The organism is Streptomyces sp. NPDC087906 (assembly GCF_055584925.1).
Genome location: NZ_JBVJLC010000014.1, coordinates 1 through 114,879 on the forward strand (window position 1 = coordinate 1; position 114,879 = coordinate 114,879).

General features: G+C 70.2%; 96 protein-coding genes (1 of these 96 only partly in view). 42 read left to right on the forward strand and 54 right to left on the reverse strand.

All coding sequences use genetic code 11. The features are described 5' to 3' along the window. The first annotated feature begins 195 nt into the window (after positions 1-195). Genes ACZ63I_RS30365 through ACZ63I_RS30375 form a run of 3 tightly spaced genes read left to right on the forward strand, consistent with a single transcriptional unit; the run spans position 196 to position 4,124 of the window. Positions 196-2,172, forward strand: a complete 1,977-nt coding sequence (locus ACZ63I_RS30365) for a putative cobaltochelatase (protein WP_469342448.1) — start codon at positions 196-198, stop codon at positions 2,170-2,172. Then, entirely contained in the window at positions 2,173-2,772 is a 600-nt protein-coding gene (gene cobO, locus ACZ63I_RS30370) for a cob(I)yrinic acid a,c-diamide adenosyltransferase (protein WP_469342449.1), read from the forward strand. Next, positions 2,766-4,124, forward strand: coding sequence for a cobyrinate a,c-diamide synthase (locus tag ACZ63I_RS30375; protein WP_469342450.1), 1,359 nt, complete (start codon positions 2,766-2,768; stop codon positions 4,122-4,124). The genes cobO and ACZ63I_RS30375 overlap by 7 nt, the downstream gene beginning before the upstream one ends. A 5-nt stretch (positions 4,125-4,129) precedes the next feature. On the opposite strand, the gene ACZ63I_RS30380 is transcribed toward ACZ63I_RS30375, so the two are convergent. Further along, complete coding sequence (locus ACZ63I_RS30380; protein WP_469342451.1) at positions 4,130-4,885, reverse strand: ZIP family metal transporter; 756 nt, start codon at positions 4,883-4,885, stop codon at positions 4,130-4,132. 74 nt (positions 4,886-4,959) lie between these two features. On the opposite strand from ACZ63I_RS30380, the gene ACZ63I_RS30385 reads away from it, so the two are divergent. Next, positions 4,960-5,400 carry a cobalamin biosynthesis protein gene (locus tag ACZ63I_RS30385; protein ID WP_469342452.1) on the forward strand — a complete coding sequence of 147 codons (441 nt, stop codon included), beginning with the start codon at positions 4,960-4,962 and terminating at the stop codon, positions 5,398-5,400. A 185-nt stretch (positions 5,401-5,585) separates the two neighbouring features. Further along, positions 5,586-6,647: an Rv2231c family pyridoxal phosphate-dependent protein CobC gene (gene cobC / locus ACZ63I_RS30390; protein ID WP_469342453.1), complete on the forward strand. Its 1,062-nt coding sequence runs from the start codon at positions 5,586-5,588 to the stop codon at positions 6,645-6,647. A gap of 90 nt (positions 6,648-6,737) precedes the next feature. On the opposite strand, the gene ACZ63I_RS30395 is transcribed toward cobC, so the two are convergent. Continuing rightward, complete coding sequence (locus ACZ63I_RS30395; RefSeq protein ID WP_469342454.1) at positions 6,738-7,658, reverse strand: SCO1860 family LAETG-anchored protein; 921 nt, start codon at positions 7,656-7,658, stop codon at positions 6,738-6,740. Positions 7,659-7,877: 219 nt separating this feature from the next. Further along, on the reverse strand, positions 7,878-8,954 hold the full coding sequence (locus ACZ63I_RS30400) for an amidohydrolase family protein (protein WP_469342624.1): 1,077 nt from the start codon (positions 8,952-8,954) through the stop codon (positions 7,878-7,880). A 157-nt stretch (positions 8,955-9,111) separates the two neighbouring features. Between ACZ63I_RS30400 and ACZ63I_RS30405 the strand changes: the two genes are divergently transcribed. The 5 genes from ACZ63I_RS30405 to thpD all read left to right on the forward strand — a co-directional run bounded on the left by ACZ63I_RS30405 (position 9,112) and on the right by thpD (position 13,851). Then, positions 9,112-10,215 (forward strand): pyridoxal-phosphate-dependent aminotransferase family protein, encoded by a 1,104-nt coding sequence (locus ACZ63I_RS30405; protein WP_469342455.1) that lies wholly within the window; start codon positions 9,112-9,114, stop codon positions 10,213-10,215. Positions 10,216-10,547: 332 nt separating this feature from the next. After that, positions 10,548-11,087, forward strand: a complete 540-nt coding sequence (gene ectA, locus ACZ63I_RS30410) for a diaminobutyrate acetyltransferase (RefSeq protein ID WP_469342456.1) — start codon at positions 10,548-10,550, stop codon at positions 11,085-11,087. A 137-nt stretch (positions 11,088-11,224) separates the two neighbouring features. Next, positions 11,225-12,493 (forward strand): diaminobutyrate--2-oxoglutarate transaminase, encoded by a 1,269-nt coding sequence (ectB, locus tag ACZ63I_RS30415; protein WP_469342457.1) that lies wholly within the window; start codon positions 11,225-11,227, stop codon positions 12,491-12,493. Positions 12,494-12,551: 58 nt separating this feature from the next. Then, the gene (locus tag ACZ63I_RS30420; protein ID WP_041991010.1) at positions 12,552-12,950 is read left to right on the forward strand and encodes an ectoine synthase; all 399 of its coding nucleotides are present in this window, start codon (positions 12,552-12,554) and stop codon (positions 12,948-12,950) included. A gap of 4 nt (positions 12,951-12,954) precedes the next feature. Beyond that, on the forward strand, positions 12,955-13,851 hold the full coding sequence (gene thpD / locus ACZ63I_RS30425; RefSeq protein ID WP_469342459.1) for an ectoine hydroxylase: 897 nt from the start codon (positions 12,955-12,957) through the stop codon (positions 13,849-13,851). 125 nt (positions 13,852-13,976) lie between these two features. Here thpD and ACZ63I_RS30430 read toward each other — a convergent pair whose 3' ends face one another. Next, on the reverse strand, positions 13,977-15,041 hold the full coding sequence (locus ACZ63I_RS30430) for an alkene reductase (protein ID WP_469342461.1): 1,065 nt from the start codon (positions 15,039-15,041) through the stop codon (positions 13,977-13,979). 113 nt (positions 15,042-15,154) lie between these two features. Between ACZ63I_RS30430 and ACZ63I_RS30435 the strand changes: the two genes are divergently transcribed. Then, on the forward strand, positions 15,155-15,697 hold the full coding sequence (locus tag ACZ63I_RS30435; RefSeq protein ID WP_469342462.1) for a MarR family winged helix-turn-helix transcriptional regulator: 543 nt from the start codon (positions 15,155-15,157) through the stop codon (positions 15,695-15,697). Here ACZ63I_RS30435 and ACZ63I_RS30440 read toward each other — a convergent pair. Together ACZ63I_RS30440 and ACZ63I_RS30445 are read right to left on the reverse strand one after the other, a co-directional pair. Continuing rightward, positions 15,646-16,707, reverse strand: coding sequence for an aminotransferase class V-fold PLP-dependent enzyme (locus tag ACZ63I_RS30440; RefSeq protein WP_469342463.1), 1,062 nt, complete (start codon positions 16,705-16,707; stop codon positions 15,646-15,648). The two genes, ACZ63I_RS30435 and ACZ63I_RS30440, sit on opposite strands and share 52 nt — an antisense overlap. A 47-nt stretch (positions 16,708-16,754) precedes the next feature. Next, positions 16,755-17,399, reverse strand: a complete 645-nt coding sequence (locus ACZ63I_RS30445; RefSeq protein ID WP_469342464.1) for a DsbA family oxidoreductase — start codon at positions 17,397-17,399, stop codon at positions 16,755-16,757. A 243-nt stretch (positions 17,400-17,642) separates the two neighbouring features. Here ACZ63I_RS30445 and ACZ63I_RS30450 point away from each other — a divergent pair, with 243 nt between their 5' ends. From ACZ63I_RS30450 to ACZ63I_RS30465, 4 genes are all read left to right on the forward strand, one after another. Further along, on the forward strand, positions 17,643-17,909 hold the full coding sequence (locus tag ACZ63I_RS30450; RefSeq protein WP_469342465.1) for a hypothetical protein: 267 nt from the start codon (positions 17,643-17,645) through the stop codon (positions 17,907-17,909). Beyond that, positions 17,890-18,408, forward strand: a complete 519-nt coding sequence (locus ACZ63I_RS30455; RefSeq protein WP_469342467.1) for a DUF6879 family protein — start codon at positions 17,890-17,892, stop codon at positions 18,406-18,408. The genes ACZ63I_RS30450 and ACZ63I_RS30455 overlap by 20 nt, the downstream gene beginning before the upstream one ends. 12 nt (positions 18,409-18,420) lie before the next feature. Continuing rightward, positions 18,421-19,269, forward strand: coding sequence for a helix-turn-helix domain-containing protein (locus ACZ63I_RS30460; RefSeq protein WP_469342468.1), 849 nt, complete (start codon positions 18,421-18,423; stop codon positions 19,267-19,269). 301 nt (positions 19,270-19,570) lie between these two features. After that, the gene (locus ACZ63I_RS30465) at positions 19,571-20,746 is read left to right on the forward strand and encodes a methyltransferase domain-containing protein (protein WP_469342469.1); all 1,176 of its coding nucleotides are present in this window, start codon (positions 19,571-19,573) and stop codon (positions 20,744-20,746) included. 51 nt (positions 20,747-20,797) lie between these two features. Here the strand turns inward: ACZ63I_RS30465 and ACZ63I_RS30470 are convergent, their stop codons facing one another. After that, positions 20,798-22,330, reverse strand: a complete 1,533-nt coding sequence (locus ACZ63I_RS30470; protein ID WP_469342471.1) for an aldehyde dehydrogenase (NADP(+)) — start codon at positions 22,328-22,330, stop codon at positions 20,798-20,800. 156 nt (positions 22,331-22,486) lie between these two features. Between ACZ63I_RS30470 and ACZ63I_RS30475 the strand changes: the two genes are divergently transcribed. From ACZ63I_RS30475 to ACZ63I_RS30500, 6 genes are all read left to right on the forward strand, one after another. Continuing rightward, positions 22,487-23,257 carry an IclR family transcriptional regulator gene (locus tag ACZ63I_RS30475; protein WP_041990997.1) on the forward strand — a complete coding sequence of 257 codons (771 nt, stop codon included), beginning with the start codon at positions 22,487-22,489 and terminating at the stop codon, positions 23,255-23,257. Further along, positions 23,257-23,727 (forward strand): GNAT family N-acetyltransferase, encoded by a 471-nt coding sequence (locus tag ACZ63I_RS30480; RefSeq protein WP_469342472.1) that lies wholly within the window; start codon positions 23,257-23,259, stop codon positions 23,725-23,727. Before ACZ63I_RS30475 ends, ACZ63I_RS30480 begins: the two co-directional genes overlap by 1 nt. Before the next feature lie 255 nt (positions 23,728-23,982). Continuing rightward, positions 23,983-26,091, forward strand: coding sequence for a discoidin domain-containing protein (locus tag ACZ63I_RS30485; RefSeq protein WP_469342626.1), 2,109 nt, complete (start codon positions 23,983-23,985; stop codon positions 26,089-26,091). A gap of 149 nt (positions 26,092-26,240) precedes the next feature. Continuing rightward, entirely contained in the window at positions 26,241-29,474 is a 3,234-nt protein-coding gene (locus ACZ63I_RS30490) for a glycoside hydrolase family 3 C-terminal domain-containing protein (RefSeq protein ID WP_469342473.1), read from the forward strand. 11 nt (positions 29,475-29,485) lie between these two features. Continuing rightward, positions 29,486-31,057 carry a beta-1,3-glucanase family protein gene (locus tag ACZ63I_RS30495; protein ID WP_469342475.1) on the forward strand — a complete coding sequence of 524 codons (1,572 nt, stop codon included), beginning with the start codon at positions 29,486-29,488 and terminating at the stop codon, positions 31,055-31,057. 124 nt (positions 31,058-31,181) lie between these two features. Then, entirely contained in the window at positions 31,182-32,378 is a 1,197-nt protein-coding gene (locus ACZ63I_RS30500) for an MFS transporter (protein ID WP_469342476.1), read from the forward strand. Here the strand turns inward: ACZ63I_RS30500 and ACZ63I_RS30505 are convergent. Together ACZ63I_RS30505 and ACZ63I_RS30510 are read right to left on the reverse strand one after the other, a co-directional pair. Continuing rightward, positions 32,350-33,546 carry a hypothetical protein gene (locus ACZ63I_RS30505; protein ID WP_469342477.1) on the reverse strand — a complete coding sequence of 399 codons (1,197 nt, stop codon included), beginning with the start codon at positions 33,544-33,546 and terminating at the stop codon, positions 32,350-32,352. The two genes, ACZ63I_RS30500 and ACZ63I_RS30505, sit on opposite strands and share 29 nt — an antisense overlap. Beyond that, on the reverse strand, positions 33,543-34,511 hold the full coding sequence (locus ACZ63I_RS30510) for a 5-dehydro-4-deoxyglucarate dehydratase (RefSeq protein WP_469342478.1): 969 nt from the start codon (positions 34,509-34,511) through the stop codon (positions 33,543-33,545). Before ACZ63I_RS30510 ends, ACZ63I_RS30505 begins: the two co-directional genes overlap by 4 nt. 252 nt (positions 34,512-34,763) lie before the next feature. Here ACZ63I_RS30510 and ACZ63I_RS30515 point away from each other — a divergent pair, with 252 nt between their 5' ends. Continuing rightward, positions 34,764-35,573 carry an NAD-dependent epimerase/dehydratase family protein gene (locus ACZ63I_RS30515; protein ID WP_469342480.1) on the forward strand — a complete coding sequence of 270 codons (810 nt, stop codon included), beginning with the start codon at positions 34,764-34,766 and terminating at the stop codon, positions 35,571-35,573. A 64-nt stretch (positions 35,574-35,637) separates the two neighbouring features. Beyond that, entirely contained in the window at positions 35,638-36,867 is a 1,230-nt protein-coding gene (locus ACZ63I_RS30520) for a TerD family protein (protein WP_469342481.1), read from the forward strand. A gap of 90 nt (positions 36,868-36,957) precedes the next feature. On the opposite strand, the gene ACZ63I_RS30525 is transcribed toward ACZ63I_RS30520, so the two are convergent. Beyond that, positions 36,958-37,185, reverse strand: coding sequence for a hypothetical protein (locus tag ACZ63I_RS30525; protein ID WP_078863698.1), 228 nt, complete (start codon positions 37,183-37,185; stop codon positions 36,958-36,960). A gap of 161 nt (positions 37,186-37,346) precedes the next feature. On the opposite strand from ACZ63I_RS30525, the gene ACZ63I_RS30530 reads away from it, so the two are divergent. Then, on the forward strand, positions 37,347-38,117 hold the full coding sequence (locus ACZ63I_RS30530; RefSeq protein ID WP_469342483.1) for an SDR family NAD(P)-dependent oxidoreductase: 771 nt from the start codon (positions 37,347-37,349) through the stop codon (positions 38,115-38,117). A 1,061-nt stretch (positions 38,118-39,178) separates the two neighbouring features. On the opposite strand, the gene ACZ63I_RS30535 is transcribed toward ACZ63I_RS30530, so the two are convergent. Beyond that, positions 39,179-40,690, reverse strand: a complete 1,512-nt coding sequence (locus ACZ63I_RS30535) for a hypothetical protein (protein ID WP_469342484.1) — start codon at positions 40,688-40,690, stop codon at positions 39,179-39,181. Positions 40,691-40,894: 204 nt separating this feature from the next. Here ACZ63I_RS30535 and ACZ63I_RS30540 point away from each other — a divergent pair, with 204 nt between their 5' ends. Next, complete coding sequence (locus ACZ63I_RS30540) at positions 40,895-42,748, forward strand: endonuclease/exonuclease/phosphatase family protein (RefSeq protein ID WP_469342485.1); 1,854 nt, start codon at positions 40,895-40,897, stop codon at positions 42,746-42,748. Here the strand turns inward: ACZ63I_RS30540 and ACZ63I_RS30545 are convergent. Next, positions 42,684-43,274: an SMI1/KNR4 family protein gene (locus tag ACZ63I_RS30545; RefSeq protein ID WP_469342486.1), complete on the reverse strand. Its 591-nt coding sequence runs from the start codon at positions 43,272-43,274 to the stop codon at positions 42,684-42,686. The genes ACZ63I_RS30540 and ACZ63I_RS30545 overlap by 65 nt on opposite strands. A 231-nt stretch (positions 43,275-43,505) precedes the next feature. Here ACZ63I_RS30545 and dapA point away from each other — a divergent pair, with 231 nt between their 5' ends. Further along, positions 43,506-44,453 carry a 4-hydroxy-tetrahydrodipicolinate synthase gene (gene dapA, locus ACZ63I_RS30550; protein ID WP_469342487.1) on the forward strand — a complete coding sequence of 316 codons (948 nt, stop codon included), beginning with the start codon at positions 43,506-43,508 and terminating at the stop codon, positions 44,451-44,453. A 37-nt stretch (positions 44,454-44,490) separates the two neighbouring features. Here the strand turns inward: dapA and dapD are convergent, their stop codons facing one another. The 6 genes from dapD to ACZ63I_RS30580 all read right to left on the reverse strand — a co-directional run bounded on the left by dapD (position 44,491) and on the right by ACZ63I_RS30580 (position 48,300). Continuing rightward, positions 44,491-45,477 (reverse strand): 2,3,4,5-tetrahydropyridine-2,6-dicarboxylate N-succinyltransferase, encoded by a 987-nt coding sequence (dapD, locus tag ACZ63I_RS30555; RefSeq protein WP_328581612.1) that lies wholly within the window; start codon positions 45,475-45,477, stop codon positions 44,491-44,493. Positions 45,478-45,531: 54 nt separating this feature from the next. Further along, positions 45,532-46,500 (reverse strand): CU044_5270 family protein, encoded by a 969-nt coding sequence (locus tag ACZ63I_RS30560; RefSeq protein ID WP_469342488.1) that lies wholly within the window; start codon positions 46,498-46,500, stop codon positions 45,532-45,534. Beyond that, entirely contained in the window at positions 46,493-47,086 is a 594-nt protein-coding gene (locus ACZ63I_RS30565; protein WP_469342489.1) for an RNA polymerase sigma factor, read from the reverse strand. Before ACZ63I_RS30565 ends, ACZ63I_RS30560 begins: the two co-directional genes overlap by 8 nt. A gap of 94 nt (positions 47,087-47,180) precedes the next feature. Beyond that, positions 47,181-47,405 (reverse strand): hypothetical protein, encoded by a 225-nt coding sequence (locus ACZ63I_RS30570; RefSeq protein WP_469342628.1) that lies wholly within the window; start codon positions 47,403-47,405, stop codon positions 47,181-47,183. Positions 47,406-47,443: 38 nt separating this feature from the next. Then, on the reverse strand, positions 47,444-47,980 hold the full coding sequence (locus ACZ63I_RS30575; protein ID WP_469342490.1) for a TetR/AcrR family transcriptional regulator: 537 nt from the start codon (positions 47,978-47,980) through the stop codon (positions 47,444-47,446). After that, positions 47,977-48,300 carry a DMT family transporter gene (locus ACZ63I_RS30580; protein ID WP_469342491.1) on the reverse strand — a complete coding sequence of 108 codons (324 nt, stop codon included), beginning with the start codon at positions 48,298-48,300 and terminating at the stop codon, positions 47,977-47,979. The genes ACZ63I_RS30575 and ACZ63I_RS30580 overlap by 4 nt, the downstream gene beginning before the upstream one ends. 137 nt (positions 48,301-48,437) lie before the next feature. Here ACZ63I_RS30580 and ACZ63I_RS30585 point away from each other — a divergent pair, with 137 nt between their 5' ends. Next, positions 48,438-48,989, forward strand: coding sequence for a VOC family protein (locus tag ACZ63I_RS30585; RefSeq protein ID WP_469342493.1), 552 nt, complete (start codon positions 48,438-48,440; stop codon positions 48,987-48,989). A gap of 713 nt (positions 48,990-49,702) precedes the next feature. Here ACZ63I_RS30585 and ACZ63I_RS30590 read toward each other — a convergent pair. From ACZ63I_RS30590 to ACZ63I_RS30640, 11 genes are all read right to left on the reverse strand, one after another. Beyond that, the gene (locus tag ACZ63I_RS30590) at positions 49,703-50,080 is read right to left on the reverse strand and encodes a hypothetical protein (RefSeq protein WP_469342494.1); all 378 of its coding nucleotides are present in this window, start codon (positions 50,078-50,080) and stop codon (positions 49,703-49,705) included. 31 nt (positions 50,081-50,111) lie between these two features. After that, complete coding sequence (locus ACZ63I_RS30595) at positions 50,112-57,026, reverse strand: polymorphic toxin-type HINT domain-containing protein (RefSeq protein ID WP_469342495.1); 6,915 nt, start codon at positions 57,024-57,026, stop codon at positions 50,112-50,114. Between the two features lie 151 nt (positions 57,027-57,177). Beyond that, entirely contained in the window at positions 57,178-60,906 is a 3,729-nt protein-coding gene (locus ACZ63I_RS30600) for a laminin G domain-containing protein (protein WP_469342496.1), read from the reverse strand. 347 nt (positions 60,907-61,253) lie between these two features. Next, positions 61,254-61,592 (reverse strand): metal-sulfur cluster assembly factor, encoded by a 339-nt coding sequence (locus tag ACZ63I_RS30605; RefSeq protein WP_469342497.1) that lies wholly within the window; start codon positions 61,590-61,592, stop codon positions 61,254-61,256. Then, on the reverse strand, positions 61,589-62,053 hold the full coding sequence (gene sufU / locus ACZ63I_RS30610; RefSeq protein WP_469342499.1) for a Fe-S cluster assembly sulfur transfer protein SufU: 465 nt from the start codon (positions 62,051-62,053) through the stop codon (positions 61,589-61,591). Before sufU ends, ACZ63I_RS30605 begins: the two co-directional genes overlap by 4 nt. Positions 62,054-62,093: 40 nt before the next feature. Next, positions 62,094-63,368, reverse strand: a complete 1,275-nt coding sequence (locus tag ACZ63I_RS30615; RefSeq protein WP_469342500.1) for a cysteine desulfurase — start codon at positions 63,366-63,368, stop codon at positions 62,094-62,096. After that, the gene (gene sufC, locus ACZ63I_RS30620; protein ID WP_469342501.1) at positions 63,365-64,129 is read right to left on the reverse strand and encodes a Fe-S cluster assembly ATPase SufC; all 765 of its coding nucleotides are present in this window, start codon (positions 64,127-64,129) and stop codon (positions 63,365-63,367) included. Before sufC ends, ACZ63I_RS30615 begins: the two co-directional genes overlap by 4 nt. A 7-nt stretch (positions 64,130-64,136) precedes the next feature. Beyond that, a complete protein-coding gene (locus ACZ63I_RS30625) occupies positions 64,137-64,454 on the reverse strand; it encodes a bifunctional 3-phenylpropionate/cinnamic acid dioxygenase ferredoxin subunit (protein WP_469342502.1) in 318 nt (105 codons plus the stop codon). Continuing rightward, positions 64,454-65,635, reverse strand: a complete 1,182-nt coding sequence (sufD, locus tag ACZ63I_RS30630; protein ID WP_469342503.1) for a Fe-S cluster assembly protein SufD — start codon at positions 65,633-65,635, stop codon at positions 64,454-64,456. The genes ACZ63I_RS30625 and sufD overlap by 1 nt, the downstream gene beginning before the upstream one ends. A 107-nt stretch (positions 65,636-65,742) precedes the next feature. Continuing rightward, complete coding sequence (gene sufB, locus ACZ63I_RS30635) at positions 65,743-67,164, reverse strand: Fe-S cluster assembly protein SufB (RefSeq protein WP_469342504.1); 1,422 nt, start codon at positions 67,162-67,164, stop codon at positions 65,743-65,745. Then, complete coding sequence (locus tag ACZ63I_RS30640) at positions 67,161-67,904, reverse strand: helix-turn-helix transcriptional regulator (protein WP_469342505.1); 744 nt, start codon at positions 67,902-67,904, stop codon at positions 67,161-67,163. Before ACZ63I_RS30640 ends, sufB begins: the two co-directional genes overlap by 4 nt. A gap of 167 nt (positions 67,905-68,071) precedes the next feature. On the opposite strand from ACZ63I_RS30640, the gene ACZ63I_RS30645 reads away from it, so the two are divergent. The 3 genes from ACZ63I_RS30645 to ACZ63I_RS30655 all read left to right on the forward strand — a co-directional run bounded on the left by ACZ63I_RS30645 (position 68,072) and on the right by ACZ63I_RS30655 (position 70,911). Next, complete coding sequence (locus ACZ63I_RS30645) at positions 68,072-69,052, forward strand: ABC transporter ATP-binding protein (protein ID WP_469342506.1); 981 nt, start codon at positions 68,072-68,074, stop codon at positions 69,050-69,052. Next, positions 69,052-69,858 carry an ABC transporter permease gene (locus ACZ63I_RS30650; protein ID WP_469342507.1) on the forward strand — a complete coding sequence of 269 codons (807 nt, stop codon included), beginning with the start codon at positions 69,052-69,054 and terminating at the stop codon, positions 69,856-69,858. Before ACZ63I_RS30645 ends, ACZ63I_RS30650 begins: the two co-directional genes overlap by 1 nt. 81 nt (positions 69,859-69,939) lie before the next feature. Then, positions 69,940-70,911: a COX15/CtaA family protein gene (locus ACZ63I_RS30655; RefSeq protein ID WP_469342630.1), complete on the forward strand. Its 972-nt coding sequence runs from the start codon at positions 69,940-69,942 to the stop codon at positions 70,909-70,911. Here ACZ63I_RS30655 and ACZ63I_RS30660 read toward each other — a convergent pair. The 3 genes from ACZ63I_RS30660 to ACZ63I_RS30670 form a co-directional block, all read right to left on the reverse strand. Then, positions 70,897-72,066, reverse strand: coding sequence for an amidohydrolase family protein (locus ACZ63I_RS30660; RefSeq protein WP_469342508.1), 1,170 nt, complete (start codon positions 72,064-72,066; stop codon positions 70,897-70,899). The two genes, ACZ63I_RS30655 and ACZ63I_RS30660, sit on opposite strands and share 15 nt — an antisense overlap. Before the next feature lie 120 nt (positions 72,067-72,186). After that, positions 72,187-72,597: a hypothetical protein gene (locus ACZ63I_RS30665; RefSeq protein ID WP_469342509.1), complete on the reverse strand. Its 411-nt coding sequence runs from the start codon at positions 72,595-72,597 to the stop codon at positions 72,187-72,189. Positions 72,598-72,627: 30 nt separating this feature from the next. Continuing rightward, positions 72,628-73,578 (reverse strand): heme o synthase, encoded by a 951-nt coding sequence (locus tag ACZ63I_RS30670; protein ID WP_469342511.1) that lies wholly within the window; start codon positions 73,576-73,578, stop codon positions 72,628-72,630. 303 nt (positions 73,579-73,881) lie between these two features. Between ACZ63I_RS30670 and tkt the strand changes: the two genes are divergently transcribed. The 5 genes from tkt to pgl are packed head-to-tail and all read left to right on the forward strand — an operon-like array spanning position 73,882 to position 80,444. Further along, positions 73,882-75,972, forward strand: a complete 2,091-nt coding sequence (tkt, locus tag ACZ63I_RS30675; protein ID WP_469342512.1) for a transketolase — start codon at positions 73,882-73,884, stop codon at positions 75,970-75,972. Positions 75,973-76,005: 33 nt separating this feature from the next. Next, complete coding sequence (gene tal / locus ACZ63I_RS30680) at positions 76,006-77,124, forward strand: transaldolase (protein WP_469342513.1); 1,119 nt, start codon at positions 76,006-76,008, stop codon at positions 77,122-77,124. 4 nt (positions 77,125-77,128) lie between these two features. Further along, positions 77,129-78,661, forward strand: a complete 1,533-nt coding sequence (gene zwf, locus ACZ63I_RS30685) for a glucose-6-phosphate dehydrogenase (RefSeq protein WP_469342514.1) — start codon at positions 77,129-77,131, stop codon at positions 78,659-78,661. Then, the gene (gene opcA, locus ACZ63I_RS30690; protein WP_469342515.1) at positions 78,658-79,665 is read left to right on the forward strand and encodes a glucose-6-phosphate dehydrogenase assembly protein OpcA; all 1,008 of its coding nucleotides are present in this window, start codon (positions 78,658-78,660) and stop codon (positions 79,663-79,665) included. Before zwf ends, opcA begins: the two co-directional genes overlap by 4 nt. Next, entirely contained in the window at positions 79,662-80,444 is a 783-nt protein-coding gene (gene pgl / locus ACZ63I_RS30695; RefSeq protein WP_469342516.1) for a 6-phosphogluconolactonase, read from the forward strand. The genes opcA and pgl overlap by 4 nt, the downstream gene beginning before the upstream one ends. A gap of 66 nt (positions 80,445-80,510) precedes the next feature. Here the strand turns inward: pgl and ACZ63I_RS30700 are convergent, their stop codons facing one another. The 13 genes from ACZ63I_RS30700 to uvrC all read right to left on the reverse strand — a co-directional run bounded on the left by ACZ63I_RS30700 (position 80,511) and on the right by uvrC (position 96,777). Further along, positions 80,511-82,085, reverse strand: coding sequence for a PH domain-containing protein (locus ACZ63I_RS30700; protein WP_469342517.1), 1,575 nt, complete (start codon positions 82,083-82,085; stop codon positions 80,511-80,513). Further along, on the reverse strand, positions 82,082-82,591 hold the full coding sequence (locus tag ACZ63I_RS30705) for a PH domain-containing protein (RefSeq protein ID WP_469342519.1): 510 nt from the start codon (positions 82,589-82,591) through the stop codon (positions 82,082-82,084). The genes ACZ63I_RS30700 and ACZ63I_RS30705 overlap by 4 nt, the downstream gene beginning before the upstream one ends. Positions 82,592-82,595: 4 nt before the next feature. Beyond that, positions 82,596-84,248, reverse strand: a complete 1,653-nt coding sequence (gene pgi / locus ACZ63I_RS30710) for a glucose-6-phosphate isomerase (protein WP_469342632.1) — start codon at positions 84,246-84,248, stop codon at positions 82,596-82,598. 193 nt (positions 84,249-84,441) lie between these two features. Then, the gene (locus ACZ63I_RS30715; RefSeq protein ID WP_078615979.1) at positions 84,442-84,777 is read right to left on the reverse strand and encodes an RNA polymerase-binding protein RbpA; all 336 of its coding nucleotides are present in this window, start codon (positions 84,775-84,777) and stop codon (positions 84,442-84,444) included. Between the two features lie 171 nt (positions 84,778-84,948). Continuing rightward, positions 84,949-85,185 (reverse strand): preprotein translocase subunit SecG, encoded by a 237-nt coding sequence (gene secG / locus ACZ63I_RS30720; RefSeq protein WP_078863696.1) that lies wholly within the window; start codon positions 85,183-85,185, stop codon positions 84,949-84,951. Positions 85,186-85,293: 108 nt separating this feature from the next. Further along, the gene (tpiA, locus tag ACZ63I_RS30725) at positions 85,294-86,100 is read right to left on the reverse strand and encodes a triose-phosphate isomerase (protein WP_469342520.1); all 807 of its coding nucleotides are present in this window, start codon (positions 86,098-86,100) and stop codon (positions 85,294-85,296) included. A 7-nt stretch (positions 86,101-86,107) separates the two neighbouring features. Further along, on the reverse strand, positions 86,108-87,319 hold the full coding sequence (locus ACZ63I_RS30730; protein WP_469342521.1) for a phosphoglycerate kinase: 1,212 nt from the start codon (positions 87,317-87,319) through the stop codon (positions 86,108-86,110). A 139-nt stretch (positions 87,320-87,458) separates the two neighbouring features. Next, positions 87,459-88,463 (reverse strand): type I glyceraldehyde-3-phosphate dehydrogenase, encoded by a 1,005-nt coding sequence (gap, locus tag ACZ63I_RS30735; protein ID WP_469342522.1) that lies wholly within the window; start codon positions 88,461-88,463, stop codon positions 87,459-87,461. Positions 88,464-88,666: 203 nt separating this feature from the next. Continuing rightward, on the reverse strand, positions 88,667-91,654 hold the full coding sequence (locus ACZ63I_RS30740) for a M14 family metallopeptidase (protein WP_469342523.1): 2,988 nt from the start codon (positions 91,652-91,654) through the stop codon (positions 88,667-88,669). A 156-nt stretch (positions 91,655-91,810) separates the two neighbouring features. After that, positions 91,811-92,800: a DNA-binding protein WhiA gene (gene whiA, locus ACZ63I_RS30745; RefSeq protein WP_041990916.1), complete on the reverse strand. Its 990-nt coding sequence runs from the start codon at positions 92,798-92,800 to the stop codon at positions 91,811-91,813. Further along, positions 92,791-93,825 carry a gluconeogenesis factor YvcK family protein gene (locus ACZ63I_RS30750; RefSeq protein ID WP_107070110.1) on the reverse strand — a complete coding sequence of 345 codons (1,035 nt, stop codon included), beginning with the start codon at positions 93,823-93,825 and terminating at the stop codon, positions 92,791-92,793. Before ACZ63I_RS30750 ends, whiA begins: the two co-directional genes overlap by 10 nt. After that, entirely contained in the window at positions 93,822-94,760 is a 939-nt protein-coding gene (rapZ, locus tag ACZ63I_RS30755; protein ID WP_469342524.1) for an RNase adapter RapZ, read from the reverse strand. The genes ACZ63I_RS30750 and rapZ overlap by 4 nt, the downstream gene beginning before the upstream one ends. Next, the gene (uvrC, locus tag ACZ63I_RS30760; RefSeq protein ID WP_469342525.1) at positions 94,753-96,777 is read right to left on the reverse strand and encodes an excinuclease ABC subunit UvrC; all 2,025 of its coding nucleotides are present in this window, start codon (positions 96,775-96,777) and stop codon (positions 94,753-94,755) included. Before uvrC ends, rapZ begins: the two co-directional genes overlap by 8 nt. A gap of 119 nt (positions 96,778-96,896) precedes the next feature. Between uvrC and ACZ63I_RS30765 the strand changes: the two genes are divergently transcribed. Continuing rightward, a complete protein-coding gene (locus ACZ63I_RS30765; RefSeq protein WP_469342527.1) occupies positions 96,897-97,802 on the forward strand; it encodes a hypothetical protein in 906 nt (301 codons plus the stop codon). A 3-nt stretch (positions 97,803-97,805) separates the two neighbouring features. Here the strand turns inward: ACZ63I_RS30765 and ACZ63I_RS30770 are convergent, their stop codons facing one another. Further along, positions 97,806-98,261 carry a Rieske (2Fe-2S) protein gene (locus ACZ63I_RS30770; protein ID WP_469342528.1) on the reverse strand — a complete coding sequence of 152 codons (456 nt, stop codon included), beginning with the start codon at positions 98,259-98,261 and terminating at the stop codon, positions 97,806-97,808. 32 nt (positions 98,262-98,293) lie between these two features. Between ACZ63I_RS30770 and ACZ63I_RS30775 the strand changes: the two genes are divergently transcribed. Continuing rightward, positions 98,294-98,596, forward strand: a complete 303-nt coding sequence (locus ACZ63I_RS30775; RefSeq protein ID WP_469342529.1) for a hypothetical protein — start codon at positions 98,294-98,296, stop codon at positions 98,594-98,596. An 81-nt stretch (positions 98,597-98,677) separates the two neighbouring features. Continuing rightward, a complete protein-coding gene (locus tag ACZ63I_RS30780; RefSeq protein ID WP_469342530.1) occupies positions 98,678-99,589 on the forward strand; it encodes a carbohydrate kinase family protein in 912 nt (303 codons plus the stop codon). Positions 99,590-99,626: 37 nt separating this feature from the next. Here the strand turns inward: ACZ63I_RS30780 and ACZ63I_RS30785 are convergent, their stop codons facing one another. Together ACZ63I_RS30785 and uvrA are read right to left on the reverse strand one after the other, a co-directional pair. Further along, on the reverse strand, positions 99,627-100,490 hold the full coding sequence (locus ACZ63I_RS30785; protein WP_469342633.1) for an alpha/beta fold hydrolase: 864 nt from the start codon (positions 100,488-100,490) through the stop codon (positions 99,627-99,629). A gap of 3 nt (positions 100,491-100,493) precedes the next feature. Continuing rightward, positions 100,494-103,508 (reverse strand): excinuclease ABC subunit UvrA, encoded by a 3,015-nt coding sequence (uvrA, locus tag ACZ63I_RS30790; RefSeq protein ID WP_469342532.1) that lies wholly within the window; start codon positions 103,506-103,508, stop codon positions 100,494-100,496. Positions 103,509-103,746: 238 nt separating this feature from the next. On the opposite strand from uvrA, the gene ACZ63I_RS30795 reads away from it, so the two are divergent. Further along, positions 103,747-104,433: a maleylpyruvate isomerase family mycothiol-dependent enzyme gene (locus ACZ63I_RS30795; protein ID WP_469342533.1), complete on the forward strand. Its 687-nt coding sequence runs from the start codon at positions 103,747-103,749 to the stop codon at positions 104,431-104,433. A 10-nt stretch (positions 104,434-104,443) separates the two neighbouring features. Then, positions 104,444-105,100: an MBL fold metallo-hydrolase gene (locus ACZ63I_RS30800; protein WP_469342534.1), complete on the forward strand. Its 657-nt coding sequence runs from the start codon at positions 104,444-104,446 to the stop codon at positions 105,098-105,100. Position 105,101: 1 nt separating this feature from the next. Here the strand turns inward: ACZ63I_RS30800 and ACZ63I_RS30805 are convergent, their stop codons facing one another. Then, on the reverse strand, positions 105,102-106,070 hold the full coding sequence (locus ACZ63I_RS30805; protein WP_469342536.1) for a cytochrome c oxidase assembly protein: 969 nt from the start codon (positions 106,068-106,070) through the stop codon (positions 105,102-105,104). 124 nt (positions 106,071-106,194) lie between these two features. Between ACZ63I_RS30805 and ACZ63I_RS30810 the strand changes: the two genes are divergently transcribed. Continuing rightward, a complete protein-coding gene (locus ACZ63I_RS30810; RefSeq protein ID WP_469342537.1) occupies positions 106,195-107,238 on the forward strand; it encodes a S66 family peptidase in 1,044 nt (347 codons plus the stop codon). A 49-nt stretch (positions 107,239-107,287) separates the two neighbouring features. Here the strand turns inward: ACZ63I_RS30810 and ACZ63I_RS30815 are convergent, their stop codons facing one another. The 5 genes from ACZ63I_RS30815 to ACZ63I_RS30835 form a co-directional block, all read right to left on the reverse strand. Further along, entirely contained in the window at positions 107,288-108,277 is a 990-nt protein-coding gene (locus ACZ63I_RS30815; protein ID WP_469342538.1) for a TerC family protein, read from the reverse strand. Between the two features lie 222 nt (positions 108,278-108,499). After that, the gene (locus tag ACZ63I_RS30820; RefSeq protein ID WP_469342539.1) at positions 108,500-110,428 is read right to left on the reverse strand and encodes a TerD family protein; all 1,929 of its coding nucleotides are present in this window, start codon (positions 110,426-110,428) and stop codon (positions 108,500-108,502) included. A gap of 195 nt (positions 110,429-110,623) precedes the next feature. Beyond that, the gene (locus ACZ63I_RS30825; RefSeq protein WP_469342634.1) at positions 110,624-111,190 is read right to left on the reverse strand and encodes a TerD family protein; all 567 of its coding nucleotides are present in this window, start codon (positions 111,188-111,190) and stop codon (positions 110,624-110,626) included. 183 nt (positions 111,191-111,373) lie between these two features. Continuing rightward, positions 111,374-113,503: an excinuclease ABC subunit UvrB gene (gene uvrB / locus ACZ63I_RS30830; RefSeq protein WP_469342540.1), complete on the reverse strand. Its 2,130-nt coding sequence runs from the start codon at positions 113,501-113,503 to the stop codon at positions 111,374-111,376. A gap of 87 nt (positions 113,504-113,590) precedes the next feature. Further along, positions 113,591-114,514, reverse strand: coding sequence for an MHYT domain-containing protein (locus ACZ63I_RS30835; protein ID WP_469342541.1), 924 nt, complete (start codon positions 114,512-114,514; stop codon positions 113,591-113,593). A 217-nt stretch (positions 114,515-114,731) separates the two neighbouring features. Here ACZ63I_RS30835 and ACZ63I_RS30840 point away from each other — a divergent pair, with 217 nt between their 5' ends. Then, positions 114,732-114,879, forward strand: partial view of a methylated-DNA--[protein]-cysteine S-methyltransferase gene (locus tag ACZ63I_RS30840; protein ID WP_469342542.1) — the 5' end (the start) only. Its footprint extends 410 nt past the window's final position; only the first 148 of its 558 coding nucleotides appear in the window; its start codon is at positions 114,732-114,734; its stop codon lies beyond the right edge, outside the window.

Genomic DNA, 114,879 nt, shown 5'->3' on the forward strand with positions numbered 1-114,879 from the left:
GGGGGCCGGGGCCGCAGGAGGGGGGTGTCCGGACGTAAAGCGTAGGAGTTCTAGCGATCGAGCAGTCCGGACACCCCCCTCCGGAGGCCCCGGACCCCGGCACCAGCCGGACGGGCCGCAACCCAGACCCGCCAACCGAACCGCGCCGGACGGCGACACCGCAACCAAGACCCGGCAACACCGAAGGAGTCGTACATGAGCACACCCTTTCCGTTCACCGCCGTCGTGGGGATGGACGATCTGCGGCTCGCGCTGCTGCTCAACGCGGTGAGTCCCGCCGTGGGCGGTGTGCTGGTGCGTGGCGAGAAGGGCACCGCCAAGTCCACCGCCGTACGGGCGCTTTCGGCGCTGCTGCCTGAGGTCTCCGTCGTGCCGGGGTGCCGGTTCAGTTGTGATCCCGCGGCGCCCGATCCCGCGTGCCCCGACGGGCCGCACGCGGTGGTGGACGGGGTGGGCAGGGCCGCCCGGGTGGTCGAGTTGCCCGTGGGTGCCTCCGAGGACCGGCTCGTGGGGGCGCTGGACATCGAGCGGGCCCTCTCCGAGGGGGTGAAGGCGTTCGAGCCCGGTCTGCTGGCCGACGCGCACCGCGGGGTGCTGTACGTGGACGAAGTCAACCTGCTGCACGACCACTTGGTCGATCTGCTGCTGGACGCGGCCGCCATGGGCGCCTCGTACGTGGAGCGCGAAGGCGTGTCCGTACGGCATGCGGCGCGTTTTTTGCTGGTCGGGACGATGAACCCCGAAGAGGGCGAGCTGCGGCCGCAGTTGCTCGACCGGTTCGGGCTGACGGTGGAGGTCTCGGCCTCCCGTGATCCGGAGCTGCGGGTCGAGGTCGTGCGGCGGCGGCTCGCCTACGACGACGATCCGGCCGGGTTCGGTGCCACGTGGGCGGCCGAGGAGGACGCGCTGCGCGAGCGGATCGTGACCGCGCGCGCCCTGCTGCCCGAAGTGCGGCTCGGGGACGCCGCGTTGCTGCAGATCGCCGCCACGTGCGCCGCGTTCGAGGTGGACGGGATGCGGGCGGACATCGTGATGGCGCGGACGGCGACCGCGCTGGCGGCCTGGGCCGGGCGTACGGATGTGCTCGCCGAGGACGTCCGGCAGGCGGCGCTGCTCGCGCTGCCGCACCGGCGGCGGCGTAATCCCTTTGACGCGCCGGGACTTGACGAGGACAAGCTCGACGAGACGCTGGAGGAGTTCAAGGGCGACGACGACCCGGATCCAGGACCGGACGGGCCTGGTGGCGGTGTTCCGCCGCAGGATGGGCCGGAGGAGGGGGGCGAAGCTCCCTCGGAAGCCGAAAAAGAGGGGCAGGCGGCGGCCCCCGGTGGTGGCGGGGAGCAGGCGCCCGTCGGTGCCGCCGAGCCGTTCCGTACCAAGATGCTGAGCGTGCCGGGGCTCGGTGAGGGCGCCGCGGGGCGCCGGTCCCGGGCCCGTACCGAGCACGGCAGGACGACGGGGTCACGCCGGCCGCAGGGTGCGCTGACCAAGCTGCATCTGGCGGCGACGGTGCAGGCCGCGGCGCCGCATCAGCTCGCGCGTGGCCGCAGCGGTCCGGGACTTGTGGTGCGCAGGGACGATCTGCGGCAGGCGACCAGGGAGGGCCGCGAGGGGAACCTCGTGCTGTTCGTGGTCGACGCGTCGGGTTCGATGGCGGCGCGGCGGCGGGTGAGCGCCGTGAAGGGCGCTGTGCTCTCGCTGCTGCTCGACGCCTACCAGCGGCGCGACAAGGTGGGTCTGGTGACCTTCCGCGGTACGGAGGCGACGGTGGCGCTGCCGCCCACGTCGTCGGTGGACGCGGCAGCGGCGCGGCTCGAGTCGCTGCCGACGGGTGGGCGTACCCCGCTCGCCGCCGGGCTGCTGAGCGCCCATGACGTGCTGCGGGTGGAGCGGATGCGGGATCCCGCGCGCCGGCCGCTGCTGGTCGTCGTGACGGACGGCAGGGCGACGGGCGGTCCCGATCCGGTGGCGCTCGGCGGGCGTGCGGCGCGGCTGCACGCGGCGGAGGGTACGGCTTCGGTGGTCGTGGACTGCGAGTCGGGGCCGGTACGGCTGGGGCTCGCCGGGCAGTTGGCCGCCGATCTGGGCGGCACCGCCGTCACGCTCGACGAGCTGCGCGCCGACAGCATCGCGGGGCTTGTCAGGGACGTACAGCAGGGGAGGGCCGCTTAAATGCCGCAGGGAAAGCCGGAGTCGGTGCCGGACGACGGTCTGACGACGCGTCAGCGCCGCAACCGTCCGCTGGTGCTGGTTCATACGGGCACGGGCAAGGGCAAGTCGACCGCCGCTTTCGGGCTCGCGCTGCGGGCCTGGACGCAGGGCTGGCCGGTCGGGGTCTTCCAGTTCGTGAAGTCGGCGAAGTGGAAGGTCGGCGAGGAGCAGGCGCTGAAGGTGCTGGGGGCGAGCGGCGAGGGCGGCACGGTCGCCTGGCACAAGATGGGCGAGGGCTGGTCGTGGGTGCAGCGCGACAGCCAGTTGTCCAACGAGGAGGCGGCGCGGGAGGGTTGGGAGCAGGTCAAGCGCGATCTGGCGGCCGAGACCCACAAGCTGTACGTGCTGGACGAGTTCGCGTATCCGCTGCACTGGGGGTGGGTCGACACCGCCGAGGTGATCGAGGTGCTGCGGGACCGTCCCGGTACCCAGCATGTGGTGATCACCGGCCGCAACGCCCCGCAGGAGCTGCTGGACTTCGCCGATCTGGTCACGGAGATGACGAAGGTCAAGCACCCGATGGACGCGGGTCAGAAGGGCCAGCGGGGCATCGAGTGGTGATCCCCCGGCTGGTGATCGCGGCGCCGTCGTCGGGGAGCGGCAAGACGACGGTGGCGACCGGGCTGATGGCGGCGTTCTCGGAGCGCGGTCTGGCCGTTTCGCCGCACAAGGTCGGGCCCGACTACATCGACCCCGGCTATCACACGCTGGCCGTCTCGGGCGCTGCGGGCGGCAGGCCGGGCCGCAACCTCGACTCCTTCATGTGCGGTACGGGGCTGATCGGGCCGCTGTTCGCGCACGGCGCCCAGGGGTGCGACCTCGCGGTCGTCGAGGGCGTCATGGGGCTGTACGACGGCGCTTCGGACCAGGGCGAGCTGGCCTCGACGGCGCAGGTGTCGAAGCTGCTGCGGGCGCCGGTGGTGCTGGTCGTGGACGCGTCGTCGCAGTCGCGTTCCGTCGCGGCGCTGGTGCACGGCTTCGCCTCGTGGGACCCGGAGGTGCGGATCGGCGGGGTGATCCTCAACAAGGTCGCCTCCGACCGGCACGAGCGGCTGCTGCGCGACGCGCTGGACGGTTCCGGGGTGCCGGTGCTGGGCGTGCTGCGCCGGACGGACCAGGTCGGTACGCCGTCGCGGCATCTGGGGCTCGTACCGGTCGCGGAGCGGCACGCGGACGCGCTGGCGGCGACCCGGGCGCTGGCCGACCGGGTGCGGGCGGGATGCGATCTGGACGCGCTGCTGGCGCTGGCCCGCAGCGCTCCCCCGCTGGACACGGCGGTGTGGTCGCCGGAGATGGCGCCGGTGGGCGGGCCCAGGCCCGTGGTGGCCGTCGCCGGCGGGGCCGCGTTCACGTTCTCGTACGCCGAGCACACGGAGCTGCTGACGGCGGCGGGCGCCGATGTCGTCCCGTTCGACCCGCTCCATGACGAGGCGCTGCCCGAGGGGACGCGCGGGCTGGTGATCGGCGGCGGGTTCCCCGAGGTGTACGCGCCCGAGCTGTCCGCGAACGAGCCGCTGCGCAAGGCCGTCGCCGAACTGGCGTACAGCGGCGCGCCGGTGGCCGCCGAGTGTGCCGGGCTGCTGTATCTGGCGCGGTCCCTGGACGGCAGGCCGATGTGCGGGGTGCTGGCGGCCGACGGGCGGATGTCGGGGCGGCTGACGCTCGGCTACCGGGAGGCGGTCGCGGTCGGTGACAGCGCGCTGGCCGTGGCGGGGACGCGCGTACGCGGGCACGAGTTCCACCGTACGGTGCTGGATCCGGGGGCCGGTGACGCGCCCGCGTGGGGTGTGGTGCGCCCGGAGCGGCGGGTCGAGGGGTTCGTCACGGGCGGGGTGCACGCCAGCTATCTGCATACGCACTGGGCGGCGACGCCGGAGATGGCGCGGCGGTTCGTCGCCGGATGCGCGCGGTGAGACCGTCAGCCGGCGAGCCCGACGACCAGCCAGATGAAGCCCACGCCGAGGACGGTGCAGAGCAGCGTGGAGCGGGCGGGGTGCTCGTGGTGGGCCTCGGGCAGGATCTCGGCGGCAGCGAGGTAGAGCAGCGCGCCGCCGAAGAAGCCGAGGTAGCTGCCGAGCGCCTCCTCGGGGAGCGTGAACAGCAGTGTGGAGGCCGCGCCGACCACCGGCGCCACGGCGTCGGCGACGAGCATCGTGAGGGCTTTGCGGCGGTCGTTCCCGTACAGGCTGGTGATCGTGTACGTGTTGAAGCCGTCCGCGAAGTCATGGGCGATCACGGCGAGCGCGACGGCCGTGCCGATCGCGCCGTTGACCTGGAAGGCAGCGCCGAGCGCGACGCCGTCCATCAGGCTGTGGCCCACCATCGCGGCGGCGGCGGTCAGGCCGAACTGCGGCACGCGGGGCGCGGGGGCGTGCGGGTCGCGGCCGTCGTCCTGCGGATCGGCGCCGTGGGAGGTCTGCCGGACGGCGAGCAGCCGTTCCACCAGATGGGCGATGAGGAAGCCGCCGACGAACAGCAGCAGCGCCTGGGGCACGCCGAAGACGTCGCCGCCCGCCGCCCGTACCGCTTCGGGCAGCAGATCGAGGCCGACGACGCCGAGCATCAGTCCACCGGCCAGCCCCAGCACGAGGTGGCGGCGGTCGGTGACGCGTTGCGCCGTCCAGCCGCCGAACAGCGTCATGAGGAACGCGCCGAGCGCGACGAACACCGCCATGAGCCCCTGCATAGTCGATCAGGGGTGTGCTCCGCACGTCCGGGAAGTCCCCGGAGTCCGAAAAGGGGCCGCTCGTGACCAACGTCACCGGCCGGGCGGCGCTGGTGGTCGGGGTCGGCGCGCGGCGCGGCGCCGCCGCCGACGAGGTGCTGGGCCTGGTCCTGGACACGCTGCGGGACGCGGGGCTTTCCGTGCTGGACGTGGTGGAGCTGGCGACCGTCGAGGCCAAGGCGGGCGAGCCGGGTGTCGTCGGGGCCGCCGTGCGGCTGGGGGCGCCGCTGCGGGCGTATCCGGCGGAGCTGCTGGCGTCGGTGCGGGTGCCGGGCGCCTCGGAGGCGGCGCTGGCCGCCGTCGGCACCGCGTCGGTCGCCGAGGCGGCGGCGCTGGCCGGTGGCGGCGAACTGATCGTGACGAAGCGCAGATCGAATCCCAACGGCCGCTCTCCTGCGGCCACTTGCGCGGTGGTTCGCCGACCGCTGAACGAGCTGGGCGCCCTGCCCGTGGACAGGATGTGAGCAGGGACGGTAAACAGCACGGAACCGGGGAGTCCACACTCCCCGACCGCAACATGATCATGGTGCCGCCCGCATGTGCCGGTGGCATTTCGGAGGGAGCACAGTGACCCGCGTCCACCCCCACAGCGTCGCGATCAGCAGGCCCGTCGAGCGGGCGGCCATATCCGGCGAACAGCGCGGCAGCCATGCACACACCCACTGACGCCCCCGATCTGCGCCACCACGGTGACGCGGAGGTGCGCGACTGCAAGCAAGGACTGGTCGATCTCGCCGTCAATGTCCGCAGCGGCACTCCCCCGGACTGGCTGCGTGAGCGCATCGCCTTGTCGCTGACGGGCCTCGCCGCCTACCCCGACGGGCGGGCGGCGCGGGCCGCCGTCGCTGCCCGGCACGGACTGCCGCCGGAGCGGGTGCTGCTGACGGCGGGCGCCGCCGAGGCGTTCGTGCTGCTCGCCCGCGCGCTGCCGTGCCGCCGCCCGGTCGTGGTGCATCCGCAGTTCACCGAACCCGAGTCGGCCCTGCTGGACGCGGGTCACGAGGTGCGCCGGGTGCTGCTCGACGCACGGGACGGCTTCCGGCTCGACCCGGCCGCCGTGCCGGACGACGCGGACCTGGTGGTGATCGGGAATCCGACCAACCCGACGTCCGTGCTGCACCCGGCGGCTACCGTCGTCCAACTCGCCCGGCCAGGGCGGACGTTGGTGGTGGACGAGGCGTTCATGGACGCGGTGCCCGGCGAACCGGAGGCGCTGGCGGCGCGTACGGACGTGCCGGGTCTCGTGGTGGTGCGCAGCCTCACGAAGACCTGGGGTCTCGCCGGGCTGCGGGTCGGTTACGTACTCGCCGACCCGGCGACGGTCGCGGCCCTGGAGCGGGCCCAGCCGCTGTGGCCGGTCTCGACACCGGCCCTGGCGGCCGCCGAGGCGTGCATGACGCCGACTGCGCTGGCGGAGGCGGAGCAGGCGGCGCGGCTGATCGGCGTGGAGCGCGCCCATCTGCTCGCGGGGCTCGCGGAGTTCGACGAGGTACGGGCCGTCGAGGCGGCGGAGGGTCCTTTCGTACTCGTACGGATGGAGCGGGCGGATTCGGTACGGGCCCGGCTGCGCACGCTGGGCTTCGCGGCGCGCAGGGGCGACACGTTCCCCGGGCTCGGCCGGAACTGGCTGCGGCTCGCGGTACGGGACAGACCCACGACGAACCGTTTCCTCCAGGCCCTGGACCAGGCGCTGACGGCCGTCGGCCCGTAGGCCGCGGCGCACCGTTCCCGCAGGGGGCGCACCGCTCGCGGTGCGCCCCCTTCCCCCTTCTCAACCACCCGGCCCCCCGGCCGGTGGTCGTCAGCGCCTGGCGCGGGCCCGTGCCAGGGCGAGGGCGGTGCCGCCCGCAGCGAGCAGGACGGCGGCGCCGCCCGCCAGGTACGGCGTCTTGGAACTGCCGCCCGTCTCGGCCAGGTTCTCCGGTGCGGCGGCGCTCTGCGGCTCCAGCTCGGGCTGCGCCTCCTCGGCCTTCGCCGGCTCGGGCGCGGCCTTGGTCGGCTCGTCCGGTGTCCGACAGGTCGCCTCGGCGATGGTGAGGGAGCCCTGGACGTCGGCGACGTTCAACTTGAGGGGATTGACCGACACATGGAGCGCGAGGGCGGTCGCCGCCGCCGTACGGGACGTGGTCTCCGTCTTCGACAGGTCGAGCGTCACGTCGCCGACTCCCGGTACGGAGACGCGCGTCGGGCCGCCGGCGGAGACCGTGACCCGCTTGCCGAGCACGGTCACGTCGCCGAGCAGATTCGATTCGGCGGTGGGCTTCTCGCCGACGGCGCAGACCGCCTTGGAGGTGACCTGCTGGACCTCGATGAGGGAGAGCAGCGGCAGCCCCGGCACATGCACCCTGGCGCGGGCGAGGTTGGCGTACCCCTCGGCCTTGTGCTCGTCGACGGTGGCCTTGGACGTGGCCACGTCGGCCCGCAGCACACTGAAGGGTTTGCCCTTGTCGACTCCGTCCAACTCGACGCTGAGCGCGGTCTTGTCGGCGCTCGCCGGGGCCTTCACCTCGTTGAGGGACGCGTTCAGCGGCACGTCGACGGTCTTGTTGAGCAGGGACACGTCGAGGCTCGTCCTGAGCACGGACGCGCTCGCACTGCCGTCGCCCTCCACGCCGGTGGCCTGGGCGGGCGCGGCGAGGAGCACGGGGCCTGCCGTCAGCGCCACGGCGGCGGCGACAGCGGCGCAGCGGCGTGCGGGCAGGCTGAAGGTGTTGCTGTTCAAGATGGTGGAACCCCCACAAGAGATTTGGCGTCGCCGACCGGCCGACACGGGGACACGAGGCGGCGGCGACCGAGACATCCGGATTCTTTACGCACGAAGAGTGAACTGGCAGTCACCTGACGTCAGTTCACTCCAAAGTGGGGTTTCCGTGCTTTCATTCGATTCTTGTGGCACGTGAGTTCACTCACGTCACCCCTCAGGGACGGCTACGAGGGGGCGTCAGCGCACCACATGTCCGTCGAGGACGATCCGGCGCGGCGCAGCCAGTACCCGTACGTCGGCGCGCGGGTCCTCGTCGTACACCACCAGATCGGCCGGAGCGCCCTCTTCGAGGACGGGGCGGCCCAGCCAGCGCCTGGCCCCCCAGGCGGTCGCCGAGAGGGCGTCCAGCGCCGGGATACCGGCCTTCACCAACTCCGCCACCTCGGCGGCGACCAGACCGTGGGCGAGCGAGCCGCCGGCGTCGGTGCCGACGAAGACGGGGACGCCCGCGTCGTACGCCGAGCGCACCGTGTCGTACCGGCGCTCGTGGAGCCGGTTCATGTGCGCGGCCCAGCGCGGGTACTTGGCCGCTCCGGACGCCGCCAACTGCGGGAAGGTGGCGATGTTGACCAGGGTCGGCACGATCGCGACGCCGTGCTCGGCGAAGAGCGGGATTGTGTCCTCGGTGAGGCCCGTGGCGTGCTCGACGCAGTCGATGCCGGCCTCCACCAGATCGCGCAGCGCGACCTCGGCGAAGCAGTGCGCGGTGACCCGGGCGCCGAGCCGGTGCGCCTCGGCGATGGCCGCGTCGACGGCCTCGCGCGGCCAGCAGGCGGTCAGGTCGCCGGCGTCCCGGTCGATCCAGTCGCCGACGAGCTTGACCCACCCGTCGCCGCGTGCCGCCTCCTGGGCGACATAGCCGACGAGGTCGTCGGGCTCGATCTCGTGGGCGAAGTTGCGGATGTAGCGGCGGGTGCGGGCGATGTGCCGGCCCGCCCTGATGATCTTCGGCAGGTCGGCGCGGCCGTCGGTCCACCGGGTGTCGGCGGGCGAGCCGGCGTCGCGCAGCAGCAGCGCGCCCGCTTCGCGGTCCTCGACGGCCTGCTTCTCGGTGGTCGCCGCGTCCACGGCGCCCGCGTGGTCGAGTCCGACATGGCAGTGCGCGTCGACCAGGCCGGGCAGCACCCAGCCGGTGACGGTACGGACGTCGCGGGCGGCGGCCGGCCTGCTGTGCGTGATCCGGCCGCCCACCACCCACAGTTCGTCGCCGGTCTCCTCGGGGCCGAGGAGCACCCGCCCCTTCACGTGCAGCACCGTGTGATCACTCATGAGCAGCACTGTACGAGCCCGTGGGTACCCTCGATCAAGGAGTTCCGGACACCGGTCCGGACGTCGTGCCCCCTGTTCGCCCTCATGTTCCGTTCGCCCTCATGTTCCGTTCGCCTTCACGTCCTGAAGAGAGTCCATCGCCGTGACGCACCCGCTGCTCGACCTGCCCCCGCTGACCGCCGCGCACTTCGCCGCCATCGAGCGGCGGGTCGCCGCGCTGCTCGCCACCGAGCACGACGTGGTGATCACCCAGGGCGAGGCGCTGCTGCCGCTCGAAGGGTGCGTACGGGGCGGCGCGCGGCCGGGGTCGACGGCGCTGAACGTGGTCACAGGACCCTACGGGCAGACCTTCGGCAACTGGCTGCGGGACTGCGGCGCCACGGTCGTGGACCTGACGGTGCCGTTCGACGAGGCGGTCACCCCCGCGCAGGTCGAGCGGGCGCTGGCGGCCCGTCCCGAGACCGACTTCGTCTCGCTGGTGCACGCGGAGGCGGCGACGGGCAACACCAACCCGGTCGCCGAGATCGGCGAGGTCGTACGGGCGCACGGCGCGCTGTTCATGCTGGACGCCGTGGCGTCGGTCGCGGCCGAGCCGCTGCTGCCCGACGCGTGGGGCGTGGACCTGTGCGTGATCGGCGCGCAGAAGGCGATGGGCGGCCCGGCCGGGGTGTCGGCGGTCTCGGTCAGTGACCGCGCCTGGGAGCGGCTGGCCGCCAATCCGCAAGCGCCGCGCCGCTCGTACCTGTCGCTGCTGGACTGGAAGGAGCGGTGGATCGACACCGGCCGCAAGGCCCTGCCGCACGCCCCGGCGCAGTTGGAGATGCTGGCGCTCGAAGCGAGCCTGGAGCGGATCGAGGCGGCCGGGCTCGAAGCGGTGACCGCCCGGCACGCGCGCGCGGCGGCCGCGACCCGCGCGGGCACGCTGGCGCTGGGCGGCGGCCTCGCCCCGTACGTACGCGATCCGGCGGCGGCGGCGCCGGTGGCCACGACGCTGCGTACCCCTGCGGGGGTGGACGCGGCCGGGCTGGTGGCGAAGGTCCTGGCGGCCGATCCCGCGCTGCCGGTCGTCGCGGGCGGCGGCGCGCTGGCCGGGGAGATGATCCGGGTCAACCACTACGGTCCTGACGCCACCCGGGAGACCGTGCTGTCCTGTCTCGACGCGCTGGGCGCCGCGCTCGCCGAGGCAGGACAGCACGGTGTGGACAGGAAAGCCGCAGCGGATGCGGTCGGCGATATGTGGCGGTAGCATCCGGCAATTGAAGAACACGTTGAAGTGCGAATACGGGAAGGTGCTTTACCCTGTACAGCTTCCCGTATTCTCCTGCCCGCTTTTCATTCCCTTAAACGCTAAAGTTTCAACAGGATGATCAGCGGGTTTCGGACATGTCTCGCGGGTGTTACCCATATGTGACCGAGTCCACAGGTGGCACGGTTCTGACCAGGCATGTCCGACTAAATCACCCCAAGCCGCCGCCACTGGACCCAGGGGTGGTACCCCGTGCGATAACACAAGGACGGCATCCGCCCAACCCCTGGCGACGATGCATCTTTTGAATTAGCTAGGTAAATTAAATCTGCATGACCCCCGCACAAGCAGACCTTGCAGGTGCCAGCAGCGAATTCGCCCATTCCTTCGGGATCGACACCCCACGAGTGGAGGACGGAGCCGCGCTCTGGCGCATCGCCCGCGACTCCGAGGTCCTCGACCTCAACTCCTCGTACAGCTACTTGCTGTGGTGTCGTGACTTCGCCACCACGTCCGTCGTCGCCCGCGACGACGGCGGAGACCCCGTCGCCTTCGTCACCGGATACGTCCGGCCCGAACGGCCCAAGATCCTCGTCATCTGGCAGGTCGCCGTGGACGGCGCCCACCGGGGCAAGGGGCTCGCGGGGACCCTGCTCGACGAGCTCACGGCCCGGGTCGCCAGGGAGCTGGGAATCACTTCGATCGAGACGACCGTGACCCCCGACAACACCCCTTCGGACCGGATGTTCACGGCCTACGCGGCGCGCCACGACGCGATCCTGGACCGGGAGGTGCTCTTCCACGGCGGGATGTTCCCCGACGAGGGACACCAGCCCGAGGTGCTCTACCGCATCGGTCCTCTCTCGTTCTGAGCCGCGGCCCGGTCACGCCGTGACCCTGTGTGACCAAGGACCGCACCGAGCCATGTCCCGCGCCCGCCCCACCACCGCCGGGCGCGTTCGCTCCGACTTCCCTCACTCTCCGTTCACCCCATCGGCAGGAGACTCCTGTGACCATCACCCCGCCCGCCCTGAGCGTCTTCGAGACCCTGGAATCCGAGGTACGCAGCTACTGCCGCGGCTGGCCCGCCGTGTTCGACCGCGCGCAGGGCAGCCGCCTCACCGACGAGGACGGTCATAGCTACCTCGACTTCTTCGCCGGCGCCGGATCACTCAACTACGGCCACAACAACCCGGTACTCAAACGGGCGCTCATCGACTACATCGAAAGGGACGGCATCACGCACGGCCTCGACATGGCGACGACCGCCAAACGGGCCTTTCTGGAGTCGTTCCAGAACGTGGTGCTGCGCCCGCGCGACCTGCCGTACAAGGTCATGTTCCCCGGCCCGACCGGCACCAACGCGGTCGAGTCGGCGCTGAAGCTGGCCCGCAAGGTCAAGGGCCGCGAGTCGATCGTCTCGTTCACCAACGCCTTCCACGGCATGTCGCTGGGCTCGCTGGCCGTCACCGGCAACGCGTTCAAGCGGGCGGGGGCCGGTATCCCGCTGGTGCACGGCACGCCGATGCCGTTCGACCACTACCTGGACGACCGGACGCCCGACTTCCTCTGGTTCGAGCGGCTGCTGGAGGACCAGGGCTCCGGGCTGAACAAGCCGGCCGCCGTGATCGTCGAGACGGTCCAGGGCGAGGGCGGCATCAATGTCGCGCGCCCCGAATGGCTGCGTGAGCTGGCCGCCCTGTGCCACCGCCAGGACATGCTGCTGATCGTCGACGACATCCAGATGGGCTGCGGCCGAACCGGTGCTTTCTTCTCCTTCGAGGAGGCGGGCATCACACCGGACATCGTGACGCTTTCGAAGTCCATCAGCGGGTACGGGCTTCCTATGTCGCTCTGCCTGTTCAACCCGGAGCTGGACATCTGGGAGCCGGGCGAGCACAACGGCACGTTCCGCGGCAACAACCCGGCCTTCGTCACGGCGGCCGCCGCGCTCAACACCTACTGGGCCGACGGGCAGATGGAGAAGCAGACCATCGCCCGCGGTGAGCAGGTCGAGCAGGCGCTGGCCGCGATCTGCGCCGAGAATGCCGAGGAGACCGTCGAGTTCCGGGGCCGCGGCCTGGTCTGGGGCCTGGAGTTCGCCGACAAGAGCCGGGCGTCCGCCGTCTGCGCCCGCGCCTTCAAGCTCGGCCTGCTGCTGGAGACCTCAGGACCGCAGAGCGAGGTGGTGAAGCTGCTTCCGCCGCTCACCGTCACGCCCGACGAGCTGGACGAGGGCCTGCGGACGCTGGAGCGCGCCGTACGCGAAACGGCGTAAGCGCGCCTGCCGCCCGGCCCGGCCAGGGATTCACAGAAGAGAAAGGCACGAACACACCGTGATCGTCCGATCGTTCAAGGATGTCGAGAACACCGACCGGCACATCGTGGCCGCTTCGGGGACCTGGGAGAGCAAGCGCATCGTGCTTGCCAAGGAGAAGGTCGGCTTCTCGCTCCACGAGACCGTCATGTACGCGGGCACCGAGACGTCCATGTGGTACGCCAACCACATCGAGGCGGTCCTGTGCGTGGAGGGCGAGGCCGAGGTCACCGACGACGAGACGGGCGAGGTCCACTGGATCACGCCCGGCACGATGTACCTGCTGAACGGGCACGAGCGCCACACCGTCCGGCCGAAGACCGACTTCCGCTCCATCTGCGTGTTCAACCCGCCGGTGACCGGGCGGGAGGAGCACGACGAGAACGGCGTCTACCCGCTGATCACCGAGGAGGGCTGACCATATGACCACCGCACCCGTACGTACCGACCTCTACCCCACCCGTGGCGCCACCGAGCTGACCACGCCCCGCCAGGACCCCGTCGTCTGGGGCGCCCCCGGCGCACCGGGACCGATCGAGGCCGCCGAACTGGGGTCGTTCGAGCGCGACGGCTTCCTCAGCATCGAGCAGCTCATCGGCGCCGACGAGGTCGCGCTGTACCGCACCGAGCTGGAGCGGCTCATCAACGACCCGAAGGTACGGGCCGACGAGCGCTCGATCGTGGAGCCCAAGACGCAGAACGTGCGGTCCGTCTTCGAGGTCCACCGCCTCAGCGAGATCTTCGCCGGGCTCGTACGCGACGAGCGGGTCGTCGGCAGGGCCCGGCAGATCCTCGGCTCGGACGTGTACGTCCACCAGTCGCGGGTCAACGTCAAGCCGGGCTTCGGCGCCTCCGGGTTCTACTGGCACTCGGACTTCGAGACCTGGCACGCCGAGGACGGCCTGCCGAACATGCGGGCCGTGTCGGTCTCGATCGCGCTGACCGAGAACTTCGACACCAACGGCGGTCTGATGATCATGCCGGGGTCGCACAAGTCGTTCCTGGGCTGCGCGGGCGAGACGCCGAAGGACAACTACAAGCAGTCGCTGCAGATGCAGGACGCCGGCACGCCGTCGCACGAGGCGCTGACGAGCATGGCCGACGCGCACGGCATCAAGCTCTTCACCGGCAAGGAGGGCTCGGCCACCTGGTTCGACTGCAACTGCATGCACGGCTCGGGTGACAACATCACGCCGTACGCGCGCAGCAACGTCTTCATCGTGTTCAACAGCGTGGAGAACACGGCGCAGGAGCCGTTCGCGGCGCCGGTGCCGCGGCCGGACTTCATCGGGGCGCGGGACTTCACGCCGGTGCGCTGAGGTAGCGGGAGCCATCTCCACCCGAAGGCGCGGGACCTGTCATGACGACGGGTCCCGCGCCTTTGTGTGTGCGGTTGTGTGTGCGGTCGGGCTTCGGGGTGTCAGCGGGCCAGGCGGTCAGGCGGTCAGGCGGTCAGCGCCGGGTAGTCCGTGAAGCCCTTCTCGTCGCCGCCGAAGAAGGAGGCCGAGTCGGCGGCGTTGTACGGACCGCCGGCCTTCAGCCGCGCGGGCAGGTCGGGGTTGGCGAGGAACAGCACGCCGTACGAGATGAGGTCGGCGACGCCGTCCTCGATCAGCACCAGCTCGTCCGGGCTGGTGGGGCTCTCGGTCTTGGCGTTGAGGACGAGCGTTCCGGAGTACGCCTTGCGCAGCGTGAGCGTCAGATCGCGGGTGTTCTCGACGAGGTGCACATAGCCGAGGCCGAGCGGCTCCAGCTCCCGCACCAGCGCGATGTACGTCTCGTCGGGGTCGGGCTCGGTGATGTCGTTGAGGGGGTTGCCGGGCGACAGCCGGATCCCGGTGCGCTCCGCGCCGATCTCGGCGGCGACCGCGCGGGCGACCTCGACGGCGAACCGGATGCGGCCCTCGACGGAGCCGCCCCACTCGTCGGTGCGGTGGTTGCTGCCGGGCGCGAGGAACTGGTGGATCAGATAGCCGTTGGCGCCGTGCAGCTCGATCCCGTCGAAGCCGGCCTCGATCGCGTTGCGGGCGGCGGAGACGAAGTCGGCGATCGTTCCCCGTATCTCGTCCGCCGTCAGCTCGTGCGGCGTGACGAGGTCCTTGGGGCCGTCGTGCAGATAGACCTTGCCCTGGGCGGCGACGGCGGAGGCGCTGACCGGGATCAGACCGTCCGGCAGCAGGTCGGGGTGGCCGATCCGGCCGGCGTGCATGATCTGCGCGAAGATCGTGCCGCCCTTGGCGTGTACGGCGTCGGTGACCTTGCGCCAGCCCGCAATCTGCTCCTCGCTGTGCAGCCCGGGGGTGTCCGGGTAGCCCTGGCCGATCACGGAGGGCTGGATCCCCTCGGTGATGATCAGACCGGCGGACGCGCGCTGTGCGTAGTACTCAGCGACGGCATCGGTCGGCACATGGCTCGGGCCGTAGGAGCGGCTGCGGGTCATGGGGGCCATGGCGATGCGGTTGGCAAGCTGCCTGCCCGAGAGGTCGATCGGGTCGAAGGCGGTGGTCATAGAAGCTCTCCCTGAGGGCGCACATATATATGGTCGGCCAAGTAATCAACCGCGTGCCACCCTAACGCATTCCTTGGGCGGCCAAGTTTGGGCGGCCAAGTTACGCTCGTGCCATGACATCCGACGACCCCGCCTGTACGGATACGCCGCTCCTCCCCGCCACCGCGAGCGGCGGCCCGGTGAGCGACGCGCTGTCCCGGGTGGCCCGGCTGCACCGCGCCACCGCCGGCAAACTGCTGCGCTGCACGGGCCTCTACCCGGGCCAGGAACTGCTGATGAAGCTGTTGTGGGAGGCGGGGCCCGTCCGCCAGTCCGAGCTGATCAGGCGGATGGACCTGGACCCTTCGACGGTCACGAAGATGCTGCAACGGCTCGAACAGACCGGTCATGTGCGGCGCCACCCCGACCCCGTCGACCGGCGCGCCGTCCTGGTCGAGGCGACGGAGGACGGCTGCGCGCTGCGCCCGGGGGTCGAGGCGGCCTGGTCGCGTCTTGAGGAGCGGACCCTGGCGGGACTCGACGAGACCGAGCGCGGTGAACTGGGCAGACTGCTGGCGAAGCTGGAGGTCAATCTCTGCACCGCGGCGCAGGACTGCCCGCCGGATCAGCCCGCGAGGACGTCCAGCGCCCTGTCGACGTCGGCGGCCGAGTTGTAAAGGTGGAAGGACACGCGCAGTTTGCCCGCGCGTACCGAGACATCGATCCCCGCGGCGCGCAGCTCCGGCTCCCGGTGGCCGAGATCCGGGACGGCCACGACCACCGAGTCGCTGTCGACGGGCGGCAGGCCGAGCCGGCCGAGACCTGCCCGGAAGCGGTCGGCCAGCGCGGTGCCGTGCGCGTGCAGCGCCGCGATCCCGGCCCGCTCCAGCAGCGCCAGGGACTGCTCGGCGCCGTGGTAGGCGAGGAAGGCCATCGGCTCGTCGAACCGACGTGCCGAGTGGGCCAGTTCGCCGACGGGACCGTACGTGCTCACCCACGGGTCCTCGCCCGCGACCCACCCGGCGTGCACCGGCCGCAGCTCCCGCTGCGCCTCTTCGGTCACTGTCAGGAACGCGGTGCCGTGCGGGCAGAGCAGGAACTTGTAGCCGGCGGTGACGGTGTAGTCGAACGTCCCGGCGTTCAGCGGCAGCCAGCCCGCCGACTGGGTGGTGTCCACCAGGGTCCGCGCACCGTGCGCCGCCGCCGCTTCCCGTACGGCCGTAAGGTCGGCGGTCCTGCCGTCGGCCGACTGGACGGCGGAGAAGGCCACGAGAGCGGTGTCGGGCCGGATCGACTGGGCCAGCTTCTCCAGCGGCACATACCGCGTGCGCAGCTCGTCGCGGACGGCGAACGGGTTGACGAGCGAGCTGAAGTCGCCTTCGGGAATGAGGACTTCGGCGCCGGGCGGCAGCGAGGCCGCGATCACCGCGCTGTGCACGGCGACCGAGCTGCCGACGGCGACGCGCGCTTCGGGCACGCCCACGAGCCGCCCGAAGGACGCCCGCGCCGCGTCCACCGCGTCGAACCCGGTGTCACCCCCGGTCGCCCGCCCGGCCGCCTTGTCCGCCACCAGTGCCTGAATGGCCGCGACGGCCCTGCGCGGCAGCAGGCCCGTCTTGGAGGTGTTGAGATAGGTCAGCTCCGGCGCGAACTCGTCGCCACACAGGGTGTCCATGTCGAGATCCATGACTCCACCCTGCGATCATGCCCGCCGCGTAGTCAATCTCGCATCCCTTATGCGTGCGCGCCGGCCTCCCACGCCTGCTCCAGGGCCTGGGTGAACAGCTCGGCGGGCTGGCCGCCGGAGACGCCGTACTTGCGGTCGAGCACGAAGAACGGCACGCCGTTCGCCCCGAGTTCGGCGGCCTCACGCTCGTCGGCCCGCACCTCGTCGGCGTACGCGTCGGGATCGGCGAGCACCTTGCGCGCCTCGTCGGCGTCGAGCCCGGCCTCGACCGCGATCTCCACGAGGGTGTCGTGCGCGTAGACGGACCGCTCCTCGGCGAAGTTGGTCCGGAAGGCCAGGCTGAGGAACTCGTCCTGCTTGCCACGCGCCTTGGCGAGCTGCACCAGCCGGTGAATGTCGAAGGTGTTGCCCGCGTCGCGCCCGTCGATCCGGTAACCGAGCCCCTCGGAGCGCGCGTTGGACGCCACGTTCTCCTCCATGGCCCGCGCCTCTTCCTTGCTGCGGCCGAACTTCTTCGCGATCAGATCGACCACGAGCCCACCGTCGCTCTCGGCCTTCGGATCAAGCTCGAAGGCCCGGTGCACGACCTCCACGTCATCCCGATGAGCGAAGGCCGCCAACCCCTTCTCGAAGCGCGCCTTGCCGATGTAGCACCAAGGGCAGGCGATGTCGCTCCAGATCTCGACGCGCATGTTTCCGCTTCTCTCCACTCCCGGGAACCCGCACGGTCACGCTTGGCACAAGACCGACCACCGCACGCAGCGAAGACCCCCTCCGCCGCTACGAGAACACCCGGCGGGCACGGACTCATTCCCCGTCCGGGCGCCGGGGCCCCAGCCCAGAGGATGCTCATGCCTCCGCGCGCTCTTGCGTGGGTGCGCGGCAGAGGTAGTCTCATGCACGTCGATGCAATTCGCTGAGCGGAGGAAATCGCAATGGCCCTGAAGTTCTTAGGGATTTGGCCCAACACCCCTGACGACGGCTCGCCCACCATCTGGCTCGACGACACGACCGGAGACCTGATCATCCAGTCATGGAAAGCCGATGTGGAGACCATCCGGCAGGCGCAGGAGGTTGGCTCGGTGCCCGGCCACTCCACCGACGTTCCGGACCACGAGTCCGTGATCCGGCTGCCCGTCGACATGCTCCAGTTCATCCCCCGTCCGGACAGTAGGGTCAACGGTGACAACAGCGGTACGTGAAGTGCTCGCGAAGGCGCAGCACTCAGCGATGCACCTTGAGATGCGGGACAGCTACATGCGGGACGACCCGGAGTTCATCCGCTGGCAGCAGGGGCACCGGTACGACCCTGCCCGTCGCGAGTCCTGGTGGCGCTCATGGCTGGACGTCGTCGCCGAGACAGTCGCTCGTGGCGTGGTCATGCGTCGTCTGCGCGTCGTCTCCGAGCCCCTGAGTGACTACGTCAGGTACGAGTACGACGGGACGTTCTCGAACGTCGCAGCGGGCGAGGAAGTGCGTTGGCTGTCGCGGTCCCGCACACACGGTCTTTTGCTTCCCGCCCTGGACGGCTGGGTGGTGGACGAGGAGACCGTGATCCTGCACCATTTCAGCGGCGAAGGTCAGTGGACCGGTGCCCGGATGGAGGTCCGCGACGACCCGGCGTTGGCAGCGCAGTACGCGAGGGCGTACGAGGCAGCGTGGGAGCGTGCCATCCCGCACGCGGAGTACCGGCCGGTCTGACGCACACGCACGATGGCCCTTTCTCCGTCCTCCAGTGCCCAGCAGGCGCGGCAGGCCCTGGCAAACCGTCTTGCCGAGCTGTGCCGCGACGCCGGCCTGTCCGGGCGCGACCTCGCCGAGCGCTGCGCATGGCACCCTTCCAAGTCGTCTCGGATCATGAACGCCCGGACGCCCCCGTCCGCCGACGACATTCGGGAGTGGTGCCGAGCGTGCGGAGCGGAGGACCAGACCGAAGACCTGATCGCTTCGCTGCGGACGGCCGAGGGCATGTGGGTCGGCTGGCGACGCATGGAGCGGGCCGGACTCAAGCTGGCTCAGGAGGCCCGCCTACCGCTGTACCGGCGGACCCGGCGTTTCCGGTCGTACTCGTCCTGGCTCGTACCGGGCATGATCCAAACCCGGCCGTACACCACGGCGGCGCTCCAAGCGATCCAGCGACGGCGCGCGCTGGTGGACGATGTGTCCGACGCTGTGGCCGTCCGCATGGAGCGGCAGCAGGTCCTGTACGAAGGTGATCGACGGTTCGCCTTCCTCGTCGAGGAGTCGGTGCTGCTCTCCGGCATCGGCGGCTCCGAGACCATGGCCGGACAGCTTGGCCACCTGATTTCGGTGGCCTCGCTTCCCAACGTGAGTTTGGGAGTCGTACCCATGAGGCCCGACCGCGAGCGTTGGCCGGCTGAAGGGTTCTGGATCTATGACGCCGCGCAGGTCAACGTCGAGTTGGTCTCCGGTTACCTCACCATCACGCAGCCCGGCGAAATAGCCATGTACGCCGACACCTTCGAAGAGCTGGCGCAAGCGGCCGTCTACGGCTCACAGGCGCGCACGCTGATCACGTCAGCCATGAATGCCCTCACGTGATCCGCGTGCAACCCCGTGCAATCGGGTGGGAATTGGGGTTATGCACTGCCTAACGTGGTCTGCGGCACCGAAGAGCGGCCCGCCGAGACTTCGCCCCCCATGGCGCGGCGGGGCCACGGTTCCGCGACCCCACACCAAGGAGCGTCTTATGCCCAAGCACGGCGGCGGTACCGGTAGCGGTCAAGGTGGCAGTCAGCAGGACGACGGCAACAGCGGCCGCGGGCATGGCGGTGGCGGGACGGACACGGGCAGCGGGGGTGGTTCGTCCGACGGCTCCGGGCCCGCGAAGAAGTAGCGGCGGATGACCGCGCACGAAGAGGAGGCGGGCCCCGCGCGGCTCGCCTCCGCGCTCGTCGGGTCGGGCGCTCTGCGATCCGACTGGTTGCCGGCCTACCGAGCAGTGCCCCGGGACATGTTCGTACCCGACCGCATCTGGCCCGGCATCGCTGACGGCACCCGCCAGAACCCCCTGGTGGACCGCACCGCGGACCCGGACGCCTGGCTCACCGCGGTGTACTCCGACATCCCGCTGACCACGAGGTGGGACGACGGAAGCCACCGCGGTGACGGCCTGGGGAAGGTGCCGTCCAGCTCCAACTCCCAGCCGCGCATGGTGTTCTCGATGCTGGCGGATCTCGACGTGCACGACGGCCATCGCGTCCTGGAGATCGGCACCGGGACCGGGTGGAACTCCGGTCTTCTCGCGCACCGGCTCGGCGCCGCCAACGTCGTGTCCGTCGAGTTCGACCCCGCCGTCGCGAAGGCGGCCGCCGAGAACCTGCGGCGCGCCGGGCCGGCTCCGCTGGTGGTCGTCGGGGACGGGCGGGTCGGGTACGCCGGTGGCGCCCCGTACGACCGGGTGGTGGCCACCTGCTCCGTCGGGGCGGTGCCTCGGGCGTGGGTCGAACAGACCCGGCCGGGCGGCCTCGTCGTGGCCCCTTGGGGGACCTTGTACGGCGGCGAGGCCATCGTCCGGCTGACCGTCGGTGACGGCGGCGGAACGGCGAGCGGACGATTCACCCGGTCCAGCGCCTTCATGCGCCTGCGGCAGCAGCGGCCTGAGCTGCCCGGCCATGGCACCTACCTCAAGGGGCAGGCATGGCCGGCGGACGGCACCACGCGCACCACCCGCCTGTCACCCGCCGATGTCGGCGACTGGGTGGTGCAGTTCGCCGTCGGGCTCCAGATGCCCGGGGCGTTCTGGAGCGTGGAACGCTATGACGACGGCACCTACACCCTGTGGACGTACAGCACCGACGGCCTGTCGTGGGCGTCAGCCGACTTCGAACCGGGCGCCGGCTCGTTCGCCGTGGTGCAGTCCGGCCCCCGCAGCCTCTGGGACGAGACGGAAGCCGCCCACCGCTGGTGGGAGGCGCAGGACCGGCCCGGCTTCGAGCGGTTCGGGCTCACGGTCGACGCTCACGCCGAGCGGGCGTGGCTCGACTCCCCGGACCACCCCGTCCCGAGACCGTGGTGACCGTGCGGCACTGAGCACCCGCACGGTCACCACGCAAGCTCGGAACGAGCCTCAGTGCTCCGGGCGGTCGTCCACGCGGCGCGGCAGGCCCAGTTCGTTCTCGTCGCGCAGCTCGGGCGGGAGCAGCGCCGGCGGGGTCGACTGGTACGAGACCGGGCGCAGCCAGCGCTCGATCGCCGTCGCGCCGACCGAGGTCGAGGTGGACGTCGTCGCCGGGTAGGGGCCGCCGTGCTGCTGGGCGGGGGCGACGGCGACCCCGGTCGGCCAGCCGTTGACCAGGACGCGGCCGGCCAACGGGGTCAGCTCGGCGAGCAGTTCGCCCGCGCCCGCCTCGGTGCCCGCACCTTCGGCCTCGCTCAGTTGGAGCGTCGCCGTGAGATTGCCGGGGAGCCGGTCCAGTACGGCGGTGATCTCGTCGGTCGAGGTGTAGCGGGCGACGACGGCGACCGGGCCGAAGCACTCCTCCAGCAGCAGGTCGTGCTCGCCGGGCTCGGTGAGCAGTTCGGCGGGGAGGGTGAGGAAGCCCGCGCTGACGGTGTGTTCGCCGCCGGCGCCCGGGGTGATCGGGGCGTCGACGCCGGGCAGTTCGGCCCGCTCGCTGACGCCCGCGACGAAGGCGTCGCGCATCCGGTGGTCGAGCATCACACCCGGCTCGGTCTCGCTGACCGCCTTCGTGAGCGATTCGAGCAGCCGGTCCCCCGCCTCGCCCGCCGGGGCCAGGACGAAGCCGGGCTTGGTGCAGAACTGCCCCTCGCCCAGGGTCATCGAGCCGGCGAGTCCCGCGCCGATCTGCTCGGCGCGCTCGGCCGCCGCCGAAGCGGTGATCACGACGGGGTTGAGGGAACCCAGCTCGCCGTGGAAGGGGATGGGCTCGGGGCGGGCCGCCGCCGCGTCGAACAGCGCCCGGCCGCCGCGTACGGAACCGGTGAAGCCGGCGGCGCCGACCAGCGGGTGCTTGACCAGCTCCACGCCCGCGTCGAAGCCGTGCACGAGGATCACGATGTCCGCGGGCAGGCCGACCTGGACCGCCGCCCTGCGCAGCACGGAGGCGCAGATCTCGGAGGTCGCCGGGTGGTCGGGGTGCGCCTTGACGACGACGGGGCAGCCGGCGGCCAGCGCGCTCGCCGTGTCACCGCCCGGGACGGAGAAGGCGAACGGGAAGTTGCTCGCCGCGTAGACGGCGACGACCCCGAGCGGCACCTTCCAGCGGCGCAGGTCCGGCCAGGGCGGGGTGCGGGTCGCGTCGGCGTGGTCGATCCGGATGTCCAGGAAGGCGCCCTCGTCGACCACCTCGGCGAAGGCCCGCAACTGCGCGCTGGTACGGGCCAGTTCACCGGTGAGCCGGACGGGTCCGAGCGCGGTCTCTGCGTCGGCCGCCTCGATGGCGTGCTCGCTCGTCGCGTCGAGCAGATCGGCCGCCGTACGCAGCAGCGCGGCCCGGACGGTGCGGTCGGCGAGCGCCGGCCTGGCGGCGTACGCTCTGCGCACCGCGCGGTCGACCTCCTCGGAGGTCGCCTCGTCGGCGACCTGTTCCCGTGGCTTCCCCGTTCGGGGGTCGACACTCCAGACTGGTGATGCTGCCACCGCGGCTTCCTTCCTGGCTTTCGGACCTCTGCCATCCAGCAGGTTTTGTTCGGTATTCTGAACAAGATTCCTGATGGTGAATCTGTGAGAACTCTATTTCCGGCCGTTCTGCGGGGTCAAGGGCGGCCAAGGGTGGTCAAGAAGGAGCGAACGACGATGTCGGCTGTGGAATCCGGTGGGGCACAAGTCAAGTCCGCGGTACGGACGGTCGAGTTGCTCGAATACTTCGCCGGCAGCCCCGGTATGCACTCGCTCGCCGCCGTCCAGGAAGCCGTCGGATATCCCAAATCCAGCCTCTACATGCTGCTGCGCACCCTGGTCGAGCTGGGCTGGGTGGAGACGGACGCGACAGGCACACGCTACGGCATCGGGGTGCGCGCGCTGCTGGTCGGTACCTCGTACATCGACGGCGACGAGGTCGTCGCGGCGGCCCGGCCCACCCTGGACCGGCTCTCGGACGACACGACGGAGACGATCCACCTGGCGCGGCTCGACGGCACGAATGTCGTCTATCTCGCGACCCGCCAGTCACAGCATTATCTGCGCCCATTCACCCGGGTCGGCCGCCGGCTGCCGGCCCATTCCACCTCGCTGGGAAAGGCGCTGCTCGCCACCCACAGCGACGAGCAGGTGCGCAAAATGCTGCCGGAGACACTGGCCGGGCTCACCGAGCACACGATCACCGACCGGGAGAAGCTGATCGAGGAGCTGCGTACGGTACGGGAGCAGGGGTATGCGGTCGACCGCGAGGAGAACACCCTGGGCCTGCGCTGCTTCGGCATCGCGATCCCCTACCGGACGCCCGCGCGCGACGCGATCAGTTGTTCCGTACCGGTGGCGCGGCTCACCCCCGGGCACGAGCAGATGATCAAGGACACCTTGTTCGACGCCCGCGACCGGCTCACGCTTGCCACCCGGAGGCTCTGATGGACGTCACACTGCGCGAGGTCGAGGCGGCGGACCTGCCGCTGTTCTTCACCATGACGCAGGACCCCGAGGCCAACCGGATGGCCGCCTTCACCCCGGCCGACCCCTCGGACCGCGAGCGCTTCGACGCGCACTGGGCCAAGATCCTCGCCTCGGCCGACGTGCTGCGCACCGTGCTGGCCGACGGCGAGGCGGTGGGCAACGCGGCGGTGTACGGGCCGCCCGGTGAGCGCGAGGTGACGTACTGGATCGACAAGGCGCACTGGGGCCGGGGCATCGCCAGCGCCGCCCTGCGCCAACTGCTCGAACTCGTCCCCGAGCGGCCGCTGTTCGGCAGGACGGCCGCCGACAACGCGGGCTCGCTGCGGGTCATGCGCAAGTGCGGCTTCGAAGTCACCGGCAGCAACCGCGACTTCGCCATGGGGCGCGGCGAGGAGACCGAGGAGCTGATCCTCACCCTCGAAGGGTGAGCGCGGGCCCCGGAGAGGTGAGCGCGGGCCCCCGGCAAGGTGAGCCCAGGACCCGGAAGGGTGAGCGCGGGCAACTCTCCCCCGCCCTTCACTAGTTGACGCCGTGTCGCGGTCCGCTGTGCGAGTTCCGGCGGATCGCGTTCAACTTCTTGACGTGTCGGCAACAACGCCGCAATCATCTGCTCACCCAGAGAGCGCTCTCTCGGGATTTGGCGACCACTAGGAGACGCCATGCAGAGCAGTTCCCCCCTCTCGATGACCAACGGCAGAAGATCCCTGATCCTGGCTGTGGTCGTCGCTGTCCTCGCGAGCCTGGCTCTCGCCCTGAACGGAAACACCCCCGCCAAGGCGGCGGGCACCCTGCTCTCGCAGGGCAAGACGGCGACGTCGTCGTCCGTCGAGAACGCCGGCACCCCCGCGTCCGCCGCGGTCGACGGCAACGCAGGCACCCGCTGGTCCAGCGCCGCCGCCGATCCGCAGTGGATCCAGGTGGACCTCGGCGCCACCTCGTCCATCTCCCAGGTCACGCTCAACTGGGAGGCCGCGTACGCCAAGGCGTTCCAGATCCAGACGTCGACCGACGGCACCAACTGGACGAGCATCTACTCGACCACCACGGCCACGGGCGGCAACCAGACGCTCAACGTGACCGGTTCGGGCCGCTACGTGCGGCTGACGGGCACGCAGCGCGCCACCGCTTACGGCTACTCCCTCTGGGAGTTCCAGGTCTACGGCGGCACGGGCTCCAGCGGCGCCGGATGCAGCACGACCAACGCGGCGCTGAACAAGCCCGCCACCGCCTCGTCGACCGAGAACGCCGGTACGCCGGCCACGGCGGCCGTCGACGGCAACGCGGGCACCCGCTGGTCCAGCGCGCCCGGCGACCCGCAGTGGCTGCGGGTCGACCTCGGCTCCAGCCAGTCCGTCTGCGGGGTCCAGTTGAGCTGGGAGGCGGCGTACGCCAAGGCGTACCAGATCCAGTCCTCCACCGACGGCACCAACTGGACGACGCTGCACAGCACCACCACGGGTGCGGGCGCCACCGAGCTGATCACGCTCACCGGCACCGGCCGCTACCTGCGGGTGTACACCACGGCACGGGCCACCCAGTACGGCGTCTCCCTCTGGGAGTTCCAGGTCTTCACCACGGGCGGCACCGACCCGGGCGGCCCGACGGATCCGCCTCCCGGTGACTCCAAGCTGCTCTCGTACAACAAGCCGGCCACCGCCTCGACGTACCAGGACGCCAACAGTTGCGTCGGCTGCACCCCGGCCAAGGCGTTCGACCACGACCCGGCCACCCGCTGGGCCACCAGTGACAGCAACGGCTGGGTCGACCCCGGCTGGATCAGTGTCGACCTGGGCGCCACCGCGCACATCACGCAGGTCGTGCTCCAGTGGGACCCGGCGTACGCGACGGCCTACCAGATCCAGACGTCGGCCGACGGCACCAACTGGACCAGCATCTACTCCACGACGACCGGCAAGGGCTTCAAGGAGACGCTGAACGTCAACGGCAACGGCCGCTACGTGCGCATGTACGGCACCGCGCGCAGCAACGGCTACGGCTACTCGCTGTGGGACTTCGACGTGTTCGGCACGGGCGGCAACCCGACCGCGCCGCCCGCCGCGCCGCCGGCCCCCAACAACCCGCCGCGGCTGGTCTGGAGCGACGAGTTCAACGGCGCCGCCGGCACCAAGCCCGACACGGGCAAGTGGACGCAGGACACCGGCCGCGGCCAGAACGGCGAGCTGGAGGTCTACACCAACGGTGACAACACCACCATGGACGGCGCCGGCAACCTCGTCATCGAGGCCAGGAAGGAGGCCGACGGCACGTACACCTCGGGCCGTATCAACACCTCGGACCACTTCAACTTCGCCTACGGGCACGTCGAGGCGCGGATCAAGGTGAGCGGCACGCAGGGTCTGTGGCCCGCGTTCTGGATGCTCGGCTCCAACTTCAAGTCCGGCACTCCGTGGCCGAACTCGGGTGAGATCGACATCATGGAGCACGTCGGCAAGGTCGCCGACTCGGTGTACTCGACGCTGCACGCGCCGGCCTACAACGGCGGCAACGGCTACGGCTCTCCGTACACCGTGGCGGGCAGCGACTTCGCCTCCGCCTTCCACACGTACGCGGTCGACTGGGACGCCACGCACATGACGTTCTCCGTCGACGGCAAGGCCTTCTTCACCGCCGACAAGGCGACGGTGGAGGCCACCAGGGGGCCGTGGGTCTACGACCACCCGTTCTACATCATCCTCAACAACGCGGTGGGCGGCGACTGGCCCGGTGCTCCGGACGCCTCGACCGTCTTCCCGCAGAAGATGCTGATCGACTACGTGCGGGTCTCGCAGTAACGAAAGACGCTCCACCAGCTCAGTGACGAACGGGTTTCGGCGTGGTGACGCGCCGTCAACTAGTGAAGGCGCCCGCACATGGCCTCCTGTCATGTGCGGGCGCCACCGTCCGAAGCACTGTCTTCGCTGACGAGAGAGGCACACCCCCCATGCCCTACCTGAGGTCGCGGCTCGCGGCCCTCATAGGTTTCCTGATGGTGGCGGCCCTGATCGGGGCTCCCCAACTCGCTTCGGCCGCCGGCCCCGTCCTGCTCTCGCAGGGCAAGGCGGCGACGGCCTCCTCCACCGAGAACGGCGCGTTCCCCGCGTCGGCGGCCGTCGACGGCGACCCCGGCACCCGCTGGTCGAGCGCCGCTGCCGACCCGCAGTGGCTCCGCGTCGACCTCGGCTCCAGCCAGTCCATCAGCAAGGTCGTACTCAACTGGGAGACCGCGTCGGCGAAGGCCTTCCAGCTCCAGACCTCGGCCGACGGCACCAACTGGACCACCATCTACACGACTTCGGCCGGCCCCGGCGGCAACCAGACGCTCACCGTCTCGGGCACCGGACGCTACGTACGGGTCTACGGCACCCAGCGGTCCACCGCGTACGGCTACTCCCTCTGGGAGTTCCAGGTGTACGGCGGCGGCTCGGGGCCGAGCGACGTGTGCGGTACGACGACGGCGGCGCTCGGCAAGCCGGCCACCGCCTCGTCCGTGCAGGACGCGAGCTTCAGCGCGGGCGCGGCCTTCGACGGCAACGCGGCGACGCGCTGGTCCAGCGCCCCCGCCGATCCGCAGTGGCTCCAGGTCGACCTGGGCGCCGCCACCGAGATCTGCGGTGCGCAGCTCACCTGGGAGGCCGCGTACGCGAAGGCGTACCAGCTCCAGACGTCCAACGACGGCACCAACTGGACCACCGTCTACTCGACCACCACCGGGGCGGGTTCCGCCGAGAACGCGAGCTTCACCGCCACCGCCCGGTACGTACGGATGTACGGCACGGCGCGCGCGACCCAGTACGGCTACTCGCTCTGGGAGTTCACCGTGCTGACTCCCGGCGGCACGGCTCCGCCGTCCGGCGGCAACGGCGACTGCCCGTGGGTGGGCTCCAACGCCCCGGTGGCGACGCGGGTTTCGCAGGTGCTCGCCGAGATGACGCAGGCGCAGAAGATCTCGCTGCTGCACGGCAACGGCAACGCGTCCCCGTACATCGGCAATCTGTCCGGCATCCCTTCGCTCTGCATCCCCGACGTGGGCTTCCAGGACGGGCCGAGCGGGGTCGGTGACGGGATGGGCGGGGTGACCCAACTGCCGTCGGCCGTCGCTTCGGCCGCGACCTGGGACACCGGCCTTGAGCAGCAGTACGGGGCCGTCGCCGGCAACGAGTTCGCCGGCAAGGGCGCGGGGGTGGCGCTCGGCCCGACCCTGAACATCGTGCGCGACCCGCGCTGGGGCCGGGCCTTCGAGACGTTCAGCGAGGACCCGTACCTCACCGCGGCGATGGCGACGTCCAACGTGCAGGGCCTGCAGAGCCAGGGGGTGATGGCGCAGCCCAAGCATGTGGCGGTCTACAACCAGGAGACCAACCGCAACGGCCCCGCCGACAACGCGATCGTCTCCACACGGACGCTCCAGGAGATCTATCTGCCGGGCTTCCAGTCGGTGGTGAGCAAGGGCGCGGCGGCTTCCGTGATGTGCGGATACGCCACGGTCAACGGTGACTTCGACTGCGACAGCGGCTATCTGCTGAACACCGCGCTGTACCAGCAGGCGGGCTTCGGCGGGTTCGTCACCAGCGACTGGGGCGGCGCCCACTCGACGGTGAAGGCCGCCAACAACGGCATGACGGTCGAGATGCCCGGCGGGTACTTCTACGCCGACTTCCTGGCGCAGGCGCTGGCCGGCGGCCAGGTCAGCCAGGCGACGCTGAACACCATGGTGGGCCGGGTGCTCACGCAGATGTTCGCGTTCGGTCTCTTCGACAAGCCGCACACCGGCTCGCCGACGGCCACGGTCACCACGGACGCGCACAAGGCCACCGCCCGGCAGGTCGCCGAGCAGGGCAGTGTGCTGCTGAAGAACAGCGGGATCCTGCCGCTGTCGACGGCGACGACGAAGTCCATCGCCATTCTCGGCGCCGACGGCGGCGCGGGGGTGCAGAGCGTGGGCGGCGGCAGTGCCACCGCCACCAGCTCGGGCACGGTCTCGCCGCTGGACGGGATCAAGAACCGCGCGGGGTCGGGGGTGAGCGTCCAGTTCAACGACGCCACCGACATCGGCGCGGCGGTGGCGCTCGCGAAGAGTTCCAACGTCGCAATCGTCTTCGCCAGTTACGGCGAGAACGAGGGCACCGACCTCGCCAACATCGATCTGCCGGGCCAGCAGAACTCGCTGATCACGCAGGTCGCCGCGGCCAACCCGAACACCATCGTGGTCCTGCACACCGGTTCTGCGGTGACCATGCCGTGGCTCGGTTCGGTCAAGGGCGTGGTGGAGAACTGGTACGCCGGCCAGGAGGTCGGCAACGCGCTGGCCAGGCTGCTGTTCGGGGACGCCAACTTCTCCGGCAAGCTGCCTGTCACCTTTCCGAAGAGCCTCGCGGACGTGCCGGCGCACACCACGGCCCAGTGGCCGGGCAACGGCACCAACGTGCAGTACTCGGAGGGACTTGACGTCGGCTACCGCTGGTACGACGACAAGAACATCGAGCCGCTCTTCCCGTTCGGCTACGGCCTGTCGTACACGTCGTTCGCCTTCTCCGGGCTCCAGGTCGGCGCCCCCGACGGCAGCGGCAACGCGACGGTGACGGCGACCGTCACCAACAACGGCACCCGGGCCGGGGCCGAGGTGGCCCAGTTGTATGTGGGCGCCCCCGCTTCGACGGGCGAACCGGCCAAGCAGCTCAAGGGGTTCCAGCGGATCGACCTCCAGCCGGGGGCGAGCCAGCAGGTCCGCTTCACGCTCACCGCGCACGACCTGGCGTACTGGTCGGACTCGGCGAACAACTGGACCACGGCCGCGGGTGCTTACAAGATCTCGGTCGGTGACTCGTCCAGGAACCTCCCGCTGACCGGCACGCTCAACGTCAGTGCCCCGCTCACCGCGAAGACCGTCACGGGTCAGGCGAGCGCGGCGGGCAAGGCCGTCACCATCAGCAACCCGCACGGCATGAGCAGCACCGCAGGCACGGCGGTACGGCTGCCGGTCACCGCGAAGTCCACGTCAACGGCGGCCTCGGTCGCCTTCACCGCGACCGGTCTGCCGGCCGGTCTCACCATCAGTCCGGCGGGTGTGATCTCCGGGACCGCGACCTCACCGGGGACGCGGACGGTCACCGTCACAGCCACCGACAGCGGCACGGGCGCCACCGACAGAGCGAGCTTCGTATGGACAGTGAGCTGAGAGGAAGTCAGATGCCCAGCAGAAGAAGCGTTCTCGGATGGGCGGCCGCGCTCGCGGCCGCCCCTGCCCTGGACCTCGCCATGAGCAGCACGGCGTCGGCGGCGGGACCGCTGCCGATCACCATCGTCAACAGCACCGGGTCGTACGCCAATTCGGCGGTCTGGATCTATGTCGTCGGCACCAACACCTCGGGCCAGCAGTGCTACGTACGGGCCGACGGCGTGCAGGTGCCGGTCTCGCCGGGGCTCAACGGGCCCGACGGGTACGCCGATCTGGCGATCCCGTTCAGCGGGTCGGGCAACGCCCTGGTCAATCTGCCGTACATGTCGGGGCGGATCTACTTCTCGCTCGGCGCGAAGCTGAAGTTCCGGGTGGTCACTGACGGCAACGGCAACTCGGCGCTGCAGTACCCGGCGGCCTGGGTCACCACCGACCCGAGCTACCAAGTGCTGCACGACTGCATGGAGTTCACGTACAACAGCACCGGCATGTACTGCAACATCACCTTCGTGGACATGTTCAGCGTCCCGATGGCGATCCGGCTGGTCGGCAACTCCGACCAGACCACCGGCACGATCAAGCCGGGCGGCCGTGACGCGATCTTCTCGGCGATCAGGGCGCTGCCCGACTTCGCCCGGCTGGTCAGCGCCAACGGGCTGCGGGTGCTGGCCCCCGGCCACGGCATCGAGGGCGGTCTCTTCTCGTCCACGTACTACGACCCGTACATCACCCAGGTCTGGGACACCTACGCGAGCCGCGATCTGAACGTCAAGATCAACGCCACCACGTACACCGGCCGGGTCTCCGGCGGGGTGCTGCGCTTCAACAACGGCGTCGCGCCCATCCCGAAGCCCAGCACGCTGGACGTCTTCTACTGCAACGGCGCGCTCAGCGCGCCCAACGACGGTCTGACGGGACCGGTGGCCGCGCAGCTCGGGGCGGCGTTCAACCGCTCCACCCTGCGCGACAACCCCAACCAGCCCGTCACCGATCCGGCGCAGTACTACCGGCAGCCGATCAGCAACCACTTCTCGCGCGTACTGCACGAGAACAGCGTCAACGGCAAGGCGTACGGGTTCCCGTTCGACGACGTCGGCGACCAGGCGTCGTACATCCAGGACAACGCGCCGCGGTCGATGACCCTGACGCTGACGCCGTTCGGCGCGGGCGGTCCCACCGATCCGCCGCCCGCGGCGACGCTGCTGTCGGCGGGCCGGCCGGCCACCGCGTCCTCCGCGGAGAGCGCCGCGTTCGCGGCGTCGGCCGCGGTGGACGGCAACGCCGGCACCCGCTGGTCGAGCGGGTTCGCGGACCCGCAGTGGCTCCAGGTGGACCTGGGGTCGGTGCACTCGGTGAGCCGGGTACGGCTCAACTGGGAGGCCGCGTACGGCAAGGCGTACCAGATCCAGACCTCCACCAACGGCTCGACGTGGACGTCGGTCTACAGCACGACCGGCGGTGACGGCGGCACGGACGATCTGACGTTCACCGCCACCGACGCCCGTTACGTCCGCTTCTACGGGACGCAGCGGGCCACTCCGTACGGCTATTCCCTCTGGGAGTTGGAGGTGTACGGCCGGTAGACCCGGCCCGACATGAGACCTGCCCGCGCCCCGAAGTAGGTCAACCGCCCGATGCCGGGCCCCGGTCCTCAGATGCCACTGTGCGCGTCTGACGATCAGAACCGGCGGCAGGAGCGGGTGGGGCGTGGTGTGGAGCGGCGGGGGCGTACTGAAGGACCGCAATGCCGGGCTGTATCTGGCCGGGGTGGTCGTGTCAGGCTTCGGTACGTCCTCGCTCTGGCTCGCCGCCGGTATCTGGGTCAAGTCCCTTACCGGCTCGGACAGTCTGGCGGCGCTGACGGTCTTCGCGATGTGGGCGCCGACGCTGGTCGGCCCGCTGCTGGGCACCGTCGCCGACCGGATGCGCGGAAAGCCACTGCTGATCTGCTGCGATCTCGCGCTCGCGGTCCTGCTGGCGGCGCTGTGCGCCGTCGACTCGGCGGGCCGCGTGTGGATCGTCTTCGGTGTGCTGTTCGTGTACGGATCCTGCGGGGTCGTCCAGGACGCCGCCGAGGCGGCCCTGGTGGCGACGGCGGTCGACGCGCGGCTGCTCGGGGACTTCAACGGGCTGCGGATGACGGCCAACGAGGGCATGAAGCTCGTCGCGCCGCTGGCGGGCGCGGGGCTCTACGCCCGGTTCGGCGGCCCGGCCGTCGCCCTGCTCGACGCGGTGACCTTCGTCCTGGCCGCCGGGGTCTTCGCGCTGATGCGGGTCCGGCAGGAGAAGCCGGCCCGGCAGCCGCCCGGTGCCTGGCTGACCGGCACGGCGGAGGGCGTACGGCGGCTGCGGGACACCCCCGCCGTGCGGCCGCTGGTGTTGGCCGCCGCGCTGACCTTGCTGCTCGCCGGGTTCAACGGCGCGATGAGCTTCGCCGTCGTGGACAAGGGCCTGGGCCAGGAGCCCGCGTTCCTGGGGGTGTTGTCGGCCGTGCAGGGCGCGGGTTCCGTCACGACCGGGCTGGTGGCGGGGCCGCTGCTGCGGCGGCTGCCGGAGCGGGTGTTCGGCGCCGCGGGGATCGCGCTCTTCGCCGTGGGCCTCGCGCTGCGGGCGGTGCCGTACGACGCGGCAGTGCTGGCGGGGTCGTTGGCCGTGGGGCTCGGTCTGCCGACGGTGCTGATCGCGGCGATGACGGCCTTGCAGCGCGAGGTCCCCGCGGACGTGCTCGGCCGTACCGCCGCGACCGCGGGCACGGTGATGTTCGCGCCGAACGCGGTGGCGCTGGCGCTCGGCGCCGGGCTGCTCCCCTTCGTCCCGTTCACCGCCGTTCTGCCGGCGGCCTGCGCGGGCGGGCTGCTGACGGCGCTGCTCCTGCTCAACGCAGGGCGGAGAGCGCGGCCTTGACCGACTTCAGATCGGCGTCCGACGCCAACCCCGCGTGGTACAGGCGCAGTTCGTCCGCGCCGAGGTCCGCGGCGCGCGCCGCGTCGTCGGCGAGGGTGCCGGGGCTGCCGCCCATGCCGCTGACGACGGTGAAGTTGGCCGCGAGCACGGTCGACGGGGTGGCGTGGCCGGCGAACGGGGTCAGCATCGCCTCGGCGGCGCCGCCCGTGCAGGGCAGCACGACCCCGTCGGCGACGCCCAGGATGTGCGCCGGGTCGACGCCCGCGTTGGCACCGGTGTGATGCGCGGCCGGGTCGGCGTGCAGCAGCACCTGGAAGCCGGGGGGCGCGGCGGCGCGTACGGCGGCGACCGCCTGCTCCTGGAGGTCCCGGGCCACCTGGCCGCGCCAGGTGAGGGTGACGGCTGCCAACTCGGCGCCGACCAGCTTCTCGACGCCTGCCCTGCCGCTCGTTCCGCCGGGCGCCCCGCCGGGTGTGGCGTCCCCGGCCCAGACAGGTTCGAGCGCGCTCCGTACAGCGGCGGCGAGCCGGTCGGGGTCGGTGTCGAGATCCGCGTATCCGGCGCGGCAACTGGCGCAGAAGCAGAGCGACATCAGGTACTGCGCGGCCTCGCCGAGGCCGACACCGGCGATCTTGTCGTGGGCGTGCAGATGCGCCAGCCCGTACCAGCCGCAGGACTCCAGCTCGGTGCCGCGCGCGCCGGGCCGTACCGCCGCCTCGGCCGCGAGATCCACCAGGTAGCGGACGACTGCGGGCTGGGCGATACAGGGCGCCCAGGGGTAGCGGTCGCCGAACGCGTTGACGACGGACGTGGCCGGACGGTCGGCGCCGAGGCGGGAGTTGTGGGCGAGCACCACCCACGTGTGCACGTCGAGTCCGGCGGCGGAGAGGGCAGCGGCCGCCTCGCCGTACGCGTCGCCGGGTGCCCAGCTCCCCGCCGGGTACGGGCGCACCTCGCGGCCCGCCCAGCGGGCCTCGTCGGCGGGGTAGAGGACGGCGGCGTGTTCGGCGGTGACGACGCGGTGGCGCGGATGGCGCGGGGTGAGCGCGCGGGTGGAGTGGTAGGCGGCGGCCAGGGTGACCTGCTGGACGCCGAGTTCGGCGATCCTGGCTGCCGCTGCCGGGTCGCCGACGATGTCCCAGGGGTAGCCGAACGCGGCGGCCCTCACGCGCCGTCCTCCGCGTCGTCTCGCACGCTCTCCTCCAGCAGCGCCCGGCCGCGTTCGACGAGCGTCGAGAGCGACTTGACGTGGTCGGGCAGCGGTTCGCTCAGCGGCGGCCGTACCTCACCCACGTCGAGTCCGCCGAGCCGCACGCCCGCCTTCACGAGCGAAACGGCGTAGCCCCGGCCCTGGTTGCGCAGTTCGACCAGCGGTACGTAGAAGCCGTCGAGCAGCCGGTTGACGGTCGTGTCGTCGCCGGTGGCGAGCGCCCGGTAGAAGGCGAGGGCGATGTCGGGGGCGAAGGCGAAGACGGCGGAGGAGTAGAGCGTCACGCCGATGCCCCGGTAGGCGAGGCCGGTGAGTTCGGCGGTGGGCAGGCCGTTGAAGTACAGGAAGTCGCGCCCCGGCTCCGCCGTGCGTACGGCGCTGAGGATGCGCTGCATCAGGTCGAGGTCGCCGACGCCGTCCTTCAGGCCGATGATGCCGTCGACGCGGGAGAGCGCGACGACGGTCTCCGGGGTGAAGACAGCGTTGTCGCGCTGGTAGACGATCGTCTCCAGGGAGGTCGCGGCGGCGAGCGCGGCGTAGTGGCGCAGCAGGCCCTCCTGGTCGGCGACGACCAGATACGGCGGCATGGCGAGCAGTCCGTCGGCGCCGGCCTGCTCGGCGAGCTTCGCGTACTCGATCGCGAGCGCCGTGCCGTATCCGGCGCCGGCCACGACGGGCACCCGCCCCGCCGTCTCCTCGACGGCGGCCGCGACGCACGCGCCGAACTCGCCGGGGGTGAGAGCGTGGAACTCGCCGGTGCCGCAGCACGCGAAGACGGCCGCGGCGCCCGCTTCGACGCCTTGTCTCACATGCGCGCGGAAGACGTCGAGGTCGAGGCCGCCGTCCGGTCCGTACGCGGTGACGGGGAAGAACAGCGGCCCGTCGACCCGGGTGAGTCGAGCGGCGAGCGGGGCTGTGGTCACGGAAGCTCCCTGGGCCGTGCGCCGAGCCCGAAGGCTCGTGCACGGTTCTGATCGATGTCCATATCTCTGAACGCGACCACGCTAGGGCAGCCGCGCGGGGCTGGTCAAGACAGGATCGGCCAACCCCCGGACGGATTCGCACCCCGCGCGCGACACTTGACGCTGCCCACCACCCCTCCCTAGCGTGTCCATGCATGTGAATTACGTTTACGGATCTGAGCGCGAATCCGCGCAGCCGAGGAGCCGCCCCCCATGCCAGCACCGCGTACCGTCCTGCTCACCGGCGCAGCCGGCGGCCTCGGCACCCTGATGCGGGGCCTGCTGCCCGCGTACGGCTACGAACTCCGCCTCTTCGACGCCACCCCCATAGAGGGCGAGCCGGACGCCGTGACGGCCGATCTCGCGGACAAGCAGGCGCTGCGGGAGGCCGTCGAAGGGGTCGACGCGGTCATCCATCTCGCCGGCATCTCGCTGGAGGCGTCGTTCGACAAGATCCTGCGGTCCAACATCGAGGGCACGTACAACCTGTACGAGGCGGCGCGCGCGGCGGGCGTCCCGCGCGTGGTGAACGCGTCGAGCAACCACGCGGTCGGCTTCACGCCCCGCCCGCAGGGCGACGATCCGCTGATCCCCGTCGACACGCCGCGCCGCCCGGACACGTACTACGGCCTGTCCAAGTGCTTCGGCGAGGATCTGGCCCAGCTCTACTGGGACCTGCACGGCCTGGAGAGCGTGTCCGTGCGGATCGGCTCCTGCTTCCTGGAGCCGACGACCGTGCGCATGCTCTCCGTCTGGATGAGTCCGGGCGACGGGGCCCGGCTCTTCCACGCCGCGCTGACGGCCGAGCAGGTCGGCCACACGGTCGTCTACGGCTCCTCGGCCAACACCCGGCTGTGGTGGGACCTGTCGACGGCGCGGGCGCTCGGGTACGAGCCGCAGGACGACTCGGAGCAGTACGCGGACAAGCTCATCGCCGAACAGGGCGAGCTGGACCCGGACAACCCCGACCACGCGCATCTCGGCGGCCACTTCACCACTCATCCGCCGCAATGGCCGTACTGACGTTCGGATTACCGGGCGCCGAAAGTAAGGGAACGGCAAAGCGGGGTCGTTCGTTACGTCTGGCATGACAGCTATGACCCCCGGCTCGAACATCCCGCTTCCCACCGCACATGTGGCGGTGGATGTCGCCGGGCCCGTGCGGCTCGACGTCTCGGGCCTGCTGCTCACCGCCGACGGCAAGGTGCGCTCGGACGACGACTTCATCTTCTTCAACCAGCCGGCCGGCCCTGGCGTGACGTACCGCTCGGGCGGCGGCTCGGCGCCGGACGCGATCGTGGTCGACACGGGCGCGGTCCCCGCCGGTATCGAGAAGATCGTCATCACCGCGAGCCCGGACGCCGCAGGCCAGAGCTTCCAGGGCATCGAGCCCACCGCCACCGTCCGCGACAGCGGCGACGGAACCGTGTTCGCCACGTTCACCCCGCCGCAGCTCGGCGCCGAGACGGCGCTGGTGATCGTGGAGATCTATCTGCGCAACGGCGCCTGGAAGGTCCGCGCCGTCGGCCAGGGGTACGCGAACGGGCTGGCCGGTATCGCCACGGACTTCGGCGTATCGGTGGAGGAGCCGGCCGCGCAGGCCGCCCAGGCCGCGCCGGCCCCGGCGGCCCCGCCGCAGGCGCCCGTGACGCCCCAGGCCCCGGCGGCCCCGCAGGCACCGGCCGCGCCGCAGGCTCCCGTGGCACCGCCCGCTCCCCCGGCCGCGCCGCCGGGCGGCGGGAAGATCAATCTGGACAAGGGCCGGGTCAGCCTCCGGAAGAACGAGACCGTGTCGCTGGTCAAGGGCGGCAAGCCGCTGCTCGCGCAGGTCAAGATGGGGCTCGGCTGGGAGCCCGCCTTCCGCGGCAAGGACATCGACCTGGACGCGTCGGTCATCGCGTACGGCCCGAACCGCAACCACCTGGACAGTTGCTACTTCGGCAAGCTCTCCATCCTCAACGGAGCGGTCAAGCACTCCGGGGACAACCTCACGGGCGAGGGCGCGGGTGACGACGAGGTGATCGTGGTCGACCTCGGCCGGCTCCCCACCGAGGCGACGGGCCTGGTGTTCACCGTCAACTCGTTCACGGGCCAGAAGTTCAACGAGGTGGCGAAGGCGTACTGCCGGCTGATCGACGCGGCGACGGACCAGGAACTGGTGCGCTTCGACCTGACGGGCGCCGAGCCGCAGACCGGCGTGATCATGGCCAAGTTCGTCCGGCAGTTCTCCGGCGAGTGGGAGATGACGGCCATCGGCGAGTTCGTGAAGTCCCGCACGGTCCGCGGCATGGTCAAACCGGCGGCGAAGCTGCTCTGACGCGGTCGGGTCCGGCCCTGCGGAAACGCACCACGGGCCGCCGCGGTCGCGCGTGACGCATGACCCGCGGCGGCCCGTGGGCCGCTGTCTTCAGAGCTTGGTGAGCTTGGAGAAGGGACTCAGGATCCTCCCCTGACGCCCGGAGAAATCGATGAGCACGGCATGTTCGCCCTCGACTCCGATGACTCTCCCCAACCCGAACTGATCGTGGGAGACACGGTCTCCGACATCGAACTTCTCGGGCGGGGGAGAGGCCGGGGCCTGGCGGTTGAAGGGACTGGACGGCAGGTGGCGCCGGGATCCGGCTGACTTTGTCATTACTTGGAGTATGCGCCCAAGGAGCCCCGCCGCGCCATGCCCGGCGGCTGACCGGCCTCCGGATCACCCGTTCCAGGGCCCTGCTCGCGGGGCGGAAAGTGCCGCCGAAGGGGGTGGCGGAGCGTACCGTGCCCCGACCTGAACCGAAAGGGTTCCGAGCCTTGACGAAACTGTCCGCCACCGGCCGCAGCGTCCTTGTCAGCGGCGCCTCCCGCGGCCTCGGCCGCGCCCTCGCGCGCGCCTTCGCCGCCAACGGCGACCGGGTCGCCGTCCACTACGGCAGCCGCGAGTCGGACGCCCGGCTGACCCTGGAGTCACTCACCGGTACGGGGCACGCACTGGTCGGCGGCGACATCTCGGACCCGGCGGAGGCGGCCCGGGTGGCCGACGAGGCGGCGGCGGCCGTGGGCCCGGTCGACGTGCTCGTCAACAACGCGGCGGTCAACGACCCCCATCCGCCGGCCACCACCCCGTACGAGGAGTGGGCCGCGCACTGGCAGCGCCACCTGTCCGTCAACCTCCTGGGCACGGCCCTGCTCAGCCACCGGGTGGCCCACGGCCTGATCGAGCGGAAGGCCGGCGGCCGGATCGTCAACATCGGCTCACGCGGCGCGTTCCGCGGCGAACCGGACTACCCGGCGTACGGCGCGACAAAGGCGGCCGTCCACGCCCTGGGCCAGTCCCTGGCCGTCGCCCTGGGCCCGTACGGCATCGGGGTGGCCTCGGTGGCGCCGGGCTTCATCGAAACGGAACGAGTGGCCCACCGCCTGACCGGCCCGGAGGGCGAAACGATCCGCACCCAGAGCCCCTTCGGCCGAGTGGCCACGCCCGAGGAAATCGCCGACGCGGTGCTCTGGCTGGCCTCCCCGGCGGCGGAGTGGTCGTCGGGAACGGTGCTCGACCTGAACGGAGCGTCGCATCTGAGGATGTGACCGCGAATCAGGAGCGTGTACGGGGGCGGGTGGCCGCGGTGGCCGCACCGAGGCCACGTGGCTCACCGTGCGTGAACCGGACGGTATCCGCAGGCGCCAGAACCCGGCCGCCTGACGCCCGACGGCCCCAGCGCCCGCCGAACCACGGCCGGGAGGCCGGGCGGAGCCGCAGCAGGGGCAGACGGCCCCGGTAGAGGGCAACCTGGGCGTCAGGGGCCGGACACGGGCCCGGGGCACAACTCCGGGCGTCAGCCGCACGCGCGTGAGCGGGCCTTGAAACGCGGCCCGACGGCGCACACCCGAGCCGGGTCGAGCGGCCCGCCAACCACGGCCAGGAGGCCAGGCGAGCCGTCGCCCGAGCGCCCGCCTGCCCGGCGGGTCAGGGCCCGCAGCCGGGGGCAGACCGCGCGCAAGACGGCCGCCAGGGCGTCGGGCGCCCGCGCCGAGGCCGCGTCAGACGGCCATACGCCCGCGCCTTGGTACGGAGACCTCCGCCGGCCGGGGGGATGCCGCGCCGGGCCGCCGGGCTCACCGTGCCTGGCAGAGAGCCCACCGAACCTCATAGTGCGCGGCGACGACTGAGCCCCACCGCCTGTGCCCGGGACGCGAACCGCACCCGCGTGAGCGGGCCTTGAAACGCGGGCCGACGGCGCAGACCCGCGCCGGGCCCGAGCGGCCCGCCAACCGCGGCCGGGAAGCCAGGCGGCCCGCCGGAGCACCCGTCTGCCCGGCGGGTCAGCCCGAACAGATCCCGAGCAGGGCCCGCAGGGCACCGCGATCCGGGGGCGCGCCGTATCGGGCCGAGTGCCCCGCAAACCCTGGCCGGGGCCCAGCCCGGCCGGGGGGCCCGGCAGCTCGCCGTACCGGGCCACGTACACCGCAACCGTGGCCGGTACCCCGCCCCTGGCCGGGTGGCCCGGGGCGTCAGCCGCGCGCGTGCGGAACTCGCAACGCCGCCCGGCGGCCCTGTGTCCGCGCCGGCCGAGTCGCCCGCTGACCGTGCCCGGCCGGCTGCCCCGGCGCGGGCCGACCGCCCCCGGGCAACCCCCCGGCGCCCCGCGTCAGCCGGTCGCTCGCGAGCGGGCCTTGAAGGCCGCCTTGCGGGCTTCCTTGGCCACCGTGCGGTCGCTGTGCAGGCGGCCCATCGCCTCCAGGACGTCCGGGGTCGCCGGGTGGTCGACGCGCCAGGCTTCCTCGAAGAAGTTCTTGTTCTGGCCGACCAGGCCCTCGACGAGTTCCCGCAGCTCGTCCGGTTCGCCCTCCGCGTCCAGTTGGGCCGCGATCGTGTCGATCGCCAGCCAGAAGATCATCGTCTCGGACGGCATCGGGACGTCGCCCGATCCCAGCTCCGCGAGCCAGACCCGGGCCAGGCCGCCCAGCTCGCCGTCGTCCAGTACGGCGCGCACGGCGGGTTCCGCCTCCGCGCCGACCAGGGTCAGCGCCTGCTGGCAGTTGAGGCGGCGCAGCGGGGCGGCCGGGTCGGTGCCGCGCGCGGCGGCGAGCAGTTCGGCCGCCGCCTCCGCCGGGGCGTGCCCCGCCAGCCACTGCTCGGCCTCGGCACGCGCCGCCGCCTCGGGGAAGTGGGCGATGCCGTCGAGCAGCGCGCGGGCGTCGCCGTCCGCGAGGTCGCCGACGGCGGGGGCCGCCACACCGGCTTCGAGCATCCGGGACCTGATGCCGTAGACGCCGAGCGGGGTCAGCGTGACCATGCCGTAGCGGGTCACGTCGTCCGCGTCGACGGGCAGACCGGGCTCGGCGCCCGACAGGTCGCCGCCCGCGGCGTCTTCGGGGTCTTCGGGGTCTTCGGCCATCAGCGCCTCGTCGACCGGTACGTAACTGACGAGCCCGACCGGCTCCAGCAGCCTGAACTGCTCGTCGAGCCGCATCATGGCCTGCGAGACCTGTTCGAGTACGTCGTCGGTGGGCTCCCCCATGTCCTCGGGGACGATCATCGAAGCGGCGAGAACGGGCAGCGGCACCGCGCCCTCGCCCTCCTCCGCCGCGGTGAGCAGGTAGAGGTTGCCGAGGACGCCTTCCAGGAACTCGGCCTCCACCTCCGGGTCCCAGTCGAGCGCCTCGAAGTCGATCTCGCCGTCGTCGCCGATGGCCACGGCCAGGTCCTCGAAGACCGGCGCCGTCGCGTCGGCGAACACCACGTCAAGAGTGTCCAGCCAGAGGGACAGCACGTCCCCCGGCGAGCCGGCCGTCACCAGCGCGAGCTGCGGGCCCGCGGTGACCGCCGCCGACCCGTCGTCGTCCAGTCCGCTGTCGGTGTCGGCGCCGTCGCCTTCCGCCACGGCGACGAGATCCGTGTCGATGGCGACCCGCCACGCCTCACTCGCGTACGACTCGCCGTCCCCCTCCGACAACTCGTCGCCCAGGCCGAGCTGTTCGGCCGCCGCCGGCAGTTGTTCGTCGACCAGCTCACCACCGGCCCCTACCCGGGTCCCTGGCCCCGCCCAGCGGGCGAGCCGCACCGCCCTGGCGAGCAGCGGCGCGGCGAGCGCCTGCCGCGCCAGCTCCGCTTCCGAGGGCAGCCGCACCGGCGGCAGGGTGGGGCGGTCTTCGGACATCTGTGGGGTCTCTCCTCGCTGTGTACGGGCCGGGGTCGCGGCGCGCGCCTCCGGCGAGCCCCAGCGTAGACGTATGTGACCCCGCGCCACTCGATTCATGTGCCCGACGAGCTCCGTACATCTCGGCAGTCTTGACAAGTTCCCCGCCCACGAAAGAGATTGACGCGCGTAGAACCTCTCGCACCTCACCCTCGGAGTTCTGTGATGCCTGCTTCCGTACCGAGATCGGCCGCCGTGCCGACCCTTGTCGCCCTCGCCCTCGCCGCGGGGCTGATCGTCGCCGCCGGCCCCGCGTCCGCCTCCGCCGGCACGTCCGCCGCAGCGGCGGGTGTACGGATCCACGGCATCCAGGGCAACACCCGGATATCCCCGCTGGTCGGCACCCCTGTCACGAACGTCCCCGGCATCGTCACCGGCGTGCGCGCCTACGGCAGCTCGAAGGGCTTCTGGCTGCAGGACCCGAAGCCGGACAACGACCCCGCCACCAGCGAAGGCGTGTTCGTCTACACCAGCTCCAACCCGACGGTCGCCGTGGGCGATTCGGTCACGGTCAACGCGACGGTCAGCGAGTTCGTGCCCGGCGGCGCAGCGGCCGGCGGCCAGTCGGTCACCGAGCTGACCGCGCCGAAGGTGACCGTGGTCTCCTCCGGCAACAAGGTGCCGGCGCCGGTCCAGATCAAGGCCAAGTCGGTGCCCGCCGCGTACGCCCCCGCGGGTACGCCCGACACCGGCAACAGCATCAACGGACTGCGCCTCAAGCCCCGCGACTACGCGCTCGACTACTACGAGTCGCTGGAGAGCATGAACGTCAGCGTCGGCACCTCGCGCGTGGTCGGCGCGACCGACGCGTACGACGAGCTGTGGATCACGGTCAAGCCGCAGGAGAACAACGCCAAGCGCGGCGGCACGGTCTACGGTTCGTACGACTCGCAGAACACCGGGCGGCTGCAGATCCAGCAGACGGCCCTCTCGACCAACAGCCCGTTCCCCACCGCGAATGTGGGTGACTCGCTGCAGGGCACCACCGAAGGCCCCCTGGACTTCAACCAGTTCGGCGGTTACACGCTGGTCGCCCGTACGCTCGGCACCGTCGTCGACAAGGGCCTGAAGCGCGAGACGACCCGGGCGCAGAAGGACGGCGAGCTGGCCGTCGCCACGTACAACGTCGAGAACCTCGCAGCCGACGACCCGCAGGCGAAGTTCGACTCGCTGGCCGCCGCCGTGGTGAAGAACCTCTCCTCGCCCGACATCCTGTCCCTGGAGGAGATCCAGGACAACAACGGTGCCACGGACGACGGTACGGTCTCCGCCACCGAGACGGTCAAGAAGTTCACCGAGGCGATCGTCGCCGCCGGCGGCCCCGCCTACGAGTGGCGCTCGGTCGACCCGGAGAACGACAAGGACGGCGGCGAGCCCGGCGGCAACATCCGCAACGGCTTCCTCTTCAACCCGGCGCGGGTCTCCTTCGTCGACAGCGGCACGGCCGACGCGACGACGGCGACCGCGGTCGTCACCCAGGGCGGCAAGGCAGGACTGACCCTCTCCCCCGGCCGTATCGACCCGGCCAACCCGGCCTGGCAGGCCAGCCGCAAGCCGCTCGTGGGCGAGTTCACCTTCCGCGGCCAGAACGTCTTCCTCGTCAGCAACCACTTCACCTCGAAGGGCGGCGACGAGAGCCTGACCTCGCAGCACCAGCCGGTGCCGCGCTCCTCCGAGCCGCAGCGGCTCCTGCAGGCGCAGGCGGTCAACTCCTTCGTCAAGGACCTGCACAAGGCGGACAAGAACGCCCAGGTGCTGGTGCTCGGCGACCTGAACGACTTCCAGTTCTCGAACACCGTGAAGGCGCTCACCAAGGGCGGGCTGCTGACGTCGGCGATCGACTCACTGCCGCCGCAGGAGCGTTACACGTACGTCTACCAGGGCAACAGCCAGGCGCTCGACCAGATCCTGACCAGCCCCGCCGTCGAGGACTACACCTACGACAGCGTGCACATCAACGCGGAATTCGCCCAGCAGGACTCGGACCACGACCCGCAGGTGCTGCGCTTCCGCCCCTGACGGACCGCCAGCGCGACACCCAGCCGGCGAAGCCCTCTTCGTCGGCCGGGTGTGCGCAGGCGGGCGCCGCGCCCACGTCGCTGATCTGCCAGATCCGGCCACGCTCGGGTCCGCTGACGACCAGATGCCAGTAGAGCCCGCAGCCTGCGGTGCCCAGCACCACACTGCCGTGGTTGCTGACGTCGTCGATGAGCGGCTCTATCTCCTCGTACGGCCGGGGATCGTCCTCCCACACCCAGGGCGCGGTGAGCGGGAAGGGCCTGCTCAGCACGCGCTGCGTCTGGTCGCAGCCCCAGTCGGCGGGCAGCGCCGCGAGCGGTATGAGCCCGTCGACATCGGCGGGCCCGCGCGCGCAGCCGTCGCATATCTCGGCGACCAGCGTGCGGTACGGCTCGGGCAGGAGCACCGCATGCTCCTGCTCGAAGGCGGCGACGGCCTGGGCGCCCAGCGGCGGCCTGCGGTGCTCGGGCGCGAAGGCGGCCCGCAGCGCTTCGAGTTCGCAGGGGTCGGCGTGTTCGGTGTTCATACGCTCCATGCTCCTCATTGGACCAGTCCCCACTGACAGTCCCCACTGACGGCCGGCGCGGGCCCCGTGGTCCATGAACAGCCGTACGGTACTGCGCGGCCGGCCGGGTGCGCGGGCGATACCGGCACAGTCGGCCGGATTGCGCGCATGACCGACCTTTCAGCGTTGCTTCACTCTTGTGGCAAGTGAATCTAAGTAGACCTTCACGGTGGGTGGGCGGACACTGCCCGCATGACGACTCCGCCGACTTCGCTGTCGACCCCGCCGACGACCCCGCTGACAACTCCGCGCCCGTTCGGCCGCGCCCTGTGCGCGATGGTCACCCCGTTCACCGCCGCCGGCGAACTCGACCTGGCGGGCGCCCGCAAGCTCGCGGGCCGTCTGGTGGCCGAGGGCTGCGACGGGCTCGTCCTGAACGGCACCACCGGCGAGTCCCCCACCACCACCGACGCGGAGAAGACCGCGCTGGTGCGCGCGGTGTGCGAGGAGGTCGGCGACCGCGCCCATGTCGTCGCCGGCGTCGGCAGCGCGGACACCCGGCACACGCTCGCGCTCGCCCGGGAGGCCGAACAGGCGGGCGCCGACGGCCTGTTGGTCGTCACCCCGTACTACAGCAGGCCGCCGCAGGCCGATGTCGAGGCGCACTTCCTGCGGATCGCGGACGCGGCGAACGTCCCCCTGATGCTGTACGACATCCCGGCCCGCACCGGCACCCGGATCGAACCCGCCACCATGGTCGGCCTCGCCCGGCATCCGCGCGTCGTCGCCGTCAAGGACTGCGCGTACGACCTGCTCGCCAGCTCCTCGGTGATCGCCCGCACCTCGCTCGCGTACTACGCGGGCAGCGAGGAGCTGAACCTGCCGCTGTACGCGGTCGGCGGCGCCGGTTTCGTCAGCACCGTCGCGAACGTCGCGCCCCGCCAACTGCGGGCCGTCATCGACGCGTACGACGCGGGGGCGCACGCCGAGTCCGTACGGCTCAACCAGCTCACCCTGCCGCTCGTGGAGCTGATGACGGCGGCAGGGCTGCCGGGCACGGTCACGGCGAAGGCGCTGCTCGACGGGCTCGGGCTGCCGGCGGGTCCGGTGCGCGAACCACTGCGGCCCGCCGGCCGGGAGACGGCCGACGGACTGCTGCTGGCGTACGGGGAGTTGCTGCACGCGACCCGCCGCCCCTGAGGGGCGGCCACCCCTGAGGGGCGGGGGCCGCCCGTGCTCAGTTGTGGCTGTGGAGCACGTCGTTGAGACCGCCCCAGACCGCGTTGTTCGGCCGCGCCTCGACCGCGCCGGAGACCGAGTTGCGGCGGAAGAGGATGTTGCTCGCGCCGGACAGTTCCCGCGCCTTGACGATCTGGCCGTCCGGCAGCGTCACGCGCGTACCGGCCGTGACGTACAGCCCCGCCTCGACGACGCACTCGTCACCGAGCGCGATGCCGATGCCCGCCTCGGCCCCGATGAGGCAGCGCTCGCCGATGACGATGCGCTCGGTGCCGCCGCCGGACAGGGTGCCCATGGTGGAGGCGCCGCCGCCGATGTCCGAGCCGTCACCGATGACGACGCCCGCCGAGATCCGGCCCTCGACCATCGACGTGCCGAGCGTGCCGGCGTTGAAGTTGACGAAGCCCTCGTGCATCACGGTCGTACCGGCGGCGAGATGCGCGCCGAGCCGCACCCGGTCGGCGTCGGCGATCCGGACGCCCTTGGGGGCGACGTAGTCGGTCATACGCGGGAACTTGTCGACCGAGGTCACCTGCAGATGCAGCCCCTCGGCGCGGGCGTTGAGCCGTACGGTCTCCAGCGTGTCGACGGCGACCGGGCCGAGGGACGTCCAGGCGACGTTGGCGAGCAGGCCGAACTGCCCGTCCAGGTTCTGCCCGTGCGGCTTGACCAGCCGGTGGCTGAGCAGGTGCAGCCGCAGATACACGTCGTGCGCGTCGAGCGGCTTGTCGTCGAGCGAGGAGATGACCGTACGGACGGCGACGACCTCGACCCCGCGCCGCGCGTCGGGCCCGGTCGCCTTGGCTGCGCCGTCCCCGAGCAGCTCGACGGCGCGCTCGGCGGACAGCCGCTCGGTGCCTGCGGGTCCGGGCTCGGCGGACAGCTCGGGGGCGGGGTACCAGGTGTCGAGTACGGTGCCGTCGGCGGCGACGGTGGCGAGTCCGGCGGCGACGGCGCCGGTGGTACGAGGAGTCGTGTCGGTCATACCCGAAACCTAACGGCTGCGCGCACCACCGGGCGAACCGGTCTCATGGCCTGATCAGGGGCGCTGGTCCTTGTGGTCGACCAGGGCTTGCCGGATCACCGCGTCCGACTGGACGACCTGCCCTGTGTGGAACGGGTCGGGCACGGCGGAGGGGTCGTTGCGCACCGTGTTGGGAATCTCCTTGAGTGCGACGAGCCGAAGGCCCGAGTAGGCGTAGGTGGTGGCGTCGAAGAGGAGGTCGGCGCGGATCGACCTGCGGTCCGGATCCGTTGTCGCCAGGTAGACGGCGACGGCATTCCGTCCTGCCGCGTCGACCGTACGCTCCGCTTTCAGGCCCGGCACGGCCGTCATGGCTCGGTAGAGCCGGGACAGTCCACGCGGATCCGTGGGGTAGGTGGCGGCCAGTTGGCTGAGCGACTGGAAATCGGCCTCTGCCTGCGGCTCGTTGCGAGCCTTGGGGTTCCGCTCGGCGTAGAAGACGCCGACCTGACGTATTGCCTCCCGACGATCGGCCGACAGAGAGCCGAGGAACTGGTACATCCGGAGCGGCGACGGGTTACCCATCGTCACGTCGTTGTCCAGTTGGACATCCCGGTACATGCGCCACTGCTCACGCTTCTGCGGCTTCTCCAGGACGCCCTCGTACCGAGCGACCTCGACGGTCTGCGTGTAGACCCACTGCCCGTTCCTCGGATGCGGCGCGGGCGCTTTCGCCGCGGCGTCCGCCGCGCGGTCCAGTACGGTCGCGGCGGCGATCCCGCCGGCCGGATCGGCGGGCGCTGCCGCGCTGCGGTCGGCGGCCCCCCACCCGCTGTCGTCGGCGACCCGCACCCCCACCACGGCGGCGAGCGCGACGGCGGTGGCCGCGCCGATCACGGCGAACCGCCAGTCGTGGCGCAGCGAGTGGCCGCGCCGCCCCCTGCTCGCTGTCTCCAGCAGCCGCCGGCGCCCGGGGACGAGCCGCGAACGGTCCGCCTCCGGCGCTCCGGCCCGGAATTCTCGTACGGCGGTCAGATCATCCATGGCGGATCGCCTCCACGGCGTCACTCAAGGGCAGGGGGTTTTCGCCGAGCGCCGAACGGACCTTGCGGCGGGCCCGGTTGAGCCGGGATCTGACGGTGCCGAGCGGTATGGAGAGCGCGTCGGCGATCTCCTGGTAGCTGAGGTCCGCCCAGGCGATCAGCAGCAGTACGTGCCGGTCGCCGGGCGACAGTTCGGCCAGCGCGCCGGCGAGCGACGCCTGCGCCGACTGCGCGGTGACCCGGCTGTCGGCGCTGTCGGACCACGACTCGGCGACGGGGTCGACCCCGGTACGGGCCAGCGCCCGCAGCGCGCGCACCTCACCGCGCCGGTGCTTGCCGATGAGGTGGGCGGCGATCCCGTACAGCCACGGCCGGGCGCTGCGCCGGACCGTGTCGTAACGCTGCCGGGCCCGGAAGGCGGCGAGGAACGTCTCGGCGGTCAGATCGTCGGCGTGGCTGTCGCCGAGGCGGCGCATCGCGTACCGGTGGATGTCGGCGGCGTACCGGTCGTAGATGAACCCGAACAGCTCGGGCTGCTGGACGGACCGGCTGATGATCGCCGCGTCGTCGTCGGGTGGTCCGGTCACGGTGCCTCCGGGGTCGCTGCGGGGTGGAGCCTTCACCCGCTGTTCCCCGATGGGGGGAAGTGGGTTCACGCGACCGCGATCAGCGCCCCCGGCGTCAGCCCAGCCGGTTGCCCGCGCCCCGGCCGTCCGCGTGGTCGACGTCGTCCTCGGCGCGCGGCAGGGCCCGGTGCCCCTCGGAGTGGTGGTTGACCCAGCCGCAGACCCCGCAGCTATACCGGCCGTCGAGCCCGGCGATGAGCGTGCCGCACTGCCGGCACTCGGCGTGGGTGATCTCAAGGTCGACGGGGTCGACGGGGTCGACGGATTCCGGGGATGGCATGCTCACGGCCCAAACCTACCGCCGGAGGCACGGCCGCCCTACGGAATCAACCGCCCCAACATCTCGCGCGCGTAGTCCTCGTCGTAGGCGCTGTCGGTGAGCAGCACCTGGAGACAGATGCCGTCGAGCAGCGCGACCAGCGCCCGCGCGGTCGCCGGGTCGGTGCGCCGGGCGAGGATCTCGGAGACCCCGTCGGTCCACTCGGCGGCGACGGGCCGCAGCGCGGGGTTGCGGAGGGCGGCGAGATACAGCTCGTACTCCAACTCCACGCCGGTACGGTCCCGTCCCAGCCAGCGCCCGATCAGCGCGGCCAGCTCCGCGGCGAGATCGCCGTCGGGCCCGGCGAGGGCGTCACTCCCCCGTATCTCGGCGGCCAGCCCTTCGTTGGCCTGGCGCAGCGCGGCGACGAGCAGTTCGTCGAGGGAGGCGAAGTGGTACGTGGTGGACCCGAGCGGCACATCGGCCTCGGCGGCGACGGACCGATGGCTGAGCCCGCCGATCCCGCTGCGCCCGACCACCCGGATCGCGGCGTCGATGATCCGCTGCCGCCGCTCGGGGTCGTGGCGCCGGGTCATGAGTGGGACCCGCCGAGGTTGAGCACGACGACGCCGACGATCACGAGCACGATCCCCGCGATCTTCACGAGGCTGGTCGACTCGTTGAGGAAGACCATCCCGATGAGCGCGATCACCGCGGTCCCTGACCCGGCCCAGATCGCGTAGGCGGTGCCGACGGACAGCGTCTTGAGCGTCTGCGCGAGCAGCGTGAACGCCAGCACGTACCCGACGAGCGTGATCAACGAGGGCCAGAGCCGGGTGAACCCGTCGCTGTACTTCATGGCGGTCGTCCCGGCCACCTCGGCGGCGATGGCGGCGGCGAGCAGTCCGTATCCCATGTGTACGAGTGTACGCATCGCTATGTACACCCGTACACACCACTCTCCCGACGACCCGAGGCCAGAACCTGACCTACTTGCCGCCTATCGTCGCGGCTTGCCGACCGACCGACACCGGCGAAAGGACCGCGACCGCGATGCCCGACCAGCCCAGCGCCGCACCGACCGGCTACACCACCGTGGCGCCCTGGGTCGTCACCGACGACACGGGAGCCTTCCTCGACTTCGTCAGCCAGGCGTTCGGAGGTGAAGAACTCGGCCGCGTACGGACCGAGGACGGCCTGATCGGCCACGCCGAGATCCGCGTGGGCGACACGGTCGTCCTGGCCTTCGACCGCCACCCGAACTGGCCCCCCACCCCGAGCCTGCTGAGGGTGTTCGTACCCGACGCGGACAAGGCATTCACCCAAGCCACGACCGCGGGCGCCCAGGTGATCACCCCCCTGGCCGACGACGCCTTCGGCCAACGCGGAGGACGCATCAAGGACCCGTTCGGCACCATCTGGTGGGTCGTCAGCCACGTCGAAACCGTCCCCGAAAACGAAATGTGGAAACGCCTCCAGGCCCCCGAATACGCGGAGAGGATGCGCATCGCCCAAGAAACACTCGACGCCGAACTAAGCGGCGAACAAGAAGGCCAAAGCAGCGCCCCGATCAGGCCACAGCAGTCAGCCGACCAGTACACGTAGGGATCAGATTTTCCAGACCCCGTCGATGCGGGCCACGTCTCTGAAACTCCCGTCCATGACCCGCCGCGTAACTTCTTCCCACTCGCGGGTGGTACCACTTACTAACCGCCGCGAATTTCAAGCTTGAAGCCAAGGCTTCCCGCACATAGGGGAGAGAAATTTACGACTGCGGAACAGTTGCACTTCTACAACACCGTTGTGCCGGTTGATCCCACCAGTTGCAATGATCAGCGGCCAGACCCATTGTGGTATCGGTCTGCCGCGATCGTGCGCGTCGACACTCATGCGCGCCAGTCTGCCCGGCAAGAGGAGCGCCACCACCCGTAGGTCGTTTCACATGGCCAGCCTGACAAGCTCTGGCCGCAGGTGGGGCGCCCCCGTCCATGACCTCGCGAAGCTTCCTGCTGAACCATGAATGATCTCTGTACACATCGCCCCCCCACACACGCAACTTCCTCGATCGGGCCGGGCTTAGTCGCCCCCACGGCTTCCGGCACCGGACCATCAACGCCCCGAGCACCGCCCTCGACGGCCCGAAGCGGCCATGCGGCCTGGGGCGAAGGCGACGAACCCCAGCCCGCGCCGTCCCCATCCGCTGACGTTGCCGTCAACTACTGCTGCCACCCCGCGCGGAAGCCCCGTCAGGACACACCTGACGGGGCTTCACTTTGCTGGCGCTACATGACCGGGACGGCGTGTGGGCAGCGGAAATCCTAGCTCAGGGAGTTGAGAGCCTCGCTCACTTCCTCCTCCCGATAGCCGCTCCGCAGGAACAGTTCCTCAGGCCCCAGTGACACACGCACAGCCTCGAGTATCCGGCGCCACTTCGCCAAATCTTCGGAAGCGGCCTCAATTTCGATCACTGACGACGCGTGCGCCGACCCCTCGCCGCTTCCGGAAGCCTGGCGGAACCGGACACCAACCGTGGTCTCCCCGATTTCTCCACGGGCCCCACGGAGGATGCGCAGCAGGTCGTTTGCATCCGCGCGCGTGCATTCCTGGGACTCAATGACGTGGTCTGCAACGTTAGGCAATTCCTTGGCCACTTGGAAGACCACTCCAAACCGCTCCAGACTCACCTCCAGAAGCACACCGGGATCGTTGCCACTGGAATTCGTGGAATCACTCGAGTTCATCGTCGAAGTACTGCTTTCCGTTCTTGGGTGTGAACACCGTACCTCCGGTTGTGCTCGGGTCCTCAATGACAACCGACTCCTTTCCCGGGTCCCAGTAACCCACACGTCCTCGCCTGAGGTACCTGACCTGCACATTGGGAACCGTGCCTGTTATCACCCCGTCCACATACTCGGCCGTGGCCTTGGGGTCGACCCCTCGCACATAGTGTGATCCGTCACCGGCCGCCGCCCGCTGCGCCGCATGGTTGGCGATATTCACCGATTCCGGTTCGCATAGTGTCGAATTGTGAACGAGGACCGGCGTGGCCCCCGCCAGCACGTAGTACGTGTGTAGGTCATCGACAGTCAGGTTGTACGTGCGGGCGTGCCTGGTGAAGGCGCGGTTGGCGGTGACGATGACCGTGGTGCCGGCATCGCTGAGCAGGGTCATGCCCGGTTCGAGGTCGGCGGCTTCCACCCATTGACGGGCGGACGGTGACCAGAAGGGGTGTTCGTAGGTCGCCGTGAGCTTTTCGATGCCGCTCTCGGTGGCGATCGACAGGGTGTTGAAGTGCTTGTCGTCCTCGGTGACGATCAGGTTGGTGACCTTGCGGGGTCCTGCCTCGCCTGTATCGGGGTCTTCGGCCTCGACTGCGTCTCCGACTTTGACGTCTTCGATGTCTTTGGTCGATCCGTCGGCCATGAGTACGTCGGTCCCTGCCAGGAAGCACTGGGTGCATCCCTTTGATGAACCACGCTCCGGGCCCCGGCCCCTGACGCGGCCCACGCCCTGCCCCACTCCGAATTGCGCTGCGGAACTGGCGTATTCCGCAAAGAGTCGGACCCATCCTTTACATGGACTGGTTGCGAAGCACGCACCAAGTGACGCTTCAGCGACAGTGACACGATTACCCGTGTTATTCGTGTCCGTATAGCACGAGAGATCATTCAGGTAACAGAGACTTCTGATCTCGCCGTAGAAATAGTCGATGTACTCCTCGGCTTTTTTCTGAGTCGCCTTGAGTTGCACACCGGGATACACGTTGATGTAACCGTCGTGGTTGTAGTCCTCTGCAGTCGCCCCCTCGTTCTCCCACGAGCCAAGGCCGTAACTGTCGGTCCCTCCACTGCTGGCTGTACCAGCATCGTCGTCCGGCGTCGGGTCCTTGTATCCGCCGCCGGATCGATTTGCCGCCGCCGCCTCTCCCGTGGGATCACTCGCTGTTACGGGAGTGTTGTTTGCGTAGCTGTAGCCGTTGAGTGACTGATGCTGATCCAGGCTGAGGACAGAGTCAACGCTGATGAACTGGCCGGTTGCCGGGTCGTATTCGCGCGCACCGATGTGGGTCAGGCCAGTGGTGGTGTCGGCAGGCTTGCCGAGGAATGCCTTGTCGTCCGGCCAGGTAATCGGCGCGGTTCCTCTGGGGGCACCGAAGGGGCTGGTGTACCTCTTGGTGATGGCGTATGTGCCTGATTCGAGGGCGAGGCTGGATGTGTTGTGGTGGTCGGCTGCCAGGAAGGTGAGTTTGGAACCGGTGGTGCCTGCCGTGGCGGTGCGCATTGCGTATGTCTGGCCGGCGGCGCTGTAGTAGCGCGTGCCGGTCAGGGTTTTTGTGGTGCCCTTGATGGTGAGGCGGACCTCGGTATCGCCGAGGTAGAGGACGCTGTCGCCGTCGCCGCTGGTGTTGCGGCTGATCAGGAGTTCGCCCGCGGCGTTGTACAGGTAGCTGGTGCCGGTGGCTGCCTTGGTACCGGTTGCCGGTTCGGTGGCGGAGACGAGTTGGCCTTCGCTGTCCCAGGCCAGGGTCTGCTGCGCCTGCGTTCCCGGACGGCTGGTGGTGTTGCCTGTCTTGTCGTAGACGTACGTGCCGGGTCTGGCACCGCTTGTCTTTGCGAGTGGGTGGGGTTGGTTGTCGGCTGTGCCGTAGGTGTAGTTGGTGGTGCTGTCACCTGCGGTTGCGTGCTGGGTTTCGGAGGTGCGCTGGCCGGAGTTGTTGTAGTCGTATGACGTCCAGTACGGAGCGGCGCCGTCGATGTTTCCCGTCGTGCGGCCTGCGGTGGCGCAGTCGGCGGTCTTCGGGGTCCATGCCTGGGTGAGGCGGCGGTTGCCGTCGTAGGCGAAGCACTGGTTGTCGGCCTTGGTCGCGCCGCCCTGCGTCGCTTTGTCGAAGATCGAGGTGACGTTGCCTGCCTCGTCCTGGGCGAAGTTGAGATCCTGCGGCATGAAGCTGTGGACGTCGTCGGTGACGTAGGAGCGTGTGAGACGCCGAGTGCCGGGTTCGTACTCGTAGGTGAGATACGCCTTGTCGGCATCGGTGGCCCGTGAGGTGCCGAGGGTGAGCTGCTTCAGGTCACCTTGGGGGGAGTAGGCGGCCCCCAGGAGGTAGTCGCCGGCACCGGTCGCGGTGAGCTGTTGCCCGAGTGCGTTGTAGGTGTTGGTGGTTGTCTCGCTCGGGAGCCCTCCGGCTGCGGGGCTCGTGTTGTGCCATATGGTGCCGTCCGGACGGTACTGGGTGGAGAACTTCAGCGTCTGCGGTACTCCCGCGGTCACCATGGGATCGCCCGCGGGGAGGGTGAGCTGGCTGTCCTGGGCGCGGTAATCGGGGTCGTACTTGGTGACCTTGGTGGTATATGCCTTGCTGCTGGCAGTGCCTACACCGTTCTCGTACCGCACTGATGTGTCGGGCTGTCCTTTGGCGAGGGTGTCGAAGGTCCAAGCGGCCAGTTTGGTGGCGTCGCTCTTCGTTCCGTCCCAGAGTCCGATCCGGCGGCCGAGGAGGTCGTATTCGGAGATCAGGGTCTTCCCTCGCGCGTCGGTGGAGCTGACGGCTTGGTCCAAGGCGTTGTAGACGGTGGAGGTCTTGCCCTTGTCCGGGTCCTGCGACGTGGCCTGGCGGCCGAAAAGGTCGTAGGTGTAGGTCCAGGCCGAGTTGTCAGGGCCCGTGACGCTCTTCTGCTTGCCGGCCGGCGTGTAAGTGAAGTCGGTGGCGGTGAATGCGCTGCCGACGGGTTGCGGGTCGGCGTATTCACGGCGCTGTGTGGTCTGTCCCAGCGCGTTGGTGACTTCGGCGACTGCCTGGCCGCCTCGGGGGGCGGAATTGGTAACGGTGTCCCCGGTGTAGGCGGTGTCGGTCGTCCAGCGGACGACGTTGTAGTTCTTCGTCACCGCCCGGACAGCGCGGCCCGCGCTGTCGTACGTGGTGTCCGTCTGTGTCGGCGCCTGGCCCGCGTCGGTGTCCTGCAGGTCGCCTGACGGTATCGAGGTCTCGTCCCAGATGTCGCTCTGGGCGGAGACCGCCAGGCCGCGGTTGTCGTACAACGTCTGCGCGATCAGGCGGCCGCCGACGGAGGACGGTGCCTGGACCTGGCGAGGCCGCAGAAGCGAATCGTAGATTTCGTAGGTGGTGTTGTAGCCGCCCGAGCCGTTACTCCGGAGAACACTGGTCGAGATCCAGGGCAGTTCCGCGTCGGTTCCGCTGTAGCCGAAGACGTACAGCGGAGGGTTGTTGAGGAGCTTCGGGGCGCTGGGAGGCCAGATCTTCATGACTCTGCCGAGGCTGTCGTACTCGCTGTCGGTCACTTTCCCGTTAGGGTCGGTGACCTTCGTTGTGGCCCCCGTGGCGGGGTCCAGCAGCGTAGTCACCTTGTGGCTCTTGACGTTGGTGACGACCGTGCTCGTCGTGGGCCCAGCGTCCGATGGTGTGTAGAGCGTGGTGCTCGTGGTCGTGTCGTTGGTGTCTTTGACTGTGAACGGACGGCCCAGCGTGTCGTAGGTGGTCGTTACTGTCTTCTGCCAGACAGGCTGGTTGTCCGTTCCGTAAGAGGCGGCTCTGCCGATCCAGTTCGCTTCGCCCTTGGTGGGCTGGTGGCCGGCGGACCACGTGAGGGTGTCGTAGGCGGTAGCCACGTCGGATATGACGTCGCCGGGCTGGTTCGAGTCCGCGGGCAGGTCGAGTGCTGCCTCGGCCGTGGCGCACGGCTTGGCCACGGTGCGGGTTCGGGCAGTCAGGCTGTTGATGCCAAGGGTGTCGTTGCGGGCATACCACGTACGGGTGCAGGTCTCGTCGCCGGAGATGGCATCGTCGCCTCTGTCCTCGACTGTGTCCGGCATGCCGTAGTCGTCGTAGGCGGTGACGGTTGTGCGTACCCGGTCGCGCGGAGTGCCGCTGGTGGTGATGTTGGTGCGGGCATGGCTGGCGGCTGTACGTACGTAGTACGCCTCGGTGTCGGCGTAGGACTTGTGCTGGGTCGCCGTGTTCTTCGACCAGGGGTCGTTGATCTGGCCGTCGACCTCTTGCCCGTCGTTGTAGGTGACCGACTCGCGGGTGAAGCCCGCGTATTGGTCGGAGTCGGTGATCGTGGCCGCCTTGACACCGGTCACCGTCGCGGTACGACGTTTGACGGGATCCAGCTTCTTGCCTTCTGCGTCAAGGACTCGGTCACCGTTCATACCACGCAGGTAGACGGTGACTGTCTTCGTCCGGGGTCCGCCGGCGGTGCCGGTGAGGTGGGTGACCTTCTCAAACCCGCGCCAGATGGACCAGGTGCGTTCCTTCTCCTGGGTCATCGGATCGTCGTTGTAATGCCAGGCGCCGCCGCTCGCGTCGTACAGGTAGGTGTTCTGGACGGCCTCTGATCCACCGTGGGGGTCGGTGGTGGAGACGGCGCTCACGGGGTACTTCTGGAACCAGTCGAGCTGCGGATCCGCTGCCCCGTTGGGTGACCAGTACACCGGATAGCAAGTCGTGGTGTTCTCGTCGACCTTGGGCCTCGGGCGGCCCGCAATACAGTCGGCTTCGGCGTAGGTCACGATGGTCTGCGCGCCCGACTCCGAAGTGACGGCTTTCAGCCGGGGCTTATTGAGGGGGAGGATGTCGTCCTGTGCGCCGTCGACCCGGTTCGGGTGGAATTCGTGTATGAAGGTGACCGGGTTTAGGGACAGGTCGGCGCCGCGTTTGCCGGTGTGCCGGATCTCGTCCAGCCACAGGGACTGGTCGGCGGAGTCGCCGGTGTCGCCGGGGTCGAGGTACTGCTGCTTGAGTTCCCACGCGTCCACCGGTGTGAAGCCGGGAGTGGCGGCTGCCGCGTCCCAGACGTAGGTGGTGATGGCAGTCATGCGCTTGCGGGTGAAGAACGAGGGGCTGGTGTTGCCGGTGCACTTGGCATCGTCTTTGCATACGGCGTCGAACGGCACGTCGGGCCAGTTGTCGCGGGTGTCCTCGGTCAGCGAGTCACAGCCGGTGCCGGTGGCGTTGCACCGCTCCGCGTAGGAGAAGACGACCTTGTCCGAGGCTGTCGGTGTACCTGAGAACAGGACAGCCTTGCGTTGCCCGTAGCGGATCTCCTTCAGATAGCCGCCACGGGTGTAGCCGGTGCCGGTGTTGTCGTCGCCAAGCTTGTCGTAGTTGTTGGTTTCCGCCGCGTACCAGTACGTCATCGCGTTGCCGTGGAGGTCTTCGACATAGTCGAGATTCCACCGCCATGCCTGCGTCTTCCCCCTTGTGGCGAAGCTGGTCCCGGAGTCGTAGCCGGGCTCCTCATCATCGTCCCCGAACACCGGCACGGTCCATACCGAATTGGTCCGGTCGGTCGCGGTCGCACCCTCCAGCTTGTCCAGGCCGAACACGTATTTGGTGCCCTCGCCGGTGGTGACAGTCCAGTACTCCCCGTCATCGTCGCCGTTGTCCGCGCCGGTGGACTGCTTGACCGTGGAGGCGTCGTCGTCCTTCAAATGCCAGACGCCCTTGGTGTCGTCCTTGACCAGCTCGGTGGCTTTGCCATTCAGGACAAGCGACGCGTTGTCGTACTTCCAGCACAGGTCGTACTTCTTGTCCTGCCCGTCGTCCTCGCACGAGCCGTACTTGCGCTCGACGTACGACGATGTGAGGTCAAAGCCCTCGCCGATCGCAGTGCCCTGGTTGTTGGTTGAGGCAGTTCGGCCGTCCACACTGCCTGAGTTGTAGGAGATACTCAGATCGGGCTGAGGGCCCGCCGCTGCTGGGGGCGTACGAAGAGGGTAGGACCAGGTGAAAGACCCGGACGAACCACCGGCCTCCCACGTTGCGGATGCGGCCAGCGGAGTGGCCTTGAAATCGCCGGTGCTCGACTGTGTCCCGGCCTCAAGTGCCAGCATCATCCGCTGTCCCGTTGGGACAGCGGTCATGGTTGCGCGTTTGGCCGTGCCGAAGGTCAGCCGAGTCTGCAGGCGCTGCTCTTTGCGGCTGTTGGTGAACTCAAGAGGCACCCGCTTGCGGCACGCAGGGTTGGTCGGGTCGTCGAACGCGCAGTCGGGGAGACGCAGGAGTTGAAGACGCCCGGCCCAGTCCCCTCCGTAGGCGGACGCGAATGCGGCGTATTCCAGGGATAGTTGAGCGTCTCCGCCCGCCGCGGGGCCGGTGACATCAAGTACCACACCCTTGACCCCGAGAGCCTGTGTGGCGGTCTGGTCCAGAACCTCGACAGTCACGGCCTTCGCAGACTTGTCAGGTTTCGTTCTTGGCTTCACGCCTACCTGAGCGCGGGAGAGCGTGACCGGGAGGGAACCGGGACTCGCTGTAGCCGAGCCTGTCGCGGCGGTGGGAAGAGTGAGAGTCGCTGTGCCGGCAGTCGGCCAACTCACCTTTCTCGATTGATCGTTCTCTGCCCGAAGACTCGCGGCTCGATAGTCCTTGGCGGCCTTGTTCATCTGGGTGGAAGCCGCTTTGTCCACCGTCGCTCTGAACGGGTGGACTGTGGCCGATCGCGGCGCGGGGAGGTCTGGCTTGCCCAACGGTCCAGGAGCAGCGGCTTCGGCCAGTGCGACCGAGGTGAGCAGCCCTGGTAGGAGGGCGAACCCGGCCACGGCGGCGATACGCCTGGACCAACGCCGTCCAGTCCGCGCGCGATGGTGAAAGGGTGTCGAGACCGATCTGGGCTGGAACATATACCGCTCTCCATGTCCGGGCCCTGAAAGGGCCGCGCAAACAACTGCCGCAGGGCAAGGCTGATAGGGGCGTCTGCTGAGGGAGTGAGGCCTCCTGCACCAGGGGCCCTTGGGCCGGGCGACAGGTATCTGCCGCCCGGCCCCGGTCAGGTCAGGTCACCGGCGGGGAAGTATCTTCAGACGCAGCCAGCACTTGGCTGCTGATCTGCTCGCCAGTCATGGCACCTGTCCAGATGCGCAATTGCTGAATCCCGCCGGGCAGATAGTGACCGGTGGCTCCGCCTGTCGTGCCACGTCCGGCGGCAAGTTCGCCGGTGCCTTGCTGATCGGCGTCGAATCCCGGATTCGCGAAGCTGTCGGCTTCGGACGCCCCCACATAGAGGTGCAGTTGGCCCAGGCCCTCCTGGGACTGTGCCGGATCGGCCGGGTCGCTCCAGTTCCACGACTGCTGAGCATCGAACACACCCGTCACGTCGACCCAGACGTCCGTCTCGGCGAGATCCGCTGCGGGGGTGATGGTCGTGCGGCGAGTGACCGCGCCGGACTGGTCAGTTGCGGTACGCGCGAATTGCCACTGGTAGACGCCGTCCGCGGGCTTGATCACGTTCAGTGCCCACGACGACTCCCTGCCGCTGCGCTGTCCCGCGATCTGAGCCGTGTAGCCCACCGGCTTGAGGTCCAGCGACAGGGCCGACAACTCCACCCGGGCCGAGACGGTGAAGGAGCCGGACTCGTCTACCACTGGCCCCTGCATCGAGGCGTAGCCGGACGTGCCGTCCAAGACCAGACCATTGTCCTCGCCATCGACGACTGCCCCGGTGGCCGAGAGGGTCATGGCCGCGTGCGGGTAGGCGGTGGACTCACCGATCACCTTCCCTGTCGCCGCTGTGGCATCCCACGAGGCCACGAGTTCGTTGGTCGGCAGGCCGCTCTCTTCCAGTCGCGTCTCCTGCTGAATTTCTTCCGGCGTCAGGGCGCGTTGCCAGACAGCGGCTTCGTCGATACGGCCCCGGAAGAAATGCCCAGCTCCCCCTCTGATGACGGAACGCCCGAACTGCAGGCCGCCGGAGGCTGTCCAGGGCTGATAGGTGGCGCTCTGGGATGCGGCCGAGGCGGCGAGATTGACCGGGCTGCCCTGCGGCCGGCCGTCGACATAGAGCTGGATGGTGTCGTTGGCGGGGCTGGCGTCGCCGTGTGTGTCGAACACTCCCGCCAGATGGGTCCACACGTTGAGCGTCGGCGCAGTCTTCACGGCGTTGGATGCCAGGAATATGGGTTTCTCGGAGTCGGTGGCCGTACGGCTGAACACCCACCCGTTGCTTGAGGTCGAGTAGTACAGAGCGAATGCCTGGGCCTGGGTACCGGGTGCGGTCAGCACCATGTGGCTGGACGCCGTATCCGTCATGTCCACCCAGGCAGAGACGGTGAACGAGTCCTTCGTGTTGACCGCGGCCGCCGAAGTAGCCGCGTAGGCCTGCTGGTTGGCGGGACTCGAACTGTCCATCCACAGGGACTGATCCAACTCGCCCCGCCGGGCCATCGTCGACCACCCCGCGCCTGCGGTGAACAGGGTCGCGTCGTGGCGGGTCCCGTCGCTCGCCGAGTCCTTGGCCAGCATCACCCCCGAACCGGGTGCACCGTCATCGAAGTGCCATCGCCCCACCGCACCCTCGGCCGGTGCCACCTTGAACACGAACTCCGCCGGCGGCCCCCACCGTTCGCGGACGTCCCTGGCCTCCACCGACAGCACTTGCGTACCGGTCAGGGGCGGCACCACGTCGGTTACGGTGACCGTGGTGCCGGTCACCTTCCGGGTCTGCTCCGCTGTCGAGGTCAGCAGCCGCCACCGGTATCCGATGACATCGCTGTCCGCTGCGTTCGGAGTGAACGTGAACGACCCCGCCACACCCGGCCCGCCGTTGCCCTCACACGTCTCCGTCGTACACGCGGTGTACGGGGCACCTGCTGCGATCTGCGGGGCCCGGGGCGCCGTCGAGTCGATCTTGAAGTAACACCACGGAGAGAACACCGACGCCAGTTCGCCCGACGCACCGCCGTAGGACCAGTGAGATTCGGTGCGCGCCCGATAGCGGTACTCCGTACCGTCGGTACGGTTCGTGGTCCGCATCTCCTCCAAGGTGCCGTCCGGATGCCACCCGCTTTGCGGCCGGTTGTCGCTCCAGATCTCCTCCCAGCTCCCGTCGGCAAGTTTGCGTTCCGCCCGGAGACCCGCCCGCAATGACCCCTTCTCCTCACCGGATCCCGGCTGCACCTTGGTCTGCACCCGCGCCTGCACCATCGGGTCCAGCCGTGTAACGATCAGCGGATCAGCCGCATTGCTGCGGCAGTACGCTGTTGTGCCGTCCCCCGGGATCAGCCCCACGTTCGTCGGAACCCCGGGCTTGGCCACGTAGGTCACCTGCAGTTCGGCGTTGTCGTCGAAACGCTTCCAGGCCCGCGGGTCTCCTTCGTCCTTCGCCCACAGCATCAATGTCAGCCGGGAGATCTTCCCGTCGGCGAAAGCGCGCACTGTCGGCGTCAGGTTCTCGTTCGACTGCGCCGGGTCGTCGTTGAACTCAATCCACGAGTCCGGCTGCTCCGGGTTGCACTCGGTGCCCCGCCCCGCGGACACCAACCGGTCGCCCATGTGGTCGATGACCGACGGTCCCGGCCACCTCGTGCCCGCGGAAATGTTGTTGGTCCGGGCCAGATTGAGCCACTTCGCGTCACAGTTGAACGACCATGTCTCATGCGCACGAAACGTCGCATCCAAGACCTGCTTGCCGTTCAGCTTCGTCGGGGCAAACTCGAACAGCATGCGGTTCGCGTAATTCTCACCGCAGTAATACCCGTCCGCGCTGCCGCAACGGCCCACACCGTACTCACCCTTGAACTGCCAGAACCTGTCGCCGTCCGACGACAGGACCGTCCTCTCCGACTCGCCTAGGCCCACGGGCGGGTCGATGTAGACGGGGTAGACAGTTTTCGGTCCACGCAGGAGGTCCAGGTCCGGGCTGACGGTTACGGCCCCTGACGTGACGCGTACCGGGAGCGGTGTGCTCGCGTCACCCTCACCCGGCAGCGCGGGGTCGTCTCCCGCACCGGCAGCCGGAATGTCCCCCGTGGCGGGCAGCAGAGGCGTCGTCAGGGAACCGCGGGACTGTGGCTGCGGTCCCGTATCGCCGGCCGAGTCCCACATCTGACCCGCGGGACCGGTGAAGACCGCGTTGCCGTCCTCGTCGACCGCCTGCAACCCCCCGCCCGGTCCGGCCATCACTTCCAGGCCCTTGCCCGAAGCGGCAAAGGTGATCTGCTCCAGCTCCGAACTCGCCGCCGCCTCGGCAGTCTTGACCGCCAGGACTTGCCGATAGCCCTCAGCCGTCGCCGTTAGTTGGAGATCCACTCCGGGCAGCACCTCCCGGTAGGTAGCCGTCGCTCCGTCGAGTACCGGCTCCGGCAGGGCACCCGGCCAGTCCAGAGCGAAAGAACGGTCGTGGACCCCCAGCCGGATCATGCCCTGATCACCGCCGCCCGAGAACGACAGATCCACGACGGCCGCCTTCGGACCGACACTGCCGTCAGCACGACGCTCCAGTACGGGGTCGACCGCCGTCCACGACCCGTCGGCCCGGCGTACTCGCTGGGGAGTAGTGGACTGCGTCAGCGTGAACGTCCCGTCCGGGTTCGCCAGCGTCTGCGAGTACTCGGTGCGTTCACTGATGTCCTCGACCGGCTCACCGGACTTCGCGGCCCGCGCCGAGGCCGTCAGGACATCCGCGGCGGCATGAACCTCCGCGCTTGCCGGCGTGGCCGGCAGTGCCAGCACGGAAACCCCCGCGAGCACCGCCGATGCCGCGACGGCGGAAATGGCTCCTCGCACACGTCTTTGGACCTTACGGCCACCGCGACGCCCCACCGACTCGCCCAAAATCCCCACCCCAGGCTCACAGAAAACACACAGACCGGGCTGACCTTAAAGCCTCGGCAATATGAACCGTCAAGAGCGTCCCCATCACTGGGGTGGACTTATCCAGGGAAAACAGGAAGGAGAAGACATAAAAAAATCTTGAGGCGTGAAAACACCGAAACAGGACATCGATATTCAGCTAACAAAAGGTTAACGAAAAGCGAATCGCGCTCTTCAGTCAAGGCTCTCGACAGAGCAAAAAGGCGCGGCGCGCCCCGGGTGGGGTGCGTCGCGCCTTTTGTGTCGCCGGGCCGGGGGTGTCAGACGTTGAAGCCCAGGGCTCGGAGTTGTTCGCGGCCGTCGTCCGTGATTTTGTCCGGGCCCCACGGGGGCATCCAGACCCAGTTGATCTTGAGTTCGCTGACGATGCCCTCGGTCGCCGTCTGGGCCTGTTCCTCGATCACGTCCGTCAGCGGGCAGGCCGCCGACGTCAGTGTCATGTCCAGGGTGGCGATGTTGGAGTCGTCGATGTGGATGCCGTAGATCAGGCCCAGGTTGACGACGTCGATGCCCAGTTCCGGGTCGACCACGTCGTACAGCGCCTCGCGGACCTCGTCCTCCGAGGCCGGCTTCATGGTCAGGGTCTCGTTCTCGCTCATGCGGTCTCCTTGTGCGCGGTGTCGCCCAGTGCCTGGGCCGTCGCGTCCTTCCACGCCATCCAGCTCAGCAGGGCGCACTTGACGCGTGCGGGGTACTTCGAGACGCCGGAGAACGCCACCGCGTCCTCCAGCAGCTCCTCCATCGCGTCGTCCGGCTCCAACTGTCCCTTGGACTGCATCAGCTCCAGGAAGGCGCCCTGGATCTTCTGCGCCTCCGCCAGGTCCTTGCCGACCAGCAGGTCGTTCAGTACGGACGCGCTGGCCTGGCTGATCGAGCAGCCCTGGCCCTCGTACGAGACGTCCTCGATCAGCGACCCGGCGTACCGCACGCGCAGCGTGATCTCGTCACCACAGGTGGGGTTGACGTGGTGCACCTCGGCGTCGCCGTCCCGCAGACCGCGCCCGTGGGGGTGCTTGTAGTGGTCCAGGATGACGTCCTGGTACATCGAATCCAGCTTCACGTGTCAGTCCTTTGTCCGACCCTTTGTCTGACGAGGTCTCTCATCCGAAGAAATTACGGACATGTTCCAGACCGTCGACCAGCGCGTCCACCTCGCTCTGTGTCGAGTACAGATAGAACGACGCTCGCGTGGTCGCGGGAATTCCGTACCGCAGGCAGACCGGCCGCGCGCAGTGGTGGCCGACCCGGACCGCGATGCCCTGTTCGTCCAGGACCTGGCCCACGTCGTGCGGGTGGATGTCACCCAGCGTGAACGAGACCGTGGCGCCCCGGTCCTCGGCCGTCGTCGGGCCGATGATCCGCAGGCCCGGGATGTCCCGCAGCCGCTCCAGCGCGTACTCGGTGATCGCGTGCTCGTGCGCCGCGATCTTGTCCATGCCGATCGCCGAGAGGTAGTCCACCGCGGCGCCGAGGCCGACGGCCTGGGCGATCGGGGGTGTACCCGCCTCGAACTTGTGCGGCGCCGGGGCGTACGTGGACGAGCTCATCGTCACGGTCTCGATCATCTCGCCGCCGCCGAGGAACGGCGGCAGGTCGTCCAGCAGCTCCTGGCGGCCCCACAGCACGCCGATGCCGGTGGGCCCAGTCATCTTGTGCCCGGTGAACGCCACGAAGTCGGCCTGGAGCGCCTGCACGTCCAGCACCTGGTGCGGCGCGGCCTGCGAGGCGTCGATGCAGACCAGCGCGCCGACCTGCTGCGCGCGGCGGACGATCGCCTCGACCGGGTTCTGGGTGCCCAGGATGTTGGAGACCAGGACGAAGGAGACGATCTTCGTCTTCTCCGTGATGATCTGATCGATGTTCGACAGGTCGAGCCGGCCGTCGTCGGTGATGCCGAACCACTTCAGCTTCGCGCCCGTGCGCTGCGCGAGGAGCTGCCACGGCACGATGTTGGAGTGGTGCTCCATCTCCGTGATGACGATCTCGGTCGAGTCGTCCACCCGGTACGGCTCGTCGGCCCAGCCCAGCATGTTGGCGACCAGGTTCAGCGACTCCGAGGCGTTCTTGGTGAAGATCACCTCGTCGCGGCTGGGCGCGTTGATGAAGGCCGCGACCTTGTCGCGGGCGCCCTCGTAGAGCGCCGTGGCCTCTTCGGCCAGGGTGTACACACCGCGGTGGACGTTCGCGTTGTGCTGCTCGTAGTAGGTGTTCAGGGCGTCGAGCACCTGGCGCGGCTTCTGCGAGGTGGCCGCCGAGTCCAGGTAGACGAGCTTCTTGTCGCCGTGGATCACCCGGTCGAGGATCGGGAAGTCCTTGCGGATCGCCTCGTCGAGCAGGCGGTCCCGCACTGAGAGCAGATCCGGAAGTTGTGTCACGCGCTGACGCCTCCCTTCGCGTACGCCTCGTAGCCCTCGTTCTCCAGCTTGTCGGCCAGCTCGGCGCCGCCGGACTCGGCGATGCGGCCCTGCGCGAAGACATGGACGAAGTCGGGCTTGATGTAGCGCAGGATCCGCGTGTAGTGCGTGATCAGCAGGGTGCCGACCTCGCCGCTCTCGCGGACCCGGTTGACGCCCTCGGAGACGACACGCAGCGCGTCCACGTCGAGGCCCGAGTCGGTCTCGTCGAGGATCGCGATCTTCGGCTTGAGCAGTTCGAGCTGAAGGATCTCGTGGCGCTTCTTCTCGCCGCCGGAGAAGCCCTCGTTCAGGTTGCGCTCGGCGAAGGACGGGTCCATCTGGAGGCGCTCCATGGTCTCCCTGACCTCCTTCACCCACGTCCGCAGCTTGGGGGCCTCGCCGCGTACGACGGTGGCCGAGGTGCGCAGGAAGTTGGAGACCGAGACGCCGGGGACCTCGACGGGGTACTGCATCGCGAGGAAAAGACCCGCGCGCGCCCGCTCGTCCACGGTCATCGCCAGGACGTCCTCGCCGTCCAGCGTCACGACACCACCGGTGATCGTGTACTTGGGGTGGCCGGCGAGGGAGTACGCGAGGGTCGACTTGCCCGAGCCGTTGGGGCCCATGATGGCGTGGGTCTCGCCCTGCTTGACGGTCAGGTCGACGCCCTTGAGGATCTCGCGGGGGCCGTTCTCCGTGTCGACGGTGACGTGCAGGTCGTTAATTTCAAGGGTTGCCATGGGTGACTCAGGACTCCTGGGTGACGGAGACGAGCACATCGTCCCCTTGGATCTGTACGGGGTATACGGGGACGGGGCGCGTCGCGGGGAGGCTCGACGGCTTTCCGGTGCGCAGGTCGAAGCTGGAGCCGTGCAGCCAGCACTCGATCATGCAGTCCTCCACCTCGCCCTCCGAGAGCGACACGTTCGCGTGCGAGCAGATGTCGTTGATCGCGAACACCTCGCCCTCGGTACGGACGATCGAGACGGGCGTGCCGTCGAGTTCCACCCTGGTCGGGGTGGACTCCACCAGCTCGCTCAGACCGCAGACACGGACGAAGGCCATCAGACGGTGGCCTCCAGCTCCTTCTCGATCGACGCGAGCAGCCGCTCCTCGACGTCGGGAAGGCCGATGTGCTGGACCAGCTCGGCGAAGAAGCCGCGCACGACCAGGCGGCGCGCCTCGGTCTCGGGGATGCCTCGCGCCATCAGGTAGAAGAGCTGCTCGTCGTCGAACCGGCCGGTCGCCGACGCGTGTCCGGCGCCGGCGATCTCACCGGTCTCGATCTCCAGGTTCGGCACGGAGTCGACCCGCGCGCCGTCCGTGAGGACGAGGTTGCGGTTCATCTCGTACGTGTCGGTGCCCTCGGCCGAGGCCCGGATGAGGACGTCACCGATCCACACGGCGTGCGCGTCGGCGCCCTGGAGCGCGCCCTTGTAGGCCACGTTCGACTTGCAGTGCGGGGCGTTGTGATCGACGAACAGCCGGTGTTCCTGGTGCTGGCCCTTGTCGGTGAAGTACAGGCCGAACAGCTCGGCCTCGCCGCCGGGTCCCGCGTACTGGACGCGCGGGTGGAGCCGCACCAGATCGCCGCCGAAGGTGACGATGATCGACTTGAACGAGGCGTCCCTGCCGACCAGCGCGTTGTGCTGGGCGACGTGGACGGCCTTGTCGTCCCAGTCCTGGACGGAGACGACGGTCAGCTTGGCGCCGTCGCCCAGCAGGTAGTCGACGTTGGCGGCGAGCGTCGCTTCGCCGGTGTGGTCGATGACCACGACCGCCTCGGCGAAGGCGCCGACCTCCACGATCAGGTGGCCGTACGCGACACCGCCCGCGCCGTGCACGGCGACCCTGACCGGCTCGGTCAGCACGGTCTCCTTCGGTACGGAGACGACGGACGCCTTCTCGAACGAGGAGAACGCCTGCGCCGCGACCCGGTCCGCCGGGGTGCCGGCCTTGCCTGCGCGCGGGTCGTCGCGGCCCACGGTCTCCACGACGACGCCTTCGGGGGCCGTCACCTCGACCGTGAGGGCCGAGCCTGTCGCGTCCGCCGTGCCGTCGTGCAGCCCGCGCAGCCGCTCCAGCGGCGTGAACCGCCACTCCTCCTCGCGGCCGTGCGGGACGGGGAAGTCCGCCACGTCGTAGGAGGGGGGCGCGCTGGTGCGCGTGGCGACGGTCGACTCGGCGGCCACCGCGATCGAACCGGCAGTGGTGGAACCCGCCGGAATGTTCTGAGCCTCAGCCATGGCTGTCGTCGTGCTCTCTCTCTGCCTCTGGGGAACTGCGTCCGGGGAAACGAAATCGGTGGGCGCCGCCACCATGGCGGCGGCGGCGCCGCTGCGGCCGGCCGAGGTCAGCCGACCGAGCCTTCCATCTGCAGCTCGATCAGCCGGTTGAGCTCCAGGGCGTACTCCATGGGCAGCTCCTTGGCGATCGGCTCGACGAAGCCGCGCACGATCATCGCCATCGCCTCGAACTCCGTCATGCCCCGGCTCATCAGGTAGAAGAGCTGGTCCTCGGAGACCTTGGAGACGGTCGCCTCGTGGCCCATCGACACGTCGTCCTCGCGCACGTCCACGTACGGGTACGTGTCGGAGCGGGAGATCGTGTCGACCAGCAGCGCGTCGCAGAGCACGTTGGACTTGGAGCCCGCAGCGCCCTCGCCGATCTCGATCAGACCGCGGTAGGACGTACGGCCGCCACCGCGCGCCACCGACTTGGAGACGATGTTCGACGAGGTGTTCGGGGCCATGTGGACCATCTTGGCGCCGGCGTCCTGGTGCTGGCCCTCGCCCGCGAAGGCGATGGACAGCGTCTCACCCTTGGCGTGCTCGCCCATCAGGTAGACGGCCGGGTACTTCATGGTGACCTTGGAGCCGATGTTGCCGTCGACCCACTCCATGGTCGCGCCCTCGTACGCCACGGCGCGCTTGGTGACCAGGTTGTAGACGTTGTTCGACCAGTTCTGGATGGTCGTGTAGCGGCAGCGGCCGCCCTTCTTGACGATGATCTCGACCACGGCGCTGTGCAGCGAGTCCGAGGAGTAGATCGGGGCGGTGCAGCCTTCGACGTAGTGGACGTAGGCGTCCTCGTCGACGATGATCAGCGTCCGCTCGAACTGGCCCATGTTCTCCGTGTTGATACGGAAGTAGGCCTGGAGCGGGATGTCGACGTGCACACCCTTCGGCACGTAGATGAAGGAGCCGCCGGACCACACGGCCGAGTTCAGCGACGCGAACTTGTTGTCGCCGACCGGGATGACCGTGCCGAAGTACTCCTCGAACAGCTCCGGGTTCTCGCGCAGCGCCGTGTCGGTGTCCTTGAAGATGACGCCCTGCTCCTCCAGGTCCTCGCGGATCTGGTGGTAGACGACCTCGGACTCGTACTGGGCGGCGACGCCGGCCACGAGGCGCTGCTTCTCCGCCTCGGGGATGCCGAGCTTGTCGTACGTGTTCTTGATGTCCTCCGGCAGGTCCTCCCAGGACTCGGCCTGCTTCTCGGTGGACCGCACGAAGTACTTGATGTTGTCGAAGTGGATGCCCGACAGGTCGGAGCCCCAGTTCGGCATGGGCTTCTTGCCGAAGAGCTTGAGGCCCTTCAGCCGCAGCTTCAGCATCCACTCCGGCTCGTTCTTCTTCTCCGAGATGTCGCGGACGACAGCTTCGGAGAGTCCGCGCTTGGCGGCGGCGCCGGCGGCGTCGGAGTCGGCCCAGCCGAATTCGTACGTACCCAGACCGTCGAGCTCAGGATGGGCGGTCTCTGTGGGGAGCGTCATGCGGGGTTCCTCCCGGCTGTGCTTTCAGATGCGTGATCGGTGGTCTGTGGGGTGGAGCGGGGAATGAAGGTCGTGCAGACCCCGTCGCCGTGGGCGATGGTGGCCAGTCGCTGCACATGCGTACCGAGAAGCTCGGAAAAGAATTCCGTCTCGGCCTCGCAGAGCTGCGGGAACTTCTCGGCGACATGGGCCACCGGGCAGTGGTGCTGGCAGAGCTGCTCGCCCTGGCTGTTCGGCGCGGAGCGCGCCGCCGCAGCGTATCCGTCGGTGCTCAGCGCCTTGGCGAGCGCCTCGGTACGCCGGTCGGGCTCGGCGGCCTCGACCGCCGCGCGGTACGCCTCGGCCTGGCCGGCGATCCGGGCGCGGGCGAAGGCGGCGACGGCCGCCTCGCCCCGTTCCCCGCCGCCGGCCGCCTGCGCGATCCAGTGCAGCGCCTCGGCTGCCAGCTTGTCGTACGACTGGTCGAAGGCGTCCCTGCCGCAGTCGGTCAGAGCGAACGCCTTGGCCGGCCTGCCGCGGCCGCGTGAGCCGTAGACGCGCTGTTCGCGCGGTTCCACGACGTTGTCGGCCGCGAGTGCGTCGAGATGACGGCGGACGGCCGCCTGGGTGAGCCCGAGGCGCCCCGCCAGATCGGAGACGGTGGACGGGCCGTGGTCCAGGATGGAGCGCGCGACCCGGTTGCGAGTGGAGTGCTCACCGGTCGCGAGTTCCTCCTGGGGAGCCTCGCCAACGTATTTCACAACGCCATTGTTGCGTAATTCCCTCGGCCCTGACAACCGCGACCCGGCCGGGCGTGAGGTGCGCTGTATCACTTAGGGTTACCTAATTCGCACCCGTACTGCCCGGTGGGAGCGGCTTTCGGCCCCGCCTGGGTACGCCGTCCGGGAGGCTGCCTAGACTTCCCGGCATGCGCAGCGTCAACCCGGGTGGCTCACTGCCCGACAGCGGTTCAGCCGCGGGCCGGGCCTCCGGAGACCCCGTCGTGGAGATTCGCGGACTGGTCAAACGGTACGGCGACAAGACGGCGGTGAACGGCCTGGACCTGGTGGTACGGGCCGGTACGGTCACCGCTGTGCTCGGCCCGAACGGGGCCGGCAAGACGACCACGGTCGAAACCTGCGAGGGCTACCGCAGACCTGACGCGGGGACCGTACGGGTGCTGGGCCTCGACCCGGTGACCCAAGCGGCGGCGCTCCGGCCGCGGATCGGCGTGATGCTCCAGTCCGGCGGCGTGTACTCGGGAGCGCGCGCCGAGGAAATGCTCCGCCATATGGCGAGACTGCACGCCCACCCGCTGGACGTGGACGCCCTCATCGAGCGGCTGGGCCTCGAAAGCTGCGGCCGTACGACGTACCGCAGGCTCTCCGGCGGCCAGCAGCAGCGGCTCGCGCTGGCGCTCGCCGTCGTCGGCCGCCCCGAGCTGGTCTTCCTGGACGAGCCGACGGCGGGGCTCGACCCGCAGGCCCGCCGCGCCACCTGGGAGCTGGTGCGCGAGCTGCGGGCCGACGGCGTCGGTGCCGTACTGACCACGCACTTCATGGACGAGGCCGAGCAGCTCGCCGACGACGTCGTGATCATCGACGCGGGCCGGGCCGTCGCCCAGGGCAGCCCCGAGGCGCTGTGCCGCGGCGGCGCCGAGAACACCCTGCGCTTCACCGGGCGCCCCGGGCTCGACCTCGGCTCGCTGCTGAAGGCGCTGCCCGACGGCTCGGCAGCCGCCGAACTCGGCGCCGGCGTCTACCGGATCAGCGGCACGATCGATCCGCAGCTCCTGGCCACGGTCACCTCCTGGTGCGCGCAGCACGGGGTGATGGCCGCCGGGATCTCCGTCGAGCGGCACACGCTGGAGGACGTCTTCCTCGAACTGACCGGCAAGGAGCTGCGCTGATGAGCACCGGTACGACGACAGCGGGCGGTACGGGTACGGGCGGTACGGGTACGTACGCCCCCGCGCCCGGCGCCGCCCCGCTCGGCCGGATGATCGGCGCGCAGACGCTGTTCGAGACGAAGCTGCTGCTGCGCAACGGCGAGCAACTGCTGCTGACCGTGATCATCCCCTCGCTGCTGCTGGTCCTCTTCTCGACGGTCGACATCATCGACACCGGTGCGGGCAAGTCCGTCGACTTCCTGGCGCCCGGCATCCTCGCGCTGGCGGTGCTGTCCACGGCGTTCACCGGGCAGGCCATCGCCACCGGTTTCGAGCGCCGTTACGGGGTGCTGAAGCGGCTCGCCGTATCGCCGCTCCCCCGGTGGGGCCTGATGACGGCGAAGACGCTCGCCGTCCTGGTCACCGAGGTGCTCCAGGTGGCGCTGCTGACGGTCATCGCGCTGCTGCTCGGCTGGTCGCCGCACGGCAATCCGCTCGCCGTCCTGCTGCTGCTCGTCCTCGGCACCGCCACGTTCTCCGGGCTCGGTCTGCTGATGGCGGGCACGCTGCGGGCCGAGGCGACGCTGGCGGCGGCGAACCTGGTCTTCCTGCTGCTCCTGGTGGGCGGCGGGGTGATCGTGCCGCTGGACAAGTTCCCCGGAGGGGCGCGGGCGGTGCTGGACCTGCTGCCGATCTCGGCGCTCTCCGACGGGCTGCGGGACGTGCTCCAGCACGGGGCGGCGATGCCGTGGGGCGACCTCGGGATCCTCGCCGTGTGGGCCGCCGTCGGACTCGGCGCGGCTGCCGCGTTCTTCCGCTGGGAGTGAGGGCGTACAGCCGGCCGGGAGCGGGCGGGTGGCGGCGGACCGGGGACCCCTCGTGAAAAGCTGCACAAGCTCGCGCCTACGATAGTTCGCGTGTTGACCCCCCTCGCCTATATCGCCCAGCGGTGGACGCCTTCGCCCCGTACGCTCCAGCGCGCCGCGCTCGCCGCCGTACTGATGTCGGTGGCGATCATCGTCACCGGCGGCGCCGTCCGGCTGACCAGCTCGGGGCTCGGCTGCGACACCTGGCCCAAGTGCACGGACAACAGCCTCGTCGCCACGCCCGAGCAGGGGATCCACGGCGCGATCGAGTTCAGCAACCGCATGCTGACGTACGTCCTGTCGGCGGCCGTCGGCTGGGCGATCATCGCAGCGCGGGCGGCCAAGCCCCGGCGGCGCCCGCTCACCCGGCTCGCCTGGTCGCAGTTCTGGCTGGTGATGAGCAACGCCGTACTCGGCGGCGTCACCGTCCTGGCAGGACTCAACCCGTGGACCGTTGCGGGCCATCTCCTCGCCGCCCTCGGCCTGTTGACCGTCGCCACGCTGACCTGGCTGCGCACCCGCGAGGGCGACGGCACACCGCGGCCGCGCGTGCCGCGCCCGCTGTTCCGGCTCTGCACGGCGCTGCTGGTCGCCACCGCGCTGCTGATGGCGGCGGGCACCGTCGTGACGGGTACGGGCCCGCACGCGGGCGACAGCAGCGATGTGCCGCGGATGCCGTTCGACTGGGTGGCCACCGTCCATCTGCACGAGGTGCTGGCGTTCGTGGTCGTCGCGCTCGCCGTCGCGATGTGGGTGGGGCTGCGGGCAGCCGACGCCCCGCTCGACACCCGCAGGATCGCCCGCAACCTGGTGCTGGTGCTGCTCGCCCAGGGGGTCGTCGGGTACGTGCAGTACCTGACCGATCTTCCCGAAGTCCTGGTCGGCGTCCATATGTTCGGCCTGGCCCTGGTGTGGATCGGCACGCTGCGGATGCGGATGTGTCTGCGCGAGCGCCCGGTCACGACGGCCGAGATCCCCGCGCAGGCGGACGCCGCGCTGTCACCCGCCGTCTGAAGAACCGCCGCCCGGCTGCCCTGCTCCCGGCTGCCCTGCTCCCGGCTGCCCGCTCACCGCGGTCGCGTGTCCTGCGTCCGGCAGCCGGTACACCCGGCGGGCGTTGCCGGACGCGATCATCTCCGCGACGCGCTGCGCGTCACCGATCGCCCACGCGCCGTCGGCGACCCAGCCGCCCAGCACCCGGGCGAGGGCTTCCCTGAACACCCGGGCCCCGACCACGTGCAGTTCGGGCAGCCCGCGCGCGCCGCTGGAGAACAGCAGCTTCCCGAACGGCGCGAGTTCCAGGGTCTCCGCGAGCACGGCGGCGGCGCCCGCTCCGGTGTGCGCGAGTACGGGGCCCAGATCCGCGTACACATGCGGGAAGACGCCGGTGAGCTGCGCCGCCTGACGGTGGTGCGGATACGCGCCGAGCAGCACCAGATCGGTGCCGAGGCCCTCCGTCGCCGCGGCGAAGTCCCGTAGCAGGACCGGCTCGCAGGAGCCGACGCGCAGTTGCAGCGGCAGTCCTGACGCGACGGCCGTCCACAGCAGATGCCGCAGCAGTACGGGGTCGGTGACCGCGTCGCCCGCCGAGCGCGCGGCGAGCCAGCGCCCTGCCGCACCTCTGACCTCGCCGGGGCCCGGCGGCTGCGGGGCCAGGGCGCCGCCGTGGCCGAGCCCGGTGACGGAGATGAAGGCGACGGCCGAGGCTGCGGCCGCGTGCACGGCCTCGGCGAGGTTGGCGAGCAGCGCTTCCACGGACCCCGAGGTGTCGGCGATCTGCTGGGCGAGCGGTTCGAGCCGGACGATCTCCCGGGCATCGGCGCCGCCCGCCGCGGCCATCTCGGCGGGCCCGGTCAGATCACCGGGCAGCCCGGTGTCCACGAGATAGGTGGAGATCCCGGTCCCGCGCAGCAGCAGCCTGCCCGCCTCTGCGGCGCCCAGCTCGCGGCGGCGGGCCAGATAGCGAGCCGGCGCGCAGTGCGGCTCCAGGCCGAGCAGCGGCGGGCACCAGCGCCGTACCGCGAACCCGGTCTGGGTGTCGAAGAAGGTGGTGCCGGCGGCCGGGGCGCCCGCCGTCCTGCCGAGCTGGGCCTCGAAGGTGCCGAGGCCCAGTTCCGTACGGAGCACACCGTGGCAGTACTGGTCCACCATGGACGCTGTTTCGATCATCGGGTTTCCCGTCGTGGACCGCTTGTACAGTCCTAACGGGACGAGCCGCGTTCCGGTGGCGCCCCGGGCGCCGCTTCCGTCGCTTTGACCGCTTCAGTCGCCTCGGTGTGCGCCGGGGCGTCAGTGGCCGAGCTGGATGCCGGCCATCCGCTTCCACTCGTACGGGCCCGTGCTGACCTTCGCGGCCAGCTCGCCGTCGAACGATTCGTGGAGCGTCAGCTCGGCGCTCTCGGCCGCGCTCAGCGCGAGGGCGTGGGTGGGGGCGACCAGATCGCCCCAGCCGCCGTCCTCGCCGACGAGCACGATGCGGGTGCCCTCCTGGCCGAGGTACGCGAGGTGCCCTTCGGCGCCGCCGTGTTTCGCCGCGAAGGCCCTGATCTCCTTGGCGAGCCTGGCCGCCTTGCGGGCGTCCCGCGCCTCGCGCCTGGCCAGGGCCTTGTCCGCCTGGGTCTTGCCCGACTCGTTCGCCTGGCCCGGCTCGTCCGCCCGGTCCGGCTTGCCCGCCTGGTCGCCCTGCTCAGTCTCAGCCATGCCGACGATGCTACCGGGCGGTAGAACGGGTTATCGGAGGAAGGGGTCCACGGCTACGGCGACGAAGAGGATCGAGACGTAGGTGATGGACCAGTGGAACAGCCGCATCTCCTTGAGCTTGGCGCCCACCTCGCCCGCCTTGGCACGCGAGTTCAGCCCGTGCGCCTCCCACAGCCAGTAGCCGCCCGCGACCAGCGCGACCGCGGTGTAGAACCAGCCGGTGTAGCCCAGCGGGGTCAGCAGCAGCGAGACGGCGACCATCACCCAGCTATAGGCGACGATCTGCCGGGCGACCACCCGATTGGACGCGACGACCGGCAGCATCGGGACGCCCACGCGCGCGTAGTCGTCCTTCACCTTCATCGACAGCGGCCAGTAGTGCGGCGGCGTCCAGAAGAACATCACGAGGAAGAGGATGACCGGGGCCCAGGACACCGAGTTGGTGACGGCGGACCAGCCGATCAGCACGGGCATGCAGCCCGCGATCCCGCCCCACACGATGTTCTGCGAGGTACGCCGCTTGAGGATCATCGTGTAGACGACGACGTAGAACAGCAGGGCGCCCAACGACAGCGCCGCCGACAGCCAGTTGACCAGAAGTCCGAACCACAGCGTCGAGAAGACCGCGAGGCCGAGGCCGAAGGCCAGGCACTCGCGCGGCGAGACCATGCCGGTGACCAGCGGACGCTGCGACGTACGGTCCATCAGGGCGTCGATGTCGCGGTCGATGTACATGTTCAGCGCGTTGGCGCCGCCGGCGGAGAGATACCCGCCGACACAGGTGACGAGCACCAGCCAGAGATCCGGGACGTCCTGCGAGGCGAGGAACATCACCGGAACGGTGGTGATGAGCAACAGCTCGATGATCCGTGGCTTGGTCAGTGCCACAAATGCCTTGGCGCGGGCTCCGAACGGCCGATGGCCCCTCGGGCTCGGAGTCAAGGCGGCGACCCCTGCGGGTCGGGACTCGACGGCCGTCACGCATACCCCTGACAGAGAAATCTCAGCAAGCTCCGGACGTGAAGGCCCGGTAAAGGCTCGCGCTTACCACGCCACTCTAGACGTTGCCCACAGGTCGTTCTTCGCGGGGGTGCGCTCGTGTTGGGGGCGCCGAAACCCGCCGCCGGGAGGCGAAGAGTGCCCTGGCGCGGCACCCTGGCAGTGTCCCTTGTTCACCGACGGGCAGTCGAAAGGCCGGGCGGCACCGCGAGGGTAGGCTCAACAGCGAACCGGTGCGCCCTCAGACACCGGGATTCGACATGTGGAGAGGAGCCCTGACTCAGGGTGAGCACCAAGCCGACCACCACAGACCTCGAGTGGACCGATCTGGACCGTCGGGCAGTCGACACCGTCCGCGTCCTGGCCATGGATGCCGTACAGAAGGTCGGCAACGGCCATCCCGGTACGGCCATGAGCCTGGCGCCTGCCGCCTATGTGCTGTTCCAGAGGCTTCTGCGGCACGACCCCGCCGACGCCCAGTGGACCGGCCGCGACCGATTCGTCCTGTCGGCCGGTCACTCTTCTCTGACCCTCTACATCCAGCTCTACCTGGCCGGCTACGGCCTGGAGCTGGACGACCTCGAGTCGTTCCGCACCTGGGGCTCGAAGACCCCCGGCCACCCGGAGTACGGGCACACCGTCGGCGTCGAGACCACCACGGGCCCGCTCGGCCAGGGTGTCGCGAACGCCGTGGGCATGGCGATGGCCTCGCGCTACGAGCGCGGTCTCTACGACCCGGAAGCGGCGCCCGGCACCTCGCCGTTCGACCACACCATCTGGGCCATCGCCGGTGACGGCTGCCTCCAGGAGGGTGTGTCCGGTGAGGCGTCCTCGCTCGCGGGCCACCAGAAGCTCGGCAATCTGGTCCTGCTGTGGGACGACAACCACATCTCCATCGAGGGCGACACGGAGACCGCGGTCTCCGAGGACACCCTCAAGCGCTACGAGGCGTACGGCTGGCACGTCCAGCGCGTCGAGCAGCAGGAGAACGGCGACCTCGACCCGGTCGGCCTGTACAACGCGCTGAAGGCAGCGCAGGCGGAGACCGAGCGCCCCTCCTTCATCGCGGCGCGCTCGATCATCGCCTGGCCCGCCCCGCACGCGCAGAACACCGGCGCCGCGCACGGCGCGGCGCTCGGCGACGACGAGGTCGCCGCCACGAAGAAGGTCCTCGGCTTCGACCCGGAGAAGACCTTCGACGTATCCGCCGATGTGCTCGCGCACACCCGCGAGGCGCTGGACCGCGGCCGTGAGGTGCGCGGCGAGTGGGAGAAGTCGTTCGCCGCGTGGCGCACCGCCAACCCGGAGCGCGCCGCCACGTTCGACCGGATCAGGGCGGGCGAGCTGCCGGAGGGCTGGGAGAGCCATCTGCCGGCCTTCGAGACCGGCAAGTCCGTTGCCACCCGCGCCGCTTCGGGCAAGGTCCTGGAAGCGCTCGGCGGTGTCATCCCCGAGCTGTGGGGCGGTTCGGCCGACCTCGCGGGCTCGAACAACACCACGTTCGACAAGACGTCGTCGTTCCTCCCGGCGGACAACCCGCTGCCGGGCGCCGACCCGTACGGCCGCACGGTGCACTACGGCATCCGTGAGCACGCCATGGGCTCGACGATGAACGGCATCTCGCTGCACGGCAACACCCGTATCTACGGCGGCACCTTCCTGGTGTTCTCCGACTACATGCGCGCGCCGGTCAGGCTGGCGGCGCTGATGCAGGTGCCCGTCACGTACGTGTGGACGCACGACTCGATCGGTCTCGGCGAGGACGGCCCGACGCACCAGCCGGTCGAGCACCTCGCGGTGCTGCGCGCGATCCCCGGGCTGAACATCGTCCGGCCCGCGGACGCCAACGAGACGGCGATCGCCTGGCGCGAGATCCTGAAGCGGCACGCGAAGCGCTCGCCGCACGGTCTGGCGCTGACCCGCCAGGGCGTTCCGACGTACGCGGCCAACGAGGGCGCGGCCAAGGGCGGTTACGTCCTGTTCGACGCCGAGGGCGCGGACGGGCAGCCGGCGGAGCCGCAGGTGCTGCTGATCGCCACGGGCTCCGAGGTGCAGCTCGCCGTCGAGGCGCGCGAGCAGCTCCAGGCCGCGGGTGTCCCGGCGCGTGTCGTGTCGATGCCGTCGGTCGAATGGTTCGACGAGCAGGACCAGGGGTACCGGGATTCGGTGCTGCCGCCGTCCGTGAAGGCGCGGGTGGCGGTCGAGGCCGGGATCGGGCTCACCTGGCACCGGTTCGTGGGAGAGGCGGGACGCATCGTCTCGCTGGAGCACTTCGGTGCTTCGGCCGACGGCAAGGTGCTCTTCCGCGAGTTCGGATTCACCGCCGAAGCCGTGGTCTCGGCGGCCCGGGAATCTCTTGAAGCCTCAGCGCGCTGACGCCGGTATACGACAGTAGGAGATGCAACTCTCATGACAGACGCACTCAAGCGCCTCTCCGACGAAGGCGTCGCGATCTGGCTCGACGACCTTTCACGCAAGCGGATCACGTCCGGCAATCTGGCCGAACTGATCGACCAGCAGCATGTGGTGGGCGTGACCACGAACCCCTCGATCTTCCAGAAGGCGATCTCGCAGGGCGACGGGTACGACACCCAGCTCACGGACCTGGCCACGCGCCGGGTCACCGTCGAGGAAGCCGTCCGGATGATCACGACGGCGGACGTGCGCGACGCGGCCGACATCCTGCGTCCGACCTTCGACGCGACGGGCGGCCAGGACGGCCGGGTCTCCATCGAGGTGGACCCGCGGCTCGCGCACAACACCCGGGCGACCGTCGCCGAGGCCAAGCAGCTCGCCTGGCTGGTGGACCGCCCGAACACGCTCATCAAGATCCCGGCGACCGAGGCGGGCCTGCCGGCGATCACGGAGACCATCGGCAGGGGCATCAGCGTCAACGTCACGCTGATCTTCTCGCTGGAGCGCTACCGCAAGGTCATGGACGCGTACCTGTCGGGTCTGGAGAAGGCGAAGGCCGCGGGGCTCGACCTCTCCAAGATCCACTCGGTGGCGTCCTTCTTCGTGTCCCGGGTGGACACCGAGATCGACAAGCGGCTCGACGCGCTGGGCACGGACGAGGCGAAGGCCGCGCGCGGCAAGGTCGCCCTCGCCAACGCCCGGCTCGCCTACGAGGCGTACGAGGAGGTCTTCAGCTCCGAGCGCTGGGCGGCCCTCGACCGGGCGCAGGCCAACAAGCAGCGTCCGCTGTGGGCCTCGACGGGCGTGAAGGACAAGGCGTACAAGGACACGCTGTACGTCGACGACCTGGTCGCCCCGAACACGGTCAACACCATGCCGGAGGCGACGCTCGACGCCACCGCCGACCACGGCTCGATCACCGGTGACACGGTGCGCGGCACGTACGACCAGGCGCGAGCCGACATCGAGGCCGTCGAGAAGCTGGGGATCTCGTACGACGAGGTCGTCCAGTTGCTGGAGGACGAGGGCGTCGAGAAGTTCGAGGCGTCCTGGACCGATCTGCTCAAGTCGACCGAGGCGGAGCTCAAGCGCCTCGCCCCTTCGGAGGGCTGAACCCTTGACCGCAACCCACGGAGCGAATCCGCTCCGTGACGCTCAGGACCGACGGCTCCCGCGTATCGCGGGGCCTTCGGGCCTGGTCATCTTCGGCGTCACGGGCGATTTGTCCCGCAAAAAGCTGATGCCCGCCATCTATGACCTGGCCAACCGCGGCCTGCTGCCGCCGGGCTTCTCGCTCATCGGCTTCGCGCGCCGCGAGTGGCAGGACGAGGACTTCGCGCAGGAGGTCCATGACGCCGTCAAGGAGCACGCGCGCACGCCGTTCCGCGAGGAGGTCTGGCAGCAGCTCATCCAGGGGATGCGCTTCGTCCAGGGCGACTTCGACGACGACGACGCGTTCGAGAACCTGAAGGCGACGATCGAGGACCTGGACAAGAAGCAGGGCACCGGAGGCAACTTCGCCTTCTACCTGTCCGTGCCGCCGAAGTTCTTCCCGAAGGTCGTCCAGCAGCTCAAGAAGCACGGGCTCGCGGACCAGAAGGAAGGCTCCTGGCGCCGCGCGGTCATCGAGAAGCCGTTCGGCCACGACCTGGTGTCCGCCAAGGAGCTGAACAAGGTCGTCCACGAGGTCTTCCCGTCCAACGAGGTCTTCAGGATCGACCACTACCTGGGCAAGGAGACCGTCCAGAACATCCTGGCGCTGCGGTTCGCCAACACCCTCTTCGAGCCGATCTGGAACCGGTCGTACGTGGACCATGTCCAGATCACCATGGCCGAGGACATCGGCATCGGCGGCCGGGCCGGCTACTACGACGGCATCGGCGCCGCCCGCGACGTCATCCAGAACCACCTGCTCCAGTTGCTCGCGCTGACCGCCATGGAGGAGCCCGCCTCCTTCGACGCGGACGCGCTCGCCGCTGAGAAGACCAAGGTCCTGGGCGCCGTAAGGCTGCCGCAGGACCTGGGCGCCGACACGGTGCGCGGGCAGTACGCCGCCGGCTGGCAGGGCGGCGAGCGCGCCGTCGGCTATCTGCAGGAGGACGGGATCGACCCCAAGTCGAAGACCGACACCTACGCGGCGATCAAGGTCGGGATCGACAACCGCCGCTGGGCGGGCGTTCCCTTCTACCTCCGCACCGGCAAGCGCCTCGGCCGCCGCGTCACCGAGATCGCGGTCGTCTTCCAGCGCGCGCCGCACTCCCCCTTCGACCACACGGCCACCGAGGAGCTGGGGCAGAACGCCCTGGTGATCCGGGTCCAGCCGGACGAGGGCGTGACGATGCGGTTCGGCTCCAAGGTGCCCGGTACCTCGATGGAGGTGCGGGACGTGTCGATGGACTTCGCCTACGGCGAGTCCTTCACCGAGTCGAGCCCCGAGGCGTACGAGCGGCTCATCCTCGATGTGCTGCTCGGCGACTCGAACCTCTTCCCGCGCACGGAAGAGGTGGAGCTGTCCTGGACGATCCTCGACCCGGTCGAGCAGTTCTGGGACAAGCACGGCAAGCCCGCGCAGTACGAGTCCGGGACCTGGGGTCCTGTCGAGGCGGACGAAATGCTCGCACGAGACGGACGGAGCTGGCGTCGGCCATGAAGATCGACCTTACGGACACCACGTCCAGCAAGATCAACAAGGCGCTGGTACAGGGCCGCCGCTCGGTGGGCGCGCCCGCCGTCGGCATGGTCCTCACCCTGGTCATCGTCACCGACGAGGAGAACGCGTACGACGCGCTCAAGGCGGCGAGTGACGCCTCCAGGGAGCACCCGTCGCGGATCCTGGTCGTCGTCAAGCGCCCCTCGCGCTCGCCGCGCGACCGGGCCAACGCGCGCCTCGACGCCGAGGTGCGGGTCGGCGCCGACGCCGGGACCGGCGAGACGGTCGTGCTGCGGCTGTACGGCGAGGTCATCGACCACGCCCAGTCGGTGGTGCTGCCGCTGCTGCTGCCCGACGCGCCCGTCGTCGTCTGGTGGCCGGTCAACTCGCCGGCCGACCCGGCGAAGGACCCGCTGGGCAAGCTGGCCCAGCGCCGCGTGACGGACACGTACGCCGCCCAGCACCCCGTGCAGGAGCTGGCCGCCCGGCAGGCGGTGTACACCCCGGGCGACACGGACCTGGCCTGGAGCCGGATCACCCCGTGGCGCTCGATGCTCGCCGCGGCGCTCGACCAGGTCGACTGCGAGGTCACCTCGGTCGAGGTGGAGGGCGAGGAGTTCAACCCGAGCTGCGAGCTGCTCGGCATGTGGCTCGCCGACCGGCTGCATGTGGCGGTCAAGCGCTCCGTCTCCAGCGGCCCAGGACTCACCGCCGTCCGGATGGAGACGACCTGCGGTCCGATCGTGCTCGACCGGGCCGACGGCTCGCTGGCGACGCTCTCCATCCAGGGCCAGCCGGACCGCGCGGTGGCGCTCAAGCGCCGGGAGACCTCGGAGCTGATCGCCGAGGAGCTGCGCAGGCTCGACCCCGACGAGACGTACGCGTCGGCGCTGAAGCTCGGCGTCGAGCGGCTCGACGAGGGCTCGGCGTCCGCCGGCGGTGACAAGGCGGCCCCGGCCGCAGCGGCGAAGAAGGCACCGGCCAAGAAGGCGGCGTCGAAGTGAGCGTGCCCCAACTGGTCGTGCACCGCGACAAGGAACTGATGGCGCAGGCCACGGCGGCCCGGCTGATCACGAAGATCGTGGACGCCCAGGCCTCCCGTGGCCACGCCTCGATCGTCCTCACGGGCGGCCGCAACGGCAACGGCCTGCTGGCCGCCCTGTCCGAAGCGCCCGCCAGGGACGCGGTCGACTGGTCGCGGCTCGACCTGTGGTGGGGCGACGAGCGCTTCCTGCCGGACGGCGATCCGGAGCGCAACGTGACGCAGGCCCGCGCGGCGCTGCTCGACTCGGTTCCGCTGGACCCCGCGCGGGTGCACGCGATGGCCGCTTCGGACGGCCCGTACGGCAGCGACGTGGAGGCGGCGGCAGCGGCGTACGCGACCGAACTCGCCGCGGCCGCACGGCCCGAGGACCACGCGCAGGTGCCGAGCTTCGACGTCCTGATGCTGGGCGTCGGACCCGACACGCATGTGGCCTCGCTCTTCCCGGAGCTGCCGGGCGTACGGGAGACGGAGCGCACGGTCGTCGCCGTCCAGGGCGCACCCAAACCGCCCCCGCTGCGCATCTCGCTCACTCTCCCGGCGATCCGGGCGGCCCACGAGGTGTGGCTGCTCGCGGCGGGCGAGGACAAGGCGGAGGCGGCGGAGATCGCCCTCTCCGGCGCGGGCGAGATCCAGGCCCCGGCGGCGGGCGCGTACGGCCGCGGCCGCACCCTGTGGCTGCTGGACGAGGCGGCGGCGTCCAAACTGCCGCGCGACCTGTACCCGGCGGCGTCGGCCTGACACACCGTCAACTCGCAGGCCCCACGGCCCGGTTCGCCACCACGGCGGACCGGGCCGCGGTGCGTGTCAGGCGGGGTCGCGGTCCAGGAACGGGGTCAGGAGGGGCGGTACCGCCTCTTCGGCGAAGGCCAGTCCTTCGCTCTGGGCCGCGTCGCGTATGTGGTAGGCGCCTTCGCCCGCCGCTGTGGTCGCCGTCAGGGTGAGCAGGCCCGCGCGGCGTTGGAAGGCGGTCTGGCGGATCGTCCAGCCGATGACGCCCGCGCGTTGGAGGGCGACCGTGGAGCGGCGCAGGGTGCCGGAGCGGGCGACCAGATAGCCGCCGCTGATGCCGTGGCCGAGGTTTCCGGCCGCGTCGAGGGCCAGCAGCACCGCCGTGGGCACGGCGACCACGGCCACGCCGGCGGCGACCGGCAGCAGGACGTCCGTGACGGTCAGGCCGAGGAGCGTGAGGATCAGGACCGGCGCCAGGGCGGCGGCGAGCGCGCGGCGCAGCCGGCGGCCTCGGGCGGCCGGCGGGTGCGGGGTGAGTGGGGCGCCCTGGGTGGGCGACACCGGCTCCCGCAGCACTTGCGCCGCCAGTTCCTGGGCCACCGCGCGGGGCGCCGCCGGGAGCAGGTTCTTGTGGTCGACGTGCTTGTCCTCGTCGTCATGGGCGAGCCCGGTGGCGACCGCGTCGAGCCGGGCGGCGCCGAGCAGCCGTACGCCGAAGGGCTCGACCAGTTCCACCCCGCGCAGCCGCCGCTCCTCGATGGAGACGGAGCGCGCCGTGAACAGCCCGCGCCTGACCCGGAGCGTGCCGCCGGGTTCGCGCTCGATGCGGTAGTTCCACCACATCTCGACCCACAGGCCGAGCGTCCCGACGACGCCCGCGAGCCCGGCCGCGCCCACCAGCAGCACGATGGCCCAGCCGAGCGGGGCGTCGGCGAGCCGGTGCGCTATCCAGTCGACGACCTGCCGCTGGGCCCCGAACCAGTCGCTGATCTGCAGCAGTCCGCCGGCCGCCGCGCCGCCGAGCACGGGGGCGAGGAACGACATCGGCGCGTACCGGATCCAGCGCGGGTCGAGCGCGGCGAGTACGCCCTCGCGGTGTGCGCCGGGCGCGCCCGGGGCGCGGTCGAGCAGTTCCCTGCGCAGCCGTTCGCCCTCCTGGCGGGTGACCAGGTCGAGTTCCAGCGTGGACTCGCCGGAGTGCTCCCCCGTCCCTATCCGCACCTTCACCAGGCCGAGGACGCGCAGCAGCGGGTTGGCGGTCAGATCGACGCTGCGGATCCGCTCGCGCGCCAGCGAGCGGCGCTTCACCAGCAGCAGTCCGGTGTGGAGTTCGGCGCGTTCGGCGCCGATACGGTAGCGGGTGCGGCGCCAGCGTATGTAGTCGGCGCCGGTGCCGCAGACGATGAAGACGAGCGTCGCCGCCAGCACCCAGGCGACGGCGCGGACGGGCCCGAGGCCGTTGGATATCCCGAGCGCGGTCGGCACACCGGCGCCGAGCGCGATGCCCGCCATGACGGCCGCGGTGACGAGCAGGGTGCCGGGCGCGAGCCGCCGCCAGGGGGCCGCGGACTCCTGCGTCACAGACTCCTGAGCGGCGGGCTCCGGTACGACCTGCTCCTGCGCGGCGGACCACTCCCCCGCCTCGCTCATGTGGCGTCCCCGGGCGTGGCCTGGGTGATGTGGGTGAGCTGCTGAGCGAGCGACGACGCCGTCTCGTGGTCGAGCCCGGCGATATGCACCGCGCCCTTGGACGAGGCGGTGGTGACGATGACCGTGGAGAGCCGGAACAACTGCTCCAGCGGGCCGCGCACGGTGTCCACCGTCTGGATCCTGGACATCGGCGCGATCCGCCACTCCTGCCAGAACACCCCGGTGCGGACGTAGACCGCCTCGTCCGTCACCTCCCACCGGTGCACCCGGAAGCGCCAGAGCGGTACGACGGCGGCGCAGCCCGCGCCGAGCACGGCGAGGACGGCGGCGGGGACCAGCAGCCAGGTCCTGGCGGGGGTGATGAGCACCGCCAGGACCACGAGGAGCGCGACAGGGACGGCGGTCCGCAGCAGCCACTGCGCGCGCCACCAGCCGACGGCCCGCGGCGCCGGTGTGTTCTTCGGCGCCCGCAGCCGCAGCCCCTCCGCCACCGCCCCAGATCTCATCCGGTCAGCGACCGCGCAGGGTGCGGTACGTGGCGACGAGCGCCGCCGTGGAGCTGTCGAGCCCTTCGGCCGGCTTGTCCCCGGTGAGGACCGGCTCGATCTCCTTGGCGAGCACCTTGCCGAGTTCCACACCCCACTGGTCGAACGAGTCGATGTTCCACACGGCGCCCTGGACGAACACCTTGTGCTCGTACAGCGCGATCAACTGGCCCAGCACGGAGGGGGTCAGGGTGTCGGCGAGGATCGTGGTCGTCGGGTGGTTGCCGCGGAACGTCTTGTGCGGCACCAGTTCCTCGGGCACGCCCTCGGCCCGTACCTCTTCGGGGGTCTTGCCGAAGGCCAACGCCTGTGTCTGGGCGAAGAAGTTGGCCATCAGCAGGTCGTGCTGGGCGACGAGACCGCTGCGCAGGTCGTCGACCGGCCGGGCGAAGCCGATGAAGTCGGCGGGGATGATCTTCGTGCCCTGGTGGATCAACTGGTAGTACGCGTGCTGCCCGTTGGTGCCTGGCGTGCCCCAGACGACCGGCCCTGTCTGCCAGTCGACGGGGTTGCCGTCGCGGTCGACCGACTTGCCGTTGGACTCCATGTCCAACTGCTGGAGGTACGCGGTGAACTTCGACAGGTAGTGGCTGTACGGCAGCACGGCATGCGACTGCGCGTCGAAGAACGAGCCGTACCAGACGCCCAACAGGCCCAGCAGCAAAGGCGCGTTGGCCTCGGGCGGCGCGGTGCGGAAGTGCTCGTCGACGAGATGGAAGCCGTCCAGCATCTCGCGGAAGCGGTCCGGGCCGATCGCGATCATCAGGGAGAGGCCGATGGCGGAGTCGTACGAGTAGCGGCCGCCGACCCAGTCCCAGAACTCGAACATGTTGGCCGTGTCGATGCCGAAGTCGGAGACCTTCACACCGTTGGTGGACAGCGCCACGAAGTGCTTGGCGACGGCGTCCTGATCGGCCGTCAGTTCCGTCAGCAGCCAGTTGCGCGCCGAGGTGGCGTTGGTGATGGTCTCGACGGTGGTGAAGGTCTTGGAGGCGATGACGAACAGCGTCTCGGCCGCGTTCAGGTCCCGCACGGCCTCGTGCAGGTCCGCGCCGTCCACGTTGGAGACGAACCGTACGGTGATGTCGCGGTCGGTGAAGGACTTCAGCGCCTCGTAGGCCATCGCGGGTCCGAGGTCGGAGCCGCCGATGCCGATGTTCACGACGTTCTTGATGGGCAGGCCCGTGTGGCCGCGCCACTCGCCGGACCTGATCCGGTCGGCGAAGGAGGCCATCTTGTCGAGCACGGCGTGCACGGCGGGGATCACGTTCTCCCCGTCCACCTCCACGACGGCGTCGCGCGGGGCGCGCAGCGCGGTGTGCAGCACCGCGCGGTCCTCGGTGGTGTTGATCTTGTCGCCGCGGAACATCGCGTCCCGCAGCTCGGTGACCTTGGTGGCGGCGGCCAGCTCGCGCAGCAGCGCCAGGGTCTCGTCGGTCACCAGGTGCTTGGAGTAGTCCAGATGGAGATCACCCACCTGGAGCGTGTAACCGGTGCCGCGCGCCGGGTCGCCGGCGAACAGCTCCCGCAGATGCGTGTCGGCCAACTGCTCACGGTGCTTGCCCAGAGCGCTCCACTCGGGCAGCCGGTTGAGCCTGGTACGGCTTTCTGCGTTCATCTCGGACATCAGCCCACTTCTTCTCGTACCTGCGTGCGTGCCCTGCTGCCCCTCCAACCTAATTGATCAGAGGTCGCCGCGAGGGGTCGGCCCGGCCCGCGCCGAGGCGGCGGCTCCGGTACGAAGAAGGCGCAGGCCCGGTACGCAGAACCGGCCGGGCGCTTGGTGTCGCGACCGGCCGGGGAAGGGAAGCTCAGATCTCGCCGCGCAGCTTGGCGAGGGCCTCGGCGAGGATCGCCTCGCCGTCGGCGTCGCTGCGCCGCTCGCGCACATAGGCGAGGTGGGTCTTGTACGGTTCGGTGCGCGGCGGGTCCGGCGGGTTGTCCCGGTCCTGACCTGCCGGGAAGCCGCAGCGCGGGCAGTCCCACGTCTCCGGGACCTGTGCGTCACTGGCGAAGCTCGGCACCGTCTCATGCCCGTTGGAGCACCAGAAGGAGATGCGCAGACGGGGCGCGGACTCGCCACGCTCGGCCTCACCCATCGGCCCCGCTCCGACCCGGCTTCCCCGGATCGCGTTGCCACTTGCCACGGTCGTAACTCCCTGCGTGATGGTGCCGCAAAGCATCTGTAGGCAGCTCCGCTGCCGGGCGCCCCAGTCTACGTAAGGCCCAACGCGCGTCCGGTGAAGGGAGTTACCCCCTCCGCCGGGCGCGGAACCTCATGATAGGCCGCGCCCCGCGGCGACGTACCGTACGCGAAGTCAGCTATCGAGCTTGATCAGCAGACCAAGCGCGACAATGCTCGCGAACCACAGCAGACCCACAACTACGGTGATGCGGTCGAGGTTACGCTCGGCAACCGAGGAACCACCGACGGACGACTGCATTCCGCCACCGAACATGTCGGAGAGGCCGCCGCCCTTTCCCTTGTGCATCAGCACCAGCAGCATGAGCAGCAGGCTGAAGACGATCAGGGCGATCTGGAACCCCATAACCACGGCTGAACCAACCTTCTCGGACTGACAGGACTGAAAATGGACTGCGGGGACCAAGTGGCACGCCACTTAATCCCCGCAAGGGTACGACGGATCCGCTCTAGCGCATACTCACTGGTCGCGGAAGCGCACGATCTTGACGAACTCCTCGGCGTCGAGCGCCGCGCCGCCCACGAGGGCGCCGTCCACATCGGGCTGCTTCATGATCGCGGCGACATTGCCGGACTTGACCGAGCCGCCGTACTGGATGCGGACCTTGTCGGCCAGCTCCTGCGAGTACAGCTCGGCGAGCCTGCCGCGGATCGCCCCGCAGACCTCCTGCGCGTCCTCGGGGGTGGCGACCTCGCCGGTGCCGATGGCCCACACCGGCTCGTAGGCGATCACGACCGTCTCGGCCTGCTCGGCCGTGACGTCCTTGAGGCCGCCGTCGAGCTGCGCGAGCGTGTACGCGACCTGGTCGCCGGCCTTGCGGATGTCCAGGCCCTCGCCGACGCAGAGGATCGGGGTCAGCCCGTGCTTGTAGGCCGCCTTCACCTTGGCGTTGCAGACCTCGTCCGACTCGGCGTGGTACTGCCGTCGCTCGGAGTGACCGACGGCCACGTAGGTGCACTTGAGCTTGGCCAGCATCGGGCCCGAGATCTCGCCGGTGTAGGCGCCCGAGTCGTGCGCCGAGATGTCCTGGGCGCCGTACTTGATCTTGAGCTTGTCCCCGTCGACCAGCGTCTGCACGGAGCGCAGATCGGTGAAGGGCGCCAGGACGGCGACCTCGACGGCTTCGTAGTCCTTGTCGGCGAGGCCGAACGACAGCTTCTGGACATGGGCGATGGCCTCAAGGTGGTTGAGGTTCATCTTCCAGTTGCCGGCCATCAGCGGGGTGCGGCCGGCGTTCTTCTCTGCTGAATCAGCGGAAGCGGTCATGGAACGGTCAGTCCTCCAGTGCGGCGAGGCCGGGCAGCGTCTTGCCTTCGAGGTATTCGAGGCTGGCACCGCCGCCGGTCGAAATATGGCCGAATGCGTTCTCGTCGAAGCCCAGGATGCGTACGGCGGCGGCGGAGTCGCCACCGCCGACCACCGTGAAGGCGGACGAGTCGATGAGCGCCTGGGCGACCGCGCGGGTCCCCTCGGCGTAGTCGGGGTGCTCGAAGACGCCCATGGGGCCGTTCCAGAACACCGTCTGCGCGTCGGCGAGCTTCGACGCGTACAGCGCGCAGGTCTCCGGGCCGTTGTCCAGGCCCATCTTGCCCTCGGGCATGGCGTCGGCCCGTACCGTCTCGGGGTGGGTCGGTGCCTTGGCCTTCAGGTCGGGGAACTCGGGCGCCACGAGGAAGTCGACGGGGAGCACGAACTCCACACCGCGCTCCTCGGCGCGCTTGAGATAGCCCTGGACGGCCGGGATCTGGTCCTCCTGGAGGAGCGAGGAGCCGACCTCGTGGCCCTGCGCCTTCAGGAAGGTGAAGGCCATGCCGCCGCCGATGAGGATGCGGTCGGCCTTCTCCAGCAGGTGGTCGATGACACCGAGCTTGTCGGAGACCTTGGCACCGCCGAGAACGACGGCGTAGGGCCGCTTGACGTCCTCGGTGAGCTTCTTCAGGACACCGACCTCGGTGGCGATGAGCCCGCCGGCGGCGTGCGGCAGCCGGGCCGGCAGGTCGAAGACCGAGGCGTGCTTGCGGTGCACGGCGCCGAAGCCGTCGCCCACGTACACATCGGCCAGTTCGGCGAGCTGGTCGGCGAAGGCGCCGCGCTCGGCGTCGTCCTTCGCGGTCTCGCCGGGGTTGAAGCGGAGGTTCTCGATGACGGCGACCTGGCCGTCGGCGAGTCCGGCGACGACGGCCTTGGCGGATTCGCCGACCGTGTCGGTCGCGAACGCCACGTCCTTGCCGAGGAGTTCGCCGAGGCGCGTGGCCGCGGGGGCGAGCGAGAAGGCGGGGTCGGGCGCGCCCTTGGGGCGGCCGAGGTGGGAGGCGACGATCACGCGCGCGCCGGCCTCGGCGAGGCGGGCGACCGTCGGCTGCACGGCGCGGATCCGGCCGTCGTCGGTGATGGTGTCGCCGTCGAGCGGCACGTTGAGGTCGGCGCGGACGAAAACGCGCTTACCGGTGACCCCTTCGGTCAGAAGTTCGTCAATCGTCTTCATCTGTTGCTGGGCTCCTTGGGGTGAACTGCCGGGCGGGTTCTACACAGGCGACAGGGCCCGAACGGCGCGGTTCGCGCCGACCGAGCCCTGTCGCTCATATCTGGTGCCGCGAGGGGCACCGATGCCTACCGGCCGGTGGTCAGAGCCGGGCGCCGACGAAGACCGTGAGGTCGACGAGACGGTTGGAGTAGCCCCACTCGTTGTCGTACCAGCCGAGGACCTTGACGCTCTTGCCCTGGACCATGGTCAGGGAGGAGTCGAAGGTGCAGGAGGCCGGCCAGTTGACGATGTCCGAGGAGACGATCGGGTCCTCGGTGTAGTCCAGGTACGCCTTCAGCTCACCCTCGGAGGCCTTCTTGAACGCGGCGTTGACCTCTTCCTTGGTCACCACCCGCTCCGTCTCGACGACCAGGTCGGTGATGGAGCCCGTGGGGACCGGGACGCGCATCGCCATGCCGTTGAGCTTGCCCGCCAGCTCCGGGATGACCAGGCCGAGGGCCTTCGCTGCGCCGGTGCTCGCCGGGATGATGTTCTCGGCGGCGGCGCGCGCCCTGCGCAGGTCCTTGTGCGGGAAGTCCTGCAGACGCTGGTCGCTGGTGTAGGCGTGGACCGTGGTCATCAGGCCCGACACGATGCCGAAGTTCTCCAGGAGAACCTTGGCCATCGGCGCGACGCAGTTCGTCGTGCACGAGGCGTTGGAGATGATGTTGTGCTTCGCGGCGTCGTACTTGTCTTCGTTGACGCCGAGCACGATCGTGATGTCCTCGTCGGTGGCCGGAGCCGAGATGAGGACCTTCTTCGCGCCGCCCGTGATGTGCTTCTGGGCGTCGGCCTTCTTGGTGAAGATGCCGGTCGACTCGATGACGATGTCGACGCCGAGGTCGCCCCACGGGATGTCGGCGGGGTCGCGCTCGGAGAGCACCTTGATGGTCTTGCCGTCGACCGTGATCGTGTCGGCGGTGTGCGTCACCTCTGCCTTGAGGCGGCCCAGGATGGTGTCGTACTTCAGCAAGTGGGCTGTGGTCGCGGTGTCACCCAGGTCGTTGACAGCCACGATCTCGATGTCCGCACCCTGCTCCAGCAGCGCGCGGAAGTAATTACGCCCGATGCGGCCGAAGCCGTTGATGCCTACGCGGATCGTCACGAACCGATCTCCTCGTTGGTACGCCGGTTTTCGACGCCGGCGAGCTGTATGGGATGTCCCCGACCGCTTACGACCCTACCCCGCCGGGCCTCGCTGAGTGACATCGGCCGCCCTCTGAGCTGGTAATGACCCGTACCCGCGAGTAGCGGGTACGGGTCATGGGTGCCAACCGGCCTTGCCGGTACCGCAATCGGTGCCCGGGGTCAGTGCCGCAGCGAGCGCAGCGCCTTGCCGAGCAGCGTGGCGCGCTCCTTGGCGCCGGGTACGTGCTCAAGGCCGAAGCCGAGCAGCACGGTGTCCCGGGTGGTGACCGCCGCGTACGACGTGTAGAGCGCCTGGGTGCGCGCCCAGTCGCCCGCCACGGCCGGGCTGCCCTCGGGGGCGCCCGGGGTGCTCCAGGCGCCCAGCGACGTCTCGAAGCCCTCGGCCTGCTGTTCGGCGCCGGCCACGGCGAGCCGCGCGTCGTCGGCGAAGACGCCGCGCCCGCCGCTGCCGGGGTCGGTGATGTAGCTGACCGAGACCTCCACGCTGCGTCCTGCGTAGGCGCTCAGGTCGAAGGCGACCTGCCGCCAGCCGTCGGAGCTGCCGGTGAAGCTGTTCCACGCGCCGCTGGTGCCGGTGGCCGCGCAGCCGTCGGCGCCGAGCGTGAGGTAGCGGCCGAGGAACGGGTGGCCGTTGATGAAGAACCCGGCGCCGCACTCGGCCGGTACCTCGGTGCTGGTGGCGCCGCCCGCCTCGGGGAGCGTGGTCCAGTCGTCGGCGCCGGTGGTGCGGGCTTCGAGCACGGCGTGGTCGTAGCCCGGCTCGGTGTCCCAGTTGAGCGCGAGGCGCAGCTCCGGCCGGTCGGCGGCGGTGACGGAGCCGAGGTCGACGGTGCGGGTGAGCCTGCGCCAGTCGTTGTCCTCGTGGGTGGCGGAGGCCATCCAGTCGCCCGCGTAGGGCGCGTACGGGTTGGTGATGCCGGCGTACGAGCCGCCCTGCGCGCTCTTGAACTGCGGGTAGTCCTCGGGCGCGAGGGTGTCGGAGGTGACGGTGTAGGCGCCCGCCGTGTTGAGCGGGTTGCCGGGGGCCGCGGTGAGCGGTGTGTCGGCGCCGGCGAGCGCGCCCGCTCCGGTGAAGCCGGTCGCGCCGGGGGCCGAGTCGCGGCCGTAGGCGCCGAGGTAGTACTGGCTGAAGTCGTCGGTGTCGGCGCGGCCGACCCGCGCGTCGCCGCCGGCCAGTTCACCGGCCTCGATCAGTTTGCCGCCCTCGTTGATGAAGTCGCGCAGCGCGAGCTGGGTGGGTCCGGTGGGCTCGACGGCGCCCGTGTAGTGGACGGCGGTGGCGAAGTGCGCCAGCACGCCCAGCGGGTGCGGGGCGCCCTGGGTGGCGACGTCCCAGACGACGGCGGTGCGGCCGTTGGCCTTCAGCGCGTCGACGTACGCCTTGGTCTGCGTCGCGGGGGCGCCTTCCTCGGCGATCACGATCGTGTCGGCCTTGGCGCGTGCGACGACGGTGTAGCGGAAGTGGTCGCTGGCGGTGGACTTCCCGCGCGCGGTCCTTCCGGTGAACCAGACATCGACCGTGTCGCCCGGGTCGGCGCCCTTGACTTCGGCGCGGTACTGGTCGAAGCGGATGTTGTCCTCGCCGCCGTAGGTCTCGCCGCCCTGCCACGCCTTGAGGGAGGCCCGGTGCGTACGGCCGCCGTTGACGCGGTAGTTGAGCTGCTTGTCCTTGACCGACTTGCGGACGGTGACGGCGACCTGCTGGTCGGCGCCGCGCGCGTACGACGTGGTGAAGGGGTCGAGGGTGAAGTCGGCGGCGCTCAGGCCGACCGCCGACGCGGGCACGTCGGGGTGGGCGGCCGTCTCGGCGACGGAGAGCGCGAAGGGCAGGTTCTTGGCGAACTCGCCCTGGATCAGCTTCTCGTCGTCGGGGAAGTTGAAGCCGGACTGGCAGTCCTGGGGCAGCCACTGGTCGGCCGGGTCGATGGCCGAAGCGGTCTGGCAGGTCGTCATCTCCGGGGTGAACATCAGCGTCCCGTTGACGTTGGCCGCGTGGCCGTCGGCCTCTCCGTTGGTGGTGTACAGCTCGGAGGAGACCTGCGGGTAGTAGCCGGGGATCGCGGAGTTGTCGGGCGTGCCGGCGAGCGCGGAGTACAGCACGTCGTCGGGGGTCGGGGTCGCGACCTGCCAGCCGACTCCGTACAGCAGCAGCTCGGAGGCCGAGTGGTAGTTGATGCTGTACTCGAAGCCGACGCGCTTCTCCAGCGCGTCGATCGCCCGGGTCTCGGGCTCGGAGGCCGGCGCGGCGCCCCGGTACGTCTCGCTGGTGGGCCTGGGCGAGGAACCCTCGTCGTCGTAGCCCCACTTGTAGGGGAAGTTGCGGTTGAGGTCGATGCCGTCGCCCGCGGTGATCGCGCCGTCCTTGTCGACGTCGCGCAGGTTCTTGCGCCAGAGCCGGTCGCCGTCGGGGCTGAACGTGTAGTCGTAGCCGTCCGGGTTGGCCGACAGGACGAACCACAGCTCGGTGGAGTCGACGATCTTGGTGATCCGCCGGTCCTTGCCGTAGTTGTCCAGGTAGTGGTGCATCAGCCGGCGGTTGGTCTCGGGAGTGATCCACTCCCTGGCGTGCTGGTTGGACATGTAGAGCACGGACGGCTTGGCGCCGTCCCTGCCGGTGCGCGCGCCCTTGGTGAGCTTGAGGGCGAGGATGTCCTGGCCGCGCAGGGTCTTGCCGATGGAGACGACCTTGGCGATGCCCGGGTGGGACTGGCCCGCCTGGACGATCTCCTCCTGGAGGTTGCCCTTGCCGCTGTACGGGCGGAAGACGCCGTCGCCGGCCGCCTCGGCGCGCGCGGCGGCCTTCGCGGTGACGCGCCGCTCGGCGAGGTCGATGCCCTGTTTCGCCAGCGCGCCCGCCTGGGCGTCGGTGAGGAACAGCTCGACCTCGGCGGTTCCCTCGGCGGGCGCTCGTTCGGTCAGCTCCTGGCTGTCCTGACCCGCCGCCAGGAGCAGCGGTATCTGCTCCTTGGTGACCTGGGCCTCGAAGACCTTCACGCTGTCGCCGGCCTTGTCGGCCTTCTCGGCCTTGTCGTGGCCTGCTCCCTGCTGCGCCTGCGCCTGCGCCTGCGCGACGGGCGCCGCCGCGATGCCGCCCAGCAGCAGTGCGCCCGCCGCGAGGATCGATCCCGCTCTGCGTCTGCGTCTCATGTGGCCCCCTTGCCGTGGTGTGCCACACGCGTGGCAGACGACAGAGTCACGACGCTCCATGGCCATGTCAAGGGCGCGTCAACGCCGGGCAAAATAGCTGCCGCCGACACCTATTCGGTACCGGCGGCAGTCAGGAGCAAGGAAGGTGACGGAGCGTCAGCCGACGAGGCCGTCGGCCATCTCCTCGCTGAGCGTGGATTCCGTCCCCGGGATGCCGAGGTCCTGCGCCCGCTTGTCGGCCATGGCCAGCAGTCTGCGGATGCGGCCGGCGACCGCGTCCTTGGTGAGCGGCGGGTCGGCGAGCGCGCCCAGCTCCTCCAGCGAGGCCTGCTTGTGCTCCATCCGGAGCCGGCCTGCCGCCGCCAGGTGCTCGGGCACCTCCTCGCCGAGGATCTCCAGCGCGCGGCCCACCCGGGCACCCGCGGCGACGGCCGCGCGGGCCGAGCGGCGCAGATTCGCGTCGTCGAAGTTGGCGAGGCGGTTGGCCGTGGCGCGCACCTCGCGCCGCATCCGCCGCTCCTCCCAGGCCAGCACCGACTCATGGGCGCCGAGCCGGGTCAGCAGCGCGCCGATCGCGTCCCCGTCCCGTACGACCACGCGGTCGACGCCGCGCACCTCACGGGCCTTGGCGGCGATCTGCAGCCTGCGTGCGGCGCCGACCAGCGCGAGGGCCGCCTCGGGACCCGGGCAGGTCACTTCGAGGGAGGACGAGCGGCCCGGCTCGGTGAGCGAGCCGTGCGCGAGGAAGGCGCCCCGCCAGGCGGCCTCGGCGTCGCAGGTGGCGCCGGAGACGACCTGCGGGGGCAGCCCCCGGATCGGCCGCCCTCTGCCGTCGACCAGACCGGTCTGCCGGGCGAGCTGGTCACCGCCGGTGATCACCCGTACGACGTAGCGGCTGCCGCGCCGCAGTCCGCCCGGCGCCATCACCACCAGCTCGGAGTTGTGCCCGAAGATCTCCAGAATGTCCTTGCGCAGCCGGCGTGCCGCGATGCTGGTGTCCAGCTCCGCCTCGATCACGATGCGGCCGCTCACCAGGTGCAGCCCGCCCGCGAAGCGGAGAATCGCCGAGACCTCGGCCTTCCTGCAGCACGTCCGGGTGACGGGGAGGCGGGCGATCTCGTCCTTCACCGCTGGCGTCATCGCCATGGGCCGATCCTTCCATGCATCCGAAAAATACGGTCGTACGCGGCTGCCAACAGCTCCGGATCATGCTTCGGAAGGCCGTCGGGCGCAGCCACCGCCGCCAGCTCGACCGTCGCGCCGAACCGTTTTGCGGCATCGGAGAGCGAGTCCCGGTCGGGCACGGCGGCCTCGTCGGCCAACACCACGTCCAAGGCGAGTTTAGGGGCGTGTCGCCCCAAAACCTCCAAATGACGTTGCGGTGAGAAGCCATCGGTTTCACCGGGTTGTGGTGCGAGATTCAACGAAAGGACCCGCCGGGCCCTGGTCTCGACGAGCGCGTCGAGGAGCTGCGGCACCAGCAGATGCGGAATCACGGACGAGAACCAGGACCCGGGACCGAGCACCACCCAGTCCGCGTCCAGCACGGCCGAGACGGCCTCCGGCACCGCAGGCGGGTCGTGCGGCACGAGGTGGACGGACTGCACCTCGCCCCGGGTGAGGGCGACCGTGGCCTGGCCGCGGACCGTGTCCACCTCGTCCGGCCGGGCCGGGTCATGGCCGCGTACCAGCGCTTGCAGCTCCAGCGGCACCGCCGACATGGGCAGCACCCTGCCGTGCGCGCCGAGGAGCTTGCCGACGAGGTCGAGCGCCGCCACATGGTCGCCGAGCTGCTCCCACAGGGCGACGATCAGCAGATTGCCGACCGCGTGCTCATGCAGATCGCCCTTGGACTGGAAGCGGTGCTGGATGACCCGGGCCCAGGTCTGGCCCCATTCGTCGTCACCGCAGAGCGCGGCGAGCGCCTTGCGCAGATCGCCGGGCGGCAGCACCCCCAGCTCCTCGCGCAGCCGTCCGCTGGAGCCCCCGTCGTCGGCGACGGTGACGACGGCCGTCAGATCGCCGGTGATCCGGCGCAGCGCGGCGAGCGAGGCGGAGAGGCCCATGCCGCCGCCGAGCGCGACGACCTTGGGCTGCGCGCCGCGTTCCCGCGAGGAGAGTGCGGGGGTGCCGGTGCGCAGCCGCCGCATACGGAACGTACGTCCGGTCACTCGCGCCCCATGTCCCTGTGGACGACGACGGTCTCGATGCCTTCGGTGGCCAGCCGCGCGGCGAGTTTCTCCGACATGGCGACCGATCTGTGCTTGCCGCCGGTACAGCCCACCGCGACCGTCACATAGCGCTTGCCCTCGCGGCGGTACCCGGCGGCGATGAGCTGGAGCAGTTCCGTGTAGCGGTCGAGGAACTCCTTGGCGCCCGGCTGGTTGAAGACGTAGTTGGACACCTCCTCGTTGAGCCCGGTGAACGGGCGCAGCTCGGGGACCCAGTGCGGATTGGGCAGGAAGCGGCAGTCCACGACGAGGTCGGCGTCGACCGGCAGGCCGTACTTGTAGCCGAACGACATGACCGTCGCCCGCAGCTCCGGCTTCTCGTCGCCCGCGAATCCGGCGTCCAGCTTGGCGCGCAGCTCGTGGACGTTGAGGCTGGAGGTGTCGATCACCAGGTCGGCGTCGCCGCGCAGCTCGCGCAGCAGGTCGCGCTCGGCGTCGATGCCGTCCACGATCCGGCCGTCGCCCTGGAGCGGATGCGGGCGGCGCACCGACTCGAAGCGGCGTACCAGCGTCTCGTCGGAGGACTCCAGGAAGACGATCCGCCGGGTGACGCCCTTGGCGTCGAGATCGGCCAGCGACTCGCGGAGGTTGTCGAAGAACCTGCGCCCCCGTACGTCCACCACGACGGCGATCCTGGCCACGTTGCCCTGCGAGCGGGCGCCCAGCTCCACCATGGTGGGGATCAGCGCGGGCGGCAGGTTGTCCACGACGAACCAGCCGAGGTCCTCCAGGCACTTGGCCGCCGTGCTGCGCCCGGCCCCGGACATGCCGGAGATGATCACCAGCTCGGGGATGGCCGGTTCCGCCACGTCCCCGGTCTCCTTGCCGCTGCCCGTACTCACGTGCTCCGCTCCGTCCCGGTCGTGCTCAGTCATCCGCACTGCCCTCGTTGTCTTCCATGATCTCTCCTGTTGCCGTGTTGACGGCGGGTGCGGGCGGCGCCGCCTTGGCGAGCGCCACGACCACGGCCTCGGCCGTCTTCCGGCCGAACCCGGGAACCTCACAGATCTGCTCGATTGTCGCCTGCCGCAGCTTCTTCACCGAGCCGAAATGCTTGATGAGTGCCTGTTTCCGCGCCTCTCCAAGACCCGGTACGTCGTCCAGCGGGCTGGTCCTGATCCGTTTGGCCCTTTTCGCCCGCTGGTAGGTGATCGCGAAGCGGTGCGCCTCGTCCCGTACCCGCTGGAGCAGATACAGGCCCTCGCTGGACCGGGGCAGCACCACCGGGTCGTTGTCGTCGGGCAGCCAGACCTCTTCGAGGCGCTTGGCGAGGCCGCAGACGGCCACATCGTCGATGCCCAGCTCGTCCAGGGCCCGCTTGGCCGCTGCCACCTGCGGCTGGCCGCCGTCCACCACGAGGAGCTGGGGCGGGTAGGCGAAGCGCTTGGGTCGGCCGTCGTCCTCGACGAGCGAGGCGGCGGCAGGCGCGTCGGGGGCGGCTTCGGGATCGGCGGGGGGCTGCTCCTGCTGCTCGGGCCACTCCCCCGTCTGCTCCCGCTCGTGCAGATAGCGCCGGAACCGGCGGCTGATCACCTCGTGCATGGACCGGACGTCGTCCTGGCCCTCGAAGGTCTTGATCTGGAACCGGCGGTACTCGCTCTTGCGGGCCAGGCCGTCCTCGAAGACCACCATGGAGGCGACCACGTCGTCCCCCTGGAGATGCGAGATGTCGAAGCACTCGATCCGCAGCGGCGCGCTGTCCAGGTCGAGGGCCTCGGCGATCTCCTCAAGGGCGCGCGAGCGGGTGGTCAGATCGCTGGCGCGCTTCGTCTTGTGCAGCACGAGCGCCTGCTGGGCGTTGCGCGCGACCGTCGCCATCAGGTCCTTCTTGTCGCCGCGCTGCGGGATCCGCAGGGACACCTGGGCGCCGCGCCGCTCGCTCAGCCACTCCGTGACGGCCTCGGCCTCCTCGGGGAGGGCAGGGACCAGCACCTCCTTGGGCACGGCGTCGCCGCGCTCCTCGCCGTACAACTGCTGGAGCGCGTGCTCCACGAGGCCCGCCGTCTCGACCGCCTCGACCTTGTCGGTGACCCAGCCGCGCTGGCCGCGCACCCGGCCGCCCCTGACGTGGAAGATCTGGACGGCCGCCTCCAGCTCGTCCTCGGCGACGGCGATCAGATCGGCGTCGGTGGCGTCGGCGAGCACCACGGCGCTCTTCTCCATCGCCCGGCGCAGCGCCCCTATGTCGTCGCGGAGCCGGCCCGCCCGCTCGTACTCCATCTCCTCGGCGGCCGCCGCCATCTGCTTCTCCAGGCGGCGGATGTAGGCGCCGGTCCTGCCGGCCATGAAGTCGCAGAACTCCTCGGCCAGTTCGCGGTGCTCCTCGGGGGTCACCCGGCCCACGCAGGGCGCCGAGCACTTGCCGATGTAGCCGAGCAGGCAGGGCCTGCCCGTACGCGCCGCGTTCTTGAACACCCCCGCGGAGCAGGTGCGCACGGGGAAGACCCGGAGCATCAGATCGACCGTCTCGCGGATGGCCCACGCATGGCCGTACGGGCCGAAGTAGCGCACGCCCTTCTTCTTGGCGCCGCGCATCACCTGGACCCGGGGGAACTCCTCGTTGAGGGTGACGGCGAGATACGGATAGCTCTTGTCGTCCCGGTACTTGACGTTGAACCGGGGGTCGAACTCCTTGATCCAACTGTATTCGAGCTGAAGAGCCTCGACCTCCGTGGACACGACCGTCCACTCCACGGACGCGGCGGTCGTGACCATCGTGCGCGTACGGGGGTGGAGATTCGTCAGATCCTGGAAGTAGCTGGACAGCCGGGGCCGCAGGCTCTTCGCCTTGCCGACGTAGATCACCCGGCGGTGTTCGTCGCGGAATTTGTAGACCCCCGGCGAGTCGGGGATCTGTCCCGGCTTGGGGCGGTAGCTGGAGGGGTCGGCCATGACATCCACCCTACTTGCGGGCACGGACACTGTGACGCGCGTTGCTTGTCGGGCGCAGGTCAACACGCTTCAATGCGGGGTGACACCGTGCGGTGAACGGATGCGCTGGAGGGGTCTGCGTGGGGCATACCGCGGCCGATCTGGAACAGGTGCTGCAGACAGGTCCGTTCCACCTGGCGCTGCGCGCCGCGCTCGCGGTGCGCGGGCTGCCGCTCGAACGGGTCCAGCACCATCTGGCGCACCGCGGCATCAAGGTCGGTGTGACCAGCCTGAGTTACTGGCAGCAGGGCGCGCGGCGACCGCAGCGGCCCGAGTCGCTGCGGGCCGTCGGGGCACTGGAGGCGGTCCTCGACCTGCCGGTGAACTCCCTGCTGCGGCTGCTGGAGGCGGCGACGGCCCCCGGCGGCGTGCGGGCCGCGGCCCGCGACACCGCGGGCGCCGTCGAGCGGCTGCTGGCGGGGCTGGGCGCCCCTGGCGACGGCGGGCTGCACACCGTGGGGCACCACGAACGGGTGCGGATCGGCGGGCGCCGCGAGCTGCTCGGCCGCGACTCCCAGCAGGTCGTACGGGCGCACACGGACGGTGTCGACCGGTACCTGGCCGTGCACAGGGGCGCCCCGGGGTGCGACCCCGCGCGCGTGCGGGCGCGTGCGTACGAGAACTGCCGTACGGGCCGGGTCGGCCGCGACGCGCGCACCGGGGTGGTCGTCGCCGAGCTGCTGTTCGACGCGCCGCTGGCGGCGGGCGAGACGTACCTGTTCGGCTACGGCTTCGACGACGGTACGGGCGGGCCGTGCGCCGAGTACGTACGCGGCTTCGCCTACGCGGGCTCCCAGTACGTCCTCCAGGTGCGCTTCGACCGGGCGGCGGTGCCCGTGCGCTGCCGGCGCTTCGCCCAGGCCCCGGCGGGCGCGCCGCGCGCGGGGCGCAGCGAGCTGACGCCGGGGGCGGTGAGCCGTTCGGTCCATCTGGTGGAGCAGGGGGTCAGACCGGGGGTGCTGGGGATCGAGTGGGAGTGGGAGTGAGCGTCAGCTCTGCGAGGTCTGCGGGGCGGGTGCCGCTTTCGGTCCTGCGACGAGATTGCCGCCCTCGTGCGTGAGGGGGACCTCGGGCAGCGGTACGGTCGCGGGTCCGTGCACCGCCTCGCCCGTGGTCAGGTCGAAGCGGCTGCCGTGGCAGGGGCAGTCACCGATGGTGCCCTCGACCTTGTAGAGCAGGCAGCCCGCGTGGGTGCACTGCGCGCTGAACGCCTTGTACTCGCCCGTGGCCGAGCAGCTCACGACCACCCGCTGGTCCTTGTAGAGCTTCGCACCGCCGACCGGCACTGCGGAGGCGGCGCCGAGGGGTTCGGGCGCGGTCGGGGTGGGTGTCTCGGCGTGCCCCAGCTTGGACTTGGTGGAGCAGGCGGCCGCGCCGAGCCCGGCCGCACCGGCGAGGACGGCGCCCTTCAGCACGGAACGGCGCGGGGCGGTCAGGCCGGACATGGTGTCTCCACTGGTCAGGGGGGTGGGTACAGATGCGACGATACCGGGGCCGGTCCGGCCGCCGGGACGGGGGCCTGGGCATGGTCGCGGCGGGGCGGGTGGTCGCGGCGGCGCGGGTGGTCACGGCGGCGCGGGTGGTCACGGCGGCGTGGGCGGGTCACGGCGGTGCGGGCGGTCGTAGGTGGCCCGGAAGCCTTGTGGCGGAGCCACTGAGGCGTATCGCCGAGGCGGCGGCCCAGGTGGTCGCGGCGGTACGGGTGGTCGCGGCGGTACGGGTGGTCGCGGCGGTACGGGTGGTCGCAAGGCGACCGGGAGCCGCGTGGCGGAGCTACTGAGCTTGTCGCCGACGCGGTGGGCACGGGTGCCTGGGGTCGCGGCAGCGCACCGCGTGCCGGGAGGGCGCTAGATTCGGCTCTGTGATCGTCGTCGCCGGAGAGTCCCTGATCGACCTGGTGCCCCAGGGGCGCGCTGACGGTGTGCTCGCGCCGCTGCTGCCACGGCGCGGCGGCGGCCCGTACAACACCGCCGTCGCCCTCGGCCGACTCGGGGCGCGTACCGGCTTCTGCTCCCGGGTCTCGACGGACGCCTTCGGCGAGACGCTGCTCGAAGGGCTGCGCGCGGCCGGGGTCGACGTGTCGCTCGTCCAGCGTGGCCCCGAGCCGACGACGCTGGCCGTGGCGACGCTCGGCGCGGACGGGTCCGCCGGTTTCGCCTTCTACGCGCAGGGCAGTGCGGACCGCCTGTTCACCCTGCCGCCCGCGCTGCCGCCGACGGTGCGGGCGCTGGCCCTCGGCACGTGCTCGCTGGTACTGGAGCCGGGCGCGAGCGCGTACGAGGCACTGCTGCGCCGGGAGGCGGGGCGCGGGGTCTTCACCCTGCTCGACCCGAACATCCGCGCGGGCCTGATCCCGGACGCGGCGGCCTACCGCGCGCGGTTCGCCGGCTGGCTGCCTTCGGTGTCGCTGCTGAAGGTCTCCGAGGAGGACGCCGACTGGCTCGAAGGCTCCCCCGGGACATGGTCGGCGCTCGGCCCGGCAGCCGTCGTCCTGACCAGGGGCGGCGACGGGCTGACCGTACGGACGGCGGACGGTACGGAAGTCTCGGCGCCCGCCGTACGGGTCGACGTGGCGGACACGATCGGGGCAGGCGACACGATCAACGCGGCCCTCCTGCACGGCCTCGCGACGAGGAACGCCCTGACACCGCGCGCGGCAGCGACGCTAGAGCCGGACGGCTGGCACGAGGTACTGACCTTCGCGGCGCGCGCGGCGGCACTGACCTGCTCCCGCACGGGGGCGGACCCGCCGTACGCGGCGGAGCTGGCCTAGACCGCGAGGTGGGCGGTCGGCGGTTGTCCGACGCGGCTCAGGCGAGGAACGCGGTCAGCGCGGCGCTGAAGGCCGTCGGGGCTTCCGTCCAGGGCAGGTGTCCGGCGCCTCGTAGCGTCGTACGCCTCACGTCCGGGAGTGCCGCCGCCAGGGAGTCGACCGCCGTGCGTGGGCGGATGTCCTGTTCGCCGTCCACGATCAGGACCGGGATGTGCAACGCGGCGCAGCGCTTCCGCAGTTCGGCCGTCGCGAGGCTGCGGCTGACTTCGGCGTTGATCGTGCGGTTGCAGGTGTAGTTGACGCCGAACCACGGTGTGGCCATCGCCTCGGCGTGTGCCAACGCCCGCTCGGGGTCGGTGAAGTCCGCCGACCATTGGAGGACCGCCAGCTCCCGGTCCTCGGGCTCGGTGCGGTCGTCGCCGCGCTCGCGCAACTCCTCCCAGCGCGCCCGGTGTTCGCCGAGGCGCCGGCCGAACGCGGCGTGGTACGGCGGGCGCCAGGTGGACTCGTCGTCGATGCCGGTGCCGGAGACGTACACCAGCCGGCTGACGCGCTCGGGGTGGGCCAGCGCGTACCGCAGGGCCAGGTGGGCGCCCCAGGAGTGGCCGAGCAGCGCCGGGCGGTCGAACCCGAAGTGGGCCCGTACGGCGTCGAGATCGGCGACCGAGCGGGCGATGCCGTAAGGCCCCGAGCGCTGGGAGCGGCCGCAGCCGCGCTGGTCCCAGCGGATCACCTCGCGGCCGGGCAGCAGCGCCGCCACGTCCGCGAGGGTGTCCCAGATGCCGGGGCCGCCGTGGCAGAGGACGACGGGCGCACCGCCCGTACCGCCGTCCCCCGCCCGCGCGGCCCAGAGCCGTACGCCGTCGTCCGCCCGTACCGTCCCGATCGCCGCCGCCCCCAGCTCCTACTTGGCCTTGGCCGTCCGCTTGGCCGGGGCCTTCTTCGCGGTCGCCGTCTTCGCTGCCGTCGTCTTCGCGGTCGCCGTCGACTTGGCGGCTGCCGTCGTCTTCGGCTTGGCCGCCACCGTCTTCCGCGCCGGGGCCTTCTTCTTCGCCGGCGTCGCGTCGCTGATCCGCTCCGCGTCGAGGATGTCCCGCAGGAACTTGCCCGTGTGGCTCGTCGGGACGCCCGCCACCTGCTCGGGAGTGCCCTCCGCGATGACGAGACCGCCGCCGTTGCCGCCCTCGGGGCCCATGTCGATCACCCAGTCCGCCGTCTTGACGACGTCCAGGTTGTGCTCGATGACAATGACCGTGTTGCCCTTGTCGACCAGCCCCGACAGCACCGTGATCAGCTTGCTGATGTCCTCGAAGTGCAGCCCGGTGGTCGGCTCGTCCAGGACGTAGACCGTGCTGCCCGTGGAGCGCTTCTGCAGCTCGCTCGACAGCTTCACCCGCTGCGCCTCGCCGCCCGAGAGGGTCGGCGCGGACTGGCCGAGCCTGACGTAGCCGAGGCCGACCTCGTTGAGCGTCTTGAGATGGCGCGAGATCGTCGGGACCGCCTCGAAGAAGTCCAGCGCCTCCTCGATCGGCATGTCCAGGACCTCGGCGATGGACTTGCCCTTGTAGTGGACCTCCAGGGTCTCGCGGTTGTACCGCGCGCCGTGGCAGACCTCGCACGGGACGTACACGTCCGGGAGGAAGTTCATCTCGATCTTGATCGTGCCGTCACCGGAGCAGTTCTCGCAGCGGCCGCCCTTGACGTTGAAGGAGAAGCGCCCGGGGAGATAGCCCCTGACCTTGGCCTCCATCGTCTCCGCGAAGAGCCGGCGGACATGGTCGAAGACGCCGGTGTACGTCGCCGGGTTGGAGCGCGGCGTACGGCCGATGGGCGACTGGTCGACATGGACGACCTTGTCGACCAGGTCGTCACCCGCGACCCGGGTGTGCCGGCCGGGCACCGACTTCGCGCCGTTCAGCTCGCGGGCCAGATGCGTGTACAGGATGTCGTTGACCAGGGTCGACTTGCCCGACCCCGAGACGCCTGTGACCGCGGTGAAGACGCCGAGCGGGAACGACACGTCGATGTCCTGGAGGTTGTTCTCCCGGGCGCCGTGGACGGTGAGCTGCCGCTCGCCGTCGACCGGCCGGCGGATCTCCGGGGTCGGGATGACCCGCTTCCCCGCCAGATACTGCCCGGTCAGCGACTCCTTGTTGGCGAGGAGTCCCTTCAGGGAGCCGGAGTGCACGACCTTCCCGCCGTGCTCACCGGCGCCGGGGCCGATGTCCACGACCCAGTCGGCCACCTTGATGGTGTCCTCGTCGTGCTCCACGACGATCAGGGTGTTGCCCATGTCGCGCAGCCGGACCAGGGTCTCGATCAGCCGGTGGTTGTCGCGCTGGTGCAGGCCGATGGACGGCTCGTCCAGCACGTAGAGCACGCCGACCAGGCCGGAGCCGATCTGCGTGGCGAGCCGGATGCGCTGGGCCTCGCCGCCGGAGAGGGTGCCGGCCGCGCGGTTGAGCGAGAGGTAGTCCAGGCCGACGTCGACCAGGAACCTGAGCCGTTCGTTGACCTCCTTGAGCACCCGCTCGGCGATCTGCTTGTCGCGTGCGTTCAGCTTGAGCTTGCCGAGGAAGTCTGCGCAGTCGCTGATGGACAGCGCGGAGACCTCGGCGATGGACTTGTCCATGACCGTCACGGCCAGCACGAGCGGCTTGAGCCGGGTGCCGTGGCAGGTCGGGCAGGGCACCTCGCGCATGTAGCCCTCGAAGCGCTCCCTGCTGGTGTCGCTCTCGGCCTCCGAATGGCGCCGCTTGACGAACGAGACGGCGCCTTCGAAGGCGGGGGTGGTGTAGGCGCGCTCGCGGCCGTACCTGTTGCGGTAGCGGACCTCGACCTGGGTCTTGTGCCCGTACAGCAGCGCCTTCTTGGCGCGCTGGGGCAGCGCCGCCCACGGCACGTCCGTACGGAAGTTGAGGGCCTTGGCGAGGCCGCCGATCATCCGGCCGAAGTACTCCTTGGTGTGGCCGTGCGACCACGGGTGGATCGCGCCCTCGTCCAGCGACTTGTCCTCGTCGGGGACGATCAGCTCGGGGTCGACCTCCATGCGCGTACCGATACCGGTGCACTCGGGGCAGGCGCCGAAGGGGGAGTTGAAGGAGAAGGAGCGCGGCTCCAGCTCCTCGAACGAGAGGTCGTCGTACGGGCAGTACAGATGCTCGGAGTACATCCGCTCGCGCTCGGGGTCGTCCTCGGGGAGGTCGACGAAGTCGAGCACGACCATGCCGCCGGACAGGCCGAGCGCGGTCTCCACCGAGTCGGTGAGCCGCCGCTTGGCACTGTCCTTGACGGTGAGGCGGTCGATGACCACCTCGATGGTGTGCTTCTCCTGCTTCTTGAGCACGGGCGGCTCGCTGAGCTGGATCGTCTGCCCGTCGACCCTGGCCCTGCTGTAGCCCTTGGTCTGCAGATCGGCGAAGAGGTCGACGAACTCGCCCTTGCGCTCGCGCACGAGCGGGGACAGGACCTGGAAGCGGCTGCCCTCGGGCAGTTCGAGCACCTTGTCCACGATGGCCTGCGGCGACTGGCGGGCGATCGGCCGGCCGCACTCGGGGCAGTGCGGCTTGCCGATACGGGCGAACAGCAGCCGGAGGTAGTCGTAGACCTCGGTGATGGTGCCGACCGTCGAGCGCGGGTTGCGCGAGGTCGACTTCTGGTCGATCGAGACGGCAGGCGACAGCCCCTCGATGAAGTCGACGTCCGGCTTGTCCATCTGACCGAGGAACTGCCGGGCGTAGGAGGACAGCGACTCCACGTAACGGCGCTGCCCCTCGGCGAAGATCGTGTCGAACGCGAGGGAGGACTTGCCCGACCCGGAGAGCCCGGTGAAGACGATGAGGGAGTCACGGGGGAGGTCGAGCGAGACGTTCTTGAGATTGTGTTCGCGAGCGCCACGGACGATGAGACGGTCGGCCACGCCGGTCCGCACCTTTCTGGAGAGAAGCAGGGGCGGAGCCCCCTTCCCAGACTACGGGGGGTCGCCAGAGCGATGGATTGCCAAGCTGTGGATTGCGGCACAGGGACCGCCGGGCTGGTGTGCGCCCCGGTCCAGGATGCCTGTCACGAGCCTATAGCACGCGCATTCGATTTACGGCCGGTCTCTGCCTCCTTCACCCGATCGAGTGGTGCCATGGCTCTCCGCTATCGTCGGCGCCATGACTGATCACGTGCGCGACCTGGCGTCGGTACACGAGGCGACCGAACGGCTGCTGACCGCTGCCGCCGGACTGGACAACGCGGCGCTCGCCGCTCCGTCACGGCTGCCGGGCTGGAGCCGCGGTCATCTGCTGGCCCACATCGCACGCAATGCGGACGCCCTGGTCAATGTTCTGGAGGGGCGTCCTATGTACAAGGATGCCAAAGCGCGTCAAGCCGATATCGACCGCGACGCGCCCCGGCCGCTCGAAGCGCAGCTCAGCGACGTACGGGAGAGCGCGGCGCGGTTCGAGCGGGCGGCGAGCGCCCCGGCGGACTGGGGCCGCACGATCACCATGCGCAACGGCGTCACGGACACGGCGGCCCGGGTGCCGTTCCGCCGCTGGGCCGAGGTCGAGCTGCACCACGTCGACCTGGACGTCGGCCGCACGCTCGACGACCTGTCGGACGAGTTCACCGGCCGGGAGATCGACTTCCTCGCCGAGCGCTTCGCGGGGAACGCGGACGTCCCGCCGCTCGCCCTGACCACCCCCGACGGCCGGACCCGGCACACCGGCAGCACGGACGGCACCCCGCTCGCCGTCTCGGGCCCGGCGGGGCACCTGATGGGGTGGCTGGCGGGCCGCGCCGACACCGCCAGGCTCAGCTCGCCGGACGGCCCGCTGCCTGTCCTGCCCCCGCTATAGGCTGAGCCGTATGACGTACAGCGGAGTGGTGACGGTGGGCGGCCCTGCGGATGTGCACGAGCTGCCCGAGCTGATGATCTCCAAGGCCGCTGTCGGCCCGATGAACAACAACACGTACCTGCTGCGCTGCCGGGCCACCGGTCAGCAACTGCTGATCGACGCGGCCAACGACGCGGCGACGCTGCTGACGCTGATCGGTGACGACGGCATCGTCTCCGTCGTCACCACCCACCAGCACGGCGACCACTGGCAGGCCCTGTCCGCAACGGTCGCCGCCACCGGCGCCCGCACGTACGCGGGCCGCGCCGACGCCCCGGGCATCCCGGTGCCGACCGACGTGCTGGTGGACGACCTCGACACGATCAGCTTCGGCGAGATCACCCTCACCGCCCGCCACCTGGTCGGCCACACCCCGGGCTCGATCGCCCTGATCTACGACGACCCGCACGGCCACGCGCACGTCTTCACCGGCGACTGCCTCTTCCCGGGCGGCGTGGGCAACACCCACCAGGACCCGAAGGCGTTCGCGAGCCTGCTGCACGACGTGGAGACGAGGATCTTCGGCGAACTGTCCGACGAGACCTGGGTCTACCCGGGCCACGGCAACGACACCACCCTCGGCGACGAACGCCCCCACCTCGCGCAATGGCGCGCCCGCGGCTGGTAGTTCAGCGCGGGTGACGGGTGCGCATGCGGTTCCCGACTTCGCCTTCGTCCGTCTCCCACCAGGGGCGTACCCGGTCCTGGGGCTGTGCCGGCAGGGCTGTGGCCGGGGTCGGTTCGGGGGTCGGTGCGGGGGTCAGTTCGTGGTCCAGGTGGGCGTCCAGTTCCGCCGTTCTCGCCCGTTCCGCTTGCCACCACTGGATGAATACCGCGATCAGGAACGGCAGGGCGACCAGTTCGGCGAGCGTGAGCATCAGGCCGCCGCCGAGCATCTGGTCCTGTGCGACGCTGGGGCCCCAGGTGCGGGGGTGGGCCGTGTACCAGTGGCCCGCCACCAGCGTGCCGCTGGTCATCACGACGATGCCTGGCACGGAGTCGAAGAGGCCGTCGAAGAAGACCAGGCCCGCTCTGACCGGATGCGTGCACCAACGGGGCAGCAGTTCTTGGCGGGTGAGCATCGGCAGGACGAACAGGCAGCCGGTGAGCAGCAGTTGGGCGTGCATCAGGTGCCGGACGAGACCGTTGGCGAGCGAGGCCGTGAAGTACGGCGTGAAGTAGATGGCCAGCTCGGACGCGAGCACCAGGACCGTACTGACCAGGGGGAAGGTCAGCAGCCGCACCGGGCGGGAGGTCAGCGCCGCGTGCAGGGGGCCGTCCGGGGACGCGAGGCCGAGGGGGTCGCCGAGGGCCAGGCCGAGGGGGGCGAGCAGGTCGAGGAGGATGTTCTGGACGGCGGCCGGCCAGAACAGCACCCGGTCGTAGACGGCGAGCGAGGACATCGTCGCGATCACGATCATGCCGAGGCCGAGGACGAAGAAGGCGGCGGTACGCAGGATCGGCCAGCCCTGGCCCTGGCGGGTGCGGCGGACCACTCCCGCGGTGTACAGACCGCCGAGGACGCCGACGGCGGCCAGTGCCACCGGGTCGGTCCGCCACGACGACAGCCCCCGGGCGAGCGTCAGTTCCGGCAGCACAAACGCACCTTCTTATCCGTATCCCGCCTCCGCCGTCCGTTTTCTCCGCTCACGGTAGACGGCGGGTGCCGGCCGCCGGAAACCGGGTCGCCCGGCGGCGGGCCGCGTCCTTACGATCGGCCGTATGCCGACGCCTGTCACACCGCCCAAGCCCCGCCCCGGCGACCGGGTCGCGGTGCTCTCGCCGTCGTCCGGACTGCCGGGGCTGCTGCCGCTCCCGTACGAGCTGGGGCTGAGCCGGCTGGTGGCGGAGTTCGGTCTGGTGCCGGTGGAGTATCCGTCGACGCGGACGATGGGCGCGACGGCGCGGCAGCGGGCCGACGACCTGCACGCGGCGTTCGCCGATCCGACGGTGAGGGCCGTGATCGCGAGCATCGGCGGGGACGACCAGATCACCGTGCTGCCGCTGCTGGACCGGGAGTTGATCCGGGCGCACCCGAAGCCGTTCTTCGGCTACAGCGACAACACGAATCTCCTGGCGTACCTGTGGAACACGGGGATCGTCGGCTACCACGGCACGAGTGTGATGTGCGAGCTGGGCCGGCCGGGGGCGATGGATCCGCTCACCGCCGAATCGCTGCGGGCCGCGCTGTTCACCTCGGGCCCGTACGAGCTGCGGCCCGCCGAGCGGTTCCGCGACACGGACCGCGACTGGGCCGATCCGGCGACCTTCGAGACCGAGCCGGAGACCCGGCCGGGCACGGGCTGGCGCTGGCACGGCCCCGAGCGGGTCGTCGAGGGCCGGAGCTGGGGCGGCAACCTGGAGATCTTGTCCTGGCTGCTGATGGCCGACCGGGAGATCGGCCCCGCCGCCGCGTACGACGGGGGTGTGCTGCTGCTGGAGACCTCGGAGGAGCTGCCGGCCGCCGAGGAGGTCTTCCGGATCCTGCGCGCCATGGGTGAGCGGGAGCTGCTGCGGCGCTTCCCCGCGCTGCTGATGGCCCGCCCCAAGACCTGGTCCCTGGAGCGCCGCAACAGCCCCGAGGAGGCCGCGCGCTACGCGCGTGAGCAGCGGGAGGCGGTCCTGCGGGCCCTCGCGGTGTACGCGTCGGACACGGTGGCCGTCTTCGACGTGGACTTCGGGCACACCGACCCGCAGCTCGTCGTTCCGTACGGCGGGGTGGTGCGGGTGGACGGGCTCGCGCGGCGGGTGACCGTCACGTACTGAGCCCGTCCACGGGGAGGGCCGGGCGGCACCGACGCCGCCCGGCCGCGGCTCACGCCTCTATCCGGTCCTTCTCGGCGGCCTCGGCGGCCTCGCGCTCCGCCTGCTTCTTGTTGGCCATCAGGCTGGTGATCGTGGTAATGATCAGCACACCGCAGATGACCGCGAGCGAGACCGGGATGGAGATCACCGGGACATGGACGCCCGTCTCGTGCAGCGCGTGCAGCACGAGCTTGACGCCGATGAAGCCGAGGATCACCGACAGCCCGTAGCTGAGGTGGACCAGCTTCTTGAGCAGCCCGCCGATCAGGAAGTAGAGCTGGCGCAGCCCCATCAGCGCGAACGCGTTCGCGGTGAAGACGATGTACGGGTCCTGGGTCAGACCGAAGATCGCCGGGATGGAGTCGAGCGCGAACAGCACGTCCGTCGTACCGATGGCGAGCATGACCACCATCAGCGGGGTCAGGACCCGCTTGCCGTTCTTCCGGATGAAGAGCTTCGTGCCCTCGTACCTGTCGGAGACGCCGAAGCGGCGCTCGATGTTCTTGAGGAGGCGGTTCTCCTCGAACTCCTCTTCCTCGTCGTCGGAGCGCGCCTCCTGGATGAGCTTCCAGGCGGTGTAGATCAGGAACGCGCCGAAGATGAAGAACACCCACGAGAAGCTGGCGATGATCGCCGCGCCCGCCGCGATGAAGATGGCCCGCAGCACCAGGGCGATCAGCACCCCGATGAGCAGCACCCGCTGCTGCAACTGCGAGGGCACCGCGAACTTCGCCATGATCAGCACGAAGACGAAGAGGTTGTCGACGCTCAGCGATTTCTCCGTGATGAATCCGGCGAAGAACTCTCCTGAGGCCTGGCCCGTCCCCCAGATCATCAAGCCGAGGCCGAACAGGGCGGCGAGGGCCACCCAGACGACCGTCCAGATACCGGCTTCCTTGATCGACACGTCATGGGGCTTGCGCCCGATGAGGAAGTCGACCGCGATCAGGGCGGACAGACCGAGAATGGTCAGTGTCCACAGGGTCCATGAAACGTCCACTGCGCCTCCGGCGTTGTACGGCTACTTGTCAGCGTCGTCGCTGCCGGAGGTCTCTTCCACCCGAGCGGTCCTGCCGCTGTGCGGGCCGGCGCCCCGGGACCGATGGCGGTCCGTATTGACGGGTACGTCGCGTTACGGGAGTACTCCCCTCCGATAAAGGAAGAGTACAGCAAAGACCAAGGTTTGGTAAAGCGATAGGTAAAGGATGGCCAAGTACCCAGGTCAGCGCCGCCATTCGCGGCGTGCGGCCGCCACCCGTCCGAGCACCTGGGCCAGCACCTGACTGCCCGGCGGCAGCGCCGGCGGCTCGTACGTCCAGACATGGCCGACCCAGGGGTCGGCGAGGTGGTTGTCGGACACCGGCGTCAGCCGCAGCAGGGAGCGCCAGAGCGGGTCGAGCACGGGGCCGTAGGCGCTCGCGTCCTCCCGGTCGGCCACCATCAGCAGGTGCACACCGACCGAGGGGCCCTCGTCGGCGAGATAGCGGAGCTGGGTCACGGCGCGGTCGTCGAAGCCGTGCGGGAAGTCGTTGACGATCAGCAACTGCTCCGCCTGGTCCAGCTCCGGCGGGAGCGATGCGGCGGCGCCGCCCCGTACCGCCATCTGGACCAGGTCGACCCGGCGGGTGAGCGCCCCGAGCACGGCGGCCACTCCCGCCGCCCCCGCGGCCGGCGCGGCGTCGAGCACCCCGGTCGAGGTGAGCGGCGCCAGCGCCCCGGCGGCCGAGCCGGCCGGGTCGATCACCTGGACGGTGAACTCCCCCGGCGGGTAGGCGGCCAGCAGCCGCGCCGCGTGGTTGACCGCGGTCTCCACCGCCATCCGGCGGAGCTGGAACGCGTCCAGCAGCAGGGCCTCGTCCGACGCGGTCCTGCCGCTGTCCACCCACAGGCCGCGCTCCAGCGGCAGCCGCACCAGCATCGGGATCCGCAGGTCGGGGCGCTCGGGCAGATGGACGTCCCCGAGGCGCAGCGCCATCGGGATCTCCATCGGGACGCGGTACCCCTGCCAGACGGGGCTGTCCCAGCGGGCGTAGGCGAGCGGCAGGGCGGGCTCGACGACCTCGGACTCGGCGACGAGCTGCGCCAGATCACGGTCGAGTACTTCCCGCGCCTGGGCGACGAGCTGGTCGTGCTTGGCGCGGGCGGCTTCCCGCGCCGCGTCCCCCGCGCCGCCGATCCGGTTGCGCGGGTCGGACAGCACCCGGTCCAGTTCCTGTTCGAGCCGGGACTCGGCGAAGTCCGTCGCACTGCGGTACGCGGCGGCGGTGCGGGCCAGGTCCTCGAACATGCCCCAGACCTGGTTGTAGAGCCGCTCGTCCATGGACCAGCCGGTCGCGTCGCCCGCCACGGGACGGGCGGGGCGGCCGGCCCCGGCCGGTTCGGCGGCCGGCGGCGGGGTGGGCGGGGCGGCCGTACGGCGCCCGGGGTGCGTGTAGTCGACGCCGCCGCCCGCCGTTCTGGGCTGCGGTACGGCCCTGTCGCGCACGGCGCGCGCACCGTCCCGCTCGGGGGTGTGCGGGGACTGCGCGGGCGGCGGGGACTGCGGGCCGTTCGGAGCCTGCGGGCCGTTCGGGGCCTGCGGTGCCTGCACGGCGTCCGCGAGGTGCAGCGCCACCGCGTCATGGACGGTGGCGGCGAAGACGGCGGGCCGCGGCAGGCCCTGGTCGCCGAAGAGTTCGGCGAGGCCGCCCTCGTACCCCTGGCCGACCGCCCTGACCTTCCAGGCGCCCTGTCTGCGGTAGAGCTCCAGCGCGACGACGGCCGATTCCGTGCCGAGCCCGGTGAGGGTGAAGCTGGCCACTTCCGTACCGTCGGTGGCGGTGACGGCCGCGTAGGGGGCGGCGGTCGAGCCGAAGTGCGCGGGGCCGCCCACGCCCTGGGGCAGGGCGAGCAGGACATGCACCAGATGCGCCCGCTCGGGGACGGCCTCCAGATCGACGTGGAAGCGCAGTCCGGCCGCCGCCTGGCGGGACACCTCTATGCCGGGGAGCGTGGGCGAGCCGGGGTGGGCGATCCATTCCGTGCCGAGCACGGTGCCCTTCGCGTCGCCCAGCGTGGCGCAGGCCAGCAACGGCGCGCCGGCCGTCACCCGGATCTCCAGCCGGGTGTGGGGCAGGGGGTGGTTCTGCCCGCGGACCAGCTCCGCCGTCATCGGCTTGTCCCCTCGTCGGTCGTGCGTCGTTCGGTGGTGGTGGGTTTCGATGTTGAGTACGCGTGTGGTGAGCAGCGCGTGTGGTGGGTGCTGGGGGGTGTGACACGTGCAGCTCCCGGCGGCCTGGCCGCCGGGAGCTGCGCTCGCGGTAAGTCTCGCGGTCTCGCGGTTACGGTGCCGTCGCCGGCACCCCCGTCACAGATGCGGCAGGATCGCCGGCATCAGGTCCTGGAAGGTACGCCCGTTGGCGGGGTTGCCGAGGGCGGTCATCTGCCAGCCGGCCCCGGCGCGGTGCACCTTCGCCATGATCTGCGCGGTGTACTGACCGCCGCCGTCGAGGGTGTAGCGCGCCAGCTCCTGGCCGTTGGTCTCGTCGACGATCCGGCAGAACGCGTTCTGCACTTCCTGGAACGTCTGGCCGGTGAAGGAGTTGACCGTGAAGACGATCTGGTCGATGTGGACCGGCACCCGCTGGAGGTCGACCAGGATCGCCTCGTCGTCCCCGCCCTGCCCCGCGCCGCCGACGAGGTTGTCCCCGGTGTGCTTCACCGAGCCGTCGTCGCTGACGAGGTGGCGGAAGAAGACCACGTCGACCGGCTGCTTGTCGGCGAACAGCACCGCGGAGGCGTCCAGGTCGATCTCGCGGGTGCGGGAGCCGAACAGCCCCCGGCGCGGGGCGGCCTGCCAGCCGAGCCCCATCCGCACGGCGGTGAGTGTGCCGCCGCCCCTCTTCTCCAGGCTGATGGCCTGTCCCTTGGTCAGATTGACCCCAGGGCCCCCGGGCGCACTGCCCTTGGATGTGTCCACCACGCGCTGTCCCCTTCTCGAATGGTCCCCCGCAACCGTCCGTGTGCGGTTGCGCAGAACCCTACGCAGTCGCCCATGAGCGGCAGGAGACACGGGCCGGTTTTGTGTCGGTGTTGCAACACACCGGCGGCACCGGCGTCAGGCCAGCCCCGCCTCCCTCATCTGCCGCAACTCCTTCTTCAGCTCGCCCACTTCGTCGCGCAGCCGGGCCGCCACCTCGAACTGCAACTCGGCCGCGGCAGCCCGCATCCGGTCCGTCATCTCCTCGATGATCCCGGCCAGTTCGGCCGCGGGCCGGTCGGTGAGGACAGCGGCGCCCGCCCCGCCCTTGCCGCCCTTGGGGGTGTGCGCCGTGAGCGAGGGGACGGGCGTCTTGGCCGGTTGGCCCTTCTTCGTCTGCCGGTAGCCCGTGCCGAGCAGGGCCTCGGTGTCGATCTCCTCGCGCGCGATCGTCGCGACGATGTCGTTGATCTTCTTGCGCAGCGGCTGCGGGTCGAGGCCGCGCTCGGTGTTGTAGGCGACCTGCTTCTCCCTGCGCCGGTTCGTCTCGTCGATGGCCTGCGCCATCGCCGGGGTGACCTGGTCCGCGTACATGTGGACCTGGCCCGACACGTTTCGGGCGGCGCGGCCGATGGTCTGGATCAGCGACGTGCCCGACCGGAGGAAGCCCTGCTTGTCCGCGTCCAGGATCGCCACCAGCGACACCTCGGGCAGGTCGAGGCCCTCCCGGAGGAGATTGATGCCGACCAGGACGTCGTACTCACCGGAGCGCAGCTCGCGCAGCAGCTCGATACGGCGCAGCGTGTCGACGTCGCTGTGCAGATACCGGACCTGGATGCCCAGCTCCAGGAAGTAGTCGGTGAGGTCCTCCGCCATCTTCTTGGTGAGGGTGGTGACCAGGACCCGCTCGTCCTTCTCCGTGCGCTTGCGGATCTCGTGCACCAGGTCGTCGATCTGCCCTTCGGTGGGCTTGACGACGACCTCCGGGTCGATGAGCCCGGTGGGCCGGATGATCTGCTCCACGAAGCCGTCGCCCCGGGAGAGTTCGTACTTGCCGGGGGTGGCGGACAGATAGACAGTCTGGCCGATCCGCTTCTGGAACTCCTCCCACTTCAGCGGGCGGTTGTCCAGCGCGGACGGCAGCCGGAAGCCGTGGTCGACCAGGGTCCGCTTCCGGGAGGCGTCGCCCTCGTACATCGCGCCGATCTGCGGCACCGTGACATGCGACTCGTCGATGACCAGCAGGAAGTCCTCGGGGAAGTAGTCGAGGAGGGTGTTGGGCGCCGTGCCGGGGTCGCGGCCGTCGAAGTGCATCGAATAGTTCTCGATGCCGGAGCAGGAGCCGATCTGGCGCATCATCTCGATGTCGTACGTCGTGCGCATCCGCAGCCGCTGGGACTCCAGCAGCTTGCCCTGCTTGTCGAGGTCAGCGAGGCGGGTCTCCAGCTCGCGCTCGATGTCGTTGACCGCGCGCTCCATGCGCTCGGGGCCCGCCACGTAGTGGCTGGCGGGGAAGACGTACAGCTCGCGGTCCTCGCTGATGACCTCGCCGGTCATCGGGTGGAGCGTGGTCAGCGCCTCGATCTCGTCGCCGAACATCTCGATCCGAACGGCCAGCTCCTCGTAGACCGGGAAGATCTCGATGGTGTCGCCCCGGACCCGGAAGGTGCCGCGGGTGAACGACACGTCGTTGCGCGTGTACTGCATCTCCACGAAGCGGTGCAGCAGCTCGTCCCTGTCCACCTCGGTGCCGACCTTCAGCGACACCATCCGGTCCACGTACTCCTGCGGCGTGCCGAGGCCGTAGATGCACGAGACGGAGGCGACCACGACCACGTCGCGCCGGGTGAGCAGCGAGTTCGTCGCGGAATGGCGCAGCCGCTCGACCTCCTCGTTGATGGAGGAGTCCTTTTCGATGTACGTGTCCGACTGGGGCACGTACGCCTCGGGCTGGTAGTAGTCGTAGTACGAGACGAAGTACTCGACGGCGTTGTTGGGCAGCAGCTCGCGGAATTCGTTGGCGAGCTGGGCGGCAAGGGTCTTGTTCGGCGCCATCACCAGGGTGGGGCGCTGGAGCTTCTCGATCATCCAGGCCGTCGTCGCCGACTTGCCCGTGCCGGTCGCGCCGAGCAGGACGACGTCCTTCTCCCCGGCGCGGACGCGCCGCTCCAGGTCGGCGATCGCGGTCGGCTGGTCGCCGCTGGGCTGGTAGGAACTGACGACCTCGAAAGGCGCCACCGTACGTTCGATGTGGGAAACGGGCCGCATGGATCCACCGTACGACCCCGCACTGACAGTCGGGGGGCGAGCGGGCGGCGAGCGGCCGTCGATCATGGCCGCCTCACCCCGGCGAGATCACCATTCGTGCAGGTCGGAGCCGCTGCGCGGACCCTGGCCCGCCGTCGTGCGACCGGCCGCGCCACCCGTCCCCGCGCCTGGCTGCCGGTCGCGCCGGGTCCGCTGGGCGGGCACGGCGCCGCGTACGAGCGGGCGGGTGCGCCGGGGGCGCCGTCCCACCGGCCGGGCGGGGTCGCCCGGCCGGTCGGGGGCGTCCAGCAGCAGCCTCGGTTCGAACAGTACGACCACGGCCGCCAAGAGCAGGAAGACGGCGGGGCCGAGCAGCATCGGCAGCAGCCGGGCGTCGGAGCCGCCGCTGCCGATCGTGCCGGTGGGCGCCGCCAGGTGGACGTCGGCGGCGGCCATCGCCGTGTAGTGCATGCCGGTCGCTGCGCCGCCCAGCAGCAGCCCGCCGGCCAGGCTGGCGCCGAGGCCGCGGTGTGCGGCGACGGCCCACAGCGCCGTGACGGCCGCCGCGACGGCGATGACGACGGCCAGCACGACGGTCACCGTGTCGTACTCCAGGTGTCCGCGCAGCCGGAGCCCCGCCATGCACAGGAAGTGCATGGTGGCGATGCCGAGCCCGGTGACGGTGCCGCCGGTGGCGAGTCCCATCGGGGTCGAGCCGCGCCGGCCCACGATGAAGATCCCGACGCCGATCATGAGGGTGCCCGCGCCGAGCCCGGCGAAGACCGTGGGTCCGTCGTAGTCGACGGGCACCTCGGCGACGGTGAACCCCATCATGGCGATGAAGTGCATGGTCCAGACCCCGGAGCCGATGGAGGCCGCACCCAGCAGGAGCGCGGCGGGTTTCCACGGCCGCCGCTCGCGCAGGGGTCTGGCGGTTCGGCGCAGACCGAGAGCCGCGCCCAGGCACGCCATGAGAAAGGCGGCCACCGGCGTGACGAGGCCGTAGCTGAATCCGTCGACTGTGCCCTGCATAGCGATAGGCCCTTCGCCCCTGATGGTCGTGCTGTCCGTGCTGACCGGCTGCCCGTGCTGTCTTGCTGCCCGGCTGTCCGTGCGTGATGCCGGTCCGGCGAGGTTAGGTCGGCGACCCCGGTAAGCAAATATTCACCAGCGATTTGTCGACACCGGCAGCGGGCCCCGCCGGCTGGGGCGAACCGGGCTGTCAGTGGCGCCGCCTACCGTTGTCCGCATGACCTCCACGAGCGATGACAGGCCGGCGCAGTCGGTGGAGTGGGCCGTCGTCGACAGCGCGATCGGACCGCTGCTGCTGGCCGCCACCGAGCAGGGGCTGGTGACCGTCGTCTTCCACGCCACGGAGCGGATACGTGACAGGGCGC

Excerpts from the sequence above, each read along its gene's own strand:
- ACZ63I_RS30820 (WP_469342539.1), bottom strand. The coding sequence starts at position 110,428 with ATGACGGCGGAGCTGGTCCGCGGGCAGAACCACCCCCTGCCCCACACC.
- whiA (WP_041990916.1), bottom strand. The coding sequence starts at position 92,800 with ATGGCGATGACGCCAGCGGTGAAGGACGAGATCGCCCGCCTCCCCGTC.
- opcA (WP_469342515.1), top strand. The coding sequence starts at position 78,658 with ATGAAGATCGACCTTACGGACACCACGTCCAGCAAGATCAACAAGGCG.
- sufD (WP_469342503.1), bottom strand. The coding sequence starts at position 65,635 with ATGGCTGAGGCTCAGAACATTCCGGCGGGTTCCACCACTGCCGGTTCG.
- sufB (WP_469342504.1), bottom strand. The coding sequence starts at position 67,164 with ATGACGCTCCCCACAGAGACCGCCCATCCTGAGCTCGACGGTCTGGGT.
- ACZ63I_RS30585 (WP_469342493.1), top strand. The coding sequence starts at position 48,438 with ATGCCCGACCAGCCCAGCGCCGCACCGACCGGCTACACCACCGTGGCG.
- ACZ63I_RS30440 (WP_469342463.1), bottom strand. The coding sequence starts at position 16,707 with ATGGATCTCGACATGGACACCCTGTGTGGCGACGAGTTCGCGCCGGAG.
- tal (WP_469342513.1), top strand. The coding sequence starts at position 76,006 with ATGACAGACGCACTCAAGCGCCTCTCCGACGAAGGCGTCGCGATCTGG.
- ACZ63I_RS30625 (WP_469342502.1), bottom strand. The coding sequence starts at position 64,454 with ATGGCCTTCGTCCGTGTCTGCGGTCTGAGCGAGCTGGTGGAGTCCACC.
- ACZ63I_RS30515 (WP_469342480.1), top strand. The coding sequence starts at position 34,764 with ATGCCAGCACCGCGTACCGTCCTGCTCACCGGCGCAGCCGGCGGCCTC.
- cobC (WP_469342453.1), top strand. The coding sequence starts at position 5,586 with ATGCACACACCCACTGACGCCCCCGATCTGCGCCACCACGGTGACGCG.
- ACZ63I_RS30495 (WP_469342475.1), top strand. The coding sequence starts at position 29,486 with ATGCCCAGCAGAAGAAGCGTTCTCGGATGGGCGGCCGCGCTCGCGGCC.
- tpiA (WP_469342520.1), bottom strand. The coding sequence starts at position 86,100 with ATGACCGCTTCCGCTGATTCAGCAGAGAAGAACGCCGGCCGCACCCCG.
- ACZ63I_RS30730 (WP_469342521.1), bottom strand. The coding sequence starts at position 87,319 with ATGAAGACGATTGACGAACTTCTGACCGAAGGGGTCACCGGTAAGCGC.
- ACZ63I_RS30770 (WP_469342528.1), bottom strand. The coding sequence starts at position 98,261 with ATGTCCGGCCTGACCGCCCCGCGCCGTTCCGTGCTGAAGGGCGCCGTC.
- ACZ63I_RS30705 (WP_469342519.1), bottom strand. The coding sequence starts at position 82,591 with ATGAGATCTGGGGCGGTGGCGGAGGGGCTGCGGCTGCGGGCGCCGAAG.
- ACZ63I_RS30740 (WP_469342523.1), bottom strand. The coding sequence starts at position 91,654 with ATGAGACGCAGACGCAGAGCGGGATCGATCCTCGCGGCGGGCGCACTG.
- ACZ63I_RS30560 (WP_469342488.1), bottom strand. The coding sequence starts at position 46,500 with ATGGATGATCTGACCGCCGTACGAGAATTCCGGGCCGGAGCGCCGGAG.
- ACZ63I_RS30835 (WP_469342541.1), bottom strand. The coding sequence starts at position 114,514 with ATGCAGGGCACAGTCGACGGATTCAGCTACGGCCTCGTCACGCCGGTG.
- ACZ63I_RS30810 (WP_469342537.1), top strand. The coding sequence starts at position 106,195 with ATGCCGACGCCTGTCACACCGCCCAAGCCCCGCCCCGGCGACCGGGTC.
- ACZ63I_RS30660 (WP_469342508.1), bottom strand. The coding sequence starts at position 72,066 with ATGATCGAAACAGCGTCCATGGTGGACCAGTACTGCCACGGTGTGCTC.
- sufC (WP_469342501.1), bottom strand. The coding sequence starts at position 64,129 with ATGGCAACCCTTGAAATTAACGACCTGCACGTCACCGTCGACACGGAG.
- ACZ63I_RS30445 (WP_469342464.1), bottom strand. The coding sequence starts at position 17,399 with ATGCGCGTCGAGATCTGGAGCGACATCGCCTGCCCTTGGTGCTACATC.
- ACZ63I_RS30435 (WP_469342462.1), top strand. The coding sequence starts at position 15,155 with ATGACATCCGACGACCCCGCCTGTACGGATACGCCGCTCCTCCCCGCC.
- ACZ63I_RS30775 (WP_469342529.1), top strand. The coding sequence starts at position 98,294 with ATGCGACGATACCGGGGCCGGTCCGGCCGCCGGGACGGGGGCCTGGGC.
- ACZ63I_RS30460 (WP_469342468.1), top strand. The coding sequence starts at position 18,421 with ATGGCCCTTTCTCCGTCCTCCAGTGCCCAGCAGGCGCGGCAGGCCCTG.
- ACZ63I_RS30545 (WP_469342486.1), bottom strand. The coding sequence starts at position 43,274 with ATGAACACCGAACACGCCGACCCCTGCGAACTCGAAGCGCTGCGGGCC.
- ACZ63I_RS30700 (WP_469342517.1), bottom strand. The coding sequence starts at position 82,085 with ATGAGCGAGGCGGGGGAGTGGTCCGCCGCGCAGGAGCAGGTCGTACCG.
- ACZ63I_RS30380 (WP_469342451.1), bottom strand. The coding sequence starts at position 4,885 with ATGGCGGTGTTCGTCGCGCTCGGCGCGTTCCTCATGACGCTGTTCGGC.
- ACZ63I_RS30475 (WP_041990997.1), top strand. The coding sequence starts at position 22,487 with ATGTCGGCTGTGGAATCCGGTGGGGCACAAGTCAAGTCCGCGGTACGG.
- ACZ63I_RS30480 (WP_469342472.1), top strand. The coding sequence starts at position 23,257 with ATGGACGTCACACTGCGCGAGGTCGAGGCGGCGGACCTGCCGCTGTTC.
- ACZ63I_RS30645 (WP_469342506.1), top strand. The coding sequence starts at position 68,072 with ATGCGCAGCGTCAACCCGGGTGGCTCACTGCCCGACAGCGGTTCAGCC.
- uvrC (WP_469342525.1), bottom strand. The coding sequence starts at position 96,777 with ATGGCCGACCCCTCCAGCTACCGCCCCAAGCCGGGACAGATCCCCGAC.
- ACZ63I_RS30540 (WP_469342485.1), top strand. The coding sequence starts at position 40,895 with ATGCCTGCTTCCGTACCGAGATCGGCCGCCGTGCCGACCCTTGTCGCC.
- ACZ63I_RS30595 (WP_469342495.1), bottom strand. The coding sequence starts at position 57,026 with ATGTTCCAGCCCAGATCGGTCTCGACACCCTTTCACCATCGCGCGCGG.
- ectA (WP_469342456.1), top strand. The coding sequence starts at position 10,548 with ATGACCCCCGCACAAGCAGACCTTGCAGGTGCCAGCAGCGAATTCGCC.
- ACZ63I_RS30650 (WP_469342507.1), top strand. The coding sequence starts at position 69,052 with ATGAGCACCGGTACGACGACAGCGGGCGGTACGGGTACGGGCGGTACG.
- dapD (WP_328581612.1), bottom strand. The coding sequence starts at position 45,477 with ATGACCGACACGACTCCTCGTACCACCGGCGCCGTCGCCGCCGGACTC.
- ACZ63I_RS30525 (WP_078863698.1), bottom strand. The coding sequence starts at position 37,185 with ATGACAAAGTCAGCCGGATCCCGGCGCCACCTGCCGTCCAGTCCCTTC.
- rapZ (WP_469342524.1), bottom strand. The coding sequence starts at position 94,760 with ATGACTGAGCACGACCGGGACGGAGCGGAGCACGTGAGTACGGGCAGC.
- ACZ63I_RS30465 (WP_469342469.1), top strand. The coding sequence starts at position 19,571 with ATGACCGCGCACGAAGAGGAGGCGGGCCCCGCGCGGCTCGCCTCCGCG.
- uvrB (WP_469342540.1), bottom strand. The coding sequence starts at position 113,503 with ATGCGGCCCGTTTCCCACATCGAACGTACGGTGGCGCCTTTCGAGGTC.
- ACZ63I_RS30430 (WP_469342461.1), bottom strand. The coding sequence starts at position 15,041 with ATGACCACCGCCTTCGACCCGATCGACCTCTCGGGCAGGCAGCTTGCC.
- ACZ63I_RS30520 (WP_469342481.1), top strand. The coding sequence starts at position 35,638 with ATGACAGCTATGACCCCCGGCTCGAACATCCCGCTTCCCACCGCACAT.
- ACZ63I_RS30795 (WP_469342533.1), top strand. The coding sequence starts at position 103,747 with ATGACTGATCACGTGCGCGACCTGGCGTCGGTACACGAGGCGACCGAA.
- ACZ63I_RS30570 (WP_469342628.1), bottom strand. The coding sequence starts at position 47,405 with ATGCCATCCCCGGAATCCGTCGACCCCGTCGACCCCGTCGACCTTGAG.
- thpD (WP_469342459.1), top strand. The coding sequence starts at position 12,955 with ATGACCACCGCACCCGTACGTACCGACCTCTACCCCACCCGTGGCGCC.
- ACZ63I_RS30605 (WP_469342497.1), bottom strand. The coding sequence starts at position 61,592 with ATGAGCGAGAACGAGACCCTGACCATGAAGCCGGCCTCGGAGGACGAG.
- ACZ63I_RS30800 (WP_469342534.1), top strand. The coding sequence starts at position 104,444 with ATGACGTACAGCGGAGTGGTGACGGTGGGCGGCCCTGCGGATGTGCAC.
- pgi (WP_469342632.1), bottom strand. The coding sequence starts at position 84,248 with ATGAACGCAGAAAGCCGTACCAGGCTCAACCGGCTGCCCGAGTGGAGC.
- ACZ63I_RS30490 (WP_469342473.1), top strand. The coding sequence starts at position 26,241 with ATGCCCTACCTGAGGTCGCGGCTCGCGGCCCTCATAGGTTTCCTGATG.
- ACZ63I_RS30580 (WP_469342491.1), bottom strand. The coding sequence starts at position 48,300 with ATGGGATACGGACTGCTCGCCGCCGCCATCGCCGCCGAGGTGGCCGGG.
- dapA (WP_469342487.1), top strand. The coding sequence starts at position 43,506 with ATGACGACTCCGCCGACTTCGCTGTCGACCCCGCCGACGACCCCGCTG.
- ACZ63I_RS30665 (WP_469342509.1), bottom strand. The coding sequence starts at position 72,597 with ATGGCTGAGACTGAGCAGGGCGACCAGGCGGGCAAGCCGGACCGGGCG.
- ACZ63I_RS30535 (WP_469342484.1), bottom strand. The coding sequence starts at position 40,690 with ATGTCCGAAGACCGCCCCACCCTGCCGCCGGTGCGGCTGCCCTCGGAA.
- ACZ63I_RS30450 (WP_469342465.1), top strand. The coding sequence starts at position 17,643 with ATGGCCCTGAAGTTCTTAGGGATTTGGCCCAACACCCCTGACGACGGC.
- ACZ63I_RS30485 (WP_469342626.1), top strand. The coding sequence starts at position 23,983 with ATGACCAACGGCAGAAGATCCCTGATCCTGGCTGTGGTCGTCGCTGTC.
- ACZ63I_RS30365 (WP_469342448.1), top strand. The coding sequence starts at position 196 with ATGAGCACACCCTTTCCGTTCACCGCCGTCGTGGGGATGGACGATCTG.
- ACZ63I_RS30575 (WP_469342490.1), bottom strand. The coding sequence starts at position 47,980 with ATGACCCGGCGCCACGACCCCGAGCGGCGGCAGCGGATCATCGACGCC.
- cobO (WP_469342449.1), top strand. The coding sequence starts at position 2,173 with ATGCCGCAGGGAAAGCCGGAGTCGGTGCCGGACGACGGTCTGACGACG.